The sequence below is a fragment of the Kitasatospora sp. NBC_01250 genome (assembly GCF_036226465.1).
GTDB lineage: Bacteria > Actinomycetota > Actinomycetes > Streptomycetales > Streptomycetaceae > Kitasatospora.
Genome location: NZ_CP108476.1, coordinates 4,344,018 through 4,456,649, shown reverse-complemented (window position 1 = coordinate 4,456,649; position 112,632 = coordinate 4,344,018). Strand labels below are relative to the sequence as shown.

Annotated in this window: 104 protein-coding genes, 3 tRNA genes, 1 other RNA gene and 1 pseudogene (2 of these 109 running past the window's edge); 47 read left to right on the top strand and 62 right to left on the bottom strand. The window is 73.5% G+C overall.

Annotation, left to right across the window (positions count from 1 at the left end):
- Positions 1-100, bottom strand: partial view of a hypothetical protein gene (locus tag OG500_RS18485; protein WP_327067778.1) — the beginning only. It extends 2,135 nt beyond the left edge of the window; the window shows 100 of its 2,235 coding nt (coding positions 1-100); its start codon is at positions 98-100; its stop codon lies off the left edge, out of view.
- 391 nt (positions 101-491) lie between these two features.
- On the opposite strand from OG500_RS18485, the gene OG500_RS18480 reads away from it, so the two are divergent.
- Complete coding sequence (locus tag OG500_RS18480) at positions 492-1,418, top strand: tyrosine-protein phosphatase (protein WP_327067777.1); 927 nt, start codon at positions 492-494, stop codon at positions 1,416-1,418.
- 55 nt (positions 1,419-1,473) lie between these two features.
- Here the strand turns inward: OG500_RS18480 and OG500_RS18475 are convergent, their stop codons facing one another.
- From OG500_RS18475 to OG500_RS18425, 11 genes are all read right to left on the bottom strand, one after another.
- The gene (locus OG500_RS18475; RefSeq protein ID WP_329581644.1) at positions 1,474-2,427 is read right to left on the bottom strand and encodes an IS481 family transposase; all 954 of its coding nucleotides are present in this window, start codon (positions 2,425-2,427) and stop codon (positions 1,474-1,476) included.
- A 116-nt stretch (positions 2,428-2,543) separates the two neighbouring features.
- A complete protein-coding gene (locus tag OG500_RS18470; RefSeq protein WP_329581642.1) occupies positions 2,544-3,485 on the bottom strand; it encodes an RNA polymerase sigma factor SigF in 942 nt (313 codons plus the stop codon).
- A gap of 170 nt (positions 3,486-3,655) precedes the next feature.
- Positions 3,656-4,618, bottom strand: coding sequence for an RNA polymerase sigma factor SigF (locus tag OG500_RS18465; protein WP_442907141.1), 963 nt, complete (start codon positions 4,616-4,618; stop codon positions 3,656-3,658).
- A 229-nt stretch (positions 4,619-4,847) separates the two neighbouring features.
- Positions 4,848-5,141: a Dabb family protein gene (locus OG500_RS18460; RefSeq protein ID WP_327067774.1), complete on the bottom strand. Its 294-nt coding sequence runs from the start codon at positions 5,139-5,141 to the stop codon at positions 4,848-4,850.
- A 66-nt stretch (positions 5,142-5,207) separates the two neighbouring features.
- On the bottom strand, positions 5,208-5,348 hold the full coding sequence (locus tag OG500_RS18455; protein ID WP_327071820.1) for a hypothetical protein: 141 nt from the start codon (positions 5,346-5,348) through the stop codon (positions 5,208-5,210).
- 402 nt (positions 5,349-5,750) lie between these two features.
- Complete coding sequence (locus tag OG500_RS18450) at positions 5,751-6,176, bottom strand: DUF6917 domain-containing protein (protein WP_327067773.1); 426 nt, start codon at positions 6,174-6,176, stop codon at positions 5,751-5,753.
- Entirely contained in the window at positions 6,173-7,141 is a 969-nt protein-coding gene (locus OG500_RS18445) for a Gfo/Idh/MocA family protein (RefSeq protein ID WP_329581636.1), read from the bottom strand. The genes OG500_RS18450 and OG500_RS18445 overlap by 4 nt, the downstream gene beginning before the upstream one ends.
- Positions 7,138-8,328, bottom strand: a complete 1,191-nt coding sequence (locus tag OG500_RS18440; RefSeq protein WP_329581633.1) for an Ldh family oxidoreductase — start codon at positions 8,326-8,328, stop codon at positions 7,138-7,140. Before OG500_RS18440 ends, OG500_RS18445 begins: the two co-directional genes overlap by 4 nt.
- On the bottom strand, positions 8,319-9,650 hold the full coding sequence (locus OG500_RS18435; protein WP_327067770.1) for a M20/M25/M40 family metallo-hydrolase: 1,332 nt from the start codon (positions 9,648-9,650) through the stop codon (positions 8,319-8,321). Before OG500_RS18435 ends, OG500_RS18440 begins: the two co-directional genes overlap by 10 nt.
- The gene (locus OG500_RS18430; RefSeq protein WP_329581630.1) at positions 9,644-10,633 is read right to left on the bottom strand and encodes a sugar phosphate isomerase/epimerase family protein; all 990 of its coding nucleotides are present in this window, start codon (positions 10,631-10,633) and stop codon (positions 9,644-9,646) included. The genes OG500_RS18435 and OG500_RS18430 overlap by 7 nt, the downstream gene beginning before the upstream one ends.
- Entirely contained in the window at positions 10,623-11,657 is a 1,035-nt protein-coding gene (locus OG500_RS18425; RefSeq protein ID WP_329581627.1) for a Gfo/Idh/MocA family oxidoreductase, read from the bottom strand. Before OG500_RS18425 ends, OG500_RS18430 begins: the two co-directional genes overlap by 11 nt.
- A gap of 256 nt (positions 11,658-11,913) precedes the next feature.
- Between OG500_RS18425 and OG500_RS18420 the strand changes: the two genes are divergently transcribed.
- The 7 genes from OG500_RS18420 to OG500_RS18390 all read left to right on the top strand — a co-directional run bounded on the left by OG500_RS18420 (position 11,914) and on the right by OG500_RS18390 (position 19,936).
- Positions 11,914-13,146, top strand: a complete 1,233-nt coding sequence (locus tag OG500_RS18420; RefSeq protein ID WP_329581624.1) for a DegT/DnrJ/EryC1/StrS family aminotransferase — start codon at positions 11,914-11,916, stop codon at positions 13,144-13,146.
- Positions 13,143-14,279 carry a DegT/DnrJ/EryC1/StrS family aminotransferase gene (locus OG500_RS18415; RefSeq protein WP_329581621.1) on the top strand — a complete coding sequence of 379 codons (1,137 nt, stop codon included), beginning with the start codon at positions 13,143-13,145 and terminating at the stop codon, positions 14,277-14,279. The genes OG500_RS18420 and OG500_RS18415 overlap by 4 nt, the downstream gene beginning before the upstream one ends.
- A 303-nt stretch (positions 14,280-14,582) precedes the next feature.
- Positions 14,583-15,086: a hypothetical protein gene (locus OG500_RS18410; protein WP_327067765.1), complete on the top strand. Its 504-nt coding sequence runs from the start codon at positions 14,583-14,585 to the stop codon at positions 15,084-15,086.
- 80 nt (positions 15,087-15,166) lie between these two features.
- On the top strand, positions 15,167-15,988 hold the full coding sequence (locus OG500_RS18405; protein WP_329581617.1) for a class I SAM-dependent methyltransferase: 822 nt from the start codon (positions 15,167-15,169) through the stop codon (positions 15,986-15,988).
- Positions 15,989-16,044: 56 nt separating this feature from the next.
- Positions 16,045-17,007 carry a UbiA family prenyltransferase gene (locus OG500_RS18400; RefSeq protein ID WP_329581614.1) on the top strand — a complete coding sequence of 321 codons (963 nt, stop codon included), beginning with the start codon at positions 16,045-16,047 and terminating at the stop codon, positions 17,005-17,007.
- Positions 17,004-18,602, top strand: coding sequence for a class I adenylate-forming enzyme family protein (locus OG500_RS18395; RefSeq protein ID WP_329581611.1), 1,599 nt, complete (start codon positions 17,004-17,006; stop codon positions 18,600-18,602). Before OG500_RS18400 ends, OG500_RS18395 begins: the two co-directional genes overlap by 4 nt.
- Entirely contained in the window at positions 18,602-19,936 is a 1,335-nt protein-coding gene (locus OG500_RS18390) for a protoporphyrinogen/coproporphyrinogen oxidase (RefSeq protein ID WP_327067761.1), read from the top strand. The genes OG500_RS18395 and OG500_RS18390 overlap by 1 nt, the downstream gene beginning before the upstream one ends.
- A gap of 62 nt (positions 19,937-19,998) precedes the next feature.
- Here OG500_RS18390 and OG500_RS18385 read toward each other — a convergent pair.
- The 4 genes from OG500_RS18385 to OG500_RS18370 form a co-directional block, all read right to left on the bottom strand.
- Positions 19,999-20,088 (bottom strand) — tRNA-Ser (locus OG500_RS18385).
- 67 nt (positions 20,089-20,155) lie between these two features.
- On the bottom strand, positions 20,156-20,692 hold the full coding sequence (gene tadA / locus OG500_RS18380; RefSeq protein ID WP_327067760.1) for a tRNA adenosine(34) deaminase TadA: 537 nt from the start codon (positions 20,690-20,692) through the stop codon (positions 20,156-20,158).
- A 55-nt stretch (positions 20,693-20,747) separates the two neighbouring features.
- Positions 20,748-21,314 (bottom strand): tRNA adenosine deaminase-associated protein, encoded by a 567-nt coding sequence (locus OG500_RS18375; protein ID WP_329581607.1) that lies wholly within the window; start codon positions 21,312-21,314, stop codon positions 20,748-20,750.
- Positions 21,315-21,597: 283 nt separating this feature from the next.
- Positions 21,598-21,855, bottom strand: coding sequence for a hypothetical protein (locus OG500_RS18370; RefSeq protein ID WP_327067758.1), 258 nt, complete (start codon positions 21,853-21,855; stop codon positions 21,598-21,600).
- A gap of 107 nt (positions 21,856-21,962) precedes the next feature.
- Between OG500_RS18370 and upp the strand changes: the two genes are divergently transcribed.
- Positions 21,963-22,598, top strand: a complete 636-nt coding sequence (gene upp, locus OG500_RS18365; RefSeq protein ID WP_327067757.1) for a uracil phosphoribosyltransferase — start codon at positions 21,963-21,965, stop codon at positions 22,596-22,598.
- 82 nt (positions 22,599-22,680) lie between these two features.
- Here upp and OG500_RS18360 read toward each other — a convergent pair whose 3' ends face one another.
- The 4 genes from OG500_RS18360 to OG500_RS18345 all read right to left on the bottom strand — a co-directional run bounded on the left by OG500_RS18360 (position 22,681) and on the right by OG500_RS18345 (position 26,164).
- A complete protein-coding gene (locus OG500_RS18360) occupies positions 22,681-23,469 on the bottom strand; it encodes a LytR C-terminal domain-containing protein (RefSeq protein WP_327067756.1) in 789 nt (262 codons plus the stop codon).
- Positions 23,470-23,760: 291 nt separating this feature from the next.
- Positions 23,761-24,057 (bottom strand): type II toxin-antitoxin system VapB family antitoxin, encoded by a 297-nt coding sequence (locus OG500_RS18355; RefSeq protein WP_030273186.1) that lies wholly within the window; start codon positions 24,055-24,057, stop codon positions 23,761-23,763.
- Positions 24,058-24,199: 142 nt separating this feature from the next.
- Positions 24,200-25,366 carry a hypothetical protein gene (locus tag OG500_RS18350; protein WP_327067755.1) on the bottom strand — a complete coding sequence of 389 codons (1,167 nt, stop codon included), beginning with the start codon at positions 25,364-25,366 and terminating at the stop codon, positions 24,200-24,202.
- Between the two features lie 90 nt (positions 25,367-25,456).
- Entirely contained in the window at positions 25,457-26,164 is a 708-nt protein-coding gene (locus tag OG500_RS18345) for a rhomboid family intramembrane serine protease (RefSeq protein ID WP_327067754.1), read from the bottom strand.
- A 107-nt stretch (positions 26,165-26,271) separates the two neighbouring features.
- On the opposite strand from OG500_RS18345, the gene OG500_RS18340 reads away from it, so the two are divergent.
- Positions 26,272-29,079: a lectin gene (locus OG500_RS18340; RefSeq protein WP_329581595.1), complete on the top strand. Its 2,808-nt coding sequence runs from the start codon at positions 26,272-26,274 to the stop codon at positions 29,077-29,079.
- A 40-nt stretch (positions 29,080-29,119) separates the two neighbouring features.
- Here the strand turns inward: OG500_RS18340 and OG500_RS18335 are convergent, their stop codons facing one another.
- The gene (locus tag OG500_RS18335; protein WP_327067752.1) at positions 29,120-29,755 is read right to left on the bottom strand and encodes an HhH-GPD-type base excision DNA repair protein; all 636 of its coding nucleotides are present in this window, start codon (positions 29,753-29,755) and stop codon (positions 29,120-29,122) included.
- A gap of 292 nt (positions 29,756-30,047) precedes the next feature.
- Here OG500_RS18335 and OG500_RS18330 point away from each other — a divergent pair, with 292 nt between their 5' ends.
- Positions 30,048-31,538, top strand: coding sequence for an amino acid permease (locus OG500_RS18330; RefSeq protein WP_327067751.1), 1,491 nt, complete (start codon positions 30,048-30,050; stop codon positions 31,536-31,538).
- Between the two features lie 4 nt (positions 31,539-31,542).
- On the opposite strand, the gene OG500_RS18325 is transcribed toward OG500_RS18330, so the two are convergent.
- Positions 31,543-32,955, bottom strand: coding sequence for an MFS transporter (locus OG500_RS18325; protein ID WP_329581589.1), 1,413 nt, complete (start codon positions 32,953-32,955; stop codon positions 31,543-31,545).
- Between OG500_RS18325 and OG500_RS18320 the strand changes: the two genes are divergently transcribed.
- The gene (locus tag OG500_RS18320) at positions 32,902-33,243 is read left to right on the top strand and encodes a TetR/AcrR family transcriptional regulator C-terminal domain-containing protein (protein ID WP_329581587.1); all 342 of its coding nucleotides are present in this window, start codon (positions 32,902-32,904) and stop codon (positions 33,241-33,243) included. The genes OG500_RS18325 and OG500_RS18320 overlap by 54 nt on opposite strands.
- Positions 33,244-33,297: 54 nt before the next feature.
- Here the strand turns inward: OG500_RS18320 and OG500_RS18315 are convergent, their stop codons facing one another.
- The 4 genes from OG500_RS18315 to OG500_RS18300 form a co-directional block, all read right to left on the bottom strand.
- Positions 33,298-35,643, bottom strand: coding sequence for a helicase-associated domain-containing protein (locus OG500_RS18315; protein WP_329581584.1), 2,346 nt, complete (start codon positions 35,641-35,643; stop codon positions 33,298-33,300).
- A 374-nt stretch (positions 35,644-36,017) separates the two neighbouring features.
- Entirely contained in the window at positions 36,018-36,788 is a 771-nt protein-coding gene (locus OG500_RS18310) for a class I SAM-dependent methyltransferase (protein ID WP_327067747.1), read from the bottom strand.
- Between the two features lie 98 nt (positions 36,789-36,886).
- Positions 36,887-38,122 (bottom strand): arylsulfotransferase family protein, encoded by a 1,236-nt coding sequence (locus OG500_RS18305; protein WP_329581581.1) that lies wholly within the window; start codon positions 38,120-38,122, stop codon positions 36,887-36,889.
- A 466-nt stretch (positions 38,123-38,588) separates the two neighbouring features.
- Entirely contained in the window at positions 38,589-39,209 is a 621-nt protein-coding gene (locus tag OG500_RS18300; RefSeq protein WP_329581578.1) for an NADPH-dependent FMN reductase, read from the bottom strand.
- Positions 39,210-39,334: 125 nt separating this feature from the next.
- On the opposite strand from OG500_RS18300, the gene OG500_RS18295 reads away from it, so the two are divergent.
- Complete coding sequence (locus OG500_RS18295; protein ID WP_327067744.1) at positions 39,335-39,988, top strand: TetR/AcrR family transcriptional regulator; 654 nt, start codon at positions 39,335-39,337, stop codon at positions 39,986-39,988.
- Here OG500_RS18295 and OG500_RS18290 read toward each other — a convergent pair.
- Together OG500_RS18290 and OG500_RS18285 are read right to left on the bottom strand one after the other, a co-directional pair.
- On the bottom strand, positions 39,973-42,438 hold the full coding sequence (locus OG500_RS18290) for an ABC transporter permease (protein ID WP_329581575.1): 2,466 nt from the start codon (positions 42,436-42,438) through the stop codon (positions 39,973-39,975). The two genes, OG500_RS18295 and OG500_RS18290, sit on opposite strands and share 16 nt — an antisense overlap.
- The gene (locus OG500_RS18285; protein WP_327067742.1) at positions 42,438-43,181 is read right to left on the bottom strand and encodes an ABC transporter ATP-binding protein; all 744 of its coding nucleotides are present in this window, start codon (positions 43,179-43,181) and stop codon (positions 42,438-42,440) included. The genes OG500_RS18290 and OG500_RS18285 overlap by 1 nt, the downstream gene beginning before the upstream one ends.
- A gap of 106 nt (positions 43,182-43,287) precedes the next feature.
- Here OG500_RS18285 and OG500_RS18280 point away from each other — a divergent pair, with 106 nt between their 5' ends.
- On the top strand, positions 43,288-43,896 hold the full coding sequence (locus OG500_RS18280) for a response regulator transcription factor (protein ID WP_327067741.1): 609 nt from the start codon (positions 43,288-43,290) through the stop codon (positions 43,894-43,896).
- 31 nt (positions 43,897-43,927) lie between these two features.
- Here the strand turns inward: OG500_RS18280 and OG500_RS18275 are convergent, their stop codons facing one another.
- Positions 43,928-46,153 carry a sensor histidine kinase gene (locus tag OG500_RS18275; protein ID WP_329581571.1) on the bottom strand — a complete coding sequence of 742 codons (2,226 nt, stop codon included), beginning with the start codon at positions 46,151-46,153 and terminating at the stop codon, positions 43,928-43,930.
- 9 nt (positions 46,154-46,162) lie between these two features.
- Complete coding sequence (locus OG500_RS18270; RefSeq protein ID WP_329581568.1) at positions 46,163-46,294, bottom strand: hypothetical protein; 132 nt, start codon at positions 46,292-46,294, stop codon at positions 46,163-46,165.
- Between OG500_RS18270 and OG500_RS18265 the strand changes: the two genes are divergently transcribed.
- The 3 genes from OG500_RS18265 to OG500_RS18255 all read left to right on the top strand — a co-directional run bounded on the left by OG500_RS18265 (position 46,293) and on the right by OG500_RS18255 (position 49,418).
- Complete coding sequence (locus tag OG500_RS18265; protein WP_329581566.1) at positions 46,293-46,721, top strand: SDR family NAD(P)-dependent oxidoreductase; 429 nt, start codon at positions 46,293-46,295, stop codon at positions 46,719-46,721. The genes OG500_RS18270 and OG500_RS18265 overlap by 2 nt on opposite strands.
- A 311-nt stretch (positions 46,722-47,032) precedes the next feature.
- Positions 47,033-48,961, top strand: coding sequence for an APC family permease (locus tag OG500_RS18260; protein WP_327067738.1), 1,929 nt, complete (start codon positions 47,033-47,035; stop codon positions 48,959-48,961).
- A 22-nt stretch (positions 48,962-48,983) separates the two neighbouring features.
- Positions 48,984-49,418, top strand: a complete 435-nt coding sequence (locus OG500_RS18255) for an OB-fold nucleic acid binding domain-containing protein (protein WP_327067737.1) — start codon at positions 48,984-48,986, stop codon at positions 49,416-49,418.
- A 47-nt stretch (positions 49,419-49,465) separates the two neighbouring features.
- On the opposite strand, the gene OG500_RS18250 is transcribed toward OG500_RS18255, so the two are convergent.
- Together OG500_RS18250 and OG500_RS18245 are read right to left on the bottom strand one after the other, a co-directional pair.
- A complete protein-coding gene (locus OG500_RS18250) occupies positions 49,466-50,734 on the bottom strand; it encodes an ATP-binding protein (protein WP_327067736.1) in 1,269 nt (422 codons plus the stop codon).
- A 9-nt stretch (positions 50,735-50,743) separates the two neighbouring features.
- Positions 50,744-51,190, bottom strand: coding sequence for a DUF5994 family protein (locus tag OG500_RS18245; RefSeq protein ID WP_327067735.1), 447 nt, complete (start codon positions 51,188-51,190; stop codon positions 50,744-50,746).
- A 258-nt stretch (positions 51,191-51,448) separates the two neighbouring features.
- Here OG500_RS18245 and OG500_RS18240 point away from each other — a divergent pair, with 258 nt between their 5' ends.
- Positions 51,449-51,907 carry a CBS domain-containing protein gene (locus tag OG500_RS18240; protein WP_327067734.1) on the top strand — a complete coding sequence of 153 codons (459 nt, stop codon included), beginning with the start codon at positions 51,449-51,451 and terminating at the stop codon, positions 51,905-51,907.
- Between the two features lie 54 nt (positions 51,908-51,961).
- Positions 51,962-52,126 (top strand): hypothetical protein, encoded by a 165-nt coding sequence (locus OG500_RS18235; protein ID WP_329581562.1) that lies wholly within the window; start codon positions 51,962-51,964, stop codon positions 52,124-52,126.
- 91 nt (positions 52,127-52,217) lie between these two features.
- Here the strand turns inward: OG500_RS18235 and OG500_RS18230 are convergent, their stop codons facing one another.
- From OG500_RS18230 to OG500_RS18215, 4 genes are all read right to left on the bottom strand, one after another.
- Entirely contained in the window at positions 52,218-53,414 is a 1,197-nt protein-coding gene (locus OG500_RS18230; RefSeq protein WP_329587621.1) for a metallophosphoesterase, read from the bottom strand.
- 517 nt (positions 53,415-53,931) lie between these two features.
- Positions 53,932-54,198, bottom strand: a complete 267-nt coding sequence (locus OG500_RS18225) for a Txe/YoeB family addiction module toxin (protein ID WP_329581559.1) — start codon at positions 54,196-54,198, stop codon at positions 53,932-53,934.
- Positions 54,195-54,473: a type II toxin-antitoxin system Phd/YefM family antitoxin gene (locus OG500_RS18220; protein ID WP_329581556.1), complete on the bottom strand. Its 279-nt coding sequence runs from the start codon at positions 54,471-54,473 to the stop codon at positions 54,195-54,197. The genes OG500_RS18225 and OG500_RS18220 overlap by 4 nt, the downstream gene beginning before the upstream one ends.
- A gap of 805 nt (positions 54,474-55,278) precedes the next feature.
- Entirely contained in the window at positions 55,279-55,749 is a 471-nt protein-coding gene (locus tag OG500_RS18215) for a MarR family winged helix-turn-helix transcriptional regulator (RefSeq protein WP_329581553.1), read from the bottom strand.
- Positions 55,750-55,814: 65 nt separating this feature from the next.
- Between OG500_RS18215 and OG500_RS18210 the strand changes: the two genes are divergently transcribed.
- Complete coding sequence (locus OG500_RS18210) at positions 55,815-56,339, top strand: carbonic anhydrase (RefSeq protein WP_329581550.1); 525 nt, start codon at positions 55,815-55,817, stop codon at positions 56,337-56,339.
- A gap of 26 nt (positions 56,340-56,365) precedes the next feature.
- Here OG500_RS18210 and OG500_RS18205 read toward each other — a convergent pair.
- The 4 genes and pseudogenes from OG500_RS18205 to OG500_RS18190 all read right to left on the bottom strand — a co-directional run.
- Positions 56,366-56,650, bottom strand: a pseudogene (locus tag OG500_RS18205) (helix-turn-helix domain-containing protein); the annotation flags it as partial.
- 387 nt (positions 56,651-57,037) lie between these two features.
- A complete protein-coding gene (locus OG500_RS18200; protein ID WP_329581547.1) occupies positions 57,038-57,394 on the bottom strand; it encodes a hypothetical protein in 357 nt (118 codons plus the stop codon).
- Positions 57,391-57,852 carry a prevent-host-death family protein gene (locus OG500_RS18195; RefSeq protein ID WP_266296005.1) on the bottom strand — a complete coding sequence of 154 codons (462 nt, stop codon included), beginning with the start codon at positions 57,850-57,852 and terminating at the stop codon, positions 57,391-57,393. The genes OG500_RS18200 and OG500_RS18195 overlap by 4 nt, the downstream gene beginning before the upstream one ends.
- Positions 57,853-57,981: 129 nt before the next feature.
- Positions 57,982-58,066 (bottom strand) — tRNA-Ser (locus OG500_RS18190).
- A gap of 132 nt (positions 58,067-58,198) precedes the next feature.
- Here OG500_RS18190 and ffs point away from each other — a divergent pair.
- The 5 genes from ffs to OG500_RS18165 all read left to right on the top strand — a co-directional run bounded on the left by ffs (position 58,199) and on the right by OG500_RS18165 (position 62,596).
- Positions 58,199-58,289: signal recognition particle sRNA small type (gene ffs, locus OG500_RS18185), an RNA gene on the top strand.
- Between the two features lie 89 nt (positions 58,290-58,378).
- On the top strand, positions 58,379-60,649 hold the full coding sequence (locus OG500_RS18180; protein ID WP_329581544.1) for a DNA polymerase III subunit gamma and tau: 2,271 nt from the start codon (positions 58,379-58,381) through the stop codon (positions 60,647-60,649).
- 152 nt (positions 60,650-60,801) lie between these two features.
- Positions 60,802-61,146: a YbaB/EbfC family nucleoid-associated protein gene (locus tag OG500_RS18175; RefSeq protein WP_327067728.1), complete on the top strand. Its 345-nt coding sequence runs from the start codon at positions 60,802-60,804 to the stop codon at positions 61,144-61,146.
- 201 nt (positions 61,147-61,347) lie between these two features.
- Positions 61,348-61,947 carry a recombination mediator RecR gene (recR, locus tag OG500_RS18170; protein ID WP_327067727.1) on the top strand — a complete coding sequence of 200 codons (600 nt, stop codon included), beginning with the start codon at positions 61,348-61,350 and terminating at the stop codon, positions 61,945-61,947.
- Positions 61,940-62,596 (top strand): DUF5063 domain-containing protein, encoded by a 657-nt coding sequence (locus OG500_RS18165; RefSeq protein ID WP_327067726.1) that lies wholly within the window; start codon positions 61,940-61,942, stop codon positions 62,594-62,596. The genes recR and OG500_RS18165 overlap by 8 nt, the downstream gene beginning before the upstream one ends.
- 24 nt (positions 62,597-62,620) lie before the next feature.
- On the opposite strand, the gene OG500_RS18160 is transcribed toward OG500_RS18165, so the two are convergent.
- Complete coding sequence (locus tag OG500_RS18160; protein WP_327067725.1) at positions 62,621-63,169, bottom strand: MarR family winged helix-turn-helix transcriptional regulator; 549 nt, start codon at positions 63,167-63,169, stop codon at positions 62,621-62,623.
- A gap of 97 nt (positions 63,170-63,266) precedes the next feature.
- Between OG500_RS18160 and OG500_RS18155 the strand changes: the two genes are divergently transcribed.
- The 6 genes from OG500_RS18155 (at position 63,267) to OG500_RS18130 (ending at position 70,454) form a co-directional block, all read left to right on the top strand.
- Complete coding sequence (locus OG500_RS18155) at positions 63,267-64,673, top strand: MFS transporter (RefSeq protein ID WP_329581540.1); 1,407 nt, start codon at positions 63,267-63,269, stop codon at positions 64,671-64,673.
- 329 nt (positions 64,674-65,002) lie between these two features.
- Positions 65,003-66,283, top strand: coding sequence for an aspartate kinase (locus OG500_RS18150; protein WP_327067723.1), 1,281 nt, complete (start codon positions 65,003-65,005; stop codon positions 66,281-66,283).
- Positions 66,280-67,353, top strand: coding sequence for an aspartate-semialdehyde dehydrogenase (locus OG500_RS18145; protein ID WP_329581537.1), 1,074 nt, complete (start codon positions 66,280-66,282; stop codon positions 67,351-67,353). The genes OG500_RS18150 and OG500_RS18145 overlap by 4 nt, the downstream gene beginning before the upstream one ends.
- Positions 67,354-67,612: 259 nt before the next feature.
- Complete coding sequence (locus tag OG500_RS18140; protein WP_442789345.1) at positions 67,613-68,218, top strand: SigE family RNA polymerase sigma factor; 606 nt, start codon at positions 67,613-67,615, stop codon at positions 68,216-68,218.
- On the top strand, positions 68,211-69,536 hold the full coding sequence (locus OG500_RS18135; RefSeq protein ID WP_329581533.1) for a hypothetical protein: 1,326 nt from the start codon (positions 68,211-68,213) through the stop codon (positions 69,534-69,536). The genes OG500_RS18140 and OG500_RS18135 overlap by 8 nt, the downstream gene beginning before the upstream one ends.
- A gap of 123 nt (positions 69,537-69,659) precedes the next feature.
- Positions 69,660-70,454 (top strand): SURF1 family protein, encoded by a 795-nt coding sequence (locus tag OG500_RS18130; RefSeq protein WP_327067719.1) that lies wholly within the window; start codon positions 69,660-69,662, stop codon positions 70,452-70,454.
- An 18-nt stretch (positions 70,455-70,472) separates the two neighbouring features.
- Here the strand turns inward: OG500_RS18130 and OG500_RS18125 are convergent, their stop codons facing one another.
- Together OG500_RS18125 and OG500_RS18120 are read right to left on the bottom strand one after the other, a co-directional pair.
- Complete coding sequence (locus tag OG500_RS18125) at positions 70,473-72,284, bottom strand: S9 family peptidase (protein ID WP_329581530.1); 1,812 nt, start codon at positions 72,282-72,284, stop codon at positions 70,473-70,475.
- A 123-nt stretch (positions 72,285-72,407) separates the two neighbouring features.
- A complete protein-coding gene (locus OG500_RS18120) occupies positions 72,408-72,776 on the bottom strand; it encodes a nuclear transport factor 2 family protein (protein ID WP_327067717.1) in 369 nt (122 codons plus the stop codon).
- Between the two features lie 110 nt (positions 72,777-72,886).
- Here OG500_RS18120 and OG500_RS18115 point away from each other — a divergent pair, with 110 nt between their 5' ends.
- Complete coding sequence (locus OG500_RS18115) at positions 72,887-75,616, top strand: helix-turn-helix transcriptional regulator (protein ID WP_327067716.1); 2,730 nt, start codon at positions 72,887-72,889, stop codon at positions 75,614-75,616.
- Positions 75,617-75,659: 43 nt separating this feature from the next.
- On the opposite strand, the gene OG500_RS18110 is transcribed toward OG500_RS18115, so the two are convergent.
- Complete coding sequence (locus tag OG500_RS18110; protein ID WP_327067715.1) at positions 75,660-76,388, bottom strand: TetR/AcrR family transcriptional regulator; 729 nt, start codon at positions 76,386-76,388, stop codon at positions 75,660-75,662.
- 292 nt (positions 76,389-76,680) lie between these two features.
- Complete coding sequence (locus tag OG500_RS18105) at positions 76,681-80,787, bottom strand: type I polyketide synthase (protein WP_329581526.1); 4,107 nt, start codon at positions 80,785-80,787, stop codon at positions 76,681-76,683.
- Positions 80,788-81,404: 617 nt separating this feature from the next.
- Here OG500_RS18105 and OG500_RS18100 point away from each other — a divergent pair.
- Complete coding sequence (locus OG500_RS18100; protein ID WP_329581523.1) at positions 81,405-81,989, top strand: hypothetical protein; 585 nt, start codon at positions 81,405-81,407, stop codon at positions 81,987-81,989.
- A 15-nt stretch (positions 81,990-82,004) separates the two neighbouring features.
- Here the strand turns inward: OG500_RS18100 and OG500_RS18095 are convergent, their stop codons facing one another.
- From OG500_RS18095 to OG500_RS18075, 5 genes are all read right to left on the bottom strand, one after another.
- On the bottom strand, positions 82,005-82,925 hold the full coding sequence (locus tag OG500_RS18095) for an N-acetylglucosamine kinase (protein WP_327067712.1): 921 nt from the start codon (positions 82,923-82,925) through the stop codon (positions 82,005-82,007).
- A complete protein-coding gene (locus tag OG500_RS18090; RefSeq protein ID WP_329581520.1) occupies positions 82,922-83,869 on the bottom strand; it encodes an N-acetylmuramic acid 6-phosphate etherase in 948 nt (315 codons plus the stop codon). The genes OG500_RS18095 and OG500_RS18090 overlap by 4 nt, the downstream gene beginning before the upstream one ends.
- Before the next feature lie 114 nt (positions 83,870-83,983).
- Positions 83,984-84,763: an ABC transporter ATP-binding protein gene (locus tag OG500_RS18085; RefSeq protein WP_329581517.1), complete on the bottom strand. Its 780-nt coding sequence runs from the start codon at positions 84,761-84,763 to the stop codon at positions 83,984-83,986.
- A gap of 269 nt (positions 84,764-85,032) precedes the next feature.
- Positions 85,033-85,106 (bottom strand) — tRNA-Pro (locus OG500_RS18080).
- A 76-nt stretch (positions 85,107-85,182) separates the two neighbouring features.
- A complete protein-coding gene (locus tag OG500_RS18075; RefSeq protein WP_327067709.1) occupies positions 85,183-86,127 on the bottom strand; it encodes a metallophosphoesterase in 945 nt (314 codons plus the stop codon).
- A gap of 347 nt (positions 86,128-86,474) precedes the next feature.
- Here OG500_RS18075 and OG500_RS18070 point away from each other — a divergent pair, with 347 nt between their 5' ends.
- Entirely contained in the window at positions 86,475-86,933 is a 459-nt protein-coding gene (locus OG500_RS18070) for a GatB/YqeY domain-containing protein (protein WP_329581513.1), read from the top strand.
- Positions 86,934-87,038: 105 nt separating this feature from the next.
- Here the strand turns inward: OG500_RS18070 and OG500_RS18065 are convergent, their stop codons facing one another.
- Positions 87,039-89,381 (bottom strand): transglycosylase domain-containing protein, encoded by a 2,343-nt coding sequence (locus OG500_RS18065; protein WP_329581510.1) that lies wholly within the window; start codon positions 89,379-89,381, stop codon positions 87,039-87,041.
- 497 nt (positions 89,382-89,878) lie between these two features.
- Here OG500_RS18065 and OG500_RS18060 point away from each other — a divergent pair, with 497 nt between their 5' ends.
- Positions 89,879-90,202 (top strand): WhiB family transcriptional regulator, encoded by a 324-nt coding sequence (locus OG500_RS18060; RefSeq protein WP_145905440.1) that lies wholly within the window; start codon positions 89,879-89,881, stop codon positions 90,200-90,202.
- Between the two features lie 49 nt (positions 90,203-90,251).
- Here OG500_RS18060 and OG500_RS18055 read toward each other — a convergent pair whose 3' ends face one another.
- Positions 90,252-91,469 (bottom strand): ArsA family ATPase, encoded by a 1,218-nt coding sequence (locus OG500_RS18055; RefSeq protein ID WP_329581507.1) that lies wholly within the window; start codon positions 91,467-91,469, stop codon positions 90,252-90,254.
- Positions 91,466-92,482 carry an ArsA-related P-loop ATPase gene (locus OG500_RS18050; protein ID WP_327071594.1) on the bottom strand — a complete coding sequence of 339 codons (1,017 nt, stop codon included), beginning with the start codon at positions 92,480-92,482 and terminating at the stop codon, positions 91,466-91,468. Before OG500_RS18050 ends, OG500_RS18055 begins: the two co-directional genes overlap by 4 nt.
- A 242-nt stretch (positions 92,483-92,724) precedes the next feature.
- On the opposite strand from OG500_RS18050, the gene OG500_RS18045 reads away from it, so the two are divergent.
- The 5 genes from OG500_RS18045 (at position 92,725) to OG500_RS18025 (ending at position 95,396) form a co-directional block, all read left to right on the top strand.
- Positions 92,725-92,880: a DUF4177 domain-containing protein gene (locus OG500_RS18045; RefSeq protein ID WP_184936686.1), complete on the top strand. Its 156-nt coding sequence runs from the start codon at positions 92,725-92,727 to the stop codon at positions 92,878-92,880.
- Positions 92,880-93,344: a RidA family protein gene (locus tag OG500_RS18040; RefSeq protein ID WP_327067700.1), complete on the top strand. Its 465-nt coding sequence runs from the start codon at positions 92,880-92,882 to the stop codon at positions 93,342-93,344. Before OG500_RS18045 ends, OG500_RS18040 begins: the two co-directional genes overlap by 1 nt.
- Positions 93,345-93,417: 73 nt before the next feature.
- Positions 93,418-94,326 carry an NUDIX hydrolase gene (locus OG500_RS18035; RefSeq protein WP_327067699.1) on the top strand — a complete coding sequence of 303 codons (909 nt, stop codon included), beginning with the start codon at positions 93,418-93,420 and terminating at the stop codon, positions 94,324-94,326.
- Entirely contained in the window at positions 94,313-94,546 is a 234-nt protein-coding gene (locus OG500_RS18030) for a hypothetical protein (RefSeq protein WP_329581501.1), read from the top strand. Before OG500_RS18035 ends, OG500_RS18030 begins: the two co-directional genes overlap by 14 nt.
- Before the next feature lie 28 nt (positions 94,547-94,574).
- Positions 94,575-95,396, top strand: a complete 822-nt coding sequence (locus tag OG500_RS18025) for an MBL fold metallo-hydrolase (protein WP_327067697.1) — start codon at positions 94,575-94,577, stop codon at positions 95,394-95,396.
- A 79-nt stretch (positions 95,397-95,475) separates the two neighbouring features.
- On the opposite strand, the gene OG500_RS18020 is transcribed toward OG500_RS18025, so the two are convergent.
- Positions 95,476-96,150, bottom strand: coding sequence for a Crp/Fnr family transcriptional regulator (locus OG500_RS18020; protein ID WP_030240972.1), 675 nt, complete (start codon positions 96,148-96,150; stop codon positions 95,476-95,478).
- A gap of 260 nt (positions 96,151-96,410) precedes the next feature.
- Here OG500_RS18020 and nth point away from each other — a divergent pair, with 260 nt between their 5' ends.
- From nth to OG500_RS18000, 4 genes are all read left to right on the top strand, one after another.
- The gene (nth, locus tag OG500_RS18015) at positions 96,411-97,295 is read left to right on the top strand and encodes an endonuclease III (RefSeq protein ID WP_327067696.1); all 885 of its coding nucleotides are present in this window, start codon (positions 96,411-96,413) and stop codon (positions 97,293-97,295) included.
- The gene (locus tag OG500_RS18010) at positions 97,292-97,960 is read left to right on the top strand and encodes an NUDIX hydrolase (protein WP_327067695.1); all 669 of its coding nucleotides are present in this window, start codon (positions 97,292-97,294) and stop codon (positions 97,958-97,960) included. Before nth ends, OG500_RS18010 begins: the two co-directional genes overlap by 4 nt.
- Before the next feature lie 55 nt (positions 97,961-98,015).
- A complete protein-coding gene (locus OG500_RS18005) occupies positions 98,016-99,203 on the top strand; it encodes a MarP family serine protease (protein WP_327067694.1) in 1,188 nt (395 codons plus the stop codon).
- A gap of 156 nt (positions 99,204-99,359) precedes the next feature.
- Positions 99,360-100,061: a metal-dependent hydrolase gene (locus OG500_RS18000; RefSeq protein ID WP_329581492.1), complete on the top strand. Its 702-nt coding sequence runs from the start codon at positions 99,360-99,362 to the stop codon at positions 100,059-100,061.
- Positions 100,062-100,106: 45 nt separating this feature from the next.
- Here the strand turns inward: OG500_RS18000 and OG500_RS17995 are convergent, their stop codons facing one another.
- The 6 genes from OG500_RS17995 to OG500_RS17970 form a co-directional block, all read right to left on the bottom strand.
- Positions 100,107-100,319 carry a hypothetical protein gene (locus OG500_RS17995; protein WP_327067692.1) on the bottom strand — a complete coding sequence of 71 codons (213 nt, stop codon included), beginning with the start codon at positions 100,317-100,319 and terminating at the stop codon, positions 100,107-100,109.
- Between the two features lie 99 nt (positions 100,320-100,418).
- Complete coding sequence (locus OG500_RS17990; RefSeq protein ID WP_327071593.1) at positions 100,419-101,303, bottom strand: alpha/beta fold hydrolase; 885 nt, start codon at positions 101,301-101,303, stop codon at positions 100,419-100,421.
- Between the two features lie 317 nt (positions 101,304-101,620).
- Entirely contained in the window at positions 101,621-102,088 is a 468-nt protein-coding gene (locus tag OG500_RS17985; RefSeq protein WP_327067691.1) for a phage holin family protein, read from the bottom strand.
- Positions 102,089-102,240: 152 nt separating this feature from the next.
- On the bottom strand, positions 102,241-103,602 hold the full coding sequence (nhaA, locus tag OG500_RS17980) for a Na+/H+ antiporter NhaA (protein WP_327067690.1): 1,362 nt from the start codon (positions 103,600-103,602) through the stop codon (positions 102,241-102,243).
- Positions 103,603-103,761: 159 nt separating this feature from the next.
- On the bottom strand, positions 103,762-104,406 hold the full coding sequence (locus tag OG500_RS17975) for a response regulator transcription factor (RefSeq protein WP_329581488.1): 645 nt from the start codon (positions 104,404-104,406) through the stop codon (positions 103,762-103,764).
- A gap of 41 nt (positions 104,407-104,447) precedes the next feature.
- Positions 104,448-105,758 (bottom strand): sensor histidine kinase, encoded by a 1,311-nt coding sequence (locus OG500_RS17970; RefSeq protein ID WP_329581485.1) that lies wholly within the window; start codon positions 105,756-105,758, stop codon positions 104,448-104,450.
- Between the two features lie 418 nt (positions 105,759-106,176).
- Between OG500_RS17970 and OG500_RS17965 the strand changes: the two genes are divergently transcribed.
- Positions 106,177-107,676 (top strand): serine hydrolase domain-containing protein, encoded by a 1,500-nt coding sequence (locus tag OG500_RS17965; protein ID WP_329581482.1) that lies wholly within the window; start codon positions 106,177-106,179, stop codon positions 107,674-107,676.
- A 114-nt stretch (positions 107,677-107,790) separates the two neighbouring features.
- On the opposite strand, the gene acs is transcribed toward OG500_RS17965, so the two are convergent.
- Positions 107,791-109,746, bottom strand: coding sequence for an acetate--CoA ligase (acs, locus tag OG500_RS17960; RefSeq protein ID WP_327067686.1), 1,956 nt, complete (start codon positions 109,744-109,746; stop codon positions 107,791-107,793).
- 511 nt (positions 109,747-110,257) lie between these two features.
- On the opposite strand from acs, the gene OG500_RS17955 reads away from it, so the two are divergent.
- The gene (locus OG500_RS17955; protein WP_329581479.1) at positions 110,258-110,719 is read left to right on the top strand and encodes a hypothetical protein; all 462 of its coding nucleotides are present in this window, start codon (positions 110,258-110,260) and stop codon (positions 110,717-110,719) included.
- 261 nt (positions 110,720-110,980) lie between these two features.
- Complete coding sequence (locus OG500_RS17950; RefSeq protein ID WP_329581476.1) at positions 110,981-111,955, top strand: chitinase; 975 nt, start codon at positions 110,981-110,983, stop codon at positions 111,953-111,955.
- A 149-nt stretch (positions 111,956-112,104) separates the two neighbouring features.
- Here OG500_RS17950 and OG500_RS17945 read toward each other — a convergent pair whose 3' ends face one another.
- Positions 112,105-112,632: the 3' portion of a SulP family inorganic anion transporter gene (locus tag OG500_RS17945; RefSeq protein WP_329581473.1), read on the bottom strand. 1,791 nt of this gene lie beyond the right edge of the window; the window shows 528 of its 2,319 coding nt (coding positions 1,792-2,319); its start codon lies off the right edge, out of view — the gene reads right to left on this strand; the stop codon is at positions 112,105-112,107.

Sequence of the window (112,632 nt, the reverse complement as noted above, 5' to 3'; positions counted from 1 at the left end):
TTCGGTTCTGCGGTGCGGCGAAGGCAGTGGTGGTCTGCAGCCCTGCGGCCAGCAGACCGGCTGCCGCGCAGGCGGCAGCACGACGGGTCGCTCGACCCATGTTCGGTGTTCCTCCCTGAGAAGGGTGGACTGCCCCCGCGTCCACCCCTGTGACCTTGAACAACCCCCAGCGCCGGGGACGGTCGACCGTGCTCGGCGCTGCGGACCATCGTGCGGCAGAACTACCGGCTTTTTACGCCGATTGAGTGAGAGTGCAGCGAATCTGTCAGAGACGTTCACTTCCGAGCCACGTTGGTCACCCGTTAGTCGTTAAGGTGGCTTTAAGGTGGCAGAAAACGATCAGATCATGACAATTTTCGTTTTATGAAGATGTCTCACCTGTCGGAATATGTCGTATACGGCCACCGGCCGGGTGCTCCCGGCTGATCGGAAGGGCCGCCGGCTTCGTACCCTTGGTCGAACCAGGACCGTCAGCAGCGCAGGAGGAACCCGTGACCGAGCAGCCCGAGCGGACCGGTACCGCCGCCGAGGAGTTGGCCGCGCGCAGCCTGGGCCTGGCGGGCGCGGTCAACGCCCGTGACCTCGGTGGCTACCGCACCGTCGACGGGCGGGTGCTGCGCAGCGGCGTCGCGCTGCGCAGCGACGGGCTGAACCGGCTCGCCGAGCAGGACCAGGCGGTCTTCGCCGGGCTCGGCGTGCGCCACGTGGTCGACCTGCGCAGCCTGGACGAGGTCCGCGAGGCCGGCCCGGACCGGGTGCCCGGCCTGCCGGTGGCCGACATCACGGCCGTGGAGCTGTCCGCCGAGCCGCTCAGCGTCAGCGCCGCGGACCCGGACGGCATCACCCTGCACCACCTGCCGATCTTCGCCGCCGACTTCGACATCTACGTCGCGCTGCGCGACGCGCTGGCCGACCGCGACCCGGTCAAGCAGCACGCGCTGCTCGGCGAGGGGCGGGCCGCGCAGATCATGGTCGGCCTCTACCGCTGGTTCGTCACCGATCCGGTGGCCCGGGAGCGGTTCGCCGCCACGCTGCGGCTGCTGGCCGGCCCCGACAGCCCGCCGGTGCTCTTCCACTGCACCGCGGGCAAGGACCGCACCGGCTGGACCGCCGCGCTGCTGCTCACCGCGCTCGGCGTCGACCGGGAGACGGTCTACGAGGACTACCTGCTGACCAACGTGCGCTCCGCCGCGATCGTCGAGCACATCGTGGACAGCTTCGGCACCCGCGGCCTGATGGCGGACCCCTCGCTGCTGCTGCCGATGTTCACCGCCCACCGCGATTACCTGGACGCCGCCTTCGCCGAGGTCGAGTCCGGCTGGGCGGGCTTCCAGGAGTTCTGGCAGCAGGGTCTGGGCCTGGACGAGGCGGTGCTGGCCGGGCTGCGCAAGAACCTGCTCGGCGACGAAGGCCGATGACCCTCGGGCGCTCGCGCCGGCCCCCGCCGGTCTCGCGCCGGCCCTCGGTCTCGCGCTAGCTGTTCTGACCCGTGAGGTTGGGGACGCGGCTGGCGGGTGGCTTGCCTGCGAGTGCGGTGTGTCCGCGGTGGTGATTGTAGGTGTGGAGCCAGGCGGGGTAGGCGTCGCGTCGTTCCTGCTCGGTGCGGTAGGGCCTTGCGTAGGCCCACTCGTCGAGCAGGGTGCGGTTGAAGCGTTCGACCTTGCCGTTGGTCTGCGGGCGGTAGGGCCGGGTTCGTTTGTGGGTGATCCCGGCGGCGGCGAGGACGTCGCGCCAGGGGTGGGACTTGTAGCAGGAGCCGTTGTCGGTCAGCACGCGCTTCACGGTGATCCCGGCCCGGGCGAAGAACTCGTTCGCCCGGGTCCAGAACGCTGCGGCGGTGTCCTTGCGTTCGTCGGGCAGGATCTCGCTGTAGGCCAGGCGGGAGTGGTCGTCGACGGCGTTGTGGAGGTAGCTGTATCCGGCTGCGGAGCGGTTCTTGCGGCCGGCCTGGCGGCCCAGGGTTTTGTGGCCGCCGCCGTCGGGGATGTTGCCGAGCTTCTTGATGTCGACGTGGACCAACTCGCCCGGCGCGCTGTGTTCGTAGCGTCGGATCGGCCGGCTTGTGGCGCGGTCCAGGTGGGCCAGGCGGGCGAGGCGGTAGCGGGTCAGGACCCGGTGCACGGTGGCCGGGTTGAGTCGCAGGAGGTAGGCGATGCGGGCCGGGCCCCAGCGCCGCAGGACGCGGACCTTGATGATCCGCCGCTCGGTGCGGGTCGGGGTCCGGCGGGGGCTGTGGTGGGGTCGGCTGGACCTGTCGGTCATGCCGGCCTCGCCCAGTGCGCGGTAGCGGTCGGCCCAGCGCTTGGCCGTGGTCGGTGAGACCTGGAAGCGTTCGGCGGCCCGGCGCAGGGGCCAGCCGTCCTCGACCACGCAGCGGGCCAGGCGCAGGCGTCCGGTCTCGGTCAGGGGTGCGTTACGGTGTGGCATGAGGGCCTTTCTGAAGTCGGTGCAGATGTCGCAATCCACACCGAGCCAGAAGGCCCTCACTCATTTCAAGATCACCACGCCGTGAGCTCTGTCACCAACCTCCGTGGTCAGTACAGCTAGCCCTCGCTGGTGAGACCCTCGCGCAGCTGCGTGAGGGTCTTGGTCAGCAGCCGGGAGACGTGCATCTGCGAGATGCCGATCTCCTCGCCGATCTGCGACTGGGTCAGGTTGCCGAAGAAGCGCAGCATGATGATCCGCCGCTCCCGGGGTGGCAGCTTGGCCAGCAGCGGCTTGAGCGACTCGCGGTACTCCACGCCCTCCAGCGCGAGGTCCTCGTAGCCCAGGCGCTCGGCCAGCGGCCCGTCGCCGTCCTCCTCGCCGGGGGTGGAGTCCAGCGAGCTCGCGGTGTAGGCGTTGCCGACGGCCAGGCCCTCGACCACGTCCTCCTCGCTGACCCCCAGGCACACCGCCAGCTCGGCCACGGTGGGGGAGCGGTCCAGGCGCTGGGCCAGCTCGTCGCCCGCCTTGGTCAGCGCCAGGCGCAGCTCCTGCAGTCGTCTCGGCACCCGCACCGACCAGCTGGTGTCCCGGAAGAAGCGCTTGATCTCGCCGACCACGGTGGGCATCGCGAAGGTGGGGAACTCCACCCCGCGGTCCGGGTCGAACCGGTCGATCGCCTTGATCAGGCCGATCGTGCCGACCTGGACGATGTCCTCCATCGGCTCGTTGCGGCTGCGGAAGCGGGCGGAGGCGTAGCGCACCAGCGGCAGGTTGAGCTCGATCAGGGTGTCGCGGACGTACGCGTGCTCGGCGCTGTCGGCCGGCAGGGTGGCCAGGCGCCGGAAGAGCGAACGGGACAGGGTGCGGGTGTCCAGGCCGGGCGCTGTCGCCGCCGCTGCCGCCGCCGCTCCGGACTGCGGTGCCGGCGCGGCGTCCGGTGCCGCCAGTTCGGCCGGTGCGGGCGCGGCCTGGTGCGGCAGCTGCGCCGACGGCTGCGGAGCGTGCTCGGCAACCGCCGTACCACCGTGGATCTCTGTGCTGCCCAGCTCTGCGGACATGCACCCACCCCCTCGTGACTGGTCCAACGGGAGCCTCCGCTCGGCGGTTCCCGGTGCGTGCCGAATGATCGGCACCCCCCACCGCTTGCTTTACCGGAACAACGCCCCCGGCAAACCCCGGCATCGCGAGTTGTCACGCCGCGGTAACGCGCAGCAACCCGCGGCCGGGCTCACTCCTCCCAGGAGTTGCCGGTGCGCAGCCTGGTGAGGATGCGCGCCAGGAGACGGGAGACGTGCATCTGGGACATGCCGAGTTCGGTGGAGATCTGGGACTGCGTCAGGTTGGCGAAGAAGCGCAGTATGACGATCCGCCGCTCCCGCTCGGGCAGTTGCACCAGCAGGTGGCGCACCATGTCGCGGTGTTCCACGTCGGTCAGCGCGGAGTCCTCGTAGCCGAGCCGGTCGAGCAGGGCCAGGCCGCCCTCGTGCTCCTGGGCCGCTTCCAGCGAGGCGGCGTTGTAGGCCCGCCCGGCGTCCAGGCAGGCTCGCACGTCCTCCTCGGGGATGCGCAGGTTGGCGGCGATCTCCGGGACCTTCGGGGTGCGGCCGTGGGTGACCGTCAGCTCCTCCATGGCGCCGCTGACCTGGACCCAGAGCTCCTGGAGGCGGCGCGGGACGTGCATGGTGCGCACGTTGTCGCGGAAGTAGCGCTTGATCTCGCCGAGGATGGTGGGCAGCGCGTAGGTGGGGAACTGCACGCCGCGGCTGGGGTCGAACCGGTCGATGGCGTTGATCAGGCCGATGGTGCCGACCTGGACCACGTCCTCCATCGGCTCGTTGCGGCTGCGGAAGCGGGTGGCGGCGTAGCGCACCAGCGGGATGTTGACCTCGATCAGCGCGGCCCGCACCTGCTCGCGCTCGGGGGCCTGGGCGGGCAGCTCGGCCAACCGCTCGAAGAGCACCCGGGTCAGGGTGCGCACGTCGATCGGGCCGCTCCCGCCGAACGGTTCGACCGGCTCGGGAAGCTCGGGCGGCGTGGCGGGCGTGGCGGGCGCGGCGGGCGCGGCGGGCGCGGCGGGCTCGGGGAGCTCGGTCGACCGGGACGGCTCCGGCGGGTCGCTGGGCGGGTCGGACTCGGGGCGCGACTTCGCGCCGGGTCCGTCCGTGCCGGTGTCCGGCGTGTCGTCCTGGATCCGCACGGACGTGTCACCCTCCCTTGGTTCACCACCTCGACCTGCCCGGCAAAATCGGTCATAGCATCACAAGACGGACGCCATCCGTTCAAGCACCCGCCTGATGCGTGTTGGTGGTCCGGGGCCGGCAACGACGCGGCCCCCCGCGCCGCGACGGGCTCGTCGTGAGCCGTCGGGATGCGGGGGGCCATTGGGTCGTACGGATACGACCGAACTGGCGGCGGGTCGGTCAGACCTCGAAGTCCGCGACCACCAGGGTGGCGATCTGCCGCCACAGCTGAGCGGCTGCGACATGCTCCGGATGGGTGGCGTAGGCCTGCAGCGCGGCCTGGTCGGCGACCAGGCTGTTGATCGCGAAGTCGTAGGCGACGTCGCGCGGGCTCACGTTCCAGCCGGTCTGCCACTCGAGCAGCTCGGGGATCTGCTGGTCGAGCCCCACGAAGGCCTTGGCGGCGGCGAGCGCGCGCTCGTCGTCCTTGGCGATGCCGTCATTGAGCTTGAACAGGACCAGGTGGCGGATCACCGGGCACTCCTATCTGTCGTCGGGGCGGGTCGGCGTGGTCGTCCGGGCGTGGTCGTCCGGGCGTGGCTATTTGATCAGGCCGGTCATGAAGGCCCCGATCGACCCGGCAGCGTCCGAGATCCCGACGAACCCCGACTGGACGAGCTCGGCCGCGCGGGCGGGCGAGTGGATGATCGTGTACACCACGAAAATCAGCAGCAGATACATGCCGATCTTCCTTGCCTGTGCCATCGGAACCGCCCACCTCCGCCGTCTGCTCCAGCCCCGCGCCGGGCCGTCCCCCGGCCGGGCGTCAGGTCCCCGATCTGACGCGGGGTCCGATGCGCAGCTTATCCACCGGATGGCGCAACAGGTGTGCAACGCGTTCACTCTGCGGGACGAAGGTCCCTGGCGCTGAGGTCCTTGTGCGGATGCCCGGCGCCCGGCCGCGCGGCAGGATGGACGGTGTACCGGGGACCTGGCAGGAGTCCGCGGTGCGTGGGTCCGGAGTTCCCCGCTGTGGGACCGGGCGCCGTGGTTTCCCCCGCGAGGCGCCGGTTGTGGGACCTCCGCCGGGGGAGCGGTCCGTCCCCCCGGGACCGCTCCCCCCACCTCGTCTCCTCCTGCGGCTCAGATCTGCTGGGTGAAGCGCACCTCGGCCTCCGGGGCCAGCCCCAGCTCCTCACCGGTCACCGGCTCACCCGTGCTGATCAGGATGTTGTAGTGGTTGGGGAAGTGGCAGGCGTCGAAGCCGAGCACCGTGCCCACCGGGCGGCCGCCGATCCACACCGTGTCGCCGCGGTCGATCACCCCCGCGCGCGAGATCTCGGTGAAGCCCAGGAACCCCACCCGGTCCACCCGGGCCCCCGGGGTGCCGTCGGCCACGTCGGTGCTGACCAGCTCGTGCAGCTCGCCGGCCCGCACGCAGCGGCTCGCGTAAGGCTCCACCGTCATGCCGCGGTCCTCGCGGCGGTGGACCAGCACCTTCACCAGCTCGCCGGCGACCGCGCGCTTGGCGCCGTCCTCCTGGCGGGGGGAGACCTGTACGGGGGTCACGGCGCCTCCTGAACGGCCGGGCGGAACACGTGGGTGGCGGTGTCGCGGTCCAGCCGGTAGGCCGCCGCGACCAGTTCGAGGGCGGCCAGGCCGCCGTCCCGGTGGCTGCCGGGGCGCTGCAGCGCGCTGCCGAAGGCGGTCAGGATGCCCTGGTACTCGTGCCAGAGCGAGGCCTTGAAGCCGGTGTGGCCGGCCAGCAGGTCGGCCCGCAGCAGCTGCCCGTCGGCCAGCGTGACCTCGATGTCCTTCACCTCGCCGGGGTAGGACCAGTCCAGCTCGACCTTGGCGCGGCGCGGCGAGGGCCCGTCGGTGATCAGGTCGATCACCGCCTGCCGGTCCAGCCCCGCGCCGTCGCGTTCGATCGCCGCCCGCACCACGCTCAGCCCGGTGTCCCGGAAGAGCAGCCGGACCAGGTCGAAGGCGTTCGGGCCGTTGTCGGCCACGCAGCCGCCGCCGCACCGGGCCGGGTCCAGGTACCAGCGGTCCGGGCCGACGTGCTCCTCGATCTTCTCCAGGTAGCGCACCCGGATGCTGCTGATCGGCGCGCCCGAACAGGCCGCGGCCAGCTCCAGGGTCTGGGTGTTGTAGCGGCGGTGGAAGGCGGTGAAGAGCGGCACCGAGCGCTCGGCGGCCATCGCGGTCAGCGCCCGGGCCTCGGCGACCTCGGTCGCCAGCGGCTTCTCCACGCAGATCGGCAGCCCGGCGGCGAGCAGGTCGCGGCAGAGCGCGGCGTGCGCGTCGTTGGGGACGGTGACGATCACCCCGGCCAGCTCCCGGTGGGCGGCCAGCAGCTCCCGGTGGTCGCGGTAGGCGGGGACGCCGGCCGCGCGGGAGGAGGCCAGCGCGGCCTCGTCGCGGTCGCAGACGGCGGCCAGGGTGAAGGACGGGTCGGCCTCGATGGCGGCCAGGTAGAACTTGGCGATCACGCCAAGGCCGATCACGGCCAGCGGGCGGGAGCCGGTCATGGGGTTCCTCCGATCGGCTTGGGGGCGGTCAGGTCGGTGGCCTGGGCCAGGTCGGTCAGCTCGGCGAACCGGGCGGGCGAGAGGCGCACGCCCTCGCGCAGCTGGCGGTCCGCCAGCTCGCCCTCGGGGTGGCCCGGGTAGCTCACCGGGTGGGCGGGGTCCAGCGGCGGGCAGTCCAGCAGGGTGCCGAAGAGCACGGCCGCCTGCCGGCCGAAGTCCGCTCCGTCGCGCAGCGCGCCGGGGTCGATGGCCAGCGCCAGGTAGCCGATGTCGTCGTCGCGGCCCGCCGGGCCGCCGTCGCCGGCCAGTGCGGCCGGTTCCGGGCCGAGCCCCGCGCCGGCCAGCAGCGCGCCGAGCACCTCGACCACCAGGCCCAGCCCGTACCCCTTGAACGCGCCGGTCTCCGGGCGGCTGCCGAGCCAGAGCAGGTGCGCCTCGCCCCGGTCGAAGGCGCCGGGGTCGGTCACCGGGGCGCCGTCCTGGTCGGCCAGCCAGCCCGGCGGGATCTGCTGCCCGGCCCGGGCGGCGGCCCGCACCCGCCCGGTGGGCACCGCGGTGGTGCTCATGTCCAGCACGAACGGGTGCGGCCCGCCGCTCGGGGCGGCCACGGAGAGCGGGTTGGTGCCGAGCATCGCCAGGCGACCGCCCGGCGGCCGGGCGATCCGCTGGCGGCCGCAGTTGGCGGCCAGCAGCCCCACCAGGCCGCGGCGGGCGGCCCGCCGGGTGTGGAAGCCGGCACAGCCCAGGTGGGTGGCGCCGCGCACCGAGACCAGCCCGATGCCGTGGGCGGTGGCCCGCTCGATCGCCAGGTCCATCGCGGCCGAGGCCGACCAGAGGCCGAGCGCCCGCCGGTCGTCCAGCAGGACGGCGGCGCCGCGGTCGGCCAGCGGCTCGGGCTCGGCCGCGGGGTCGGCCCGGCCCTCGTCCAGCAGCGGGAGGTAGAGGCGGGTGAGGTTGACCAGGCCGTGCGAGGTCAGGCCGGTGAGGTCGCCGTAGCAGAGCGCCTCGGCGGCGGTGGTGGCCCGGGCGGCGGGCAGGCCGCGGCCGGTGAGGACCTCGGCGGTGAAGCGCAGCAGTTCGGGGTAGCGGACCAGGACGCCCGGAGCGGCGGCGCGCGGTGCGCCGATCCGGGCGCCGTCGCCTTCCAGCAGGGCGGGGGGTGTGGCCAGTGGGGGCGTCAGCTGCATACGGGACGGGCCTCCTGGGCGGGGTGGGGGAGTGCGGGTGCGGTGGTCCTGGGATCCGTGGGGTCGCTGGTGCCGTCGAAGGCGAGCAGCAGGCCGGCGACCGCGCGGGCGAAGGCGGTGAGCTCCTCGACCCGGACGAACTCGCCCTCCGCGTGCGCGTTGTTCCCCTCCAGCGAGCCCGGCCCGAGCACCACGGTGGCGGTACCCGGGCGGTCGGCCAGCCAGATCGCGTCGCAGGTGAAGCCGGGCTCGGCGGCGGGCCAGGCGGCGACCTGGGCGGCGTCCAGCAGGTGGGGCAGCCACGGTTCGACGGCGCGCTGCTCGGCGAGGGCGGGCAGGCCGCGCTTGAGCCAGTGCAGGCTGGTGATCGCGGCGGCGTCCACGGCGGTGCGGGCCAGCAGCGGGTTGGCGGCGAACTTCTCGGCGAACGCCCGCAGGCCCGCCGCCAGGCCCTCGGCCACCGCCCGCTCCAGGCGCTCGGCGGTGGCCGGGTCCGGGTAGGCGAGGTTGAGCAGCAGCTCGCCCTGGCCGTAGACCCGGTTGTGCAGGCGGCCGGTGTGCAGTCCGGCCACGCAGAGCCGCCCGGCGCCGGGGGTGATCGAGGCGGCCAGGTGCTGGGCGAGGAAGCCGAGCAGCACGGTGGCGTTGTGCCCGGCGGCCGGCTGGTCGTCCACCGCGTCCTGGCCCGCCACCTCGATCCGGGCGGTCATCGCGGCGGTGCAGCGGGTGAGCGCGCGGTTGCCGGTGGGTTCGCAGAAGACGTTGAGCCGGCCGTAGTGCCCGGCCGCCACCAGCGGGCGGGTGCCCAGCGTGCCGAGGGCGCCGCCCTCCTCACCGGACACCGCCTGCACCAGCACGGTGGTGCGCCGGGCCAGCCCGGGGCGCTCGGCCAGCGCGGCCCGCAGGCCCGCGAGCAGGGCGACGGCCGGGCCCTTGGCGTCCACCGCACCGCGGCCGTAGTAGGTGTCGCCGTCGCGGTGCACCGGCTGCTGCCCGGCCACGGTGTCCAGGTGGACGTTGAACATCACCGTGCGTTCGCGTGCTGCCGCCGGCCCCAGCCGCAGCACCAGGCTCGGCTGCTCGGCCAGGAAGCCCGGATCGGCGGCGCGGCTGCGCACGGGCAGCGGGACGTCGGGCAGCTCGGCCCAGGCGGGCGCGGGCGCGGCGTGGTGCAGCACCTCGAAGCCCAGCTCGGCGGCGGCCCCGGCGTAGGCGCGCTGGGCGTCCCAGAGCCGCGACGGCAGGCCGGGGGCCTCCAGCGGTCCGGCGGTGGGCAGTTCGAGGAGGTCGAGCAGCAGCTGGTGGTCGGTCGCGGTCAGCACGGGAGGAGCTCCAGGCCCGCCGCCGTGCAGCGCCACGGCGCCGCGTCGTCGCCCACCAGCCCTTCGACCAGGGCGCGCAGGGCCTGACCGGCGGCGGCGAAGGAGGAGCGGCACTCGGCGGGTCCGGCCCGGTGGTGCTCGTGCGGGCGGACGGCCAGGTGCGGCTCGATCGAGAAGTGGCCCGCGTAGCCGGTGTCCAGCAGCAGCCGCAGGCACTGCGCGACGCCGGCCTCGCCCGCGCCGGGCAGCGTGTAGCTCGGACGCTCCGGGCCGGCCACCGCATCCTTGATCTGGACGTGCTTCACATAGGGTGCCAGCGTGCGGAGTTGGTCGAGCGCTCGGTAGCCGTGGGCCGCACCGTTGCCGGTGTCGAAGAGCAGGCCGAAGGACTCGGCGCCGGCCGCTTCCAGCAGCCGCAGCGCCCGTCCGGCGTCGGCGCCCGCCCAGCCGGCGCAGTTCTCGTGCAGCAGGACCAGGCCCCGCTCGCCCGCGTGCCGGGCCAGCACCCGGATGCGGCGCAGTACTTCACGTTCCCAGTCGAGCTCGCTCAGGCCGTCGTTGGGGTAGGACATGATCCGCAGGTAGCGGGTGCCGAGGACCGCGCAGCGGTCGGCCAGCACCGCGAGTTCGGCCAGCTCCTGGTTCAGGTCGCAGCTGATCGGGCGCGACCAGCCGCCGATCCGGGAGGCGATGACCGGGACGCTCAGGCCGGCCTCGGCGATCCGGGCGGCGGTACGGGCGAAGGCGGGGCCGTTCAGCAGGTCGATCGGCTGGCCGTCGACGGTGCGCAGTTCGACGGCGCGCCAGCCCAGTTCACGGGTGGCGGCGAGTTGGCCGGCCAGATCGACGGCGGCCTCGTCGGTGATCCCGCAGTAGTCGATCCGGCGGGCCGTGGCGGCGCCGCCGGCCGCGGGGGGTGCGTGGCTGCTGGCGCGCGGCCCGGCGGGCTCGCGGGAGAGCTCATCGGAGAGTTCAGTGGACACAGGACAACTCCCTTGGGGTCGCGATCGGTTCGGTCAGCAGGTCGGCGCCGCTGAGCCGTTTGGCCTCGCTCAGCAGGCGCACCGCCCGCAGGTGCCCGTCGAATTCGGCCTCGGGCGGCAGCGGGCCGCGCAGGAAGCGGCGGTAGGTGCGGGCCAGGTAGCTGCCGAGCGCGTCGTCGGCGAACACCTCGTGGCCGTGCAGCTTCCGTCCGGCCAGCCGGAGTTGGGCGTACTCGTCGTCGGCGCTGCCGGGGAAGTGGCCGATCGCGGTGCCGCGTGCGAAGCGCAGCGTGATCCGGCGCTCGCGGACCGGGGAGGTGAGGTCGGAGACGATCTCGGTGCGCACCCCGCCGTGGTGCGCCAGCTGGAGGCGGGCGCCGCCGAGCAGCGGGCGGACCTGGCCGCCGACCCGCAGGTCGTGCCAGCCGGCCGCGGTGACCTCGCCGTCGCCGGCCAGCAGCAGGGCGACGCCGAGCGCGTGCGGGATCTCGATGTCGAAGGCGGTGGGGTGGCCGTGGGTGGCCAGGGTGCGGCGGAACCGGGGCTTGTGCTGGCGCACCGTGATCCGTCGCAGTGCGCCGAACTCGCCGCCGCGGACCAGTTGTTCCAGCCGGTCGGTGAGCGTGCTGGCGAGCCAGGGGGCGACCACCGAGACCTGCAGCCGCCGCTCGTGCACGAGTTCGGCGAGCCTGTCCAGGTCGGCGGTGTCGGCGGCCAGCGGCTTCTCGATGATCAGCCGGTAGAAGCCCAGGTCAGCCAGTTCGGCGACCAGGTCGGCCCGCCGCCGGGGTGGGGTGCAGAGGTGGACCACGGTGTGCGCGGGGTCGAGCAGCCGGCGGGCGGCGGGGAGCGAGGCGGCCAGCGTGACCTCGGCCGGGTCCGGGGAGCTGGTGCGCCCGGGGTCCACCGCGAGGATGGGCTGCGGTGCGAACGCGGAGACGCCCTCGTGCCGCAGCCGGCGCAGTACGGGCAGGTGCAGCCCGGCGCCGGCGCGGCCGAGGCCGACGATGAGCGTGCGGAACATCGCGCGGTGTCCTCCTTGCTCGCGGCCTGCGGGCTGGCGGGCCGGTCCAGCGATCCGGCGTCAGCGTGCCGATCATGCTGACGGAAAGTCAATTCGCTTTGGGGTGTTCCTTCACGAAAGAGTGGTTTACCCCTAATAAGCACTCTTTTGACGGTATGGCGCCGGTCAGTTGACGTAGCCTCGGGCCCTCGTGCGGATCGCGCCGCCACCGCGCGCAGCCGATCACCCGAACCACCACCCGATCCCTGGGGGAGCGTTGTCCAGTCCCGTCACCGCCGCCGGCCTGCCCCGACAGGCCGGCGGCGCCCGTCCGGTGCCCTTCTTCACCCAGGCCCGCAGCTTCGAGCAGCTCTGGCCGCTGATCGAGCGGCACGCCGTGGAGGTGCTGGACGACGGCAAGTTCTCGCACGGCCGCCAGGTCGAGCGCCTGGAGCAGGAGCTGGCCCGGTACACCGGCGCCCGGCACGTGATCGGGGTGAACAGCGGCACGGACGCACTGGTCCTGCTGCTGCGGGCGGCCGGGCTGCGCCCCGGTGACGAGGTGCTGGTGCCGGCCTTCAGCTTCGTGGCCTCGGCGAGTTCGGTGGTACTGGCGGGCGGGCGGCCGGTCTTCGCCGACATCGACCCGGTGACCTACGCGCTGGATCCGGCCGCGCTGGAGGCGCGGCTGACCGCGCGGACCAGGTTCGTCATGCCGGTCCACCTCTTCTGCCGGCCGGCCGACGTCCGCGCGATCGGCGCCTTCGCCGCCCGGCACGGCCTGACCGTGGTGGAGGACAGCGCCGAGGCGATCGGGATGCGCCAGGACGGGCGGCACGCGGGCCTGTTCGGGGCGGGCGGGGTGCTCTCGTTCTTCCCGACCAAGACGCTGGGCGCGATCGGTGACGCGGGCGCGGTGCTCACCGACGACGAGGAGATCGCCCGCACCGTCGACGCGCTGCGCCACCACGGCCGGCTGGGCCGGACCATCGGCAACTTCCCGGCGATCAACACCAGTACCTCGCTGCCCGGGTTCAACAGCAAGATGGACGACCTGCAGGCCGCCGTGCTGCTTGCCAAACTCACCCGGCTGGACGAGGACATCGCCCGCCGCGCCGAGCTGGCGGCCGCCTACGACCAGCGGCTGGCCGAGCTGCCCGGGGTGCTGCGCCGGCCGCAGGTCGGCGGGGTGGCGGGGCAGGTCTTCTACGTCTACCTGATCGAGGCCGAGCGCCGCGACGAGCTGGCCGCCCACCTCGCCGGGCACGGCGTGGAGACCGAGGTCTACTACCCCTCGCCGCTCCACCTCCAGCCGTGCTTCGCCGAACTCGGCCACCGCGCGGGCGAGTTCCCGGTGGCCGAGGCCGCCTGTCGGCGCACCCTGGCGCTGCCGCTGTACCCGGAGCTGAGCCTGGGCGAGGTCGACACCGTCTGCGGCCTGATCCGTGACTTCTACGCCGACGAACACCGCTACCCCGACGAGCCCAGCCGCACCGGAGGCGCCGCGTGACCACCACCGAACTGGCCCGGATCCCGTTCTTCCCGCCCGACCTGTTCGAGGGTGACCGCGAGGTGCTGCTGCACCTGCTGCGCGAGAGCGGCACCAGCGCGTCCCAGCGGTTCATCCTCGGCGAGCAGACCGCGCTGCTGGAGCGGGAGTTGGCCGAACAGCTCGGCGCGGCGGACGTGGTCGCCTGCGGCAGTGGGACCGCGGCGCTGACCCTGGTGCTGGCCGCGATGGAGATCGGCCCGGGCGACGAGGTGGTGGTGCCGGCGTTCGGCTGCGCGCCGCTGGCCTCCAGCGTGCTGAGCGTGGGCGCGCGCCCGGTCTTCGCCGACGTGGACCCGTGGACCATGGTGGTCGACCCGGCGGCGATGGAGCAGCGGATCGGCCCGCGCACCAAGGCGCTGATGCCGGCGCACCTGTTCTCCGTGATGGCGGACATGCCCGCGATCGTGGCGCTGGCCGAACGGTACGGGCTGCGCCTGCTGGAGGACTCGGCGGTGGCCCAGGGCGGGGTGCTGGCGGGGCGTCCGGCCGGGCTGTGGGGCGAGGCGGGGGTGTACTCCTTCGTCCAGGTGAAGACCTTCGGGATGCCCGGCGAGGGCGGCGTGGTCGTCACCCGGGACCCCGAACTGGGCCGGCTGGCGCGGATGCTGCGCAACCACGGCCAGGACGGGAAGAGCCGCTTCCGGCACCACCGGATCGGCTGGAACAGCCGGTTCGACGAGGTGCAGGCCGCCTTCCAGCGACACCGCCTGCCGGGCCTGGCCGGTCGGCTGGCCCGGCGGGCCGAGATCGCCGCCTACTACACCGAGCGGTTCGCCCCGCTGGCCGAGCGCGGTGTGCTGCCCCCGCCGCCCGGCACCGAGGGCCGCTGCTACTACGTCTACACGCTGCTCGCGGAGCGGCGGGACGCGCTGCGCGACCACCTGGCCGGGCGCGGCATCGCCTCGCACGCCTACTACCCGCAGGCGCTGCCCCGCCAGCCGGCCTTTGCGCCCCTGGTCCGCCCGGGGGAGACCTGGCCGGCCGCCGACCGAGTGGCCGAACGGGCACTGTCGATCCCGGTCTATCCACATTTGACGGATAGTCAGACCGAACGGATCGCCGATGCGGTGTGTGATTTCCCGTTCAGCTGATGCCAGTTGGTGCGTGGCGCCAAAAGTCGGAGCAGTGGCCGGAGTTGATCCGGTGCTGCTGGTGCGGCCTGCTCCGACGCCACTGAACGAGTGAAGATCATTCCCCGATCGGGTGATGCCCGTGGCCGCCCGAACGGCTGCTTCCGCGTAACTCTCCGGACCAAGATCCCTTGGGGCGCAAGGGCGGGCGGCCGGTGTGCCACGGCGACCCGCCTGCGCCACGGAGCGTGACCTATTGATGCCTGCTTGTGATCAACTGGCGCCGAGTTCGGGCACCCGGCCCGATGCGTCCTAGGAGGATCCATGCAGCGAGTCGTCACGACCAAGCGCACCGTCGCCCTGGCGGTCGCCGGTCTGGTGGTCGGTACGGTTGGCGCGTTCAGCATCCCGGCCCTGGCGGACAACGCGCCGGCCAAGCGGGTGGCGCCCGTCCAGGCACTCACCCTGGACTTCTCGGGCACCAATGACGAGACCTCGGCTCCCCAGTCGACCGGCAGCGCCTTCGGCGGCACCGCTCGGGTCAAGGACACCAACGGCAACGTCATCGGCACCGCGTACGACCTGTGCGCCAAGGACGTCATCAACGCCAACTCCGACACCGCGTTCTGCACCGGTTCGGTGCGGATCAACGGCCAGGGCGAGATCTCCTTCAGCGCCGTCCTGCCGATCAGTGACAACGCCGCCGCGCCGGACGAGAACGCCTTCACCGGTGTGGTCAACGGTGGCACCCGCGCCTACGAGGGCATCACCGGCGAGGCCAGGTTCCAGCCGCGCGCTCAGGGTGTCTACGACCTGAACTTCAGCTGACCCCAGGTCGGTCACGGGGAGTCGTCGATCCGTCGACGGCTCCCCGCCGCTTGTCACCGTGCCCCGATGAGGAAGCCCCGATGACCCAGTTGCTCGATCCGGCCCCCGCTCTCGTAGCCGGGCCCGGCTACGCCTTCGACAACTCCAGCGACCACCCGGTCGCCCAGTTCGCCTGCCTGGCCGCCGCCTACGACCCGTTCACCATCGAGCGGTTGTCCGCCACCGGCGTCGGTGAGGGCTGGCACTGTCTGGAGATCGGTGCCGGCAACGGCAGTGTGGCGCGCTGGCTGGCCGACCGGGTCGGTCCAACCGGCCGGGTGCTGGCCACCGACCTGGACATCCGGCGGATCCCCTCGCACCCCGGCCTGGTGGCCGAGCGCCACGACATCGTCCACGATCCGCTGCCCCAGGCCGCGTTCGACCTGATCCACGCCCGCCTGGTGCTGCAGCACCTGCCGGAGCGCCGCGCCGTGCTGGCCCGGCTGCTGACCGCGCTGCGACCCGGTGGCTGGCTGCAGATCGACGAGTTCGACGTCTCCTACGGCCCGGTGCTGCTGGCCCCGGATGCCGGATCGGCCGAGCTCTACGAACGCTTCCTCGCCGCCAAGGCCCGGCTCTTCGACGCAGCCGGAGGCCGCGCCGTCTGGGGGCGCGAGTGTCCCGCGCAGCTGCGCGAGGCGGGCTTCACCGACCTGGACCCGCAGCCCCGGGTGGCGCTCTGGCAGGCCGGACACCCCGGCCTGGAGCTGCTGGTCAGCCACCTCGACGGGCTGCGGGAGCGCTTGCTCGCGCAGGGCATGACGGAGAGTCAGCTCGACGAGGTGCGCACGGTGATGCGGCATCCGGAGTTCCGGGCGGTGTCGCCGGTGGTCTACTCCGTGCACGCCCGCCGGCCGCGCTGACCCACGTCCCCGCCACCCCCCAGTGCGCCCGTCCCGGCGCGCGGAGAGGACCTCCGTTGCTGGACGCCCCCGTCCTTGCCCCCGGCTACCGGCCCCGACCGGCCGCCTCCTGGCGGGCCTACGCCCGGCTCGCCAAGCTCGACATCTACGACTACTACCTCGCCACCCCGCTGCTGCTCGCGATGGTGCTGCCCGCCCACCTGCTGACCGCCGACGGCGCCGGCACCCTGCTGCTCTTCCTGGCCGGCGGTGTGGCGATGTTCGCCGGCGGGTGCTCGTTCGACGACGTGACGGGCTACCGCGACGGCAGCGACGCCACCAGCTACGGCCCCGACGCACCCGCCCGGCGGCTGGCCCGCAAGCCGCTGATCGCCGGCAGCCTCGGCGAGGCCCAGGCGGTGCGGTTCGCCTGGCTGGCCATCGCGTTCCAGTTCGCCTGCTGGACGGGCGCGTTGCTGCTGGCGCCCGCGCGGCCCGGCTGGGCGGTGCTCGCCGTGCTGACCTGCGCCTTCGCCGGCTTCCAGTACTCGTGGTGGCTCAAGCTCAGCTACCACGGCTGGCAGGAGTTCCTGCTGGCCTTCTACGGCTGGGTGTTCGTGCTCGCCCCCTACGGCCTGACCACGGGGCGGATCGGCTCCTTCGTGCTGGTCCAGGGCCTGGTCTTCGGTCTGGGCCCGCTGCTCTTCGGGGTCTACTCCAACATCAACGACATCGCGGGCGACCGCGCGGTGGGGCGCCCGACCGTCGCCGTGCTGACCTCCCCGCGCGGGAACGCGGCCTTCATCGCCGCACTCTCGCTGCTGGAGGCGGCGCTACTGGTGGTGCCCTCGCTGACCGGCCTGGTGCCCTGGTGGTTCGCGGGCCTGATGGCGCCGGTGATCGCCCTGCGGGCAAGCCAGTTCACGCTCGGCGTGCTGGCCGGCGAGGTGCTGCGGGCCCGTCGGCTGGGCATCCGCGCCCACCGGGTCTGCACCGGCTTGCTGGTGGTCGCCTGCCTGGTCAACGGCGGTGTGGCATGAGGCTCCTGGGGGGACCGCGGCCGCTCGATCCCGGACCGCTCTTCGAGACCCTGGCCGAGCGCGGCTCGCCCACCGTGGTGCGGCTCAGCCGGCCGCTGGACCTGGCCCCGGAGGCCGGCTGCAGCTGGACGATCCCGCAACTGGCGGACCTGGTCCGGGAGATGTCCGCGGTGCTGACCGCCGCCAAGGTCCGCCCCGGCGACCGGGTGGCGATCCACAAGCGCAACCACTGGGACTACGCGCTGCTGGCCGCCGCCGCGATGCGGATCGGCGCGGTGCCCGCGCTCCTCTCCGACCGGCTCGACCCCGCGGCACTGGCCGTGCTGCTGGACCGCCTGAAGCCCGTCCTGCTGATCTCCGACCGCTACACCCTGGCGCTCGGCGGCAGTGCCCACGGGGTGCGCACGCTCAGCCTGGACGGCCCCGCAGCCGGGGCCGTCGCGCTCGACACGCTGCGCGGCGGCGCGGTGCCCGCCGTCCACCGCCGGCCGGACGACGCGCCGTTGGTGATCAACCACACCTCCGGCACCACCGGGCTGCCCAAGCTGGTGGTCCACTCCACCACCAGCCTGGTGCGCCGCCTCACCGGAATCGAGGCGCACCGCTGGCCGGTGGTCTCCATCCGCCGCGAGGACACCGCGGCCAGTGCGATCGCCTTCGCGCACGGGCGGGCCGTCTCCTGGTCGATCTCCGCGCTGTGGGCCAGGCCGCGCACCGTGCTGGTCCTCGCCGACGCCGAACCGTCGCTTGCCGCACCGCTGTTGCGGGCACACCGGCCCACCGTGCTGGAGGCGCTGCCGGCCACCTACATGCGCTGGCAGCCGCTCGCCGCCGAACCGGACACGCCCTTCGGTGACCTGCGGCTGTGCATCAGCACCTTCGACGCGGTCCACCCGCCCACCGTGCGGGACTTCCTGGCCGCCTCCCGGCGCAAGCGGCCGATCTGGGTGCAGGGACTGGGGCAGACCGAGACCGGCCCGCTCACCTTCCGGGTGCTGACCCGGCGCTCGGTGGCCGAGCGCGAGCAGCGCCACCCCACCACCCGCGACCTGGGCCGCCCGATGCCCGGCTGGGTCCGCCTGCGGGTGGTCGACCCCGAGACGCTGCGCCCGGTGCGGCGCGGTGAGCCGGGCGTCGTGCTGACCCGAACTCCCGGGCTGTGCACCGGGTACGAGGGAGAGCCGGAGCGCTGGCAGGCCAAGCTGACCGAAGGCTGGTTCAACACCGGCGACCTCGGGGTGCGCACCCGCACCGGCAGCCTGCGGCTGCTGGACCGCGAGGTGGACATGATCCCCGGGCTGAGCTGCGTCGAGCTGGAGGACGTCCTGCACGACCGGCTGCCCGAGCTGGCGGAGGCCGTGGTGCTGGCCGCGGGCGAGGGGCGCCCGCCGCTGCCGGTGCTGGTCACCCGGGACGGCGAACTGGATCCACGACGCTGGCAGCACGCGGTGCGCGACCTGCCGCCGCTGTCCGAGCCGCTGCTGCTCGGCTGGGACGCGCTGCCCCGCACCGGCACCGGCAAGGTCTGCCGGCTCCAACTGCGCAGCCGCTACCTGGCGGGGGTCGCCGCGCACGGCACCGGGAGGTGGACCTGATGAGCGGTACCGAACTGGACGTGGCAGTGGTCGGCGCGGGCATCGCGGGCCTGGCCACCGCGCACCGGCTGGCCGCGGCCGGACGCGAGGTGCGGGTCTTCGAGGCCACCGCGCGGGTCGGCGGCCGGATGGCCGCCAGCCGGCACGACGGCTACCTGATCGACGAGGGTGCCGAGACCATCGCGCTGCGCGGCTACGACGCCACCTGGGAGCTGATCCGCGCCTGCGCTCTGCCCGCGACCCAGGTGCTGCCGATCGAGCACTCCTACGCGCTGTGGCGCGGCGGGCGCGCGCACGCCCACGCCGGCCGCCCGCTCGGCCTGCTCACCGGTGCCGGCATGTCGCTGCGCGGGCGCCTGGACCTGCTGCGCTTCGGCGCCGCGGCGAACCGGGCGATCCACCGGGGGCGCCCGGACAGCACCGCCTTCGGCGAGTTGACGGTCGGCGAACTCGCCCGGCGCTACCACCCCGACCTGCACGACGCGTTGCTCCAGCCGCTGGCCGGCGGCTTCTTCGGCTGGGACTGCGAGCGCTCGGCGATCGGCCCGATGGCCGCGATGCTGGCCGCCACCGGCGGGGTCGGCGCCCGCTGGCTGACCTACCGGGACGGCATGGACACCCTGGCCCGCCGGCTCGCCGACCGGTTGCCGGTCACCACCGGCGCCGTCCTGACCCAGATCGTCGAGCGCCCCGACGCGGTGGTGCTGGAGTTCGCCGACGGCCGCACGGTCAGCGCCCGGCAGGCGGTGCTGGCGATGCCCGCGCCGCAGGTGCTCGCGGTCCACCCGGGCCTGCCCGCGGAGGAGCGCCCGTACCTGACCGCCAGCAGCTACACCCCGATGCTCAAGGTGGCCTGCCTGCTGGACAGCCCGCTGCCCTCACCCACCCGCAGTCCCAGCTGCGGCCTGCTGATCCCCGCCACCGAGAGCCGGGTGGTGGGCGGCGCGATCCTGGACCACCTCAAGGCCGCCGGACGCGTGCCGCCCGGGCGGGGCATGGTCAGCCTGCTGCTCGCCCCCTGGGCGGTGCCCGACCTGCTGGGCGCCCCCGACGCCGAGGTCGTCGCCACCGCCGTCACCGAGGCCGAGCGCTTCCTGCCCGGCCTCACCGCCACGCTGCGCACCGCCCACGTCTTCCGCCACCCCCACGGCCTTCCCGAAGCCACCCCCGCCGCCCTGCGCCTGCGCCCCGCCTTCCTGACCCGCCCCCGCCGCCGCATCGACTACGCCGGCGACTGGCTCACCCTGCGCCCCAACAGCGAAGCCGCCGCCCACTCCGCCCACCTCCCCGCCCAACGCCTCTCCCCCGACCCGGCACCTGCGGTCACGGGGTGAGCCGGGATCAGATACGGCTGAGGGCCCCCAGGAAATCTCCTGGGGGCCCTCAGCCGTATCTCTGGCGGTAGCGGTGGGATTCGAACCCACGGTGGAGTTGCCCCCACACACGCTTTCGAGGCGTGCTCCTTTGGCCGCTCGGACACGCTACCGAGAGAGACTCTACCGGACGCCCTGGGCCCAGACGAAATCCTTTGGGGCGGCTGGGCAGGGGCGGGGTCAGCGGTGGGTGTCGAAGAAGGCGCGCAGTTGGGTGGCGCAGTCGTCGGCGAGGACGCCGGGGATCACCTCGGGGCGGTGGTTGAGACGGCGGTCGCGCATCACGTCGAAGAGGGAGCCGGCGGCCCCGGCCTTCTCGTCGAGGGCGCCGTAGACCACGCGGTCGAGCCGGGAGAGCACGATGGCGCCCGCGCACATGGTGCAGGGCTCCAGGGTGACGATCATGGTGCAGCCGGTCAGCCGCCACTCGCCGACGGCCTGGGCGGCCTGACGGATGGCCTGGACCTCGGCGTGCGCGGTGGGGTCGCCCACGGCCTCGCGCTCGTTGTGGCCGCGGCCGATGACGGTGCCGTCGGGGCCGAGGACGAGGGCGCCGACCGGGACGTCGCCGGTGCCGGTGGCGAGCGCGGCCTCGGCGATGGCCAGGCGCATCGCGGCCGACCAGCGGTCGCGGACCGGGTCGGGGCGCACCGGGGCCGGCAGGGGGGCGAGGCGGGGGGTGGCCGGGCGGTCCGCGAGGTCGGGGTGGGGCTGCATCCCACCAGTGTCCGACACCGGCAGCCCCGTCCCGACCCCGCGGACCCCGCTCCTGCTAGCGGACCGCCTCCAGCACCTCGGCGCAGCCCAGGGCGTCGGCGATCTCGGCGAGTGCGTCGCCGGGCTCGGCACCCTCGCCGCTGAGGTCGAGCAGGTCCTTGGCGGCGACGCCGAACTCGCTGAGCAGTTCGGAGTCGCCGAGCGGGCCGACCGGGACGCCGCCGGGGCCGGTGACCGGGGCCTCCTCGTCGTCCTCCTCGTCGTCGGACAGCTCGGCGTCCTCACTGTCCTCCAGCTCGGTCACCAGGTTGTCCAGGTCGTCGAACTCGCTGTCGCCGGCCCGGCCGACCAGCTCCTCGGTGAGGACCACGTCCCCGTAGGAGCTGCGCGCGGCGGCGGCGGCGTCGGAGACGAAGATCCGCGGATCCTCCTCGCCGTCCACCCGGACGACCGCGAACCACGCGTCCTCCTGTTCGATGAACACCAGCACAGTGTCGTCATCCAGTGCCGCTTCGCGTGCCAGGTCGGCAAGATCGGCAAGGGTTTCGACGTTGTCCAACTCGGTCTCGCTCACATCCCACCCGTCCTCGGTGCGAGCAAGCACTGCAGCGAAGTACGCCACCAGGGACACTCCCAAATGGTCTCGGCCGTAGGCGATCTCGGGCGAACGCGGTCTGGCCGCCCCCGCACCAGAGGCGGTCCGCTGTTCGGACCGTCCCACCGGAATCGTGACAGAAAGCCAGCCCTCTCGGGGAGTGTTCGGCAGCGCGTCTTCGCAGGTCGTGTCGGAAACCCGGGATCGACCCGTGAACGGTCGGCGAACAGGCGGCGAAACGCCCGGGCGCGGGGTGCCCACGCGGCCGGGCGGGTCAGCGGGAAACGCCGTGGCGGGCCCCGGGGCCGTGTCAGGTGCGGAAGGTGCGCATGCGGAGCGCCTCGCGCAGCCGGCGCTCCTTGGTCTTGCGCGGCTGCACCCTGGCCCGCAGCTCGCGGGCCTCGGCGAGCTCGCGCAGGAAGACGGCCCGGCGCCGGCGGCGCTCGGCCGGCGTCTCGCCGGGGGGCGGTGGGTCGCCGGGTTCGCCGGGGGCTGCCCGGGGCGCGGTGTTCGGATGCGCCGCAGGCTCCGCGGGGGGTCCGTCGACCGGGCCCCGGTTCCTGTTCATACGGTCTGACATTCCCAGAAGTCGGGTGTTGATACCACAGGAGTCCCACGGGACCGCTGGCGCCACGGCGGTCGTCGCCGCGCCCGATACGCCGTTAAGGTCGGGTTATGCGGATCCACGTCGTCGACCACCCTCTGGTGGCCCACAAGCTCTCCACGCTGCGCGATGAGCGCACCGACTCCCCGACCTTCCGTCGCCTCACCGACGAGCTGGTCACCCTGCTCGCCTACGAGGCGACCCGGGACGTGCGGACCGACGAGGTCGAGATCACCACGCCGGTCGCCGTCACCACCGGCACCCGGCTGAGCTATCCGCGCCCGCTGGTGGTGCCGATCCTGCGGGCCGGGCTCGGCATGCTGGACGGCATGACCCGGCTGCTGCCGACCGCCGAGGTGGGTTTCCTCGGGATGGTCCGCAACGAGGAGACCCTGGAGGCCTCCACCTACGCGACCCGGATGCCCGACGACCTGTCGGGCCGCCAGGTCTACGTGCTGGACCCGATGCTCGCCACCGGCGGCACGCTGGTCGCGGCGATCCGCCTGCTGATCGACCGGGGCGCCACCGACGTGACGGCCGTGGTGCTGCTGGCGGCGCCCGAGGGCGTCGAGGTGATGGAGAAGGAGCTGGCCGGCCTGCCGGTCACCGTGGTCACCGCCGCGCTGGACCAGCGCCTCAACGAGCACGGCTACATCGTGCCGGGCCTGGGCGACGCGGGCGACCGGCTGTACGGCACGGCCGGCTGAGCGACAGCGGACGACGAAGAGCGGTGCCCCCCTCGACGGGGGGCACCGCTCTTCGTCGTCCGCTCGTGTCCCGCGGACCGGCTCAGCAGCTGCCCGGCACCGGCGAGGGGCTCGGCACCGGCTTGAGCGCCGCGGCCAGCGCGGTCGCCGCGGCGTCCGGCTCGAGCAGGGCGGTGTAGCCGTCGCCGATCACGAAGTCGACGCTGCCGTCCGTGCGGGCGTCGGCCATCGTGGTCGCGCCGGTGACCTGGGCGCCGAGCAGCGTGGCCGCGCCGGCGCCGGCGGGACCGGCGACCAGCTCGGCCGTGCCGGGCACCTTCTTCGCCAGCGCCGACGGGGCGTTGCCGACCTTGCCCACGGTGAAGCCGCGCTTCTTCAGGTCGTCGGCGGTGCGCGCCGCGAGCCCGGCCTTGTCGGTGGCGTTCAGCACGTTGACCGTGACGGCCCCCGGTTGCGGCACGGCGGTGCTGGCCGGCAACGGCGTGCCGGCGGCGGCACTGCCCGCGGCGGGGGAGCCGGAGGCCGGGGAGCCGGAGGCGCCTGCCGAGCCGGAGGCCTCGGGCGAGCCGGGCGAACCGGAGGCGCCGGGGGAGCCCGAGGCGCCCGGCGCGGGCGCGGCCAGCGGCTTGCCGGAGAGCGAGGCGGCGGCCGAGGGGTGCGGACTGGCGCAGGCCTGGGCGGCGGTGTGCTTCGCCTTGCCGGTGAAGATGTCGACCAGCTGCACCCCGCCCAGCGCGATGAGCGCCATCGCGAGCACCGAGGCCACGATCGCCAGGACGCGTCGACCGCGCCGGGGTGGTGGGCCGAGCCGCGGATAGCTGGTCCCGGTGATCCGGAACTGCTTCCCCTTCAACCCCTGGGGGGTCAACATGCTCACAGTCTGTCTCCCCTGGGAGGAAGGGCAGCCATGCCGACGGGCGACGGAAGCGGCCGGCGGGGCAGCGGGGACGTCGAGTCCGCAGCGGGTGCGGCCGTGTTCAGCAGCCTAGTCCGCATCCCGTGATGAAGGTAATAAATGATCATCATTTGGCGCACCCTCTTACTCGAAAGGGTGTACTGACGATCATTCGGCCGCCTTGTCCAGGGGGGCCGGCGCGCACCTGACTCGACGGCTGAACGGCTGTCAGTCGGGTTGGGCCGGTCGGGTAAGGCCGGTCCGCCCTCAGTCCATCTCGAGGACTCTGGCGTGCAGCACCTGGCGCTGCTGGAGGGCGGCGCGCACGGCGCGGTGCAGCCCGTCCTCCAGGTAGAGGTCGCCGTGCCACTTGACCACGTGGGCGAAGAGGTCGCCGTAGAAGGTGGAGTCCTCGGCCAGCAGGGTTTCCAGGTCCAACTGGCCCTTGGTGGTGACCAACTGGTCGAGACGCACCGGACGAGGGGCGACGTCCGCCCACTGACGGGTGCTGGTCCGGCCGTGATCCGGGTACGGCCGCCCGTTGCCGATGCGCTTGAAGATCACACGGAAAGCCTACCGTTAGGGCGGCGCATGGCGCAGCAAGCGCGCTGCCTCGATGCGCGCTGCTGACGGTACGTCTACAGATGAGGCAGGAAAGCGCCCAGTCGAGAGGGCCGAAGTCGGGTTTGGCGGATTTTGAAAAAATTCAACCGCGCAGCGCGGCGCCGATCCGGTCCATCGAGCGCAGGCGCATCAGCCCGTAGTTGTAGAACTCGACCTCGGGCACCCCGAGCGCGCGCAGCGCCGCGATCTTCGCGGCGAGGTTGGCCGGGCCGTCGCAGTCCTGGGCCATCGGGCGCAGGATCACGGCCAGCTCGGCGGGCCGCACGCCGTGCAGGGCGAAGGCGGCGACCTTCTCGCGCACCGCCTCGGGCGTGGTGGCGTAGCCCAGCGTCTCGATGCCCACCCCGGCCCGGGTCAGCGCGGGCAGGTCGATGCCGGCCAGCCAGCCGGCTCCGGGGCCGTCGGCGTCCATGAAGCTCAGCCGCATCCCGTGGCGTCCGGCCCGCTCGGCCAGCTCGGCGGCGAGCGAGGTGACGGTGGCCGCGCCCGCGTCGACGTAGGCCGCCAGCGCGCCGTCGGCGAGCGCGTCCAGGGCGCCGGGCTCCTCGGCGGCCCGCTCGTCGGCCAGCCGGCGGCGGATCTCGGCGGCCACCACCTGCCGGACCTCCTCGGCCGGCACCCCGCGCCGCTCGGCCGCGGCCCGGCAGTGCGGGCAGAAGCAGAGACCGAGCAGCGCCTCGGCCATCGCGCCGAGCCGCTCGAAGTAGCGCTCGTGGTGGTAGCCGTGCCGCAGACCGTGGAAGTGCAGCGACTCGGCGCGGATCGCGTCCACGCCGTACCGGGCGAGCTCGTCGACCAGGGTGTGCGCGTAGGCGCGGACCTCGGGGTTGGCGGGGCACAGCTCGGTGAGGAGGCGGTCGCCGAAGGCGTTGGCCGGTGCGCAGTCGGGGTGCTGGAAGCCGAGCCGGTCGTTGTGGCAGAACACCGTCCAGGCGTGCAGCTTGAGCCCGCGCCGGCGGGTCTCCTCGGCGGCCTCGGCGAACGGGTCGCGCTCGCCGATCGCGCCGGCCGCGAGCGGGGCGAGCCGCTGCCCGGCCCAGCGCGCCGGGTCGGGGCGGAAGTAGGCCGCGCCGGGCTCCAGGTAGCGCACCACCCGGGTCGGGTGGTGCGGGAAGACGTCGCGGGCCTCGTGGTAGACCGAGGCGAGGGTCACGCCGCCGACGCCGGCCCGCTCGGTGAGGTTGCCGAAGAAGGTGTCCGCACCCTCGTCGATCAGGTCGGTGGCGAAGGCGAGGACGGACGACTGCACGGCGCGGCTCCGGGGCGGAGAGGGGAGGGGCAGGCTCACGCTAGCCGCTGGGCCGAGCGATGGTCTAGACCTGCGGTGGAGTGGGCCCGGTCAGAGGCCGAGGTCCTTCAGCTCCTTGAGCAGGTCGGCCCGCGAGCCGGTGCCGGATCCGGCGGGCCCGCCGCCGGGTGCGGGCCGGTCGGCGGCCGTCGCCCGCTCCTCGCGCCCGGCGCGGTCGCGCAGCAGCCAGGCGCCCGCCACCCCGCCGAGCAGCCCGCCCAGGTGGGCCAGCCAGCTCACCCCGTCCGGCGCCCCGGGCACCGCCCCGGCCAGCTCGTAGGCGAAGGAGGCCGCCATCACCACACCGATCAGGGTGTCGATCAGGTGCCGGTCGAAGATCCCGCGCAGCACCACGTAGCCGAGGTAGCCGAAGATCAGCCCGCTGGCGCCGACCGAGACGGTGTTGCCGGCCTGGAAGATCCACACCGCCAGGCCGCTGGTGAGGGTGATCAGCAGGGTCAGCAGCAGGAACTTCTTGACGCCCCGGTAGGCGGCCAGGAAGCCGAAGACGAAGAGCGGCCCGGAGTTGCCCTCCAGGTGCTGCCAGCTGAAGTGCAGCAGCGGTGCGGTGAAGAGCTCGGGCAGCCGGGTGAGGTCGTGCGGCCGGATCCCGTACTGCAGGGCCAGGGTGTTCCGGTCCGCCCAGTTGCCGAGCTGGACCGCCCAGACCACGCAGAGCAGGCCGAAGACCACGAAGAAGGCCTTGCGCGCCTCCGCGATCATCCGGGCCTCCGCGCTGCGCAGGTCGTGCTCCGCCATGTCCCTCTCCCCAGGCCGACGCGCGTTTTCCCCGATGGTAAGCCGATCGAGCGACACCCGGTCTGTCGCGACCGGTTTGGGCCCGGGGCGAACCACACCATAACGAAATGACTGTTCGTCAGATGATCACCGTGGCACTGGCCACCGTGCTGCTCACCGGCGCGGGCGGGACCCCGGCGGTGGCCGGGGCCGCCCTGACCGGGGCCAAGCACCTGCCCGCCGCCGACGTGAAGCACCGACCGGACGCCAAACACCGGACAACCGTCGAGGACCCGGCCCAGTACGTCAATCCGTTCGTCGGCACGCAGCAGGGCGCCATCGACTTCGGCAACGGCGGCGGCGCGGGCAACACCTTCCCGGGGGCCAGCGCCCCGATGGGCATGGTCCAGTGGAGCCCGGACACCGTGACGTACCAGCACGGCGGCTACCTCTACAGCGACCAGCGGATCCGCGGCTTCAGCCTGACCCACATCTCCGGCGCGGGCTGCGGCGACTACGGCAACATCCCGTTCCTGCCGATCCTCGGTGACAGCCCGGTGGGCCACGAGAGCTTCTCGCACGACCACGAGTCGGCCACGCCGGGCAGCTACGCGGTCACCTTCGACAACGGGCTGCGCACCGAGCTGACCACCACCCAGCGCTCGGGGGTGGCCCGGTTCAGCTACCCCGCCGGCCAGCGCGCCTCGCTCACCGTGGACGCCGGCCGGGCCTTCAACAGCGCCAGCGGTTCGGTGGCCATCGGAACCGACAGCATCTCCGGCTACACCGACGGCGGCGGCTTCTGCGGGTCGAACAACCGCTACCGGATCTACTTCACCGCCGTCTTCGACCACCCGTTCACCCGGTCCGGCATCGTGCAGGACGGCCGGCTGGACACCGGCCGGCGCACCGCGAGCGGGGAGAGCAGGGGCGTCGCCCCGCAGCCGCCGCGCACCGCGAAGGCCCAGGCCGAGCTGGCGGGACACCGCGGGCCGGGGCTGGCGCTGCACCCCGACGCGCCGGACACCGGGTCCGGTGCGCAGGCGCTGGTCTCCTTCGACACCAGCGACAACCCCACCGTCACCGCCCGGGTCGGCATCTCCTTCACCAGCGCCGAGGGCGCCCGGGCCAACCTGGACGCCGAGCAGGGGCAGCGCGACTTCGACCAGGTCAGGGACGGCACCCGGGCGGCCTGGAACGACCTGCTGGGCCGGATCGCGGTGGGCGGCGGCACCACCAAGCAGCAGCGCACCTTCTACACCGCGCTCTACCACTCGTTCCTGCACCCGAGCGTGCTCAGCGACGTGGACGGCCGGTACCCGGGCTTCGACGGCCAGGTGCACCGCACCGATCCCGGCAGAGTCCACTATGCCGACTTCTCGGGCTGGGACGTCTACCGCTCCGAGATGCAGCTGATCGCCCTGCTGGCCCCCAAGGAGGCCTCCGACATCGCCCAGTCCGTGGTCGACCAGGGCGCCCAGGCCGGCTACTTCGACCGCTGGACGCTGGCCAACGGCGGCACCGGGGTGATGGTGGGCGACCCGCTGCCGACGATCGCGGCCGGCATGTACGCCTTCGGCGCCACCGACTTCGACGCCGCCGGCCTGCTCAGGCTCGCGCTGGCCGGGCGCAGTGACGACCGTGAGCGTCCGGGCCACGCGGCCTACGACGGCCAGGGCTACCTGCCGGTGGGCACCTCGGGCATCTGGGGCTCGGCCGCCAGCACGCTGGAGTACAACACGGCCGACTTCGCCCTCGCCCAGCTGGCCGGCAGCCTGGGCGACAGCGCCGACCACGATGCCCTGCTGCACCGCGCGGCCGGCTGGCGCAACCTGTTCAACACCGACAGCGGCTACCTGCAGCCGCGCGACGCCGACCACGGCTGGCCGAGCTTCCAGCCCACCCAGCAGGACGAGTACGTCGAGGGGGACGCCGCCCAGTACACCTGGATGGTCCCGTTCAACCACCGCGGCCTGTTCGACGCGATGGGCGGGAACGCGGCGGTGGTCCCGCGGCTGGACAGCTTCTTCGAGAAGCTGAACGCCGGACCGGACGCGGCCCACTCCTACCTGGGCAACGAGCCCTCGCTCAACACCCCGTGGACCTACGACTACGCGGGCCGTCCCGACCGCACCGCGGACGTGGTGCGCCGCGCGGTGACCACGCTGTTCAGCGACGCGCCCGACGGCGAGGTGGGCAACGACGACCTGGGCGAGATGTCCTCCTGGGCGGTCTGGGGCATGCTCGGGCTCTACCCGCAGGTCCCCGGCCGGGCCGAGCTCGTGCTGGCCAGCCCGCTCTTCCCGCAGATCACCGTGACCCGCGGCAACGGCCCCTCGATCGACATCAGCGCGCCCGGCGCCTCCGCGGACGTGCGCTACGTGCACGGCCTGCGGGTCAACGGCACCGCCTCCACCCGGCCCTGGACCGGCTCCGAGCTGATCACCGACGGCGGCACCATGGAGTACCAGCTGGCCGCCGACCCCGACCCGGCCTGGGGCCACGACCCGCAGGACGCGCCGCCCTCCTTCGACGTCGGCCCGGCGCAGTCGGTGACCGGCCAGGTGACCGGCCTGGCCGGCAAGTGCCTGGACGTCGCGGGCGGCAAGAGCGACTGGGGCACGCCCGTCCAGATCTCGGGCTGCACCGGCGCCGACGGCCAGCGCTGGACGCTGGCGGGCGACGGCACGGTGCGCGCCCTGGACCGCTGCCTGGACGCGGACCACAGCGGGACCGCCGACGGCACCGTGATCCAGGTCTGGGGCTGCAACGGCACCGGCGCCCAGCAGTGGTGGCCGCGCCCGGACGGCTCGCTCTACAACCCGTCGGCCGGCCGCTGCCTGGACGCGCCGCACAGCCGCAGCGCCGACGGGACCAGGCTCCAGCTCTGGGACTGCAACGGCACCGGCGCGCAGCGCTGGACGATGCCGCACTGAGCGGCGGCGCCCGGCACTGACGGGCCGCCGGGCCGGCGGGTCACCTCGCCGGCCCGGCGGCCTTCGCCGTGCCCGCGCTCTTGGCGCTCTTCGCGGTCTTGGCCGCCTTGGCCGCCTGCTTGACCTGCTGCTTGTAGGCGCGGACCCGGCCGAGCGAGTCGGGGTCGGTGATGTCCGCCACCGAGCGGTAGCAGCCGTCCTCCCCGTAGGGCCCGGCCGCCTCGCGCCAGCCGGCCGGGCGCACGCCGAACTGCTTGCCCAGCAGGGCCAGGAAGATCTGCGACTTCTGGGCGCCGAACCCCGGCAGCGCGGTCAGCCGCGCCAGCAGCTCGGCCCCGTCGGCCGGGTCCCGCCAGACCGCCGCGGCCTCCCCGTCGTAGTGCTCCACCAGGTACTGGCAGAGCTGCTGGACCCGCTTGGCCATCGAGCCCGGGTAGCGGTGCACGGCGGGCTTGGCCGAGAGCAGCGCCGCGAAGGCGTCCGGGTCGCAGGCGGCGATCCGGTGGGCGTCCAGGTCCTCGGTGCCCAGCCGTTGGCTGATCGTCAGTGGCCCGGTGAACGCCCATTCGAGCGGAACCTGCTGGTCCAGGAGCATTCCGACCAGGGCGGCCAGCGGGCTGCGGCTGAGCAGCGCATCGGCGTCCGGCTGCTGGGCGAGGTGGAGGGAGAGGGCCATGGCACCCATGGTGGTCGAGGCCGTGGCCCGGCCGTCCGAGCAACACGCCGCAGTGCCGGGCGGCAGCGGGGAGGGCGGTGGACCGGCACGCTGCGGACTGCCGATTACCGGCCGGTAGGGGAGTGGGGGAGGGGGGAGAAGAGCAGATTCCCCTTTTATCGGAATCCTCAGATAATCCTCAACTAATGCATCGATCTGGCCTCGAAGGGTTACGCGAAATTCCGCTCCGGGTTACGTTGCCAGGCAACGCGCGGAGCATCCCCCGCCGCGCAGGAGAGGTAGCGAAACACCTATGAGCACGGACATCCCCAAGCGCTCGAAGGCCGGATCGCCGGTCACCGCACCCGGGGCGGCAGCCGACGGCGCTGCTGCGGCCGGGCCCGCCGGCCACGGTGGTCACGGCGGTGACGGGCACCTGCAGGCCGGACTGAAGAACCGGCACCTGTCGATGATCGCGATCGGCGGTGTGATCGGCGCGGGCCTGTTCGTCGGCTCCGGCGCCGGCATCGCGGCGACCGGACCGGGCATCCTGCTCTCCTACCTGCTGGCCGGTGTGCTGGTGGTGATGGTGATGCGGATGCTCGGCGAGATGGCCGCCGCGGACCCGCAGAGCGGCTCGTTCTCCGCCTACGCGGACCGGGCGCTCGGGCGCTGGGCGGGCTTCACGATCGGGTGGCTCTACTGGTTCTTCTGGGTGGTGGTGCTGGGCGTCGAGGCGACCGCCGGTGCGAAGATCCTCAACGGCTGGCTGCCGAGCGTGCCGCAGTGGGCGTTCGCGCTCCTGGTGATGGCCGTGCTGACCTCGACCAACCTCTTCTCGGTCGCCTCCTACGGCGAGTTCGAATTCTGGTTCGCCGGGATCAAGGTGGTCGCGATCGCCGCGTTCATCGTGATCGGACTGCTGGCGGTGTTCGGCGTACTGCCCAACACGCACGCGGTCGGCACCACGAATCTGTTCGGCCACGGCGGTTTTCTGCCGCACGGCGTCGGAGCGGTCTTCAGCGGCATGCTGACGGTGGTCTTCGCCTTCATGGGCAGTGAGATCGTCACCCTGGCGGCGGGCGAGTCGAGCGACCCCGAGCGCGCGGTCAGCAAGGCGACCAACAGCGTGATCTGGCGGATCGGCATCTTCTACCTCGGCTCGATCGCGATCGTGGTCACCCTGCTGCCGTGGAACTCGGCCTCGGTCAAGGGCAGCCCGTACGTCGCGGTGCTGGAGCACGTCGGGATCCCCGGGGCGGGCCAGGTGATGAACGTCATCGTGCTGACCGCCGTGCTCTCCTGCCTCAACTCCGGCCTGTACACCGCCTCCCGGATGGCCTTCTCGCTCGGCCAGCGCGGCGACGCGCCGGCCGCCTTCGCCAAGGTGACGAGCCGGGGCGTGCCGCGGACCGCGATCCTGGCCTCGGTGGTCTTCGGGTTCGTCGCGGTCTTCTTCAACTACACCTCGCCGAACACCGTCTTCCAGTTCCTGCTGAACTCCTCCGGCGCGGTGGCGCTCTTCGTCTGGCTGGTGATCTGCGCCTCGCAGCTGCGGATGCGCCGGATCATCGAGCGGGAGTCGCCCGAGCGGCTGACCGTGCGGATGTGGCTCTTCCCGTACCTGACCTGGGCCACCATCGGGCTGATCGCCTTCGTGGTGATCTACATGTTCACCGACCACGACGGACGCAACCAGATGATCCTCTCGCTGGTGGCCGCGGCGATCGTGCTGGCGGCGGCCAAGGTGGTGGACGGGCGCCGGAAGGCGGCTGCGGCGGCCGCGGTGACGGCCGAGAGCTGACGCTTCAGTCGCTGCTCGGCGCGGAGCTGCCCGGCGCCGACCGGACCAGCAGGCTCACCGCGAAGGCGAGCAGGGCCGGCACGGTGGCGCCGAGCAGCACGCCGTGCAGGCCCGCGTCGGCGGCGGCGCGGAAGGCCTCCCGGGTGGCGGCCGGCAGGTCGCGCAGCTCGGCGGGCGTGGGGGTGTGCGAGGCGCCGGCCAGCCGGTGCGCGGTGACCTCGCCCAGCTGCCGGGCCAGGCCGCTCCGGAGCCGGTCGGCGTAGCCGGTGCCGAACAGCGCGATGCCCAGCGAACCGCCGAGCGTGCGGGCCAGCGTGACGGTTCCGCTGGCCGCGCCCAGATCGCGCGGCGGCGCGCTGGTGGTGGTGATCAGCAGGCTGCTCTGCATCAGCAGGCCCAGGCCGGCCCCCGCGGCGGTGGCCAGCAGCGCGACGGCCAGGACCGGGGTCCGCTGCCCGGTCAGCCACAGCACCAGCAGGCCGATCACCAGCAGTGCGCTGCCCGCGATCGAGTAGCGGCGGTAGCCGCCGCTCGCCCGGCCGGCGGCGAGCTGGGCGCCGAGCATGCCCAGCAGCAGGGGGAGCAGCAGCAGACCGGCGGCCGTGGGCGAGCTGCCGCGGCCGGACTGCAGGTACTGCGGCAGGTAGGTGGTGACGGCGACCAGCACCGCGCCGCTGAGCAGGCTGACCAGCTGGGCGGCGGTGAAGTCGGTGCTGCGGAACAGCCTGAGCGGGATGACCGGTTCCTCGGCCCGCCGTTCGGCGAACCAGAAGCCGGCCAGGGCGAGCACGCCGAGCGCGGCCAGGCCCAGCGAGCGCGAGTCGCTCCAGGCGTACCTGCTGCCGCCCCAGCCGGCCAGCAGGGTCAGGCTGAGGATGCCGGCGGTCAGCAGTCCGGTGCCGAGCAGGTCGATCCTGGCCCTGATCCGCTCGGTCCGGAGCCGGACCAGGGTGCCGACCAGCAGCAGCGCGAGGGCGCCGACCGGCAGGTTGACGTAGAAGGTCCAGCGCCAGCTGAGCCGGTCGGTGAGGAATCCGCCGATCAGCGGGCCGCCGACGAACGCGATCGGCATCAGCACACCGATCACCGACTGCAGCCGGGCGCGCATCCGTCCGGAGCCCAGCAGGGTGAGGATCGACAGCGCCCCGACCATCAGCCCGCCGGCGCCCAGGCCCTGCAGGGTCCGGAACGCGATCAGCTGGCCCATGCCGGTGGCCAGTCCGGCCAGTGCCGAGCCGAGCAGGAAGAGCCCGATCGAGGCCATGAAGGTGCCCTTGCGGCCGTAGAGGTCGCCGAGCTTGCCCCAGATCGGGGTGCTCGCGGCGCTGCTCAGCAGGTAGGCCGTCACCACCCAGGAGAGCTGGTGCAGGCCGCCCAGCTGGCCGACGATGGTGGGCAGTGCGGTGCCGACGACCATGGCGTCGAGCATCGCCAGGCCCGCACGGTCGACCTCTACGCGCGCGGCGCCACCCACTCCGAGATCGTGGTCCAGGAGTTGATGCAGAGTCAGAACTGGAACAACGGCGACGAGTTGCGCGTCGGCCTGGCGCCGCAGATGCGCTGGCTGATGGCCACCGGGCGGTATCCGGTGCTGGAGCGCCACCTGGTGGAGGCCAGGCGCAAGGACGATCCGCAGTGGCAGTTCGAGCTCGGCCTCGACTGCGTGCTCGACGGCATCGCCGCCCGGCTGGCCAAGTCCTGCTGAGCCGAACCGAGTTGAGCTGAGCCGGGCTGGGCCGGGTCAGGGCCGGCCGGCGGGTCAGCCGTGGGCCGGGAGCACGTCCTGGATCCGGGAGAGCGCGAACTCCTCGTGGCCGTCGCTCAGATGGCACCAGCCGTAGAGGAAGGGCGGGTCGAACTCCAGCTCGCTGAGGGTACGCATGGTGCGGTCGCCCGAGGGGTTCTGGTAGGTGATGGTGACCGTGTGCTCGAAGCGGATCGCGCTGGCCAGCCGGCGGATCGCCGAGGGCGTCAACTGCCGGGCGCGCGCGGCCAGGGCCTCGGCGGTCTCCTCGGTCCACTCGTCCACCTCGCCGTCCTCCTCCGGCGTGCTCGGGGCGGTCAGCAGCCGGTGGGCGAGCGCGCGCAGCTCCTCGGCGGTGGGGGTGCTGCGGGCCGGCCTGCCCGGCGCCCCGCGCTGGGCAGGAAGTGGCGCGGACCGCTCGGCGGGGGCGCGCTCGACCCGGACCGTGCCGTCGTGACCCTCGGCCACCGGCGCGTAGCCCTCGGCCCGCAGCGCGGCCAGGGTGGCCTCCGGGTCGGCGGCGCTGAGCAGCACGGTCGGTGCCAGCAGGCGCAGCCGCAGCGTGGTGAGCATGCGGTGCGCGGCCAGCTCGGCGAGCAGGGCGGGATCGGTGCCGTGCAGGACGCAGCCCGGCTGCAGCACCCGGATCCGGCCGTGCCGGCGCGCGGTGTCGGTGATCAGGTAGGCCAGCGGCTGCGGCAGTTGCGCCACCTCCCCGCCGGCGGTACCGATCGCGGCCAGCTCCTCGGCCAGGCCCTGCGGGGTGCGGCCCGCGTCCAGCGCCCGGCGGACGCTGGCGGGGGTGAAGCGCCAGACCGAGGCCGTGCCGCGGGCCTCCCGTTCGGCGGCGGCGTCCAGCAGGGCGGCCAGCGCGGCGGTCGGCGGTCCGGTCACCACGGCGGTCAGGTCGGTGCCGAGCCGGGCCCGGTCGGCCGCCGTCGGCAGCAGCCGGCGGGCGCTCTCCAGCAGGGCGTCCGGCTGCTCGGGCGAGTGCGCGGCCAGCGCCGCGCCCAGCGGCGAGAGGGTGCCGCGGGCCACCAGGCCGAGCAGCTCGGCCTCGTGGATCACCAGCGCGAACGGCGTGCTGTCCTGCGGGAGTTGGTCGACCAGCGGGCGGTGCCAGCCGGCGAGGCGGCCCAGGCCCGCCGAGCGGGCCGCGCCGTGCCCGGCCGGGAGGCGGCCGGCGGCGGTGAGCACACCGCGCCTGGCGTGCCGGCAGCCCGGACTCGCGGGTCGGCTGATCAGCGCGGGCCAGGACTTGCCGTCGCGGTCCTGGCTCGCGGTCGGGGTGAACGGCAGTGTCCACCAGGCGAGCGCCAGGTCGACGAGCTGCCCGGCCGGATCGCGCCCGGCCCAGGCGTCGTAGGCGGGGGTGACGGCGAGCAGCCCGCCGCCCGCCTCCGGGTCGGGTGCCCGCTTGCTCGGGGCGACCACCCGGCGCGGACCGCCCTTCACGCCCGTCCGGGTCGGTGCCGAATCGCCCGCGCCGACCAGCAGACCGGCCGCGAAGGCGCTCTCCAGCACCAGCCGCACCACGGCCTCGGAGCACTGGGTCTGCTTGCCGAGCCGGCCCAGCTCGCGTGGCCCCACCCCGCCGGTCTTCAGCAGCACCGGCGGCCGGGCCGCGCACTCGGCCAGCACCGAGGCGGCCTGGGCGCCGAACGCGGTGGCGGCCGAGACCGTCTCGCGCTCGACCTCGGCGGGGCCGACCGCGACCAGCGCGGGCTCGGGCGGCACCGGGTCGAACGGGGCGTGCCAGCGGGGGCCGCGCAGCGCCAGGGTGACCTCGGCGGGCATCCGGGCCGGCCCGTAGCCGTGGTGGGCGCGCACCAGCAGGCCGCGCTCCCGGGCCCAGCGCGCGGCCCGGCCGGTCTCGCCGGAGGCCGAGACCGCGAGGGCCCGCAGGGCCACCCCGGACTGCGAGCTCTCCGCCAGCAGCGGCCCGACCCCGGGCGGCGCACCGGCCACCACGGCGGTCAGCCAGGCCCGGTCGGCGAAGTGCTCGGCCAGCACCGCGAGGCGCTGCCGCTTGGCCACCGGCACCCGCAGCCGCAGCAGGGCCAGCATGGAGCGCAGCTCCTCGGCGGTGGCGTCGGCCAGCAGCTCGGCGACCGGCGGCTCCAGGCCCAGGGCGCTGGGCCAGATCCGGCGCAGCGCGGGGACGGCGTGCAGCAGGCCCCGCTCGTCCGGCCAGACCAGCGCCTGGCCGGCCAGCGCCTGCAGCGCGGTGTCGAGGCCGGCCGCGCGCTCGCCGCTCCCGGCGTCCAGCAGGTGCGCCAACTCGGCACGTGCGCACGGGATTCCGACGGCGACCAGGGCCTCGGCCGTCTGCAGACAGGGCAGCGGGAGGCGGCGCAGCACCGCGGTGACCGCGGCCGGGCGGGCCAGCCGCTCGGCCAGCTCGGCCAGGCCGCGCGGGGCGGGCTCGGCGGCGGTGTCGGGGCGGGCCCGCAGCAGGCGGAAGAGCTGCTCCTCGTCGAGGGCGCGCAGCCAGGCGATCAGCTCGGGAGGGGACGACTCGGTGATGGCGGCTCACCTCGCTCGGTGCAGGCGGTCGGCGGCCCGCGGCCGGGCCTGCCGTCCGGTGAGCCGGGGGACCGGTCTCGGGCTGCGATGACTCTGTGACGGAGCGTCAGTCTAGTGGGCCGTGCCGTCGCGGGGGCCGGTTCGGCGGGATCCGCCGAAGCGGTGGGCGCGCGCGGTGCGGGCCGCGCGCCCACCGGTGGCGGCGCGCCTCAGTGCGGCTTGCGAGCCTCGATCAGGAACCGCGCGGTGTGCGCCACGAACGGGCCCTCGCGGCGGATGAGTGCGTCCAGCTCGCGCAGCCGGTCCCGGTACTGCTCGACGGTGAACCCGGGGACCATCCAGATCACCTTGCGCAGGAAGTAGACCACCGCGCCGATGTCGTGGAACTCGGTGCGCAGCGACTCGGCCCGCAGGTCGACCACGGTGAGCCCGGCCGCCTCGGCCGCCCGCCGGGCCTGCTCGGGGTGGCGGCCGTTGCGGACCTCCTGCGGCTGCGGGCCGAGGAAGAACTCGACCAGCTCGAACACGCTGGCCGGGCCGACCTGCTGGGAGAAGTAGCTGCCGCCGGGCCGCAGCACCCGGGCGATCTCCTGCCACCAGACCGTCACCGGGTGCCGGCTGACCACCAGGTCGAAGGCCGCGTCCGCGAACGGCAGCGGTGGCTCGTCCTCGTCCGCCACGACGGCGACGCCGAGCGGGTGCAGCAGCCGGGCGGCCTTGGCGACGTTGGGCGGCCACCCCTCGGTCGCCACCGTCAGCGGTGCCCGGTGCGAGGCGCCGGCCAGCACCTCGCCACCGCCGGTCTGCACGTCCAGGGCGGCCCGGGCGTGCGCCATCCGCTCGCCGAGCAGCCGCTGGTAGCCCCAGGACGGCCGCTGCTCGGTGGCCCGGCCGTCGAGCCAGGAGAAGTCCCAGCCCGCGACCGAGACGCTCTCGGCCTCGGCCACCAGCTCGTCGAACGTCCGCATCTCCTCGCTCATGGGGCGATCATCGCAGGACGGGGTGGGACGGGCCACCGCTTTTCGGTACAACTCGGGCGCCCCGCGGGTGGCGGGGCGCCCGGGCCGCCGGACCGGGCCTACTTCCGGTTGCTCCAGTCGAACCGGTACGCCCGGTAGGTGTTCACCCCCGCCGGGAACGCGGCGTTGAACAGCAGCTTGCCGGACCGGCTGAACTCGGAGACGTAGGGCAGGGATCCCCAGCCCACCACGAGGCCGCCGCCCTTCAGGGTCTGGGCGTTGCCCTGCGAGGAGGCGCTGAGCCCGGCCGGCTGGTCGACGGACTTCACCAGGGTCGCCCGGTGCGTGCGCTGGTCCAGGCGCACCGTGACCACGCGGCTGTACGGCAGCTCGGAGACGGCCCCGGCGCCGGTGTTGGCGACGCCTGCCGACTCGTTGTCGAAGAACGTGTAGAGGCCGCCGCCGAGCGGCTGCGGGTCGTGCTGCCAGGAGAAGATGGTCCCGGCGCTGTTCAGGATCTGGCCGGGCGCCGCCGCCAGGGTGAACGAGCTGGCCTTGCCGCCGAGTTGCCAGTTGATCCGGCCGGTGTGCCGGGACACCTGGTAGGTGGTCCAGGTGTTGCGCGCGTCCAGCAGCAGGTTGCCGTCGGTGTCCAGCTTGACGGCGTTGAGGTGGAACCAGTCCCACGGCGTGCTCGACGAGGCCGGCAGCGGCTGCTCGCTCTGCGCGTACGGCACGTGGTCGGCGCTGTTCCACTCGAAGAGCACCTTGCCGGTGCGGATGTCGACCTCCTGCACGATCCCGTCGATCACCTTCTGATCGGCCCGGCCGCCGATGGCGGTGAGGTTCGCGGTCGCCTCGGTGTAGGAGATGATCAGCGCGGTGTTCTGCGGCGTGATCAGGAACTCGTGGCCGTCGGCGGAGTAGCCGTTCCCAGCCTTGACCTCGCCGATCTTCTGGTAGTGGTCGTCGTAGACGACGTCGACACCGGTGGCCAGTCCGCCCAGGCCGGTGCCCTGCCACCAGGTCAGCACCGGCTTGCCGTGGTAGGTCTGCTTGCGGAAGTCGGCGGCCTGCAGGCCGGCCGGCACCGCGTGGGACCAGACGGTCCTGCGGCCGTCCTGGCTGAGGATCTCCACGCCGCTGGCGTAGCTGCTGGTGGCCGAGGTCGGCGAGACGAAGAGGTCCCCGCCGCCGGTCCCCGCCTGGTCGGTCAGCACGGTCACCGGCGGCAGCGGCGGGTTGCCGGCTGCCGCGGTCGGCGCGGCGGCGGCGCCGGCCACCGGCAGAGCGGCCAGGAAGGTCGCGGTCGTGGCCAGTGCCAGGGCGCGCACGGTCCAGGGCTTCTTTCGCATCGTGATCCTTCGTCAATCACTGGAGGGAGAGCGGCAGTTCGGGGGAGACCGGGCAGCCCGGACGGCGCGCGCCGGCGCAGTCGGCGCGGCGCGGGGCCGGCGACGGGGCGGACGGGCGGTGGGGCGGGCGGGCAGCCGGGGTCGGCACGGCCGGCGCGTCAGGCGCGGCGGGGTGCTCGCGAGGTGGTGGCGCTCAGCAAGCGCGACAGGCAGCGGAACAGACTCGCAGGAGGTCGATGTGACCGCGAGTCGTCAGGGTGAGGGCAGGCCGCTGCATGCGGGGGAAGCTAGCCGCAGTGCGCGCCGGGTGTCAACGTCCGCCCGTATCGTGGGCCCGGCCGATCGGGGCCGCTGCGGCGCTGCTGTCGGCTGCCGCTCCTGGCCGGTCCGCCTCCCCTGGGATCACTTCCGGTCCCGAACTCCGGGTCCCAGGCGCACTCCGGGACACCGGTCAGCCGTCGCCCGCTCAGCCCTGGTAGGTCCGGTCGGCGCGGGCGGTCCGCAGCGCCCTTCCCCACCAGGCAAGTTGGCCGAGCATGCCCTCGGCCGCGCCCTCGCACACGGCGGTGTCGCGGGGCGTGCCCTCCTCGGTGAGCCCCGACCACGGACCGTGCAGGCTGACCGAGTCGCGCACCGTCATGGCGTGCAACTCGGCGAAGATCAGGCGCAGTTGCTCGACCGCGCGAAGGCCCCCGCCGAGTCCGCCGTAGGAGACGAAGCCGACCGGCTTGGCCTGCCACTGCGCGTGGTGCCAGTCGATGAGGTTCTTCAGGGCGGCCGGGAAGCTGTGGTTGTACTCGGGGGTGACGACCACGAAGGCGTCGGCGGCGGCCAGCCGCGGGCTCACCTCGGCGAGTGCGGCCGCGGCCTCGGGGCTCACGGTGCCGCCCCAGCCGGGCATGGCCAGCGGCAGCGGGACGTCCACGAGGTCGATGACGTCCAGCTCCAGGCCTTGGTCGGCGGCGGTGCCGAGGAACCAGTCGGCGACGGCGCGGCCGTGGCGGCCCTCGCGGACGCTGCCGATGATGACCGCGACGCGCAGCGGGGCGTCCAGGGTGGCGGGTGCGGCTTCGGTGGCGGCAGGCATGACGGTGTCCCCTCGTGCGGTGGGTCGGCCGCCTTGTGCGGTCCCCCTCCGGTAAAGTACAACGAGCGTTGTAGAAATTACAACGCTCGTTGTAGCCAGGTTCCGTGGAGCAGAAGGAGGCGCGTGTGAGCAGCGGCAGCGAGGTCCGCAAGCAGGAGAAGCGCAATGCCATCGCGAGGGCGTCCCGCGCCGTCTTCGGCCGTGAGGGGTACGCCCGCGCCTCGGTCGACGCGCTCGCCGCCGCGGCCGGCATCTCGACGCGCACCCTCTACAACCACTTCCCCGGGGGCAAGGCCGAGCTCTTCCGTGCCGTGGTCACCTGGTCCTCGGGCGAGGTGCGCGACGCCCAACTCGCCCGGATCCGCGCGCTGCTGGACCCCGGGCGGCCGCCCCGCCGGGAGGACCTGGAGCGCGATCTCGTCGCGCTGGCCCGCGCCTTCGTCGACCTGATGGCCGACTACCCGGACCACTTCGCCCTCGTCCGCCACATCCACGCCGAGGCCGACCACGTACCCGCCGAGCTCCTCGAAGCCTGGCGGGACGCGGGCCCCGCCCCCGTCGGCCGCGCCCTCGCCGAGGCGATGGCCGGCCTCGCGGACGCCGCTCTGGTGGACGTCCACGGCGACCCGGCCCTGACCGCGACCCACTTCACGGCCCTGGTCACGCTCTCGATCGTGCAGCTCTCGCACTACGGCGTCCGCCCGCTGCCGGCCGAGCAGGCCGAGCAGCTGATCACGGGCGGCGTCGCGGCCTTCCTGCGGGCCTACCGGCGCGGCTGAGCCCGCAGCGCGGCGCGGGCGGGGAGCCAGGTGCCGACGGCCGCGAGCGCGGCGGTGCCGGCCATGACGAGCGCGAGCCGGCGCAGCGGCAGCGCGAGGGCGTCGGTGCCGCGGGTGATGCCGTCCGCGTAGGTGACGAGCACCGCGAAGGCGATGGCGAGACCGAACGCGGTCGCGATCACCACGGCGGTCGCGGTCTCCCAGCCGAGCATCCGCCGGACCTGCCGGCGGGTGGCGCCGACCAGGTGCAGGGCGGCGAACTCCTGGCGCCGGTCGGTGATGCTCATGGCCAGGGTGTTGAGCACGGCGATCGAGACGAAGGCGGTGATCAGGCCGAGGGTGACGTACCCGATCTCGGCACCCGCCGTGTTCTGCGCGGCCTGGGCGGCGGCGCGGTCCAGCACGCCGATCCCGGGGTCGGTGCGCAGGGCCGCGGCCAGGGCCGACCGGGTGACGCCCGCGCCCCGGACGAGCACCTCGTCGTCGAGCGGCACGTCGACGTGCGCGGCCACCAGGTCGTGCGCCAGGGTCAGGTCACCGAAGCCCAGCCCGCGCGCGTAGAGGGCGACGACGGTGAGCTCGGCCGGGGTGCCGTCGGCGAGGGTGAGGCGGATGCGCTCGCCGACCCGGTAGCCGAGCCCCGCGGCGGCTGCCGCCGTACCGTCCGTCAGCCCGCCGAGGTCGCCCGCGGTCACGCCGAGGTCGAGCGTGTCGGACAGCCGCTCCGGGGTCACCGCCTGCACGCTGCGCTCGGTCAGGCCGTCGCGCACCTGGGTGTGCAGCACCCGGGTCACGGTCCGGACGCCGGGGACGGCCGCGACCGCGGCGACGGCGTCGGAGGGCACGCGGGGCCCGACGACGAAGTCCGCGCGGTCGCCGCGGGCCAGCTGGTCGCCCGCGGCGTGCGCGAGCGTGCTCTGCGAGAACAGGATCGTGCAGGCCATCGCGGTCAGCAGGGTCAGCGGGGTGACGACCGAGGCGAGGCGGTGCGCCGCGGTGCGCAGGTTGTGGGCGGCGAGGTAGCCGCCGACCGGGGAGAGCCGCAGCGGCAGGCCCAGCACCGCGGTGGCGCCGCCGGCGGCCAGCGGGCCGAGCAGCGCGAGCGCGGTGCACCAGAGCAGCACGGCGACGAAGCAGACCGGGGTCGACGCCGCGTCCGAGTGCAGCACGGTGAGCAGCAGGGTCAGCACGAGGGCGCCGGCGGCGGTGAGCGCACCGCACAGGGCCCGGGGCCAGGAGAGCCGCGGCGGCCGGGGGCCGGCCTCGCCCAGCGCCTCGACCGGCCGGATCGCGGTGGCCCGGCGCGCCGAGATCCGGGCCGCGGCCCAGCCGGCCAGCACGGTGGCGCCCGCGGCGGCGAGCACCGGGAACGGCGAGCGGACGACGGCGATGTTCGACGGGATCACGTCCAGTGCGACGAACCGGTCGTGCAGCCAGCCACCCACAGGCAGGCCCGCGACGGCGCCGAGGGTCCCGGCGGCCAGGCCCACCGTGAGCGCCTCGCCGCCGATCATCCGGCGGACCTGACGGCCCGTCGCGGCCACCGCGCGCAGCACCGCGATCTCCCGCTGCCGTTGCTGGATCGACAGCCCGAAGGTGCCGACGACCACCAGCAGGGCGACGATCAGCGAGGTGCCGGCCAGCACGGCGCCCATGCTGATCAGCCGTGCCCGGGCGGTGGAGGCGTCGGGGAACTCCGCCGCGCCGCGGTCCGCGCCGGTGCGCACGACGACGGCCGGGACGGCCGGGGAGGCGTTGATCAGGGCCTGGACGTCGGAGCCGGCCGACGGCGCGGCCGGGAAGACGCCGATCGCGCTGACCAGCCCGTCATGGCCGGCGAGTTGCCGCGCCTGGTCGGGGGTGAAGAAGACCGCGGCCTGGGCGGCGAACCCCTGGGCGGTGACGCCGACGACGTGCAGGGCCAGCGTGCCCGAGGCGGTGCGGGCCCGCAGGGTGGCGCCGGGGGAGCCGTGGGTGCGGGCGGCCGTGGCCGCGTCCAGCACGACCTCGTCGGGCGCCGAGGGTGCGCGCCCGGCGGCGAGGGTCAGTCCGGCCAGCGGCGCCGACTCCCAGCCGTGGCCCCAGGAACCGCTGGTGGGTCCGCCTGGCAGCAGCACCGGGAAGGTCACCTCGGTCGCGACCGCCCGCACCGAGGGCAGCGCCCTGATGCGCTCGGCGAGGGCGGCGGGCACCCAGGCGCGGTCGGCGATCGGTTTGGCCTTCACCTTGGTCCGGCCCTTGCCCTTGTCCTGGACGACGTGGACGTTCTGGTCCCCGGCGACCAGGAGCGGTGCGGCGGCGTACCGTTCGGGCCGGACCTCGCCGGCGATCCCGGTGGCCAGCAGGGTTCCGCAGCCGCAGATCAGGGCCGCGGCGCAGAACAGGGCGACGAAGGCACCGGCGAAACCGGCCTTGCGGTGCCGCACGGTGGCGAGGGCGAAGCGGAGCATCATCGGTTCCACGCCCCCAGACGGATCATGCGGTCGGCGACCTTGGCGGCGGTCGGCTCCGCCATCGTGTCGGCGACGCGCCCGTCGGCCAGGAAGAGCACGGTGTCGGCGTAGGAGGCGGCGACGGGGTCGTGGGTGACCATGACGACGGTCTGGCCGAACCCGTCCACGGCCTGCCGCAACAGGGTCAGGACCTCGCGCGCGGTCATGGTGTCCAGCGCGCCGGTGGGCTCGTCGGCGAAGAGGACCTCGGGGTCCGAGATCAGCGCCCGGGCGATGGCGACGCGCTGCTGCTGTCCGCCGGACAGCTGCCCCGGGCGGTGCCGGGTGCGCTCCTGCAGGCCCACCCGGTGCACGAGCCGGGCCAGGTGCCCGGCATCCGTGCGGCGGCCCGCCAGGCGCAGCGGCAGCGTGATGTTCTGCTCGACGGTCAGCGACGGGACGAGGTTGAAGGACTGGAACACGAAACCCGCGCGCTCGCGGCGCAGTTGGGTCAGTTTCGTCTCGCTGAGCCGCGACAGCTCGGTGTCGCCCAGCCGGACGGTGCCGGCGGTCGGCCGGTCCAGCCCGGCCGCGCAGTGCAGGAAGGTGCTCTTGCCCGAGCCGGAGGGCCCCATCACGGCGGTGAAGCCGCCCCGGGGCAGCCGCACCGTCACCTCGCGCAGCGCGGCGACGGCGCCGCGGCCCTTGCCGTAGACCTTGCTGACGGCTTCCAGACTGATGGCACTGATCGGATCGCTCATGGGATCCAGCCTGCCGAGCAGCGGTCGTCGCACGCAGGGACGGCGTCACGAGGCAACCGTGACCTCGTCATGGGTGGGCCGTGCGCGCGATGAGTAGGGTCGTGCCGTGATCAGACTCCTGCTGGCCGAGGACCAACACGTGGTGCGCAGCGCGCTGGTGGCGCTGCTGGAGCTGGAGCCCGACCTCGCGGTGGTGGCGCAGACCGGCTCCGCCGACGACGTGGTGCCGCGCGCCATGGTCTTCCTGCCCGACGTGGCGGTGCTCGACATCGAGATGCCCGGGCGGCTGGACGGCCTGCAGGCGGCCGAGGAGTTGAAGCAGAGGCTCCCCGGCTGCCGAACGCTGGTGCTCACCTCGAACGGCCGCCCCGGGCTGCTCCGCCGGGCGCTGACGGCGAAGGTCGACGGCTTCCTGCTGAAGACCGCGCCGCCGCAGGACCTGGTGTCGGCGATCCGTCAGGTCGCGGCCGGTGGAAGGGTACTGGATCCGGGCCTGGCCGTCGCCGCCTGGGACCTCGCGGACAATCCGCTGACGCCGCGGGAGAACGACGTGGTGCGGGAACTGGCCGAAGGGGCCGAACCGCCGGAGATCGCGGCGCGGCTGCACCTGTCGACGGGGACCGTGCGCAACGTGCTGACCGCTGTGGTGGGCAAGCTCAACGCGCGCAACCGGACGGACGCGGTGCGGATCGCGCGCGAGGCGGGGTGGCTGTAGGGCCGCTCCGAGCCGTCACCGGTCCGAGCCGTCACCGGCCCTGGGCCAGCGGCACTTCGGCGCGCACCAGGTACCAGCCGTCGTCCGGGCCGGCCGACAGCGTGCCGCCGACCTCGGCCAGCCGGACGGTCAGGCCGCCGATCCCGGAGCCGGGTGGCCGCACGCCGTCCGGGACACCGTCGTTCTCCACCTCCAGGCGCGCGCACCGCTCGCGCACCGAGACTGCTATCCGCGCGTGGCGGGCGCTGCTGTGGCGCAGGATGTTGGTGACCGCCTCGCGCAGCACCACGCTCAGCACGGCCTCCACCTCCGGCGGCACCGGCCCGTCCCCGTCCCCCTCCTCGTCGTCGACCTCGACCGTGACGGCGCCCGCCGTCAGGATCGCCGTCGCGGAGGCCAGTTCGGCGTCGAACGGCAGCCGGGGGCTGTCCGCGGCCACCGTCCGCAGCTCGCCCGCTCCGCGCTGCGCCAGCCGCGTGATGTCCGCCAGCTCGGCCCGGCAGCGGGCGAGGTCCAGCGACCGAAGGCGCCGGGCGAGTTCGGCCTTGAGCAGGATCGCTGCCAGCCCGTGGCCGAGGAGGTCGTGCAGGTCGCGGGCGGCGCGCAGGCGCTCGGCCAGCACGGCGGCCCGGGCCAGTCCGGCCGCCGCCTGCTGGAGCTCCCGCACCAGGCGGACCAGGCGCAGCACGCCGTAGACGATGACGCAGGTGATCAGGGCGTTGACGGCGACGAGCAGTGCGGCCCCCGCCCCGCCGGCCCCCGCCCCGCCGGTGATCGCACCGACGGTGATCGCACCGGCGACGGCCGACGCCCCGACGGCCGCGGTCACGCCGAGCCGCAGCGGCAGGACCACCAGCGCCGAGCCGGCGAGGATGCCCACCGCACCGATCCAGTTGCGCCCGAACCAGGGCAGCGGCGCGAAGGCGAGGGCCGCCGAGACCAGCAGCGCCAGCACCTGTCGCCGCAGCGGCCCCGGGCGGGCGGCGGGGGCGCCCTGGGCCGGCAGCCGGGGGAGGGTGGCGTCCTGGAGCGAGAAGCGGATCTGCAGTCCGCACAGGACGGCGAGGGCCGCCACGCCGAGGCCGAGCAGGTGCGCGGGGAGGTACAGCAGCGCCTTGACGCAGAAGGCGCCCAGCAGGAAGACGTACAGCCCGAGCGCGGTGCGCAGCTCGGGCGGATCGGCGGCGGCCGTCGGCGCGGGGGTGGCGGGGACCGTCGCCTGGACGGCGAAGCGTCCGTCCGGTTCCAGACCGGCCGTCAGCCGGCCGCCGACGGTGCGGAGCCGGGCGGCGAGGCCGTCCAGGACGTCGGCGCCGAGCGCGGCCGTCACGACGCCGTCGCTGACCACCCGCAGCACCAACTGGCCGGCCCGCTCGCCGGTGACGATCTCGCACCGTCGCGCGTCGCCGATCCGCACGACCGAGGTGACCGCTTCGCGCAGCACCGTCGCCAGCACCGTCCCGGCCGGTCCGAGCGGTTCCGCGTGCCCGATCCGGATGTCGGCGGCGATACCGGCGGAGTCCAGCAGGGCGCGGGCGCTGGCCGCCTCGGGGGAGAGCGACAGGCTGCGCAGCTCGGCGGCCGTGGCGCGGGTGGCGGCCAGGGTCCGGCGGGCCACGGCGAGGAGCGGATTTAGAAGCGCGGGATCGCCCTGCCGGGCGAGGCCGTGGATCTCGTCCAGGCCCGCGGAGAGCCCGGCCCGCAGGCCCGCCGCGATGCGCAGGCGCTCCGAGGTCACCGCGGCAGCCGCCAGGGTGAGCCGTGCTCCGTGCACGCGGGTGGCGAGCAGCGCGAGGGTGGTGACCGCGTAGAGCATGACGCCGCCGAGCGCGACCGTGAGCGTCATGTCGAGGGTGTCGCGCACGCTGCCCGACCGGGTCGCCTCGATCACGGCCGCGGCGGCGCACAGCCCGAGCAGCGGGAGCCGGCGGCGCTCGAGCAGCAGCGAGCCGGCCGGCAGGCAGAGCAGGCCGATCGAGACGCCCAGCGGCAGCACGGCGAGGCCGGCGACGGTCAGTTCGGCGGCCGTCCACACCGCCGGTGCCACCGCGGGGCGCCGCAGGCCCGGCGGGAGATGCCGCAACTGCAGGGCCACCAGCGCGAGAGCGGCCGCCGTGATCGCCAGACCGGTGCCCGGCTCGGCCGGGATGCGGGCCAGCCCCTTGAGCAGGTGCGCCGCGGCCAGCGCACCGGCCACCGCGACAACCAGCGCGTGCGACAGGCGCGGTGTGCCGTCCTGCCCTGACGTGTCCCCCACGCGGGCATGCTACGCGGACGACCCGGGCGACCGGGTGGGCACCGCCTCGACGGCGGCGAGCAGCGGCGATACCAGGACGGACGCCGCGATGCCGAGATGGTCCTGGCCGGTGGCGCGGGGCGCGTGATGGGCTGGCCGCATGATCGAGACCATGACCCCGACCGGTGCGGTGGCACTGGTGACCGGGGCGAACAGAGGCATCGGGCTCCAGGTCGCGCGACAGCTCGCCGAGCGCGGGATGACCGTGCTGCTGGGCGCCCGCGACCCCGAACGCGGCCGGGCCGCCGCCGACGAGGTGCGGGCCACCGGGGCGGACGCCCACCCGGTGGCGCTGGACGTCACCGACCCGGCGACGGTCCGGCGGACCCCGAGCTGGATCGAGGAGCGGTTCGGGCGGCTGGACGTGCTGGTCAACAACGCCGGCCTGGGCGAGGACCTCGGGCACCGGCCCAGCACCGTGGACGTCGACCGGGTCCGCGCGATCTTCGAGACCAACGTCCTCGGTGTGCTGACCGTCACCAACGCGGTGCTCCCGCTGCTGAGCCCAGCGCCTGAGCCCAGCGCCTGAGCCCGGCACCTGAGCCCGGCACCTGAGCCCTGCGTCCGAGCCCAGCGCCTGAGCCCTGCGCCCGATGCCCGGGCGCGGCAATCCTGGCGCCGCCTTGACGCCCGCAGCCTTGACAGCACGGGGCCCGCCCGGCCGACCGCCGCCGCGCCGAGGGCCTCGCACCCCGCTGAGCTGGGCATCAGCCGCACCGGGTGCGCGGGCCGCGTCGCGGTCGGGCCGCAGAAGCCTTGACGCCATCCTGATGCCAGGCCTCTTGCACATTTCCGCCCCTGCTCTCCACCGGAGCGGGATCTGGGCCTACGATGCCCCGCATGCCTTCGCGAATAGGAATCATCAAACGGCTGCTGGTCGGCCAGCCGATGCACAACGAGATGCTCGGCGAGGCGACCCTGTCGAAGAAGATCGCGTTGCCGGTGTTCGCCTCCGACGCGCTCTCCTCCGTCGCCTACGCGACCGAGGAGATCCTGCTCGTGCTCTCCGCCGGTGGCGTGGCCATGTTCCACTTCACCTGGTGGATCGCCGCGGCGGTCGGCCTGCTGATGCTGGTCGTGGTGGCCTCGTACCGCCAGAACGTGCACGCCTACCCCTCCGGGGGCGGCGACTACGAGGTGGCCACCACCAACCTCGGTGCGAAGGCCGGTCTGACCGTCGCCAGCGCGCTGATGGTCGACTACATCCTCACCGTCGCGGTCTCGGTCTCCTCCGGCGTCGCCAACCTGGCCTCCGCCTTCCCGGCCCTCAACAGCCACGTCGTGCTGATCTCGGTGCTGATCATCGCGGTGATCACGCTGCTCAACCTGCGCGGCGTCCGGGAGTCGGGCACGGCCTTCGCCGTCCCGACCTACTGCTTCATCGTCTCGATCGTCGCGATGATCGCGTGGGGCGTGTTCAAGATCGCCACCGGGCATCCGCTGCACGCCGAGAGCGAGCACTACCAGATCAAGGCCACCGGCACCTTCGGCGGCTTCGGCCTGATCTTCCTGCTGCTGCGCGCCTTCGCCTCCGGCTGCACCGCGCTGACCGGCGTCGAGGCGATCAGCAACGGCGTGCCCGCCTTCAAGGCGCCCAAGAGCAAGAACGCGGCCACCACGCTCGCGCTGCTCGGCGCCATCGCCGTGTCGATGTTCGCCGGGGTCACCGCGCTGGCGCTGGCCGGCCACGTGCACGCGGCCGACGCCGCCGACCTGATCGGCGTGCCGTCCGGCCAGACCCCGCGCACGGTGATCGCTCAGGTCGCCCGCTCGGTCTTCGGCGACGCCTCGCCGCTCTTCTACGTCCTGCAGTTCGTCACCGCGATCATCCTGGTGCTGGCCGCGAACACCGCCTTCAACGGCTTCCCGGTGCTCGCCTCGATCCTCGCCAAGGACGGCTACCTGCCCCGCCAGCTGCACACCCGCGGCGACCGGCTCGCCTTCTCGAACGGCATCATGCTGCTCTCCGGCGCCGCGATCCTGCTGGTCGTCGCGTTCCAGGCGTCGCCGACCCGGTTGATCCAGCTCTACATCGTCGGCGTCTTCGTCTCCTTCGTCTGCAGCCAGACCGGCATGATCCGGCACTGGAACCGCCTGCTGAAGACCACCACCGAGCCGGCCGCCCGCCGCCACATGATCCGCTCGCGGGCCATCAACGCCGTCGGCGCCGGCTTCACCGGGGTGGTCCTGGCGATCGTCCTGACCACCAAGTTCGCCAAGGGCGCCTGGATCGTGGTGGTCGCCATGCCGCTGATCTGGCTGATCATGCGGGGCATCCAGCGCCACTACGCCGCGGTCGCCGCCGAACTGGCCCCGCCGGACGACCTCAAGGTCACCCCGCCCACCAACAACCACTCGATCGTGCTGGTCTCCAAGCTCCACCTGCCGACCATCCGTGCCCTCGGCTACGCCGGCACCACCCGGCCCACCTTCCTGGAGGCCGTCACCGTCGACCTCGACCCGGTCGACACCGAGGCGCTCAAGCGCGAGTGGCACGCCCGCGAGATCACCACCCCGCTGACCGTCATCGCCTCTCCCTACCGGGAGATCACCAGCCCGGTCGTCGACTACGTCAAGCGGCTGCGCAGCGAGAAGCCCAACGACATCGTCACGGTCTACATCCCGGAGTACGTGCTCGGGCACTGGTGGGAGCAGATCCTGCACAACCAGTCCGCGCTGCGCCTCAAGGGCAGGCTGCTCTTCCAGCGCCGCGTCGTCGTCGCCAGCGTTCCCTACCAGTTGCACTCCGCCGCCGCCCGCGAGGCATGACAGGCCCAAGGAGCAAGAAGAGATGAGCGATTCGCGCCGCACGTCCCGCACCAGCGACAACGACGGCGCCCTCGCGCGCCCGGCGGGCCAGTCCCTGGTCCGCCGGGTCGTGGCCCGGCTGTCCGCCAGCAGCACCGACCTGCACGCCGAACAGCTGGGCGAGGCCATCCCCAGGGCCGGCGCCATGCCCATCGCCGAAACCCGGGACCGCGAGCTGGTCTGCGTCGTCGGCACCCTGCGCTCGGTCACCCTGCGCCCGGTGGGCGGCGTGCCCGCCCTGGAGGCCGACCTGTGGGACGGCACGGGCGAGGTCGTCGTCATCTGGCTGGGCCGCCGGGAGATCCCCGGCATCCACCCCGGCCGCACCCTGCGCGTGCGTGGCCGCCTCAGCACCGCACGGGGCCGCCGCGCCATCTACAACCCCGCCTACGAACTCCGCACCCCCGGGCCGTCGTGACGCGCCGGGCACCCGCGAAGCAGCGCTGAGCGGACGACCCCGGCTGCTCAGACGCGCCCGTAGCGCACCGCCTGATCGGCGAACTCCTGGGCCATCGTGTCGGAAACGGTCGGCCGGGTGCGGTGGACGGCGTCCAGGTAGTCCTGGGTGCTGGGCTCGGTGCGCTCGCCGGTGTCGAGCGTGCGCTCGAAGGCGTCCTGGGCGACCGCCATGGCGACCTGCCTGATGTCGGCGGGCGTGAAGCCCTCGCTGGCCCGGGCGAGGACCGCCGTGTCGGCGGCGGTGCCCGTTCTCGCCGTGTAGCCGGCCCACAGCGCGTCGCGGGCCCCGGCGTCCGGTGGCCCGACCGGCAGGACGTAGTCGAACCGGCCGTGCCGCAGGAACGCCGGGTCCAGGGCGGCCACCGCGTTCGTGGCGCAGACGAGGAGCCGGCCGTCGCGGTCGCGGAAGCGCACGATCGACTTGAGGAGCTCGTTGACCACGCCGACCGACGCGGGGGCGGCGAGGCTGCGGGTACCGGCGATCTCCTCCACCTCGTCGATGAAGAGCAGCACGTGGTCGAGCCGCGCCACCTCCTCGAAGCGGCGGCCGAGTCCGCTGGCCAGTCCGTCCTGCGAGGCGAGCCGGGAGGGGAAGAGCTCGACGAACGGCCATCCGAGCCGCCCGGCCACGGCCTTGGCGAAGGTGCTCTTGCCGGTGCCCGGCGGACCGAACAGCACGACCGCGCGGGGCGGCTCCACGCCGTGCGCGTCCGCCAGTTCGGGATTGGCCAGGGGCAGCACCAGGCGCCGTTCGATCAGCCGCTTCTCGTCGGTCATGCCCGTGAGCTGTTCCCAGAGGCGGGCGTCGGGCATGGCCGCGCCCAGCTTCGCCAGGACCGCCGCGCCCTCGGCGCTGACGGCCTCCGACTTCTCGAAGTACGTGAGCCCCTGCTGGGGACGGAACCCGGAGTTGACCAGGGCCGTGGCGCCGGTCTCCTCCTCGGGCAGCAGTGCCGCGACGATCCTGGCGCCGGCATCCCGCAGACGGTGCTCCAACGCGGACAGCAGTGCGGTACCCACGCCCAGGTTCCGCCAGGCGGGGTGCAGCGCGATCCGCAGCACCCAGGCCCGGTCCCCGTCCACCCGGCCCACCGCCGCGCCCACGAGGTGCCCGTCGGCCACCACGACGACGCTCGGATTCCGCGCCTGCACCGCGGCGACGACGTCGGAGAGGCGGAAGACGGCGGGGCGGTCCGTGGTGGCGCTCTCACCGTCGAGCCGTACCACCGCTTCGAGGTCGTCCGGGGTGAAGTCCCGGACGTGCCAGACAGCCATCCGTCGCTCTCATCCGATCAGGAGTTCTGCCGCCGGGGTGTGGTTCCCGGTCGCCGAGGCTCCGGCCATCGCCGCGGCGGCGGCCGTCGGATCGGTGCCGGGCGGCACCACCAGCAGCAGGAAGTGGTCCTGGAAGCCCCGCGTGACGCTGATCGTCGCGGCACTGCCGGCGAACCAGTTGATCTTGATCATCAGGCCGTCCACCATGACGGACCGCGGCACGCCGTCCCAGGCCGAGGTGTCGAGGCCGACCCGGACGACGGGCCCGACATGCGCGCCCAGCGCGGTGATCAGGTCCGGCAGCTCGGTGGCGACGTGGTTCGAGCGGGGCCACCAGGCTCCGTCGAAGACACCCTCCCGGGACATCGTCGGCTCCAGCTCCAAGCGGGGCAGCAGGGCATCCGCCACGGGCCACGGCCCGGAGGGGGAAGGGGTGGTGAGGGGAATCGGCGTCATGGGAAGCCGCCCGTCCGGTCCACGAGGGACCACTGATGACCAGGGCGACGTCGGCGCTGATGCCGGTGTGCGGAATGTCCTTGGTTGTGAGTCCCACGCTACTCCGCCGCACTCCGCGCCGGGCCCTCCCGCCACCGGAGTAGCCTCGAAGACATCCAGGGCATCCCGCATCCCGGTACCCGCTCCGGCTTCGTTCTGGGTGGAGTACAGCCAGGCGGCCCGCTGCGGCGGGCGGCCTGAGACGGGACCGGTGACACCGTGACCGCTCACTCCCAGCAGTCGGTACGGCGCGGCCAAGGCCTCACGGTCGCCGACGCGATGGACCCCTGCGACTACCAGATAGCCGACGACAACACCGTCGACCAGGCGAACGACATCTTCCGCGGCGCCCACGTCGAGTACCTGCTCGTCCGCGGCCACGACGGCCGGTGCGAGGGGCTGGTCACCCGGATCGGGCTCCACCCGTTCCTGACCCGCTCCTGGTACACCGAGCGGACCGCGATCAGCGCCACCTCGCACCAGCGCGGCCCGTTCGCCTGGCCGACCATGGGGCTGGCCCTGGCCGCGATCGCGATGCGGATCAAGCACCTGGCGGTCTGGCCGGTCACCGACGACGACGGCTACATCCTCGGCGTCCTCACCGCGGACCGCGCAACCGGCCTCCTCGCCGCCGCCCCTGACGCCCCGAAACCGGCGGTGCTTCCCGCCGCCGGGTGACCGGTACCGGCCCGGGCCGCTCAGCGGACCGGGCCAACTGCCTTCGGGGGAGGCGTGATTCGAGTCCGAGGGGTGGCCCCGCCCGGGCAGCCCGTCTGGAGCCCCACCACGGGCTACCGGCCCGGCGCGCACGCCGTGGTCCAGAACGACTGCAACTTCGTCATCTACGACGGGGACGGCAAGCCGCTCTGGAGCACCGCCACCTGGGGGCGCTGCTGAGCAGTACCGGCCGGCCCGGCCGGACAGCTGTGTGATCTCCGCCGCGGCGCGCGCGAGTTCGGCGCGCGCCGCGGTCGGGTGAGGACCCGCGCTACGCCGCGGGTGAGCTGCCGCCCGCGCGCAGCGTGAGCAGGGTGATCTCGCTCGGCGCGAAGACCCGGAAGGGCGGCCCCCAGAAACCGGTGCCGCGGCTGGTGTAGAGCTGGGTCCGCTCCCCGTGCCGGCTCAGGCCGTGCACCACCGGCTGGTCCAGCCGGACGAGGAAGTTGAACGGCCAGATCTGGCCGCCGTGGGTGTGCCCGGAGATCTGCAGGTCGATGCCGGCGGCAGCGGCCTGCGGGACGAACTTGGGCTGGTGGGCGACGAGCAGGACCGGTCGGTCCGGGTCCGTCCCCGCCAGCGCGTCGAGCAGGTTCGCGCGGTGTCCGGCCAGGCCGGAGGACTCCGCGGTGACGTCGTCCACGCCCGCGAGCACGAGGGCGTCCCCACCGCGCTCCACCACGACGTGGCGGTTGTGCAGCGGCTCCCAGCCCAGGTCCGCCATGCGGTCCAGCCAGCCCTGGGCCTCCCCGCCGTACTCGTGGTTCCCCGTGACGTAGACCTTGGCCAGCCGTGACCGGACCGTGCCGAGCGGTGCGGACTGCTCGCGGCGCTGGACGGGGGTGCCGTCGGCGATGTCGCCGGCGTGGACCACGACGTCCGCGTCGAGGGCGTTGACCGCCTCGGCCACCCGGGCCGACCAGTCGGCCCGGTCGATCGGCCCGTAGTGGGTGTCGGCCAGCACCACGACCCGGGTCCCGTCCAGGCCCTGGCCGAGCCGCGGGAGGCGGACCTCCAGCCGCTTCACCCGGGGCACGCGCATCGCCTCGTAGTGGCCCCAGGCCAGCAGCCCGGCCGAGACCGCGGCGACGGCCACGGCGACGATCCGGGCCCGCCCGGCACCGCCGGCACCGAACCCGATCAGCACCAGGTCCACCAGGCCGCCCAGCACCGACCAGGTGAACAGCACCCAGATGACCCCGAGGCCGGTGTCCGCGACCCGGGCGGCCCGGTCGGCCCGCCGCGGCCCGTGGCCCGCGACCATCAGGAAGGGGAAGGAGACCAGCCAGGCGGCGAGGACGACCGTGCCGACCAGGAGGACCGGGAACGGCCAGTCGGCGCCGGCGGCGAACAGCGTCCACCAGGGCGGCAGGCCCAGCACCACGAGGACGAGCACGACCACGGCCAGCCGCCGGCCCAGCGACCGCCGCGGCCGCGCGCTCCCGCCCGGCGGCCCGCCACTCGCCACCGCAGCCGCCCCGGCCTCGGCCCGGGCATCGGCCCGGGCATCGGCCACGGCGGTCTCCGCCCCCGCGTGCTCCGCCCGGAGGCCCGACTTGGACCCGATGGATTCACTGTCTGCCACTGCGCCGCCCTTCACGTCCGCTGCTCCCATCATCCGGCACGCGGTGACGGTTCGAATCGTGCCCGCCCGCCGTGCCGCCCGCAGCGCCGCCCGCCCACGAGGGCCGCCGTCCAACGCCGTTGGCGAGCGGGAACGACGAAGGCCCTGACTGCCTGGGCAGTCAGGGCCTTCGATCAAGGCGGAGGATACGAGATTCGAACTCGTGAGGGGTTGCCCCCAACACGCTGTCCAACTGGTCGCCGGGGCTTCAGCTGAGTACGCCACCGTCCCGACCTGCGGAGAAGTGCCCGGACGAGGGCTGGCCGGACACTCGCGGACGGGGGTGAACGCAACTGGATCTGCAACTGGCCGACATCCCCGCCCGGGCCCCGACGTGTCGGGGCGATCAGAGCGAAACGGGCTACTTGCTGTAGTGGTAGCGACAGGCGATGACGCACACCGTGTCGGCCTGCTCGTCGAGGACGTAGACCAGGCGGTGTTCCTGGTCGATTCGGCGGGACCAGGCCCCGGCGAGTTCGTGGCGCAGGGGTTCGGGTCTGCCGATGCCATCGTGGCCGTTGCGGCGGATGTCGTCGATGAGTTGGTTGATGCGTTTGAGGAGGCGGCGGTCGTTCACCTGCCAGTACAGGTAGTCGGTCCAGCCGCCGTTGGTGAACTGGATCTTCATGCGGACTGCTCGGTGGCGTCCTCGGGGTCGATCAGTTCGCGGTTCTGGGTGCGACCTTCCTGGTAGTCCCGAAGGGACTGACGCAGATGGTCGGCGTTGGCGGGGGAGCGCAAGAGGTAGTCGGTCTCGCGGAGCGACGCGTAAGCGGCCAGGGAGACGACGACCAGCGGCTCATGGCCGGCCCGGGTGATGACGAGTTCCTCGGCGTCGTTCTCGACAGCGTCGAGCGCGGCAGCGAGATTGCTGCGGAGCTCAGTCGCGCTCATCGTCTTCATAACGTACAGAATAGCGTACGTTCGTTGCCTGGGTCAGGAGGCGAGCCACCTCGTGGCGTCGGGCCAGGGCTGGGGCTCGGGACCGAAGCCGCTGTTGGCCACCTCCTGGTGCAGCCGGATCAGCAATCGTGGTAGGGGGAAGCCGAGTTCGCGCTCGGCTGCGGCGACCTCCCACTCGCCGACCCGAGCGGGGAGCTCGCCCCTGTCCTGGAGCGCGCGTTCGCGGACGCGAGCGACGATGTCCGAGGGGCGCTCATGCCGACGCCTCCTGTGCCGTGCTGATCGTCCATGCCTGTCATGGCCTGGAACGTAGCGATGGAGGCGAAAAGGCAGAGGGCCCGCGCCGCCGAAGCGGTGCGGGCCCTCTGGCCTGCGGAGGATACAAGATTCGAACTCGTGAGGGGTTGCCCCCAACACGCTTTCCAATTCTCCCGAACGGGGTTCGCCGAGGTTCACACCTGTCCTGACCTGCGGCGGAGTGAACTGCTGGGCGGCGGCTGAACCTGGCTGGACGGGGGTGAACGAGACCAGGACTGAGACCACCGCCAGGCAACTGCCGCTCCTGGGACAACCCGTGTTGGAAGTCGAGAGGCGGCCGCGAATCCATACACTCAAGGACGGCTCGCACGGCGAGACGGGGTCGCTGACCGGGCCAGCCAGGTGGGGCTGCTCAGACCACGGCGACCGTTCGCTCCGCCGGAGCGGCGGGGCGTCAGAATCGGATATCGCCGCGCGCCCGGTGGCGCGGGCTCGACGCTGAGAGTTCGGTGATTCGGCTCGGGCTTGCGGGGTTGGGCGTTCGCGGTCAGCGGGACCGGGGGGCGAGGTCGAGGGCGGTGAGCCAGCGGTCGAGCGCGTCGACGGCGTTCTCGTCGACGGCGGCGCTGATCCACGCCTGCGCCCGTTCCCAGGCGGGCTGGGCGTCCGCCAGTGCCTGATGGCCGGCGTCGGTCACGACGACACGGGTCGTTCGCCCGGTCGCCGATGTCTCTGCGGCGCGGACGTAGCCGAGTTGGGCGAGCAGGTCAAGGTTGCGGCTGATCGTGGAGCGCTCGGTGCCGAGCCAGCCGGCGATCTCCGACGGGCGAACGGGCTCGCCGGAGGCGGTCATCTCGGAGAGCACCTCGACCTGCGGCAGGGTGAGCCCCGACTCCCGCAATTCCGCCTCGAAGCGCCGCGAGACGAGCCGGTGCAGTCGTGCGATGCGCCTGCCGAGACACCGGTCCGCCATCCACAGGGCTTGCCGCTGCGGCCCTTCCGACTCCTGATGTTGCATATGCACCTCCTCCTATGTAGCGTAGCTGACGCCATCATTGTTGTAGGTACACCACATGGAGAGTCGTGTCGGACTTCGACGAGTTCTTGAAGCGCAACCAGGTTTTCGCGACGAACGTCGACCTCGCCCGGTTGGCGATGCCCGCATCGATGCCGGAGCGGCTCCCGCTGGTGCTGACCTGCGCCGATCCGCGAGTCGAGCCGGCGGGCTTCCTCGGGATCGGAACCGGGGACGCGGGAGTGCTGCGGAACACGGGTGGACGGGTGGACGGCCGGGTGATCGAGGACATCGCGTATCTGGCGGTGCGGCTCGGAGTCAGGATGGACGTTGCGATCGTGCATCACACGCAGTGCGGCACCGGTCTGCTCGCCGACCCGGCGTTCCGCAACGCGTTCGCGGACCGCACCGGAGGCGACGACGCCGTGCTCGCCGAGCGCGCGGTGGCGGACCCGGTCGCCACCGTGCGGCACGACGTCGAGAAGCTCCTCGCCGACCCGCTGATGACGAGCGAGGTCCTCGCGTCGGTGTCGGGGCACGTGCTGCGACTGGAGACCGGGCTCGTCGAGACCGTCGCTCCGGTCGGCAGGTAGCCCGGCGGGGGACGGGCGTCGACGGGTCAGTCGAGGATCGTCGCCGCCTGCCAGGCGCCGGGGCGCAGGCCCGTCGCGTTCTGGAAGAAGAGCGAGAAGTTCGACGGGTCCGGGAACCCGAGCTCGCTCGCACACCGCGCCGCGGTGATGCGTTCGTGGGCGAGTAGGCGTTTCGCCTCGAGCACGATCCGTTCCACGATGTACGCCTTCGCGGTACGTCCGGTGACCTGCTGCACTCTCGACGAGCAGGCTCTGGATACGACCCAGAGTCTCGCCGAGGCGAAGGCTGCTGCAGGGTGCTCCTGCGGGAACTGATCTCGCTCCCGGGCGCAGGCGGCGGCCCGGCCACTGGGGCCCAAAAATCGGAACTGAGACCAAAACTGAGACCAGGGCACGAAGAAGGCCCCGACCGGTAACCCGGTCGGGGCCTTCGAGCTGCCATGGCTGGCAAAGGCGGAGGATAAGAGATTCGAACTCGTGAGGGGTTGCCCCCAACACGCTTTCCAAATGTTCGTCCGGCCGTTCGGTGGGGGCCGGAGATGTCCTGACCTGTGGCGGAGTGGCTCAGTAACCAGGCTCTGAACGGCGCTGGACGCGGGTGAATGCAACCAAAACTGCAACTAGGCCGGCCTCGGTCACGGCGAGAACCGTTGAGTCTGGCTGGACCGTTTCGCCCTTCGCCCTCTGTCTCCCGACGTCTAACTGTCGGTGTCCTTCGGATGCCGAGTGGAGGCGTGCACGAGGTGGACGGTTCGCTTGGCCTCGTCGACGAGGTAGCGCACCCGCCCGCCGGCAGTCACCTCGTACTCCCACTGGGGAAGTTCGTCGCCCCCGAGGTCGCGGGTGGCGAGGCGACCGCGCAGCCGATGCTGACGATCGGGATCACTCATCGACAGCGGGTTGGTGCGCAGGGCCTCGAAGCAGCGGCGACTGTTCCCGGCAGCCTCGGTGCAGAGATCGCTCCAGCCCTTGGCTGCCTCGCTCGTAGCGAAGCGGAGCCGCCACTCGTTGCCGACGGGCGGCGGTGCGACGTCGTCGCCGCGCTTTGGACTCATGGCGCGGAGACCTCGCCGTGATCCTCGCCGGTGAGAGGGGCGGAGAGCTGTGCGGTCAGTTCGGGGTCGGCCAGGATCCTGGCAGTGGCACGCCACTCGACGATCACGCGGTGCAGGTTGGCGTGTACGTCCAGCTCCACGACATCGCGAGTGCTGTCCACGAGGTCAACGACGAACTCCCGCACTTCCTCGGCTGACAGGTGCCGGGTCCAAGGAAAGACTGTGGGTAGAGCGAGGAGCACGGCCCGTGCACCCTCATCGCTGCTGATCAAGGCCGCAAACAGACGCGCGGTGACATCGGCGGTCTCCTCGCGCTGCCGATCATGCCGCTCGGTAGTGAGGTAGAGATCCTCCCCGTCGCGGCGCGAGACGTGGATGCGCTGGGCCTGCTCCACGGTGTCGGCGACCCGTTTGGAGTTCTTCGACAAGTCAGAGAACGAGACGGTGAGAGTGGACATGCCGCCACGCTACTTCGGAACACGTTCCGAAGTCAAGGATAGTAGGCATTGCGCAGTCCGGATCAGCGATGCCCTGGGAGCAGAAACGACGATGGCCCGGACCGCTGAGCGGTCCGGGCCATCTGCCTGCGGAGGATACGAGATTCGAACTCGTGAGGGGTTGCCCCCAACACGCTTTCCAAGCGTGCGCCCTAGGCCTCTAGGCGAATCCTCCGTGGGAGAGCTTAGCCCATGTTCAGGGGTGCTCGCGAACCGCTATCTCGCAGGTTGGGGGAGGGGGGTCGCCTGCGGATCGGAGAGCGGGTGGGGGTGCGGAGTGGGGCCGGGGATCCGGTACTCTGGTGCCAGCCCCTCGTGCGGCGTTATCTCTCTGAATCCCCCCAGGGCCGGAAGGCAGCAAGGGTAGGAGGGCTCTGACGGGTGCACGAGGGGTCCTTGCGTTTCCGGGCGCTGGCGGGGGCCGGCGGGGGCTGCGGCGGGACGAAGGACGACGCGTTTGTCAGTCTGTCCCGATATCGTCGGGGGCGTGTCCCTAGCCCTGTACCGCCGCTATCGCCCCGAGACTTTCGCTGAGGTCATCGGGCAGGAGCACGTGACCGCTCCGCTCCAGCAGGCCCTGCGCAACAACAGGGTCAACCACGCCTACCTGTTCAGCGGCCCGCGCGGCTGTGGCAAGACGACCAGCGCGCGCATCCTGGCCCGGTGCCTCAACTGCGAGCAGGGGCCGACGCCGACGCCGTGCGGCGAGTGCCAGTCCTGCCGTGACCTGGCGACGGGTGGGCCGGGGTCGATCGACGTGATCGAGATCGACGCCGCCTCGCACGGTGGTGTGGACGACGCGCGGGAGCTGCGCGAGCGGGCGTTCTTCGCGCCGGTGCACAGCCGATACAAGATCTTCATCCTGGACGAGGCGCACATGGTGACCTCGGCCGGGTTCAACGCGCTGCTCAAGGTGGTGGAGGAGCCGCCGGAGCACCTCAAGTTCATCTTCGCGACCACCGAGCCGGAGAAGGTGATCGGGACGATCCGGTCCCGGACGCACCACTATCCGTTCCGGCTGGTCCCGCCGGGGACGCTGCGGGACTACCTGGCGGAGGTCTGCGGCCGGGAGGGCATCCAGGTCGAGGACTCGGTCTTCCCGCTGGTGGTGCGGGCCGGCGCGGGGTCGGTGCGTGACTCGATGTCGGTGATGGACCAGCTGCTGGCCGGTGCCGCCGAGGGCGGGGTGACGTACAAGATGGCCACCGCGCTGCTCGGGTACACCGACTCGGCGCTGCTGGACGAGGTGGTCGACGCGTTCGCGGCGCACGACGGCGCGACGGTCTTCCAGGTGATCGACCGGGTGGTCGAGGGCGGCCACGACCCGCGGCGGTTCGTGACGGACCTGCTGGAGCGGCTGCGCGACCTGGTGATCCTCGCCACAGTGCCGGAGGCCGGGGAGAAGGGGCTGATCGACGCCCCGGCGGACCGGATCGCGATCATGCAGGCGCAGGCCGACCGGTTCGGGGCGGGGGAGTTGAGCCGCGGCGCCGACCTGGTCAACACCGGGCTGACGGAGATGCGCGGGAACGCCGCGCCGCGGCTGCAGCTGGAGTTGATCTGCGCCCGGGTGATGCTGCCCGGGGCCTACACCGACGAGCTGTCGCTGATGGCCCGGGTGGACAAGCTGGAGCGGCGGTCCGCGATGGCCCCGGCGGCGATGGCGATGGGCGCGCCGGTGCCCGGCCCGGCCGCCCCCGCCGCCATGGCGCCGCAGCCGCCGGCGGCCCAGGCCGCCGCCCCGGTCGCCCCGGCGCCGGCGCCCGTCGCGATGCCCGCGCCCCAACAGCAGCCCCAGCAGCCGCAGCAGTACGAGCAGCCCCAGCAGTACGAGCAGCCCCAGGCGGCGCAGCCGCCGCAGCCGCCCGCGTCCGCGACGCCGCCCCCCGGCGCCTGGCCGATCCCGCGCAGCTTCCCCGCCCCGGGGGCGGCGCCCGCACCCGCGGCGCCGCAGCAGGCGCAGCCCGTCGCCCAGCCGCCGAAGCCCGTTGCGCCGGCCGCCGCGGCGCCGCCCGCCCCCGGGCAGCCGGCGCCCTCCGCGCAGCAGCAGCAAGGTGCGGCCCAGGTGCGGCAGTTGTGGCCGCAGGTGCTGGAGGCGGTGAAGAACCGCCGACGGTTCACCTGGATCCTGCTCAGCCAGAACGGCCAGGTGGCCGGCTTCGACGGCAGCACGCTGCAGGTCTCGTTCATCAACGCCGGTGCCCGCGACAGCTTCGTCAGCAGCAACAGCGACGACGTGCTGCGCCAGGCGCTGGCGGACGCACTCGGCGTGGACTGGCGCGTCGAGTGCATCGTCGATCCCTCCGGCGGCACCCAGACGCCGCAGGCCGCCGCCGGTGCGGGCGGCGGTGGCGGCTGGGGAGCCGCCCCGCAGGCGCCGCGTCCGGCGGCACCGGCCGCGACGGCCACCGCGGTGGGCGGCTTCGGCGCCGCCCCGGGCGCCCCGGGCGGTCCGACCGCCGCCCCGGCCGGTGGTCCGGCCGCCGGTGCCGCGTACCAGGGCGCCGGCCTGCCCGGCCCGGCGGTCCCGGGGGCGATGCCGTCGCCGAGTGCCGGGCCCGGCCCGTCCGCCGCGCCGCAGTCCCAGCCCGCCCCGGCCGGGCCGCCGCCGGGGCCGGTGCGACCGCTGGCGCCCGAGGACGAGGACATCTCGGTGGACGACGTCCCGGACGCCCGCCAGGAGACGGTCTCCGGCCAGGAGCTGATCATGCGTGAGCTCGGCGCGACCGTGCTGGAGGAGATCGAGCACGGCAGCTGAGTGCCCCGCCCCGGCGAGCCCGGGGCAGGACGTAGGCTCGGACCCGGCGTGGTCCGGCGGACGACGCGGGCCGACGGACGACGCAGCAGCGTGGCCGGGCCCGCGCACCGGGCCCACGTGACAGAGCCCAGTACCTCAGGCAGGAGTGAACCGTGATCCCTGGTGGCCAGCCCAACATGCAGCAGCTGCTCAAGCAGGCGCAGAAGATGCAGCAGGACCTCGCCAAGGCCCAGGAGGAGCTGGCCAAGGCGCACGTCAGCGGCACCGCGGGCGGCGGTCTGGTGGAGGCGACGGTGACCGGCAGTGGTGAGCTGGTGGCGCTGACCATCGCCCCGGCGGCGGTGGACCCGGAGGACACCGAGACGCTGGCCGACCTCGTGCTCGCGGCCGTCCGCGACGCCAACGCCGCCGCGCAGAAGCTCCAGGCGGAGCGGATGGGCCCGCTGACCCAGGGCCTCGGCGGCATGGGCGGCGGCATCCCCGGCCTGCCGTTCTGACATTTCGCCGTCGCGGAGCGAAACAGTTCGATCAGAGTCGACTTTCGGGCGTCGGACCGGTGTGTCCGGCGCCCGAATCGTTGGATGATGGCACCGTCGCACCGGACGGCCGCGCGGCGCGAAGCAGTGCGGCCGGGGCAGTGCGGCCGAAGACGTACGACAGATGACAGTGCACGACAGAGGCAGTGGAAGGGCAGCGCGGTGTACGAGGGCGTAGTTCAGGACCTGATCGACGAACTGGGCAGGCTGCCCGGCGTCGGGCCCAAGAGCGCCCAGCGGATCGCCTTCCACATCCTGCAGTCCGACCCGGTGGACGTGCGCCGGCTCGCGCACGCGCTGCTGGAGGTCAAGGAGAAGGTGCGGTTCTGCTCCGTCTGCGGCAACGTCGCGGAGGCCGAGCGGTGCCGGGTCTGCCTGGACCCGCGCCGCGACCTCACGGTGATCTGCGTGGTCGAGGAGCCCAAGGACGTGGTCGCGATCGAGCGGACCCGTGAGTTCCGGGGCCGCTACCACGTGCTCGGCGGCGCGATCAGTCCGATCGAGGGAGTCGGTCCGGACGATCTGCGGATCCGCGAGCTGCTGGCGCGGCTGGCCGACGGGACGGTCGGCGAGCTGATCCTCGCGACAGACCCCAACCTGGAGGGGGAGGCAACCGCCACCTACCTGGCCCGGCTCTGCAAGCCGATGGGCCTGAAGGTGACTCGGCTGGCGAGCGGACTGCCCGTCGGCGGGGACTTGGAGTACGCCGACGAGGTCACCCTCGGCCGGGCCTTCGAAGGGAGACGACTGCTCGATGTCTGACAACAGCGCGCACCAGGCGGTGCACACGGTTCACACCCTTGAACCGGATGACTTCGCGGTGCAGATCGCGGATTCCATCAAGAGCTTCGTGCTCGCGGTGACCGAGATCGCCAAGGGCGACGAGCCGGGCAGCGCGGTGTCACTGCTGCTCCTGGAGGTCTCCCAGCTGCTGCTGGCCGGTGGTCGGCTCGGCGCGATCGAGGACGTGGTCCCGGAGGACCGCTTCGAGCCGGACGCCGGCCCGGAGCCGGACGGCGTCGAGCTGCGCGAGCACCTGGCCGAGCTGCTCGCGCCGATCGACGTCTACCACGAGGTCTTCGACCCGTACGGGCCGCCGGACAAGCCGAACGCCTTCCGGATCTCGGACGACCTGGCGGGCGTGGTCAGCGACCTGCGGCACGGGCTGACCCACTACGACGAGGGCCGGGTCAGCGAGGCGCTCTGGTGGTGGCAGTTCTCCTACCTCTCCACCTGGGGTTCGACCTGCACGGCCGTGCTGCGGGCGCTGCAGTCGCTGATCGCGCACGTGCGGCTGGACAGCCCGATCGGCGCGGTGCCGGACGGGGCCGACACCGACGACGACGGCTTGACGGACGAGCAGCTGGAGCAGCAGGCGGGCGACCTGATGGCGGCCGAGCTCGGCACCTGACCGGCCCACGGCCGGCCGCGGCACTCAGATATCGATCAGCAGCAGGCGCAGCAGCTCGTTGAGCTGCCGCGCCTGTTCGTCGTCCAGGCGCGACAGCGCCCGCTGCTGCTCGACCAGGCCGGCCGCGACGGCCTGGTCGGTCACCGTCCGGCCCGCGTCGGTGAGGGTGATCCGCAGGCCGCGCCGGTCCGCCGGGTCGGGGGAGCGCAGCACCAGTCCGGCGCGCTCCAGCTTGTCCAGCCGGCCGGTCATGCCACCGGTGGTCAGCATCAGGGCGGCGGTCAGCTCGCGGGGCGAGAGCGTGTGCGGGGCGGGGGCGCGGCGCAGGGTGGCGAGCACGTCGAACTCGCCGCGGCTGATGCCGTACTCCTGGTAGATCTTCTCGATCCGGTCGCCCATGATCCGGGCCAGCCGGTAGATCCGGCCGAACGTCGCCATCGCGTCGGTCCGCAGATCCGGCCGGGCCACCCGCCACTGATCGATGATCGCGTCCACGGCGTCCGTGCCGCCCTTCGTCGCCGTGGCCGTCGCCCGCTGCTGGGACGGCGGCGGTGACTCTGACTGCTGCTCCATGGGACCAGTCTGCCACAGAAGAAGCTTGCACCTAAGTAGCTTGCTGCTAAGTTAGTTACAACTTAGCTATGTGTCGCCCGGCTACCTGGAGGTGCCCGTGTTCCCGAAGCAGCAGGCCGATCGAGGGGTGCCAGGTCTGTCGGGCGGCCGGAGCGTCGAGCGGGTCCCGGGCGAGCGCGCGCTGCTGGCCGGCATGGCGATCGACTCGGTGGGCTCGGGCATGTACATCCCGTTCAGCCTGGTCTTCTTCCGGCACGTCACGGGCCTGCCGCTGACCGCGATCGGCGCGGTGCTCACGGTGGCCGGCTTCGCCGCGATGGCGGTCCTGCCACTGGTCGGCACGGCGGTCGACCGGTTCGGCGCCCGGCGGCTGCAACTGGCGCTGTACGTGCTGCGCGGGCTGGGCTTCGCCGCCTACCCGTTCGCGGGTTCGCTGCCCGCCTTCGCGGCGGTGGCGCTGCTCACCTCGATCGGGGACCGCGGCTTCCCGGTGGCCCAGCAGGCCCGGATCGGCGAGCTGGCGCGCGGCGGACAGGTCGAACGGCTGCAGGCGATCGCGCGCAGCCTGGCGAACGCGGGGCTGGGGGCCGGCACGCTGCTCGCCTCCCTGATGATCGGCCTGCTGGGGGACCGCGGCTTCACGGCCGCGGCCGTGCTCAACGCGGCCAGCTTCTTCGCCGCCGCCCTGCTGGCCCGCCGGGTGCCCGCGATGCCCGCCGCGCCCACCGCGTCCGTAGCGCCCAGGGCGTCCACCGCGTCCACCGCGTCCACCGGACCCCGCGCAACGGGCGCGAGGGCCGGGCGGGGCGGCTACCGGACGGTGCTCGCCGACCGGCCCTACCTCGGCCTGGCCGGGGCCAACTTCCTGATCGCGCTCGGCTACTCCGCCCTGTCGGTGCTGCTGCCGGTCTTCGCGGTCGGCTGCCTGCGGGCCCCGCAGTCGCTGACCGGGGCGGCCTTCGTGGTGAACACGGTGCTCTGCGCGACGGCCGGGGTCCCGGTGGCACGGCTGGCCCGACGGCTCGGCAGCCGGACCAGGGCGGCGGCGCTCGGCGCGGGCTTCTTCGCGCTGGCGGGGCTGGGGCAGGCGGTGCTGGGCACCGTGCGGCCGCACGCCTTGCCGCTGGTGATGGGCGGGCTGCTGTTCCTGGTGGTGCTCGCCACGGTGGGCGAGCTGGTGCACAACCCGTCCGCCTCGGCGCTCTCCACCGCCGCGGCCCCGGCGGCGCTGCGCGGGCGCTACCTGGCGGCCTACCAGCTCTCCTGGTCGCTGGCGAAGACGGTGGCGCCCTCGCTCTTCACCCTGCTGCTGGCGGTGGACGCCCGGCTGCCCTGGCTGCTGGTCGCGGTGGCCGCGCTGGCGGGCGGTGCGCTGCTGCTCCGCCTGGGCCGCCGGCTGCCGGCGGCGGTGCTCGCCCCGCAGGCGGCCACCGTGTCCACCCCCGGCAGCGCGACCGTGAGCACCGGTGTCCCGAGCCGCCGCCCGGTCCCTGCCGCCTGTTAGATCCGGTCCGGCCCCAGGGGTTCCCGCCCCCGCTCCGCGGAATTGTCGAAAAAAATGGTCCGGCAAATTCGGAGCCCCCGGCACCCCCGCCCCGCGAATTCTTCGGACCCCCGACCCGTCGCCCGCAGACTCGCCCGTCGGCCCGTCCGACCCGCGTTCACCAGATGAAACGTGTGTCTCATGATATGGATCACGCCAGACGGCCGCCCCCTGCTCGGTAGACTGACCGGCGACCGCAGTACCCCCTCCCCCGGGGGTCTGGGGGGACCGGACGGCGCCACCCCGCGCCGGGCACCACCCCCCGAAGACGACTTAGTCGAGGAGCGCACGTGGGCCTTGTCGTGCAGAAGTACGGCGGCTCATCCGTTGCGGATGCCGAGGGCATCAAGCGCGTAGCCCGTCGAATTGTCGACACCAAGAAGGCCGGCCATGAGGTCGTCGTCGTGGTGTCCGCGATGGGCGACACGACGGACGAGCTGATCGAACTCGCCGAGCAGGTATCCCCTATTCCCGCCGGTCGCGAGTTCGACATGCTGCTGACCGCAGGCGAGCGAATCTCCATGGCCCTGCTGGCGATGGCGATCAAAGCCCTCGGACACGAGGCGCAGTCCTTCACCGGCAGCCAGGCCGGGGTGATCACCGACCAGGTCCACAACAAGGCGCGCATCATCGATGTCACGCCGGGCCGGATCCGCAGCGCCCTGGACCAGGGCAACATCGCGATCGTGGCCGGTTTCCAGGGCGTCTCCCAGGTGAGCAAGGACATCACTACCCTGGGTCGGGGCGGCTCCGACACCACCGCGGTCGCGCTGGCCGCCGCGCTCAAGGCCGAGGTCTGCGAGATCTACACCGATGTGGACGGCGTCTTCACCGCCGACCCGCGGGTGGTCAAGAAGGCCCGCAAGATCGACTGGATCGCCTACGAGGACATGCTCGAGCTCGCGTCCTCGGGCTCCAAGGTGCTGCTGGACCGCTGTGTGGAGTACGCGCGGCGCTACAACATCCCGATCCACGTACGATCGTCCTTCTCCGGTTTGCCGGGGACCATCGTCAGCAACAGCAACCCGAACCAGCCCGAAGGGGGCGAGATGGAGCAGGCCATCATCTCCGGAGTCGCCCACGACACGTCCGAGGCCAAGGTCACGGTCGTCGGAGTGCCGGACAAGCCGGGCGAGGCGGCCCGGATCTTCCGCGCCATCGCCGACGCCGAGGTCAACATCGACATGGTGGTGCAGAACGTCTCCGCCGCCTCGACCGGTCTGACCGACATCTCCTTCACCCTGCCGAAGACCGAGGGCCAGAAGGCCATCGACGCGCTCGGCCGGGTCAAGGAGGGCATCGGCTACGAGTCGCTGCGCTACGACGACGCGATCGGCAAGATCTCCCTGGTCGGGGCCGGCATGCGGTCCAACCCGGGGGTCACCGCGACGTTCTTCGAGGCGCTCTCGGAGGCCGGCGTCAACATCGAGCTGATCTCCACCTCGGAGATCCGGATCTCGGTGGTCACCCGGGCGGACGACGTCAACGAGGCGGTGCGCGCCGTGCACAGCGCCTTCGGCCTGGACAGCGAGAGCGACGAGGCCGTCGTCTACGGCGGGACCGGACGATGACCGGCGGCGGAGTGGATCGCAGCCACCGGCCCAACCTCGCGGTGGTCGGTGCCACCGGCGCGGTGGGCACGGTGCTGCTGGGCATCCTCTCCGCCCACCAGGACGTCTGGGGCGAGATCCGGCTGATCGCCTCGGCCCGCTCGGCCGGGCGCCGGCTGACCGTGCGCGGTGAGCAGGTCGAGGTCGTCGCGCTGACCGAGGAGGCCTTCGAGGGCATCGACGTCGCGATGTTCGACGTCCCCGACGAGGTCGCCGCGCAGTGGGCGCCGATCGCGGCGGCCAAGGGCGCCGTCGTGGTCGACAACTCCGGGGCCTTCCGGATGGACGAGGACGTGCCGCTGGTGGTCCCCGAGGTCAACGCGGCCGCGGCCCGGATCCGCCCGCGCGGGATCATCGCCAACCCCAACTGCACGACCATGTCGATGATCGTGTCGCTCGGCGCGCTGCACTCCGAGTTCGGGCTGCGCGAGCTGGTGGTCGCCTCCTACCAGGCAGCCTCCGGGGCCGGGCAGGCCGGCATCGACGCGCTGCGCGAGCAGACCGTCAAGGTGGCCGGCACCGGCGTCGGCGAGCAGCCCGGCGACCTGCGGGCGGTGATCGGTGACAACGGCCCGTTCCCGGCGCCGCTGGTGCTGAACGCGGTGCCGTGGGCGGGCTCGCTGCAGGAGGACGGCTGGTCCTCCGAGGAGCTCAAGGTCCGCAACGAGAGCCGCAAGATCCTCGGGCTGCCGAACCTGCGGGTCGCGGTCACCTGCGTGCGGATCCCGGTGATCACCACCCACTCGCTGGCCGTGCACGCGGTCTTCGAGCGCGAGGTGACCCTGGAGCGGGCGCAGGAGATCCTGGCTCAGGCACCTGGCGTGGTGCTGTACGACAACCCGGCGGCCGGCGAGTTCCCGACCCCGAGCGACGTGGTCGGCACCGATCCCACCTGGGTCGGCCGGGTGCGCCGCTCGCTCGACGACCCGACCGCGCTGGACCTCTTCGTCTGCGGCGACAACCTGCGCAAGGGCGCGGCCCTGAACACCGCGCAGATCGCCGAGCTGGTCGCTGCCGAGCTGACCGGCTGAGCCGACCGGCCGAGGTCGACCGGTCGAGTCGACCGCTGAGCCGGTACCGCACCGACCGGGTCCGTACCGCGCCGGTGCGCGACCGTTCCTGACACCGCTTCGGACCGGGGCCCCCTTCCTGTGGAGGGGGCCCCGGTCTTTGCGGAAGAATGTCCACCGGACGGGGCAACCCTGAGGGGGGATCGAGTGTCCAACGGTCGTGACAGACCTGGCAGTGGTGACGGCGGTGCCGAAGGGACGGGTGCGGCAGGTACCGGGGGTGCCGTTCAGAGCGCCCGGAGCGCCGCGGGCCCGGCAGGCCCCGGCGCAGCCAGGTGCCGTGCGGCAGCCGGCTGAGGCGGAGGTGACCACGGCCGCCACCGACACGGCCGGCGCCAGCGTCGACCTGCTCACGACCACGTACCAGGAGCACTACCGTGCGCTGCTGCGGCTGGCCGCGCTGCTCCTCGACGACCAGTCGAGCTGCGAGGACGTGGTCCAGGAGGCGTTCATCCGGGTGCACGCCGCCCGGCGCCGGGTCCGTGAGCCGGAGAAGATCCTCGCCTACCTGCGGCAGACCGTGGTCAACCTGTCCCGCAGCACCCTGCGGCGCCGGCTGCTGGGGCTGCGGCTGCTGCCCAAGCCCATGCCTGACATGGCCAGTGCAGAAGAGGGCGCCTACGATGCTCTCGAACGCGACCAACTGAAGGCGGCGCTGCAGGGTCTGCAGCGGCGTCAGCGCGAGGTCCTGGTCCTGCGCTACTACGCCGACATGACGGAGGCACAGGTGGCCGAGCTGCTCGGGGTCTCGGTGGGCGCGGTCAAGGCGTACGGCTCGCGCGGGCTGGCGGCGCTGCGGGTCCTGATGGAGAGCAGTCATGACTGACGATCAGTTCGACCGCCGGCCTGGGCCCGCCGCCCCGCCGCGGGCGGGGCGGCCGGGCTCCGAGGAACCCGCCGGGCGCGCGCCGACCCACGGCGAGGAGCAGGCGCTGCGCGTGCTGCTGCACCGCGCGGTGGCGGACCTGCAGCCCGACGCCGAGGCGCTGCCCCGGATCCGGCGCGCCATCCCGGCCCGCCGGGCCCGCCACCGGCAGGCGTGGACCGGAGCGCTACTGATCGCGCTGGTCTCGGCCGCCGCGGTGCCCACCCTGGGACGGCTGGGCGGCCTGCAACTGTCCGACGGCTCGGGCGCCGCCCCCAGCACCGCCCCCAGCAGCGTCGATTCGCGCAGCCCCAGTGCCGCCGGGCACCCCGGCGGTGTCCGCCCGGTGGTCCCGCTGCCGGTGCCCGACTCCAGCAGCACCGGCCCGAGCAGCAGCCCGAGCCCCACCCCTAGCCCGTCCGCCGGCGCAGCGGACACGTCCGGGGGCGTCTCGGCCAGTGCGACCGCGATCTCCGTGACGGCCGGCCAGGCGGCGGGCACGGCCACCGGCGCGCCGGCCTGCCTGCGGGCCGACCTGGGCGCCGGCCAGGCGACGGTGGGCGCGGCCGACGGCGCGGGCTGGGTGTACGGGGCGTTCACGGTGGCCAACGTCTCCGGCCGTCCCTGCCTGCTGACCGACCCGGGCACGCTCACCGCGACGCTCGGCGGTGGGAGCACGGCCGGCTCGGTGCGGGTCCTCGCGCACACGGCGGGCGACCCGGCCGGCGGACTGCCGGATCCGGCGAGCGCGCCGGGCCAGCTGCTGCTGGGCGCCGGGGCCGGCTACCGGCTGCCGTTCGCCTTCGTCCCGGACGCGCTCTGCCCGGCCGGCGGCAGCGGCAGCGGTGGCGCGGGTGCCGGCGCGACGCCGACGCCCAGCGCCAGCGCAGCCGCCCCGGCGGCGAGCCCCGTCAGCAGTCCGAGCGGCGGACCGGGCGGCGGGCCCAGCGGGGCGGCGGGTGCGGCCGCCGGCTCGGCGGCGAACGACACGGCCGGCCGGCCGCCCGCATCCGGCGGCAGCACACCCTCGCCGGGCGGCGGTGCGGGTGCGGCCCCGGCGGGCCTGGCCGCGGACGGCCCGGCCACCGGGACGGCGTCGCCGACCCCGTCACCGGCACCGTCCGGCACGCCCGGCGCGCCCGGTACGGCGGCCCAGCCGGGCACCGTCACGGTCACCCACCGCCCGCTCGGCGTCGCGCCGGACGCGGGCAGCGCCACGATCCCGAACGTCTGCGGCGGCGGCACCCTGTACCGCGCCGCCCCGCAGCAGGGCCAGTAGCAGGGCGGGCAGCAGGGCCGCCGGGGGTCGTCGGAGCACCGCCGACCCCCGGCGGCGCGCCCGCAGGCGCGCTCGGCGGGGGGCCGTGCTCGGGGCCGTGGAATCGGTGGCTACGGTGAGGGTGTGTACCGATTCCTCCTGACTCCGCGCTGGCTCGGCAGCACCGTGCTCGCGGTCGCCGCCATCGCGGTCTGTCTCTGGCTGGGCTCCTGGCAGCTGAGCCGGTTCGAGGGCCGGGTCTCCAGCCAGCACACCGCCTCCACCAGCGCCCGCCCGGCCGCCCCGCAGCCGGCGGCCAGCCCGCTGGACTCGGTGCTGTCCGGGCCGGACGCCCAGGTCGGCACCGGCACGCTCGGCCACCCGGTGAGCGCCTCCGGGCAGTACGACAGCGCCCACCAGCTGCTGGTGCCCAACCGCACGGTCGACAACCGTCAGGGCTACTACGTGCTCACCCCGCTGCGCACCGCCACCGGCCGCGCGGTCCCGGTGGTGCGCGGCTGGCTGCCCGGCTCGCCCGGTGCCGGCGCCGCGGTGCCGGCACCACCCAGCGGCGAGGTGACCGTCACCGGGCGCCTGCAGGCCTCCGAGAGCGCCGACACCAGCGGCGCGGTCGACGGCGGCCTGCCGGCCGGCCAGCTGGGCATGATCAGCCCGGCCACCCTGGTCAACCTGCTGCCGTACCCGGTGTACGACGGCTGGGTGGCCGCCGACGACGTCCCCAGCGGGCTGACCGCGGTGCCCACCGCCCAGGTCTCCGGCGGTGGCGGGCTGGACGCGCGGGCCTTCCAGAATCTGGGCTACACGCTGCAGTGGTTCGTCTTCGCGGGCTTCGTCGGCTTCATGTGGTTCCGGCTGGCCCGCCGCCAGGCGGAGGCGGTCCAGGACCGGGCGCTGGGCCTCGAACCGGTCCTGGACTGAGCGCCCCGACGCCCCCGGCTACACCCCCAGGTGCCGCAGGGCGAAGTCGATCTCCAGGCGCAGCTGCTTGATCCGCTCGTCGACCACCAGCGAGCCGTGCCCGGCCTCGTACCGGTACACCTCGTGCGGCAGGCCCAACTGCTCCAGCCGGGCCACGTAGTTCTCGATCTGGCGGATCGGGCAGCGCGGGTCGTTGAGTCCCGCGCTGAGGTAGACCGGCGCCCGCACCTGATCGACGTAGGTCAGCGGCGAGGAGGCCAGCCAGCGCTCGGGGACCTCCTCGGGCGTGCCGCCGAAGAGCGTGCGGTCCAGCGACTTGAGCGCCTCCATCTCGTCCTGGTACGCGGTCAGGTAGTCCGCGACCGGGACGGCGGCCAGGCCCAGCGACCAGTTCTCCGGCTGGGTGCCCAGGCCCAGCAGGGTGAGGTAGCCGCCCCAGGAGCCACCGGAGAGCACCAGGCGCTCGGGGTCGGCCAGGCCCTCGGCCACCGCCCAGGCGCGCACCGCGGCGATGTCCTCCAGCTCGATCAGGCCCACCCGCTCGCGCAGCGCGTCCGTCCAGGCCTGGCCGTAGCCGGTGGAGCCGCGGTAGTTGACCCGCACCACCGCGAAGCCGTGGTCCAGCCAGGCGGCCGGCCCCGCGGCGAAGGAGTCGCTGTCGTGGTGGGTCGGGCCGCCGTGGACCTCGAAGACGGTCGGGTACGGGCCGGGCCCGGCGGGCCGCTGGACCAGCGCGTGCACCCGCCCGCCCGGCCCCTCGACCCAGACGTCCTCGACCGGCACCGAGCGCGGCGGCACCGAGCCGGGCGCCCGCAGCACCACGGAGCCCGCCGTGGAGCGGACCACCGAGGGCTCGGCCGCGGAGGACCAGAGGAACTCCACGGTGCCGTCGGGGCGGGCGGTGGCGCCGGCCACCGTGCCGCGCGGGGTCTCCAGCCGGGTCAGCGCGCCGGTGGCGAGCTCGTAGCCGAACAGCTCGCTCCGGGCCTCGAACTCGTGCTCGATCAGCAGGCCGGTGGCGTCCGGGAACCACTGGGCCGAGACGTCGCCGGGCAGCTCGCGGCCGTCCTCGGTGCGCAGCGGCAGGTCGGTCTCCATGCCGGTCAGCGGATCCCAGAGGATCGGCTCCCAGCGGCCCCGGCGCTGGTGGGCGACGAGCAGCCGGTTGTCGCCGGGGGCCGGGGCGAAGCCCAGGCAGCTCAGCCCGCTGGGCTCGGGGCGGCCGGTCACGTCGTCCAGCTCGGCGACGGTCGCGCCGTCGGCGCAGCGCAGCACCCGGATCGCGCTGTGCATCGCGTCGCCGTGCTCGGTGTGGTCGACGGCCAGCAGCGCCGAGTCGTGGGACAGGTCGCCGACCCCGCCGTACTCGGCGTGCCGGTAGATCTCCACCGGCTCGACCGCACCGGGGCGCCGCAGGTACAGGGTGGTGCCGTCCTCGTCGGTGGAGCGGCCGACCACCACGGTGCCGTCCCGGCCCAGCGCCAGCCCCGCCTCGTAGGAGGGGGCCAGGCCCGGCACGGCCGGCTCGTCGGGGCCGCCGGTGAAGGGCTGGCGGCGCCAGACGCCGTACTCGTCGCCGTCGGTGTCGTCGAACCACCAGACCCACTCGCCGTCGGGCGTCAGGCAGGCGTCGGTGGTACCGCTCGGCCGGTCGGTGACCTGCCGGTGGGTACCGGCGGCCCGGTCCCAGGCGTAGACCTCGAAGGTGCCGGAGGCGTTCGAGACGTACAGCGAACGCTCCGGGGCGTCGTCCGCCCAGTCCGGAAGGGACACCCGTGCCGCCCGGAAACGCTGCTCCCAGGCCGGCACATCGTTCTTCTCGCTACTCATTCGCCTCACTCTGGCACGGGTCCCGGCGGTCCCGGAACCAGGGGCCGCCTTCCGCGGCGGCCGGTGGGCGATCCCGGCCGCCGAGCGCCGACGGAGCAGGTGGGGCACCGGGTGGCGGTCGCCCTAGGCCGCGGGGACCTTGTCCAGGAAGCCGAGCACCGAGGCGATCAGGCCGTCCTCGGTGGCGACCAGGACGTCGAAGCCGACCACCAGCGCCTCGGCGCCGGCCGGACCGAGGTCCCAGGTGAAGCGGCCGATCCGGTGGTGGGCGTCCACCCCGTTCGCCCCCAGGGTGAAGACCAGGCCGGGGAACTGGGCCTGCACGGCGCCGATGGTGGCGTCGATCGCGTCCCGGCCCGCCGCCTCGACCAGCGGGTCGGTGTAGGTCGCGTCGGCGGCCCAGTAGGTGTCGATCAGCTTGCGGCGGGCCTCGGCGTCGGTCTCGTTCCAGGTGGCGAGGTACTGGGCGGCGAGGTCCTGAATGTTCGTCATGTTCCTGCTCCTCTTCGGATTCTCCGTGCTTCGCGGCGTTTCCCGCTGGTCAAAAAGGTAGGCCGGATCCGGGGCGGTGGAATCGGTCACGCATAGGTAGGGTTCGACCCATGCTGTACGGAAGGTCAGGGGAGCAGGCCGCCGTCGAGGAGTTGCTGACGGGGGCACGGGAGGGCCGCAGCGGGGTGCTGGTGCTGCGCGGCGAGCCGGGGATCGGCAAGAGCGCTCTGCTGGAGTACGCCGCCGAGCGGGCGTCGGCCGGGTTCGGGGTGCTGCGGGCCACCGGGGTGGAGAGCGAGGCGGACCTGCCGTTCGCCGGGCTGCACCTGCTGCTGGGACCGGCGCTGCCGCTGCTGCCGGGGCTGCCCGCGCCGCAGCGCCGGGCGCTGGAGGCGGCCTTCGGGCTGGCCGAGGGGACGGGACCCACCGACCGGCTGCTCAGCGGCCTGGCCACGCTCGGGCTGCTGGCCGAACTCGCCCAGCAGCAACCGCTGCTCTGCCTGGTCGACGACGCGCAGTGGCTGGACCACTCCTCCGCCGACGCGCTGCTGCTGGCGGCCCGGCGGCTGGGCAGCGAGGGCGTGGCGCTGCTCTTCGCGGCCAGGGACGGGGAGGGGAGCTTCCCCGCCCCCGGGCTGCCCGAGCTGCGCCTGGCCCCGCTGGAGCCCTCGGCCGCCGCCAAGCTGCTGGCGGCCCGCGCCGACGAGGCGGCCGGCGTGGGCCTGCGCTACCGGGTGCTGGCCGAGGCGCAGGGCAACCCGCTCGCGCTCACCGAGCTGCCCCTCGCGCTGGCCGCCGCGCCCTCCCCGGGGGCCGGCGAGCTGGCGCTCACCAGCCGGCTGCGGCAGGCCTTCCACGGCCAGGTGGCCCGGCTGCCCGCGCCGAGCCGGACCCTGCTGCTGGTGGCCGCCGCCGAGGAGAGCGGCGAGCTGGCCACCGTGCTGCGGGCCGCCGAGATGCTCGGGGCCGGGCCGGCGGACCTGCTGCCCGCCGAGCGGTCCGGGCTGCTGAGCCGCACCCAGGACGGCCGTTACGCGCTGCGCCATCCGCTGCTGCGGGCCGCGATCCTGGACGGCGCGCCACTGGACCAGAAGCTGAGCGGCCATCGGGCGCTGGGCGCGGTGCTGCAGGCCGACGGCGAACTGGACCGGGGCACCTGGCACCTCGCGCAGGCCGCCACCGGGCCGGACGCCGAGCTGGCCGAGGCGCTGGAGGGCGCCGCCCGGCGGGCGGCGGCCCGCGGCGGGCACGCCGGTGCGGCCGCCGCCTACGAGCGGGCCGCCGGGCTCGCCGACGACCGCGAGACGGTCGTCCGCTGTCTGCTGATGGGCGCCGAGTCGGCGCTGGACGCGGCCGAGGCCGAGCGGGCCCGCTCACTGGCGCTGCGCGGGGCCGAACTGGCCGAGGACGCGCTGACCCTGGCGGTGCTCGACTGGGTGCGGGCCACCACGGAGTTCTGGCGCGGCGGCTACCAGGAGGCGCACCGGCTGCTGCTGCGCGCCGCCGACCGGAAGATCCCCGCGCCGCTGGCCGCCCGGGCGCTGCTCCAGGACTTCCACATCGCCTGGTACCTGGGCGAGCGGCAGGTCGTCGAGGTGCTGGAGCTGATGGCGGCGCTCGACCTGCCGGCCGAGGACGCCACCGCCCCGCTGGTCGGCTACCTGCGCTCGGCCGTCGGGCCGGTCTTCGGCCACCAGGCGCCGCCCGGCGTCACGTTGGCCGAGGCCGCCACCCGGGCCAGGGCGGCCGGCGCGGACAGTCCGCGCGATCTGGTGCAGCTCTGCGGGGCCGCGCTGGTGCCCGGAGCGGACGCGCAGACCCTGGCGCTGGCCGTCGAACTGATCGACGAGGCGCGCACCGTCGGGGCGATGGGCCTGCTGCCCACGCTGCTCTTCTTCCGGGCCGAGGCCGAGCTCTTCCACGGCCGGCACCGGGACGCCGAACTCGCCGTGGCCGAGGGCCTGGCGCTGGCCCGGGACACCGCGCAGCCCCAGTGGGTCAGCCAACTGTGCGCGCTGGACGCCTATCTGGCGGCGCTGCGCGGCGCGGACGAGCTGGTCGGGCAGCGGGTCGCCGAGGCGCTCGCGGACCAGGTGAGCACCTGGGGCGGCCCGGCGGCCGGCACCTCCTGGAGCCAGTGGGCGCTGGCCGTCCACGACTTGGGCCAGGGGCGGGTGGCCGAGGTGGTGGAGCGCCTGGAGCCGCACACCGCGGGCGCCCACCGGCACCACGTCTCGGCGATCCGCACCGTGCCCGACCTGGTGGAGGCGGCGGTGCGGCTGGGCCGGCCGGAGCGGGCCGAGGCCGCCTTCGAGCGGTTCGAGGCCTGGTCGGCCCGGAGCGGCTCGCCCGACTGGAGCCGGGCGCTGGTGCTGCGCTGCCAGGCGCTGCTCGGGCCGGCCGAGCTGGCCGAGTCGGGCTACCTGGCGGCGCTGGAGCTGCACGAGGGGACCGGGCGGCCGTTCGAACTGGCCCGCACCAGCCTGCTGTTCGGGGAGTGGCTGCGCCGCGACCGGCGCAAGACCGAGGCCCGGGCCCGGCTGCGGGCCGCCCTGGAGATCTTCGAGCGGCTCGGCGCGCTGCCCTGGGCCGAGCGCGCCCGCAGCGAGCTGGGCGCGGCCGGCGACACCGCCCCGGTGGCCGCGCTCTCGGGGCCGCTGGCCGGACTGACGCCGCAGGAGGAGCAGATCGCCCGACTGGCGGCCAAGGGGCTGTCGAACCGGGAGATCGCCGCCCAGCTCTTCCTCAGCCCCAGGACCGTGGGGCACCACCTCTACAAGGCGTACCCGAAGCTGGGCATCGCCTCGCGCGGTCAACTCGCGGACCTGATCGCCGCCTGAGGCGGCGCCAGGTCACGATCCAAACAATTGTACTGACTGCCCGTCAGGCGCTGGCGACGGACTGTGCCGCGGCCCGGCGGATCGGCGCCGCCTTGGACAGCTGGGCCTGCGGCGCCTGCAGCTGGGCGGACTTGATCGCCTGGGCGTGCGCGGGGGCACCGAGGCCGCTGAGCAGCAGCCGCAGGATGGCGAGCAACTCCTCGGTCAGCGCGCTGGTGTGGGTGGTCTCCGGCTCGCTCACCCAGCGGTAGAGCGCGCCCAGGTAGACGTCCCGCAGCACGTTGCCGACCTGTGCGGGCACCAGGTCCGGGCTCAGCTCGCCCTGGGCGATGCCGGACTTGACGATCTGGGCGAAGATGTCCGCGACGTACGGCTCCTCCAGTATCGGCCGCCCGGCCTTGACCCAGGCGGTCAGCATGGCGACCGTCAGGTCGTGCTCCTCCTGGTTGAGCTGGCCGAGCGCGGTCACGCAGCGGGTCAACTGCTCGATCGGGCTGGAGCCCTGGGTCTGCGCCTCGGCCAGCACCGTCACCAGGTCCCAGCGGCGCCGCTCGGTCCAGGCGCTGATCAGGTCTTCCTTGCGCTGGAAGTAGTTGAAGAAGGTGCCGCGTGCGACGTCGGCGCGCTCGGCGATCTCGTCGATCGAGGTGTGGTCGTAGCCCTTGTCGACGAAGAGCTCGACGGCCGCGGCGTACAGGCGCTCCCTGACCCTCTGCTTGTTGCGCTCACGTCGGCCGATGGCGGGCGCTGCGGTTGGCGGACGCGGGTCCATGGCGTGTCTCCATCTCGACGTACATCTCGACCCCCCGCCGCGGGTGCGGGCGGACTGGGCAGTGGGCGACGGTGTCGGGTCAACCACGGGAGGTTCGTGCAGGTGACGGGTCAGGTGGTTGGTACGGTCACGATTTTTATACCACGGTCTAACTATTGGCCGCAGGCTTCCGAAGGATCTCGGCCCGGTCGGGCGGCGTGCGCCGGGTCACTACGTCATGTCCTGCGCGCCCCCGCCCGCCCGGCAGCGGATGCTCCGTCAGAAACACCGCACCGGGCGGGCGTCGGCCGGATCAGCCGCCGGTGGCCGCCGGGTCGGTCAGCGACCGGCGCAGGTCGGCCAGGCTCTCGTTGCCGAGCAGCCGGCCCGCGGTCAGCTCGATGCCGTGCTCCCGGCGCAGCTGCTGGCTGAGCCGGGTGGCGGCCAGCGAGTCCAGGCCCTGCTCGCGCAGCGGACGCCGCTGGTCGAGGGCGCCCGGGGTGAGGCCGAGCATCGACGCGGAGCCCGCCAGCAGGGGGTCACCGACCGGCCCGGCGGCAGCGGGCGCGGGCAGCGCGGGCGGGACGGCGGCGGCCGGTGCCGGTGCGGACGGCACGGCGGCCGGTGCCCAGGGTGCGGGTGCGCCCGGCCCCGCCGCCTTGAGCGTGCGGCCGGCGGCCCTGCGCACGCCCCGCCCGGCGCGCCCGCCCGCGATGGCCGGCCCGCGGCGGGTGCCGAGGCCCGCCAACCCGGTCAGCCCGGTCAGCAGTGGCGCTGCCCCGACCTTGAGCAGCGTGGCGAGCGGCGCCGCCGAGTGCTCGGCGAGCCGCCCCAGGACCCCGGGCAGCCCGGCCGGCGCCGGCGCGTTCCCGGGCAGCGGCCGCAGCCGGATCCCGGTGAACCGGGCCAGCGGGTGCCCGTCCGGGTCGACCAGCAGGACGTCCGCCCGGGTGGCGTTGCCGAGCCCGTCCCAGGCGGTGACGGTCGCCAGGCTCCAGAACTCGTACGGCAGCGGGGCGAGGAACCGCGCCGAGGCCATGGCGGTCATCAGGAACCCGCGGCCCTCCTCGCCCGGTGCCCGGCCCGTCCAGGCCGCCAGCAGCGGCTGCAGCCCGGTCTCCCAGGAGCCGGGCTCGGGCGCCTTGGGCAGTCGCAGCCGGGCCACCGCCTCGCCCTTGCGGCGCCAGAGCTGCTCGACCGCGCGGAACGGCTCGCCGATCTCCACGCCCTGGCGGGCCGCCAGCTCGAGGAAGCCCTGCGCGCCGTGGTAGTCGTGGCAGCGGCCCAGGGCCTGGTCCACCACGCGCAGCGCGGTCAGCCGCGCGTCGTCGTCCACCGGGTGCAGCTCGGCCGAGGCGCAGTGCAGCGGTTCGGCGGCGCCCGGCAGCCGGGCCGCCACCGTCGCGGTGCGGGCCCCGCCGTCGACGGGGTCGGTGAGGGTGACCAGCAGCCCGATCCGGTCGGCCTCCTCGATCGGCAGGTAGGCGTCGGCGAGGACCACCTCGCGCAGCTCGTACTCGCGGGCCGGCCCGCTGCCCGGGTCGAGTTCCCGGGCGGCCTGGAGCATCGCGGCCAGGTGGACGGCCGGCGGCACCGGCGCGAGCCCGCGCACCGCCACCCCCGTACCCCAGTCACCGGCTCCCCAGTCGGCGAGTTCCACCTCCCAGGAGCGCGAGCGGGGCTGGTGCCGCACGCTCGTGCCGCGCCGCCCGGCGGGCCGCACGTGGCGCATCGCGTCCCACGGGTAGGCGGGCAGCGAGGTGACCACCGGCGGCGCGTCCGGGTACCAGCAGTGCCAGTCCACCCGGCCGCCGGCGACGAAGACCCGCCCGACCGTCCTGATCAGGTCCAGCACCCCGTCCTGGTCGCGGCGCAGCGTGGCCACCACGCCGCCCGCCAGCTGCTCGGCGTCCAGCGTCTCCTCGACGGCGGCGACCAGCAGCGGGTGCGCGCCGACCTCGACGAAGACGCTCTCGGCGGCCCGCGCCACCTCGGCGACGGTGCTGGTGAACCGGACCGGCCGGCGCAGGTTCGCCATCCAGTACTCGGCGTCGAGCTCCGGGCCGAGCAGCCGCTCGCCGCGCACCGTGGAGACCAGGGGGACCGTGCCCTCCACGGGCTGCAGGCCGTCGAGGGCGGCGAGCAGGTCGGGGCGCAGCGGGTCCATGTGCGGCGAGTGCGAGGCCACCGCCACCTGCACCTGGCGGCAGAGCACCAGACGCTCGGTCAGCGTCCGGGCGAGCTCGGCCAGCGCCGCCGCCTCGCCGGCCAGCACGGTGGCGGTGGGGGCGTTCTCGGCCGCGACGCAGATCCGGTCGCCGTAGTCGGCGATCGCCGCCCGCGCCCGGTCGGCCGAGAGCTCGACCACCAGCATGCCGCCGAGCCCGGCCTGGCGGTCCATCAGCGAGCTGCGCCGGCAGATCACGGCCGCCGCGTCCTGCTCGCTGAGGGCCCCGGCCGCCCGGGCCGCCGCCACCTCGCCCATGCTGTGGCCGATCACCAGGTCGGGGGTGACGCCGCGCTCGGCCAGCGCGGCGGTCAGCGCCACCTGCGTGGCCCACAGGGCGGGCTGCACGGTGGCCATCCCGGTGGGGAAGTCGCCGCCCGGCTCGGCGGTGATCAGCTCGCGGACGCCGTGGCCGAGCTGGCCGTGGATCAGCTGCTCGCAGCGCTCCAGCGTGGCCGCGAAGGCGGGGGAGGCGGCGGCCAGCGCACGGCCCATGCCGGTCCACTGGGAGCCCTGCCCGGGGAAGACGAAGACGGTCTGCCGCTGCTCGGGCAGCCCGGCCGCGCCCTCGGTGAGACCGCCGTCCGCGATCGTCTCGCCGGCGGCCAGCGCGCGCAGCCGCGCGGCGAGCTCCTGGTGGCTCGTGCCGAGGGCCCAGAGGCGGAACGGGTGCGCGTCGCGCCGCAGCGCGGCGGTGGCGCACAGGGCGCGCAGCGGGTGCGCGGTGCCGGCGCCGCCGGGGGAGAGGTAGTCGGCCCAGTGCTCGGCCAGCCGGCGCAGCGCGGTCGCCGAGCGGGCGCTGAGCACCAGCAGCTGCGGCTCCTGCGGCTGCTGGTCCTGCGGCTGCGCCGCGCCGCCGTCCACCGCGCCGGGAGCGGATCTGAGGTCGGCCGGGACGGCACCGATCACCACGTGGGCGTTGGTCCCGGACAGACCGAAGGAGCTGACGCCGATCAGCGCCTCGGGGCCCTGCGGTTCGAGCGGCCGTGCCTCGGTCACCACCCGCAGCGGCGCGTCGGGCCCGGCCACCAGCCGGTGCGGCCGCTCCAGGTGCAGCGAGGCGGGGATGACGCCGTGCTGGGCGATCAGCACCGCCTTGATCAGCCCGGCCAGCCCGGCGGCGGCCTCGGCGTGGCCGAGGTTGGTCTTCACCGACCCGGTGAGCAGCGGTCGTCCGGCCGGCCGGCCCGGTGTCACCGCCTCGGCCAGCGCCCGCAGTTCGACGTCGTCGCCGACCGTGGTGCCGGTGCCGTGCGCCTCCACGTAGTCCAGCTGCGCCGGGCTGATCCCGGCGCTGCGGCAGGCCTCGCGCACCATCTCGACCTGGCCGGCCACCGAGGGCCGCAGCAGCAGGCCGCTGGCGGCGCCGTCGCTGGTGACGGAGCTGCCGTGCAGCAGGGCGAGCACGGGGTCGCCGTCGCGCAGCGCGTCGGGCAGCCGCTTGAGCACCACCGCGGCCACGCCGTCGCTGCGCACGTAGCCGTCGGCGCCGCCGTCGCCGAACCGGCAGGCCCCGCCGGGCGAGGCCATGCCGCCCTGCGAGTAGGCGATGGAGTCATAAGGGGAGAGGATCAGGTTGACCCCCGCGGCGATCGCCAGCTCGCACTCCCCGAGCTGCAGGCTCTGCCGTGCGGTGTGCACGGCGACCAGGGAGGAGGAGCAGGCGGTGTCGAGCACGATGCTCGGACCGCGGGCGTCCAGCGCGTAGGAGATCCGGCCCGCGGTGACGGCCCGCAGCCGGCTGCCCACCAGGTCGCGTATGTCGGGCTCGTCGCGGTCGGCCTCGTCGTTGTACTCGGCGGTCGCCTGACCGACGAAGACGCCGACCTGTCGGCCCGCCAGCGAGTTCGGACGCTGACCGCCCGCCTCCAGCGCCTCCCAGACCACCTGCAACAGGATCCGCTGCTGCGGATCCATCGCGCGTGCCTCGACCGGGGAGATACCGAAGAAGGCCGCGTCGAAAGCGAACGGATCGCGCACGAAACCGCCGTGCCGGGAGACGGTCCGTCCGGGCAGCCGGGGGGCCGGGTCGTAGGAGTCGTCGACGGCGAAGCGCTCGGCCGGGATCGCAGTCACCGCATCGACCTTGTTGACGAGGACGTTCCACAGGGCGTTGACCCCGTCGGCACCAGGGAAACGGCATCCCAGGCCGACGATCGCGATCGGGGTCCGGCTCGGCTGTGCTGTGTGCATGCGGCAACTCCAGCTTCGAGACATGGAAGAGTCCGCGCCCGAATCGAAGCGCGATCCAAAAATACATTCAAGGTCAAACTAGGACGGCCGATTTCCAGCCGTAACGCAGGGGTGGGCTCGACCACTCGACCGGTACAGGTATGTCACTTTTGGTCGGATTCTCAGCCGTAACTGATCGACTACAGGTCAAACTAATACTTGCGTACATCGATGGCTCGGTGTTTATGATTGCGCATCAGTCGACGGGTGCGGGCTGCTCGTCGCAGGATCGGTGCCCCGGTGGCGGCCGCTGCCGCGGATCATGGCGCGGCCGTGAGCCGACCCGGCCCCGGTCGCCGCTGCGTACCATCCCTCGGGTGCGTGTGCCCAGGTCAGCAAGGTCAGGCTGGAGCGGAGCAGGGGGAGCCGATGCGCACCACAGGCTTGAGGAAACCGGGCGGCGAGGTCGCGCCCGGCCCCGGCGCCGTCCCGCCGGGGCCGGGTGCCGGGTCGGCCGGCCGGCGCCCCGTCCGGCGCCCGGCCGCCGCCACGGCGACGGTGTCGCGGGGTTCGACCGCGGGGATGCGCCGTGGCCGGTTTACCACTGCTCCGATCGCTGCTGATGCGAGGTGCAGACCGTGGCTGTCGGGGTCGAGGTGAACGAGCCGCTGGCGCTGCGTCCCTGGGACTACCCGGAAGTGACCCGGATGCTGCTCGGCTCCGACGGCTCGACCTCGCTGCTGGAGTCGGTGGCCGGTGGCCGGCTGACCGCGGTGCTCGATCACGAGGAGGTGCTCGCGCCCGCCGCCGTCCCGACGGTGGTGCGCGAGGCGCTGGGCCTCGAGGACCCGGCCGCCCCGCTGCTGCTGCGGCTCACCCGGCTGGTCACCCGGGAGCGACTGACGGTCAGCAGCGACCGGGTCTACCTGGCGGCCCGGGACGCCAAGCGGCTGCTGCCATCGGACGACGTCCCGCTGCTGCGCTTCCTGGCCCGCGAACGGCTGTCGGTGCGGCGCCGGCCGCTCTCCTTCTCGGCCCGGCGCTGGCCGCACGGTCCCGCGCAGCGCTGGAGCGTGGGGCGGGACTACCTGATCGACTGCGAGGGCGACGCCCGGATCTGGGTCAGCGAGCAGTTCAGCCCGGACTACATCCCGGCCGCCGCCGCCCCGAGCCTGGGCCGTGCGCCCGACCTGGCGCCGCCGGTGGCCGGGGCCGACGGCTGATCAGCCGTCGCTCGATCAGCCCCCGCTGCCGGGCACCGGATCCGCCGCGGTGAGCGGCCGTGCGACGGCCCGCCGCGGCGCCCCGGCCAGCCGGGCCGCCGCGGCTGCCGGGTCCCCGGCCGGGTGGACCGGCCCGTGGTCGGCGAGCAGGGCGAGCAGCCGGTCGCGCACCGCACCGGGTGAGCCGGCCACCGAGCCCGCCAGCACCAGTGGATCGCCGGCCGCCGCGGTGGCCCGCACCAGCGCGGCCAGGTGCTCGGCGCCGGCCGCGGCCACCTCCAGCGCGGTCCGGTCCCCGACCGCCGCGGCGGCGTTGACCAGGGGCGCCAGCCGGGCCAGGCGTCGCGGCGGGCCCGCGTACGCCCAGGGCAGCAGCTCCGCGGGCCGCTGCGCGCCGCAGTGCTGCAGCACGGCCCGGCCCAACGGCCCGTCCGGCTCGGCGTGGGCACGGCGCAGCGCCTCGCGGCCCAGCCAGAACCCGCTGCCCTCGTCACCGAGCAGCCAGCCCAGCCCTCCGCTGACCCGCAGCACCTGACGATCGGCCACCCGGCTGCAGGCGGCGCCGGTGCCGGCGATCAGGACGGTGCCGGTGCCCGCGTCCGTCCCCGAGGCGAAGGCGGTCACCGCGTCCGGGAGGAGCTGCACCGCGGCGCCGAGCCCGAACGCGCTGCGGCAGCGCTCGGCGAAGGCGGCCGGGTCGGCCAGCGCCCGGTACCCGGCCAGGCCCACCGCGCAGCCCGCCACCGCACCGGGATCGAGCCCGCCCAGCGCCGCGCGGGCCGCCTCGGCCAGCCGCCGCACCGCGCCCTGGTCGCCCTGGCCGGTGGGATTGGCCCCCTCGGCCAGCGCCCGCCCGCGCTCGGCGCCCCCGGCGTCCAGCACCACGGCACGGGTCCAGCTGCCGCCGGCGTCCAGGCCGAGGAAGAGCGGGCTCACCCGGCGGCCCCGGTCAGCTCGCGCACCGCCGCCCACGGGTGACCCTGGCTGCGGGCCAGTGCCGCGCGGGCCTGCTCGACCGAGCACCCGCAGCTCAGCACGACCAGCGCGGTCGCGGTCTCGGCGGCACACCGCTCCAGGCAGTCGCGCGCCTCCTGCTCGGTCACCTGGCAGGCCGTCACCAGGGTCCGCACGGCGCGCGCGTGCAGCTTGGCGTTGCGCGCCGAGGCGGCCACCATCAGGTTCGACCAGGTCCGCCCGCTGCGCACCATCAGCGCGGTGGAGAAGGCGTTCAGCGCCAGCTTCTGGGCGGTGCCGGCCTTCATCCGGGTCGAGCCGGTGACCACTTCGGGCCCGGTGTCCAGCAGCACGTGCAGGTCGGCGAAGTCGGCGGCCGCCGCGTGCGGGTCCGAGGAGAGCAGGGCGGTCGCCGCGCCCACGGCGCGGGCCGCGCGCAGCGCGCCGATGACGTAGGGGGTGCGGCCACTGGCGGTGACGCCGATCACCAGGTCGCCGCGGACCGGCGGGTGCGGCTCGTCCGGGTCCGGCGCGTGGTCCTCGGCGTCCTCCCGGGCCACCGCCCCGGCCCGGGCGCCGCCCGCCAGGTGCCCGACGACCTGCTCGGTGCCCACCCCGTAGGTCGGGCCCAGTTCCACGGCGTCGCCGAGCGCGAGCCGCCCGCCCGTCCCCGCGCCGAAGTAGTGCACCCGGCCGCCCGCGCGCAGGGTGCGCAGCGCGAGTTCGGTCAGTTCGGTCAGCTCGGGGAGCGCGCCGCGCACCACGGCGGGCACGGTGGCGTCCTGATCGTTGATCAGCTCCAGGATCGCGCGGGTGTCGAGCCGGTCCAGCTCCAGGCTCGCGGGGTTGCGCCGCTCGGTGGGCGGCAGTGCGGCAAGCGGTGCTGCGGCGGCAGGTCGGACGGCGGACGGCTGATCGGTATCCATGGACACTCGGGCTCCGGATCGACGCGGCGGTGGCCGATCAAGTCTTCCAGCCGGCGCGCGGATCCGTCAGGGTCTGCGGGGCCGTCCCCGTCCCTGCGCGCCGCTCAGCGCCGCTCAGCGGCGCGCCGCCGCGGCGAACGCCCCGAGCCCGGCCCGGGCCCTGGCCCGCAGCACCCGCTCCTCCACGATCTGCCCGTCGCTCAGCACGATCACCCGGTCCGCCCAGTCGGCCAGGTCCGCCCCGTGGGTGCGGCTGGGCTCGCGGGTGACCATCACGGCGGCGGCCCCGGCGTCGCAGCGCCCGCGCAGCACCCGCAGCACGGCCTCGCCGGTGGCCGGGTCGACGGGGCCGGCGGGCTCGTCGGCCAGGATCAGCCGCCGCTCGCCGACCAGCGCGCGGGCGACGGCCACCCGCTGGCGCTGGCCGGCGGAGAGCTGGTCGGAGAACCGGTCGGCGAGGTGGCCGACGCCGAGCTCGGTCAGCGCGGCCAGCGCCTCGCGGCGGGCCTGCTCGTCGGTCAGCGCGCCCAGGTCGCGCGGCAGGGAGACGTTCTCGGCGGCGGTCAGCGCGGGCAGCAGGCCGAGGTCCCGGTAGACGTAGCCGATCGCGGAGCGCCGCAGCACGGCCAGCGCGCCGCGGGACAGCCCGCCCAGCTCCCGGCCCTCGAAGAGCACCTCGCCCGAGCAGGCCCGGTCCAGCCCGCCGGCCAGGCCGAGCAGCGTGGACTTGCCCGCGCCGTCGGCGCCCAGCACCGCGACGAACTCGCCCGGCAGCACCGTCAGGTCCACCCCGCGCAGGGCGTGCACCCGGGCCGCGTCGTGGCCGTGCACGCGGGTCACGCCGCGCAGTCGCAGAACCGGGTCCACGGTGGTTCGCGTCTGTGTGGTTGTCACTCCACGGCCCTCCTCGGTGTGGCTGCGGCGGCGACCGCGACGGTTCGACTGTGCGGGTGCGCGTCCGGCCTGTCTACCGGCCGATCGGCGCATACTGAGTATGTATACCCGGTATACAGCAGCTCATCAAGGCGTCCGTCCGGCGGCCCTGAACAGCCGTCATCGCGGCCCCGTCCGCAGCGCCGCCCGTTCGTCCCGCGGTGGCGACTGCCGTACAAAACGTCAGAGGGCCTACCGGATCTCTCCGATAGGCCCTCTGTACTACTGGGTCGGGGTGGCGGGATTTGAACCCACGGCCTCTTCGTCCCGAACGAAGCGCGCTACCAAGCTGCGCCACACCCCGGTCTTTCCTTTGTTGCTTCCGTCTCCGTCGCAACGAGTAGAACTCTATCCCATGCAGGTCAGGAGACGAAATCCGGTTATCGGAGGCGGGGGGTCAGGGTCATCAGGGTGGCCTCCGGAGGGCAGGCGAAGCGGACGGGGGTGTACCGATTGGTGCCGCAGCCTGCGGAGACGTGCAGGTAGGACTGCTTGCCGCCGGCCCGGTGGGTGGACAGGCCCTTGACCCGCTTGGCGTCCAGATCGCAGTTGGTGACCAGGGCGCCGTAGAAGGGGACGCAGAGCTGGCCGCCGTGGGTGTGGCCGGCCAGCACCAGCGGGTAGCCGTCGGCGGTGAAGGCGTCCAGGCTGCGCAGGTAGGGCGCGTGGACCACGGCCACCGACAGGTCGGCGTCGGCGGACGGGCCGCCGGCCACCGCGGCGTAGCGGTCGCGGCGGATGTGCGGGTCGTCCACACCGGTGAACTCGATGTCGAGCCCGGTCAGCGAGAGCCGGCCGCGGGCGTTGGTCAGGTCCAGCCAGCCGGCCGCGTCGAAGCCGTCGCGCAGCTTCTCCCACGGGTTGTGGACCGCGCCGGTGATGCCGGCCCGTCCGGTGCCGTCGGCGTTGTTGAGGCCGTGGTTGCCGCTGCTCAGCGCCTTGAGGTAGCGGGTGGGGCTCTTGCGGGCCGGGCCGTAGTAGTCGTTCGACCCGAAGACGTACACCCCGGGGAACTCCATCAGCGGGCCGAGCGCGTCCAGCGTGCTGGGTACGCCGAGCGGGTCGGAGAGGTTGTCGCCGGTGTTCACCACCAGGTCGGGCCGCAGCCCGGCCAGGCTCCGCAGCCAGTTCTGCTTCTTCTGCTGTCCGGTCACCATGTGGATGTCCGACACGTGCAGCACCCGCAGCGGCTTGGCGCCCCGCGGCAGTACCGGGACCTCCACGCGGCGCAGGCGGAACGAGCGGACCTCGTAGCCGGCGGAGTAGGCGAGCCCGGCGGCTCCGGTGGCGAGGACAGCGAGCGGGACGGAGTACAGCTTTCGCATCGGTCCATGGTCGCAGACCCGGCCTGTTCGGGAGAACCGGGCCTTCCCCCGCCCGCCTGACGCACTGTCGGCCGGTTGGCCCGCCGTGCGCCCGCCGGAGTGCGCCGCGGTGCCCCGGGCCGGGCGGACGACCTGCGCCGCCACCGGAAGGGCAGGCCGGCCCGGACCGCCGCGGGGTCCGCCGGGCCACTGGTCCACCCGGCGCACAACCGGTGCCCCGACCGGCTCGTACTGCGTCTGCTCGACCGCCCCGAAGGGGCCCGCCCCGGGCGGGCCCGAGGGCGCGCAGGGGAGCCGGACGGCGATATTCAGGGGCGTCGCGCCGTCCCGGATGTGAGGATTGGCCCATGACATCCCTCAAGGAGCGGCTGCGGGACGACCTGACGGCCGCCATCAAGGCTCGGGACGAGCTGCGCTCGTCCACCCTCCGGCTGACCCTGACCGCCGTCAACCGCGCGGAGGTGGCCGGCACCGAGAAGCGCGAGCTCACCGACGCCGAGGTGGTCCAGGTGGTGCAGGGCGAGGCGAAGAAGCGCCGGGACGCGGCGACCGCCTTCCAGGACGCCGGGCGGGCCGAGTCGGCCGAGCGCGAGCGCGCCGAGGGCGAGGTGCTGGCCGAGTACCTCCCCAGGCAGCTCGGTGACGAGGAGCTGGCCGCGATCGTCGCCGCCGCGGTGGCCGAGAGCGGGGCGAGCGGGCCGCAGGGCATGGGCGCGGTGATGAAGCTGGTCCGGCCGAAGGTCGAGGGCCTGGCCGAGGGCGGCCGGGTCGCCGCCGCGGTGAAGGCCGCACTGATCGGCCGTTAGGAGCGTGCCCGCGGCGCCGTGCGCCCGGGCAGCCGGAAAGGGCCCGGGGCCCCTGGACGATTCCAGGAGCCCCGGGCCCTTCGGTTGTGCGCGGTGCGCGCGGTGTCAGTGGTGCCCGGGCTTGCCCGGCTTGCCGGGGCCGGTGCCGCCGATCATGCCCGGCGGCAGCGAGAAGCCGCCGCCGATGGTGCCGCCGCCCGGGGGCGGGTTCGGCACCGAGGGTGCCGACGGGGCTGCCGGCGGCGCCGTGGTGATCAGGCCGGCGTTGGTGGCCGGCGGGTTGCCGCCGGGGTTCGGGTTGTTCGGGTCACCGGGGTTCGGGTTCTGGCCCGGGTTCGGGTTCTGCGCCGGGTTCTGGGCCGGGTTCGGCGGCGGGGTGTCCGTCGAGGCCGTGGGCGAGGGCGCGTTCGGGACCAGGGTGAACTGGTTGATCGGGGTGCCCGCGACCGCCTGGTTCATCGCCTGCTGCCAGATCGGGCCGGGGCCGTTGGCGCCGTAGACACCGTCGGTGTCGTAGAAGTGCTTGCCGCCGATGGTGATGTTCCGGTCCATCGGGATGCTGCTGTCCGGGCCGCCGAGCCAGGTCACGTCGACCAGGTCGGGGGTGTAGCCGTCGAACCACGCGGCCATGCGGTTGTCGGCGGTACCGGTCTTGCCGGCGATCGGGCGGTTGTCGCTGAGGTTCAGCGCGGCACCGGTGCCGGACTTCTCGGTCACGCCCTTGAGCAGCGTGTTGATGCTGTCCGCGGTGGACTGCTGCATCGCCTGCTGGCAGTTGGCCTGCGGGACCGGCAGCTGCTTGCCGTCGATGCCGGTGACCGACTTGATCGCGATCGGGTCGCAGTGCACGCCGCGCGAGGCGAAGCTGGCGTAGACGCCGGCCATGTCGAGCGGGCTCATCTCCTCGACGCCCAGGGTCATGGAGGGGACCTCCTGGAGCGCGGCGCCGCTGGCCTTGGTCTTGATCCCCAGCTTGTTGGCCATCTGCTTGACCGCGCACAGACCGGTGTCCGCCTCCAGCGAGACGAAGTAGGTGTTGATCGAGCGCGCCATCGCCTCGGGCATCATGAACGGCCCGGACTCGCTCGGGCTGTCGTTGCTGACCGTCTCGCCCTTGGTGTTCTTCCAGGTGCCGGCGCAGGTGCTCATCTGCGGGTACGGCATCTTGGCCGGCGACGGGTAGGACTGGCTCAGCTGGGTGCCGCCGTCGATGGCCGCGGCCGCGACGATCGCCTTGAAGGTCGAGCCCGGCTGGAAGCCGTTGCCGCCGCCCATCGCCGTGCCGACGTTGAGGTTGACCACCGTCTGGTGCTTGGTGGCGTCAAGGCCGTAGGGCCTGCTCTGGGCCATCGCGAGGATCTCACCGGTCCCCGGTTTGATCATGGTGCTCGCCGCCGCGACCGGGTCGCTCGCGTAGACCTGCGAGGTCACGGCGCTGTTGGCCGCGGCCTGCTTGTCCGGGTCGAGGGTGGTGTAGATCTTCAGGCCGCCCTGGGTCCACAGCTTGGTGCGGTCGGCCGCGGAGGAGCCGAAGGCCGGGTTGCTCTCCACCACGCGCTTCACGTAGTCGCAGAAGAAGCCCTCGCCGTTCCCGGCCGTGATGCAGCCGTTCTGCGGGTCCTGGTAGTGGAGGTCCGAGCTGAGCTGGGTGGCCTTGGCCTCCTTGGCCTGCTCCGGCGTGATGTGCTTGTACTCGAGCATCTTGTCGATGACCGTGTCACGACGGTTCTGCGCGGCCTTGGGGTGCAGCAGCGGGTCGTAGGCCGTCGGGTTCTGCACCATGCCGGCCAGCGTCGCGGCCTCGGCGACGGTGAGGTCCTTGTCCGACTTGCCGAAGTACCGCTGGGCGGCCGCCTCGATGCCGTACGCCTGGTGGTTGAAGAAGGTGATGTTCAGGTAGTTGGTGAGGATCTGGTCCTTGGTCAGGTCCTTCTCCAACTGGATGGCGTACTTCAGCTCCTTGATCTTGCGGCCCAGGCTCTTCTCGGTCGCCGCCTTGAAGGCGACCGGGTCGTCGCCGGCCTCCTCGATGAAGACGTTCTTCACGTACTGCTGGGTCAGCGTCGAGGCACCCTCGGAAGCGCCGTCCGAGGAGGCGTTCTTGCCGATCGCGCGCGCGATGCCCTTGGGGTCGACCGCACCGTGCTGGTAGAACCGCGCGTCCTCGATGTCGACCTGAGCCTCGCGGGAGAGCGGCGACATCTGATCCTGCGTCAGTATCGTGCGGTCGCGCGCGTAGACCTTGGCGATCTGGTTGCCCTTGGCGTCGTAGATGTACGACGCCTGGTCCAGGGTCGGGGTCTTGAAGTCGTCCGGAATGTTGTTGAAGTTCTGGACGCCGTTCTTGGCCCCCAGGCCGATAGCGCCCACAGCGGGCAGTGCGAGTCCGGCCAGGACGACGCCGGCCAGGACGCTGACGCCCAGGAACTTGACGCCGTGTCCGGCCAACTCCAGGGGGGAGGTGCGCCGTCGGCGGGGGCGCTGGGTAGCTGATGAGCGCTTTGGTGCCATAGGGAGGACTCTACGTTGCCAAATCCAGGGCAAGAGGGCAGGTGTTCGCCTACGCTTGTCACAAGCTTGCGACAGCTTCGCTCTGTGAAACCCGGACACTCCTGTGAGTGTTTAGAGTTGTCCCATTTGACGGGTTATGAGGCGACTGGTGCGGCCCTCCGGCCTCCGTGTGAGGGCGTGTCCCGCGGGGCGCTGTGGCGCTCTGTGACGAAAGTGGCGTCAAAGTGGACGATCGGGACGGGTGCAAGCCTTACGACCTGCGATCACTCCAACGAGTGATCTGACCGGCACCCATAGTCCAATCGGGTCATTCGAGATTGGACCCCAAGGGGCTGTTGCGCTCCGCCAATCTTCCGTAACGTCCTCAACTGGCTGCGGTGAGTATGCCGTTGCCGCCGTGGGGGAGCCTCGATTCGGGAGAGGACGGCGCCGGGATGGGCTGGGTAGACGACTGGAGTGCGCAGGCTGCCTGCCGCACGAGTGATCCGGATGAACTGTTCGTTCAGGGGGCGGCGCAGAACCGGGCGAAGGCGGTGTGCAGCGGGTGTCCGGTGCGCACCGAGTGCCTGGCGGACGCGTTGGACAACCGGGTGGAGTTCGGCGTCTGGGGCGGGATGACCGAGCGGGAGCGCAGGGCGCTGCTGCGCCGCCGCCCGACGGTGATCTCCTGGCGCCGCCTGCTGGAGACCGCGCGCACGGAGTACGAGGAGTCGCTCGCCACCGGCGTGATCCTCTCGGACTACGCGCAGGCCGGCTGACCGGGCGGCCCCGACATCACGGGGTCGCCCTGTCGCACCGGTCCTTCGACTACGACCGGTCCGACCCCGTCGGATCGCCCGCGAGTTGACGCCCGATCAGGCGCAGACCATGGAGGTCGTGCACATCCCCCGCCAGTGCCGGCACCTCCACCATGGGCACATCGGGATAGACCGAGACGAACCGGTCCCTGGTCCGCCGCTCACGGCCCATCACCTCGACCCGCTCCGCGTGCAGCCGCAGCAGCCCGGCGGCCAGCGCCTCCGCGTCGGCCTGCCCCGGCTCGTGCTCCCCGCCGTTCTCCTCCAGGGCCTGCGCCGCCGCCTGTGCGCGCTCCGCGGTGAGCTGCGGGGCGCCGGTGGCGTGCACCCGGTTGAGCACCAGGCCGGCCAGCGGCATCTGGTCGGCCGCCAGCCGGTCCACGAAGTACGCGGCCTCGCGCAGCGCGTCCCGCTCCGGCGCGGCGACCACCAGGAAGGCCGTGCCCTGCGCCTTGAGCAGCTGGTAGGTGCTCTCCGCCCGTTCCCGGAAGCCGCCGAACATCGAGTCCATGGCGGCCACGAAGGTCTGCAGGTCGGTCAGCAGCTGGGCGCCGAAGATCTTGCCCAGGGTGCCGGTGAGCAGGCCCATCCCGACGTTGAGGAACTTCATCGCGCTGCGCCCGCCGACCTTCGCGGGGGTCATCAGCACCCGGATGATCTTGCCGTCCAGGAAGGAGCCGAGCCGGCCCGGCGCGTCCAGGAAGTCCAGCGCCGAGCGTGAGGGCGGCGTGTCCACCACGATCAGGTCCCACTCCCCGGTGGCCTGGAGCTGACCGAGCTTCTCCATCGCCATGTACTCCTGGGTGCCCGCGAAGCCAGCCGAGAGCGACTGGTAGAAGGGGTTCTCCAGGATCGCCCGCGCCCGCTCGGGGTCGGCATGGGCGAGCACGACCTCGTCGAAGGTCCGCTTCATGTCCAGCATCATGGCGTGCAGTTCGCCGGGGCCGGTCGCGGTGGCCACGCCCTTCACCGGGCGCGGGGTGTTGTCCAGCTCGGTCAGGCCCATCGACTGGGCCAGCCGGCGCGCCGGGTCGATGGTCAGCACCACGGTCCGCCGGCCGCGCTCGGCGGCGCGCAGGCCGATCGCGGCGGCGGTGGTGGTCTTGCCCACGCCGCCCGAGCCGCAGCAGACGATGATCCGGGTGCCCGGGTTGTCGATCAGCCGGTCGACGTCGAGGGTGCCGCCGGCACCCTCGCCGCCGCCGCTGCCGGTCGTGCTGGAGCTCATGCCGCGCCCTGCCCCTTCAACTCGCCGGCCAGCCGGTACAGCCCGCCCAGGTCCACGCCGCCGCTGAGCAGCGGAAGCTCGTACGTCGGCAGCGCCAGCGCGCGCAGGTCGGCCCGCTGTTCGCGCTCCAGTGTCACCCGTTCGGCGTGCTCGCGGGCCTGGGCGAGCAGGGGGTCGAGCAGCGGCTCCACCGCCGCCCGCCGGGTCTGCGCACTGCGCGACCGGCCGCCGAGGCCGGCCTCCACCAGCGCGAGGGCCACCTCCTCGCGGTGGTCGCCGTGCGCCGCGGCCACGGCCGCCGCGTCCAGCACCGGCGGGCGCACCATGTTGACCAGCACCCCGCCCACCGGCAGCCCGGCCTCGCGCAGCTCGGTGAAGCCGTCCACGGTCTCCTGCACCGGCATCTCCTCCAGCAGGGTGACCAGGTGCACCGCGGTCTGCGGCGACTTCAACACGCCCATCACCGCCTGGGCCTGACTGTGTATCGGACCGAAACGGGCGAGCCCGGCGACCTCGGAGTTGACGTTCAGGAACCGGGTGAGCCGGCCGGTGGGCGGGGCGTCCATCACCACCGCGTCGTACACCGGGCGCCCGTCCGGCCCCTTGCGCCGGGCCGCCTCGCAGGCCTTGCCGGTCAGCAGCACGTCGCGCACGCCCGGGGCGATGGTGGTGGCGAAGTCGACGAAGCCGACCTTCTGCAGCGCCTTCCCGGCCCGGCCGAGCTTGTAGAACATGTCGAGGTACTCGAGCAGCGCCTGCTCGGGATCGATGGCCAGCGCGAACACCTCGCCGGTGCCGTGCCCGGCCCGGCCCAGCCTGGCCGGGGAGACGGCGGCGATCTTGCGCTCCTCGTAGGGCAGCGCGGAGCTGCCGAACAGCTCGGCGATGCCCTGACGGCCCTCCACCTCGATCAGCAGGGTCCGCCGCCCCTCGGCGGCCAGCGCGAGCGCGAGTGCGGCCGCCACGGTGGTCTTGCCGGTGCCGCCCTTCCCGCTGACCACGTGCAGCCGCACGCCCTCCCAGTCGGGGCCGCCGGTCACCTCGGCGGGCTGCTCGGCGTCGGCCGGCTGCTGGGCCTGGCTCGGCTCCTGGCTCCTCGGCACGCTCCGTCTCCCTCCACTGGGCCTCCTCGCGAGCGTAACCAGCGCCCGCGCCCGATGCCGGGACCATCCGGGTGCCGACCGCCCTCACGGCCCGCATTGTGTCCCACCTCACATCGGACGGCGCCGTGCGCGGACGGTCTAGAGTCAGCCCCATGACCAAGTGGGAATACGTAACGGTGCCGCTGCTCGTGCACGCGACCAAGCAGATCCTGGACACCTGGGGCGAGGACGGCTGGGAGCTGGTCCAGGTCGTGCCCGGGCCGAACCCCGAGCAGCTGGTGGCCTACCTCAAGCGGGAGAAGAACTGATGGGCACGGTCGAGAGCCGGCTGGCCGAACTCGGCCTGACCCTCCCGGAGGTGGCCGCCCCGGTGGCCGCGTACGTCCCGGCGGTGCGCTCGGGCGACCACGTGCTGACCTCCGGCCAGCTGCCGATGGTGCGGGGCAAGCTGGAGCACACTGGCAAGGTCGGTGCCGAGGTGACCGCCGAGCAGGCCAAGGAGCTGGCGGCGATCTGCGCGCTCAACGCGCTGGCCGCCGTGAAGTCGGTGATCGGCGACCTGGACAAGATCGAGCAGGTGGTCAAGGTGGTCGGCTTCGTGGCCTCCGCCCCCGACTTCACCGGCCAGCCCGGCGTGATCAACGGCGCCAGTGAGCTGCTCGGCCAGGTGCTCGGCGCGGCCGGCGTCCACGCGCGCAGCGCGGTGGGCGTCGCGGTGCTGCCGCTGGACGCGCCGGTCGAGGTCGAGATCCAGGTCCGGGTCCGGGCCTGACCTGCTGGCCGACACCCGGGGCCGCGGCGGGCGGGCCTTCTCAGCGCCGGGCCCGGATGCATAGCATCCGGGCATGGCAGCGAATCTCTCCGGCCCGCCCGCGGCCGCTCCCCCCATGCCGCCCGGCTGGCCCGCCCGGATCCGGGCGCTGGCGGCCGGTCGGCTGACCCCGGTGGTCCCCAAGCCGGCCGCCACCGTGGTGCTGCTGCGCGACGGCGAAGGCACCGAGGGGCCGCAGGCCTACCTGCTGCGCCGCCGCACCTCGATGGCCTTCGCCGCCGGGATGTACGCCTACCCGGGCGGCGGGGTGGACCCGCGCGACGCCGAGCAGGCGCCGGCCTGGGCCGGACCCGGCCCGCAGGAGTGGGCCGCGCGGCTCGGGGTCGACCGGGCCACCGCCCAGGCGGTGGTCTGCGCGGCGGTCCGCGAGACCTTCGAGGAGGTCGGCGTGCTGCTGGCCGGGCCCGACGCGCACACCATGGCACCCGAGCGCGACTGGAGCGCCGAGCGGGCCGCACTGGAGGCGCACGAGATCTCCTTCGCCGAGTTCTGCCGCGAGCACGCGCTGGTGCTGCGCAGCGACCTGCTGGGCGGCTGGGCCCGCTGGATCACCCCGGCCTTCGAGGAACGGCGCTACGACACCTGGTTCTTCGTGGCCGCGCTGCCGTCCGGTCAGCGCGCCGCGCGCGAGGTCGGCGAGGCGGACCGGGTGGCCTGGCTGAGCCCCACCGAAGCCGTCCGGGGCCACGCCGAGGGCCGCTACGGGATGCTCCCGCCGACCGTCTCGGTCCTGCGCGAGCTGCAGCCGTACGGCACCGCGGCCCAGGCGCTGGCGGCGGCCGGCCGCCGGACCCTGGCCCCGGTGCTGGGCCAGGCCGAGGTGATGGGTGATCGTATGACCGTTCGGTGGTCGGGGTATGAAGAGCTGACCATCGATGGCGACTACCCCGAGGAAGGACCCCCAGCCGATGATCCACAATGACGTGGCTCGCCTGCTCGCCGACCGGCACTCCGCCCCGAGCACCACGGCCCTGCGGCCGCTGACCCGCCCGCTGGCCTGCGAGGGCCCCAGGCCACCGGCCGATCTCCGCCAGCGCGCGCTGGTCCGCGCCCTGCCGGCGCGGGGGCTGCCGCCGCGGGTGCTGCTGACACCGGCACCGGCGCCCGCCGCCGGGAGCGAGCGGCTGCCCAGCGGGACCTGACTCCCCCCACTCCTGCGAGGACTCCTCCGTGACCGGTCTGCTCCCTGGTGACCCCGCCGCCACCGTCGGCGGTGCCGCCACCGAGCGCGCGTTCTGCGTGCTCGCCCCCAACCCGTCCCCGATGACCCTGGACGGCACCAACACCTGGCTGCTCGCCGAGCCCGACTCCGAGCTCGCCGTGGTGATCGACCCCGGGCCGCTGGACGAGGGCCACCTGCGCGCGGTGATCGCCGAGGCCGAGCGGCGCGGCAAGCGGATCGCGCTCACCCTGCTCACCCACGGTCACCACGACCACGCCGAGGGAGCCGCCCGGTTCGCCGAGCTGACCGGCACGGCGGTGCGGGCCCTGGACCCGGCGCTGCGCCTGGGCGAGGAGGGGTTGCACGGCGGACAGGTGGTGGAGGTCGGTGGGCTGGAGCTGCGGGTGGTGCCCACCCCCGGCCACACGGCCGACTCGCTCACCTTCCACCTCCCGGCGGACGGGGCGATCCTCACCGGGGACACCGTGCTGGGCCGTGGGACCACGATGGTCGCCCATCCCGACGGGCTGCTCGGCGACTACCTCGACTCGCTGCGCCGGCTGCGGGCGCTGGCCGTGGAGCACGGCGTGCGCACGGTGCTGCCGGGGCACGGGCCGGTGCTGGCCGACGCGCTCGGCACGGTCGAGTACTACCTGGCCCACCGGGCGGCCCGGCTGGCCCAGGTGGAGACGGCGGTGGAGAACGGCTGCCGCACGGCCGAGCAGGTGGTGGCCCGGGTCTACGCCGATGTGGACCGGGCGCTCTGGCCGGCCGCCGAACTCTCCGTCCGGGCCCAGCTGCGCTACCTGGAGGACCACGGGCTGATCTGAGCTGCCCGCGACGCACGCGCGCCGCCCGATCCAGGCGGATCGGACGGCGCGAGCGGCGGTGTCAGTGAAAGGGGCAGGGTCAGCGCGAGCGGCGGGAGAGGCGCTCGACGTCCATCAGGACCACCGCGCGGGCCTCCAGCTTGAGCCAGCCGCGCCCGGCGAAGTCGGCCAGTGCCTTGTTCACGGTCTCCCGGGAGGCGCCGACCAGCTGGGCGAGCTCCTCCTGGGTCAGGTCGTGGGCGACGTGGATGCCCTCCTCGGACTGCACGCCGAAGCGGCGCGAGAGGTCGAGCAGCGCCTTGGCCACCCGGCCCGGCACGTCCGAGAAGACCAGGTCGCTCATCACGTCGTTGGTCCGCCGCAGTCGGCGGGCGATCGCGCGCAGCAGCGCGATGGAGACCTCGGGGCGCGCGTGCAGCCAGGGCTGCAGGTCACCGTGGCCCAGGCCCAGCAGCTTGACCTCGGTCAGCGCGCTCGCGGTGGCGGTGCGCGGGCCCGGGTCGAAGAGCGAGAGCTCGCCGATCATCTCGCTGGGGCCGAGCACCGCGAGCATGTTCTCGCGGCCGTCCGGCGACGCCCGGTGCAGCTTCACCTTGCCCTCGGCGACCACGTAGAGCCGGTCGCCGGGGTCGCCCTCGTGGAAGAGCGACTCGCCACGGGCGAGGGTCACCTCGGTCATGGAAGCGCGCAGCTCGCCGGCCTGTTCGTCGTCGAGCGCCGCGAAGAGCGCTGCGCGCCGCAGAACATCGTCCACGTGCTTCCTCCTTGTCAGCCGCCCGCGGTGGGCCCACGGACGGCTCGCGTGCTGGTGCTCCTCCATACGTCGGCGATGGAGAAACAGTGGTCTTCATCACCAAGCATGACGTATGTCGCTCCGATCATATGAGGAGGGGGGCGTTGCCGAGTCCGGTACAGGGCCATCCGTACGCATTGGTTACCGATCGGTCACAGCCGGACGACGTGGCACCGGGCAAAGGGCCGCGGGAGCTGGGCCAACCGGCGTAGCCTGCGTGCATGGCAGAGAGCAAGGTCCGCAAGGCTGTGGCCGCGCCGGCGGGGAAGCCGAAGAAGCCCGAATCACACCTGGCGATGGTGCGCCGCGCTCGGAAGATCAACCGGGCCCTGGCCGAGCTGTACCCCTACGCGCACCCGGAGCTCGACTTCGAGTCGCCCTTCGAGCTGCTGGTGGCCACCGTGCTGTCGGCGCAGACCACCGACCTGCGGGTGAACCAGACCACGCCGGTGCTCTTCGCGACGTACCCCGACCCCGCGGCCATGGCGGCGGCGGTGCCGGAGGAGCTCGAGGAGATCATCCGCCCGACCGGCTTCTTCCGGAACAAGGCCAAGTCGCTGATCGGGCTCTCCATCGCGCTGCGCGACGAGTTCGGCGGCGAGGTACCGCGGACGCTGGAGCAGATGGTCACCCTGCCGGGCGTCGGCCGCAAGACCGCCAACGTGGTGCTGGGCAACGCCTACGGCGTGCCGGGCATCACCGTGGACACCCACTTCGGGCGGCTCGCCCGGCGGTTCGGCTGGACCACCGAGGAGGACCCGGTGGCGGTCGAGGCGGCCGTCGCGGAGATCTTCCCGAAGTCGGAGTGGACGATGCTCTCGCACCGGGTGGTCTTCCACGGGCGGCGGATCTGCCACTCCCGCAAGCCGGCCTGCGGGGCCTGCCCGATCGCCGCGCTCTGCCCCTCCTACGGGGTGGGCGAGACCGATCCCGAGAAGGCGGCCGGCCTGCTGAAGTACGAGCTGGGCGGGCAGCCGGGTCAAAGGTTGCGCCCGCCGGCCGGCTACCCTGGTGCGCCGGCGCCGAGCGCGCCCGCAGCGGCCGTGACCTCGGCCACCGGCGGTGGCGCCGGCGGTGGTGCCGGCGACGGCGGGGTGACCGCGTGACGAGCAGCGCGCCGACGGCGATCGTCCGCGACGGACTGCCCGACTGGCTGCTGCCGGTCCGCACGGCGGCCGAGACGGTCAGGCCCGAGCAGCTCAGCCGGTTCCTGCCGCCCGCCGAGGGCGGCCGGCACTCGGCGGTGCTGCTGCTCTTCGGTGAGGGCGAGCGGGGCCCCGACCTGCTGCTGACCCAGCGCTCCCAGGCGCTGCGCGCGCACGCCGGCCAGGTCTCCTTCCCCGGTGGCGCACTCGACGAGGCGGACGGCGACCCCGAGGGCTCGGGCCCGGTGGCCGCCGCGCTGCGCGAGGCGTGGGAGGAGACCGGGTTGGACCCGAGCGGGGTGCAGGTCTTCGCGACGCTGCCCGCCCTCTACATCCCGGTCAGCGACTTCGTGGTGACCCCGGTGCTCGGCTGGTGGCACCGGGAGAGCCCGGTTGCTCCGGTGGACCCGGGGGAGACGGGCGCGGTCTTCCGGGTTCCGCTCGCCGACCTCGCCGACCCGGCCAACCGGGGCCGCTACCGGCACCCCTCGGGGTTCACCGGCCCGGCCTTCGCGGTGGCCGGGCACGTGGTGTGGGGGTTCACGGCCGGGGTGATCGATCGGGTGCTGCACCACAGCGGACTGGAGCTGCCCTGGGACAGCTCGCGTCTGATCACCATGCCGTGAGGCTGGTGGCCGGGCCCGCTGCCGTGCGGTCCGGCATCCATGGGAGGGTATCGAGATGAACGTGCTCGATCTGCTGCTGGTCGCCGCCGCGGTCGGCTTCGCCGTGTCCGGGTACCGGCAGGGCTTTGTGGTGGGCATCCTCTCGGTCCTGGGCTTCCTCGGCGGCGGGCTGATCGCGGTGCAGCTGCTTCCCTTGGTGCTCAGCCACCTGAGCCCCGGCACCACCGCCTCGGTGGTCGCCGTGGTGGTGGTGATCGTCTTCGCGGCGGTCGGCCAGGCGGCCACCACCCACCTGGGCTGGAAGCTGCGCGGGCGGATCGGGGAGCGCGGGCCGGCCAAGGTGCTCGACGCACTCGGCGGCTCGGTGGTGAACGTGCTGTCGATGCTGCTGGTGGCCTGGTTGATCGGCTCGGCGCTGGCGGGCACCTCGATGCCCAACGTCTCCAAGCAGGTCCGCAGTTCCAAGGTGCTCGGCAGCGTCCAGGAGGCCCTGCCCGACGACGCGCCGAACTGGTTCTCCGACTTCAGCAAGGTGCTGTCGCAGAACGGGTTCCCGCAGGTCTTCAACCCCTTCGAGCACGAGCCGATCACCGATGTGCAGCCGCCGGACCCGGCGCTGGCCGGCAGCCCCGCACTGGCGCGGGCCCGGCAGAGCCTGGTCAAGGTGGTGGGCACCGCCACCTCCTGCGGCAAGACCCTGGAGGGCAGCGGCTTCGTCTTCGCCCCGCACCGGGTGATGACCAACGCGCACGTGGTGGGCGGCGTCGACGAGCCGACCGTGCAGATCGGCGGCACCGGCCAGCTCTACGACGCCACCGTGGTCCGCTACGACTGGCAGCGCGACATCGCGATCCTCGAGGTGCCCAAGCTCAACGCCCCGCCGCTCGCCTTCGCCAACGACGCGAAGACCAACGACAGCGCGATCGTGGCCGGCTTCCCCGAGAACGGCCCGTTCGACGTGCAGCCGGCCCGCGTCCGGGGCCGGATCCAGGCGAACGGCCCGGACATCTACCACCGCGGTTCGGTGGTCCGGGACGTCTACTCGATCCGCGCGCTGGTGCGGCAGGGCAACAGCGGCGGACCGCTGCTCACCCCGGACGGCGAGGTCTACGGGGTGGTCTTCGCCAAGTCGCTGGACAGCGCCGACACCGGCTACGTCCTGACCGCCTCCGAGGTGAAGCCGGACGCCACGGCCGGCCTCACCGACAACACCGAGGCGGACACCCAGGGCTGCGCGCTCTGAGGCGACCCGCTCGCTCGAACCTCCTCTGACGCAGCGTCGGGATCCGTCGGTGCGTCAGTTCCTCCTGATAGCGTCGGCCGCGCTCACCCGTTCGGCTCAACTTGGCTGGTGCGGGGCCAGTCCGGCGGGAGCCGGCGACATGAAGGAGTTTCGGCCATGATGGGTCACTCGCACGCGGTCAGCGGTGCGATGGTGTACGCGGCCTGCGTGCCATTCCTGCCACCGCTGTTGCTGCACACCCATCTGAAGCCGGCCGACATCCTGCTCGGCACCGTGCTCTGCGCGGGCGCGGCCCTGCTGCCCGACCTGGACCACCACGACGGGACGATCGCCAACTTCCTCGGCCCGTTCTCCAAGATGCTCTGCCGGTTCGTGGCCTGGATCTCGGGCGGGCACCGGCACGCCACCCACTCGCTGCTCTTCGTGGCGCTGATGGGTGCCGGGACCTGGGCCGGGGTCACCTACCTGGGCCGCCCGTTCACCCTGGGGCTCACGTTCTTCCTGCTGGCCCTGGCGGTCAAGGCGCTGCGGATCCACGTGCCGGGCGAGGGGCACACGACCTGGCTGAGCGTCATCGGCCTGTCGGTGCTCGGCACCGCCGCGATGGACAAGTGGATGCCGAGCGCGCCGGGCTGGCTGCCGTACGCGGTCGCCCTCGGCACGCTCGCCCACCTGCTGGGCGACAGCCTCACCAAGATGGGCGCGCCGTGGCTGTGGCCGCACAAGCAGCGCTACGAGATCGTGCTGATCAAGCGCAGCGGCAACGACATGGAGACCAAGGTCCTGGTCCCGATCATGACGGTCGCGACCTTCGCCCTGCTCTGGTTCACGGCACTGGAGCCGACCGTCCTCGGCTGAACCGCCGCCCGGGCCCGGGCCGACACCCGGGTCCGGTCCGCGGGCTCAGGCCTCGCGACGCAGGCGGGCGCCGACCCAGCGCGCGCGCCGGCCGAGGATGCGTGGAATGCCCAGCGGGTGTGGCTCGGTGTCCGGGTGCTCCGACCCGTGCGCCCAGTCGTTCTGGTGCGGGGCGGCGTTCGCGTACGAGGGGTTCTGCGCGCTGCGGTTGACACGTCGTCCGCGAGGTGCGGCGGCGCGATCGGGCATCCAGGTCATGCAGGATGGATGCCCGGACGTCCGTGGAGGTAACCACCTTCCTTTGGACGAACTGGCCTATGCCCGTGTCATAGGAACATTTGGTCACATCGGAGATCGTCAGCGCTTGTGCGCGCTGACCCAGCCGAGGAGCTCGGCACTGACCTCCTGCGGCACCTCCTCGTGCGGGAAGTGGCCCACTCCCGGCAGCAGCCGCCAGCGGTAGGGCGCCGAGACGTACTCGCCGGCGCCGAGCGCGGTGCGGGCGAGCAGCACCGGATCGGCCGCGCCCTGGATGTGCAGGGTCGGCGCGGTCACCGGCTTCTTCATGCGCCGGGCGAACTGGATGCCGTCCGGCCGGGCCATCGAACGGACCAGCCACCGGTACGGTTCGATCGAGCAGTGCGCGGTGCTGGGGATCTGGATGGCCTTGCGGTAGTTCTCGACCGCCTCGGCGTCCAGCTGGTTCGGCCCGGTCCAGGCGGCCAGGAACTCGCCGATCTGCGCCGCGTCGTCGGCCACCAGCCGGCGTTCGGGTATCCAGGGCCGCTGGAACCCCAGCACGTGGTCGTAGGCCGCCATCTGGTGACGGTCCTTGAGCAGCGCCCGGCGCAGGTGCCGGGGGTGGGCGGCGGAGATCACGGTCAGGCTCTGGATCACCGAGGGCCGCATCACGGCGGCGACCCAGGAGAGTGAGCCCCCGGTGTCGTGGCCGACCAGGTGGGCGCTGTGCTCGCCCAGCGAGCGGATCACGCCGGTGATGTCGAGCGCGAGGTTGGTGGGGTCGTAGCCGCGCGGGGTCCGGTCGCTGCCGCCCATGCCACGCAGGTCCAGGGCGACCGCCCGGAAGCCGGCCCCGGCGAGCGCGGCCATCTGGTGCCGCCAGGTCCACCAGTACTGCGGCCAGCCGTGCACCAGCAGGACCAGCGGGCCCTCGCCCTGCTCGGTGATGTGGAACCGGGCACCGTTCGCGGCCAGATCCCGGTGCGTCCACGGCCCGGCCATGCGGACGTTCCAGCCCGCCACCCGCCCGCCCACGGGCGAGGCGCCGATCAGCGGGTGCCCGCCCGCGCCTGACGCGGTCTCAGGCAGCACCGCCGCGGCGGCACCGGAGGGCGCCGACTGCTCGGAGCCCGCCGGCTCGGTGGGCCCCTCGGGCTCCTCGGGTGTCGAACCCGCGTGCGGTCCGGTGGGGACGGGCGGAACGGGCGTCTGGTCGAGCGGCATACCGAGAGCGTTTCACATCCCGGCCGGGAACACGGCCCCGGCACTCGGATGGGCTAGGGCTTGTCTGACAAGCCCTGGAACTGCCGTGCCCGGACTCAGCGCTCCAGAGCGGCCCGCTCCTCGGGGGTGGCGGGGCGCGGGCGGGCGTTCTTCAGCACGTCGGCGGTCGCCTGCGCGCCCTCGATGGTGCGCCGCGGCGGCTCGATCTTCTTGAACGACCGCCAGGCCAGCAGGCCGAGGATCGCCGCCACCAGCACGTACGCGAATCCGACCACCGCGAACGCGCCGCCCAGCGGCACCCCCCAGTACCGCAGCAGGTAGGCCGCGGCGAAGCTGAACATCGGGATCGAGGCCAGCGCGACCACGCCCGCCACGATGACCGAGACGCTGCCCGCCACACCGCGCTTGACGTCCGCCCGGATCTCGGCCTTGGCGAGCGCGATCTCGTCATGGACCAGGGACGACAGGTCGGCCGTGGCCGCGGCGAACAGCTGCCCGACGGAGCGCTCGCCCTCGTAGGGCGGCCGGGAGCTGCCGGACGGACCTGCGGTTCCTGCGGACATCTGGTCTTCTCCTCTGCTGAGACTCCGGACAGCTCAGAATCATGCCCCTACCGGCCGGTCAGGCACCACTTCGGGCCATCCGTGCCGGACGGTGTGTCACCCGCCCGCAGTCCCGGGCGGCCGGACTCCGCCGTGCGCACGGTGCCATCCCATCATGCTCGGCCCTCGGCCGACCGGTGACCCGGCCAGGTGGGGTCCTCGCGCTGGTAGACGTCCGGGATCCCGTCGCCGTCGCTGTCCAGGTCCTCCTCCTCGCACAGCCGGCGGTAGTGCCGGTTGCGCAGCTTGAGCAGGACGGTGGCCACCACCGCGCAGAGCAGCGAACCGAGCAGCACCGCGGCCTTCGCGCGGTCGGCCAGTGCCGGATCGTGCGGGAACGCCAGCTCGCTGATCAGCAGTGAGACGGTGAAGCCGATGCCCGCCAGGGTCGAGACCGCGAACAGGTCGGCCCAGCTGAGCTGGGGATTCAGCTCGGCCCGGGTGAACCTGGCGGCCAGCCAGGTGCCGCCGAAGATGCCGATCGTCTTGCCGACCAGCAGTCCGAGCACGATTCCCAGCGGCATCGCCTGGGTGAAGACGTCCCGGATCGCGCCGCCCGAGATCGTCACACCGGCGGCGAAGAGCGCGAAGACCGGGACGGCCAGGCCCGCCGAGAGCGGCCGGACCAGGTGCTCGATGTGCTCGCCGGGGGACTCCTGCTCGTCGCCCTCCCGGTGGCAGCGCAGGATCAGGCCCATCGCCACGCCGGCCACCGTCGCGTGCACCCCGCTCTCGTGCATCAGGGCCCAGATGACGAAGGCGAGCGGGACGAACAGGTACCAGCCGTGGACGTTGCGCCGGTGCAGGAACCAGAAGAGCACCAGACCGGCCAGGGCCAGGCCGAGCGCCCAGAACTTGATGCCGGAGCTGTAGAAGATCGCGATGATCAGGATCGCGATCAGGTCGTCCACCACGGCCAGGGTCAGCAGGAAGGCCCGTAGCGCGGAGGGCAGGTGGCTGCTGACCACCGCGAGCACGCCCAGGGCGAAGGCGATGTCGGTGGCGGTCGGGATCGCCCAGCCGGCCGGGTGGCCGCCACCGCCGCTGTTGGCCAGGGCGAAGACGATCGCGGGCAGCGCCACCCCGCAGACCGCGGCCACCACCGGCAGTGCCGCGGCACTCGGGGTGCGCAGCTCACCCGCGACGAACTCGCGCTTGAGCTCGATCCCGGCGACGAAGAAGAAGATGGTGAGCAGGCCGTCCTTGGCCCAGCTCTCCAGCGAGAGATCGAGATGCAGCGGGGTCGAGGGGCCGACGGTGTGGTGCAGCACGCTCTCGTACGCGTGCGGCCAGACGTTGGCCCAGACGAGTGCCACGATCGCGGCGATCAGGAGCAGGACGCCGCCGACGGTCTCGGTCCGCAGCGCCTCGGTCAGGTAGCGGCGCTCGGGCAGCGGGAGCAGGCCAAGGAACTGGCGGCGCTGGGACGGCGGCGGGCTGGCCACGGGGACGACCTCCTGGGCGCGGACGGGCATGCGGATACACCGGTGGTGTGGTGCCGACCAGACTTCCCGGCGCGCCTTGGAGTGCTCTCGCGCATCTTGATGCGATCTTGATGCGCCATCCACAGTCTACTGGGCGCCAAGCCGATATCCGTTTTGTCGCATTTTATGGCCAGATCCGGTGATCCGCTGTCAGGCTCCGAGGTGCCGCAGCACCGCGAGCACCCGCCGGTGGTCGGCCGCCGAGACCGGGAGTTCGAGCTTCTGGAAGATGTTGGCGACGTGCTTCTCCACCGCTCGCTCGGTCACCACCAGTGTCGCCGCGATCGCCGCGTTCGACCGCCCCTGCGCCATCAGTGCGAGCACCTCCCGCTCGCGCGGACTGAGTTCGTCGACGGTGCGGCGACGGGGACCGGCTCCCATCAGCTGGTTGACCACTTCGGGGTCGAGGGCGGTGCCGCCCGCGGCCACCCGCTCCAGCGCATCGACGAAGTCCTGTGCGTCGAGCACCCGTTCCTTCAGCAGGTACCCGATGCCCGCCGATCCGCCGGCCAGCAGCCGGGTGGCGTACTGCGTCTCCACGTACTGGGAGAAGATCAGCACCGCCAGGGTGGGGTCGGCCGCCCGGAGTTCGACGACGGCGCGCAGGCCCTCGTCGGTGTGGGTCGGCGGCATCCGGATGTCGGAGATCACCAGATCCGGCCGGTGGTCGAGCACCGCGGCCCGCAGCTGCTCGGCGTCCGGAACCGCTGCCGCGACCGTGTGCCCTTCCTCTTCCAGGAGTTGGACCAGTCCGGCGCGAAGGATCGCGGTGTCCTCGGCCACTACCACCCGCATCGTCAGCCTGCTCTCTGCGCCCGAACCGATATGTTGATCAGTCAGATCGTCCCAGAGCGTGCGGGTTCCGCGGCCGGCGTTCCCGGCAGCTGGATCGAGATCACGGTGGGCCCGCCGGCCGGGCTGCTGCTGGTCAGCACCCCGTCGGCCGTCCTGACCCGCTCGGCCAGCCCGCGCAGTCCGCTGCCCGTCCCGTCCAGCCGGACACCGCCCCTGCCGTTGTCGGTCACCCGCAGCCGCAGCCCGCCATCGGCCGAACCGACCGACACCGTCACCGAGGTGGCCCCGCTGTGCTTGCCCGCGTTGGCCAGCAGCTCGGCCGCGGCGAAGTACAGCATCGTCTCGACGGCGGCCGACGGCCGCCGGGGCAGGTCCAGGTGGACCTGGGCGGGGATGGCCGACCGGGCGGCGAGCGTGCTCAGCGCCGGACCGAGCCCGGCGTCCAGCGCGGGTGGATGGATCCCGCTGACCAGTTCGCGCAACTCGGCGATGATCTCCTTGGCCTCCTGCCGCGACTGCCGGAGCAGGGCCTGCGTCTGCCCGGTGTTCCCCAGGGCGAGTTGGCGCTCCGCCCGGCCGAGCCGCATGCCGAGAGCCACCAGCCGGGCCTGGGCGCCGTCGTGCAGGTCGCGCTCGATCCGGCGCAGCGTGGTGGCTGCCTCGATGATCGCGTGCGCCCTGGTCTCGGTGAGCTGGGCCAGGCGCAGGGCGGCGGCGCTCGGCCCGAGCAGGCGCGGCATCAGCCAGCGGTCGACGAGCAGCGGCAGGCGGCCGGGCCAGGGGGAGGCGGTCAGCACCAGGGCGCCGAACGCCATGACCAGCAGCGCGCGCGGCCAGGTGTCGGCGTACCAGCCGGCGAACTCCGCGCCGTAGCTGTGCCTGACGCCCGCCGCGTCGGTCCGGTGCAGCGGCTCCACCTTCCAGAGCACGGGGTAGCAGAGGAAGAGGAGGCCGTAGGCCCACCAGAGGAAGCCCAGGGTGAACTGCGCGACGCCGAGCGGGAGGCGGATCAGCAGGTAGAGACAGACCCGCCAGGCGGCCGGATCGCCCAGCTGCTGCCCCAGCAGGCCGGAGAGCCCCGGAGCGCGGGGCGGCAGGGGCGGTGCCGCGATCTCCAGGCGCAGCAGGGCGCGGGCCAGCAGGCGGTGGAGGGCGCCCAGGGCGCGGTCCGCACGCAGGGTCAGGGCCAGGACGGGGAGGAAGAGGAGCCCGGCGGAGAGGATGCCGACGATGGCGGTGACCAGCACCGCGGCCAGCCCGAGGGCGGCCAGCGGCAGGCTGAGGAGCGAGTAGCACCGCTCCCGCCAGGAACGCGCGGTCAGCTGTTCGCGGATGAGAGCCCCCGGTGTCACCCGGTCAGTCTGGCCCATGGTGATCTCGGCGGTCACCCCCGGCGGCGATGCCGGGCCCCGGCGTCGACTTCCGCCGTTCCGGCGGCATCGAGCGAATGCGGCAGGACGTGGCCGAACTTATCGTCAAGTCAACGCGCCGCCCGCTGGGTGGCCGATCTCGACTCCACTCGGAGGCACCCCCATGTCAGTTCAGGAACCGGCTGATCAGGCCGGGCCCACCGCGGCGGTCCCGTCAGGCCGGGCCGCCGTGCCTAACCCAGCAGCGGGAGGTGGTGAGGGCACGCAGAGCGCGCCGCCGCTGTTATCTGCGGGACCTCATCGGGGGGAGCACACCGGGCGCTCGCCCGTGCCGTCCTCGGGTAGCTCCTCAAGTAGCTCCTCAAGTACCTCCTCGGTTCCACCCTCGGGGGCCTCCTCGGTGCCGCCGAGGCCCGTCGCCCCGCCCGTCCGCTCGGTCCCGCCGCCCCCCACCGGCCGGCCGGCCGTCCCGTACGCCGGACCGCACGCCGCAGCGCTGGCCGGACCGCTCGCCGTTCCTGTGCGTCGGGCGACCGCGAACCGCTACGGCGGCCCTGCGCCGCTGGGCATCCGCCTCGCCGGGGCCCGCACACCGGCCGGATCGGAACTCGCCGGCGACGAGGCCCTGCGGCTCGAACGCCAGCTGCGTCCGCTCTTCCAGGGCCTGCCGCCGCACAGCGGGGTCGCCGTCGCGGTGATCCAGGGCGACCAGCGCACCGTGGCCTGTCGTGGTTACACCGACCCGGCCGCCAAGCGCCCGGTGCGGGCCGACAGCAGGTTCGAGATCGGCTCGATCACCAAGACCTTCACCGCGCTGCTGCTCGCCGACATGGTGGCACGAGGCGAGGTCCGGTACGACGATCCGATAGACCGGTACCTGCCGACCGGGTCCGCCCCCGGATATCCCATGGAGCGGCCGATCACCCTGCTCCACCTGGCCACCCACACCTCGGGGCTGCCGCGGCTGCCCGTCGGGCTGCTGCCGAGTGCCACACCGCACTGGTTCACCCGTCCGTGCGCGACCTTCGGCGTCGCCCACCTGCTGCACTCGCTGGCCCGCACGCCGGTACGCGGGACGCCCGGGACCCAGGTGCGCTACTCCAGCCTCGGCTGCGGTCTGCTCGGGCTGCTGCTGGAGAACGCCGCCGGCGCCCGGTACGAGGATCTGCTGGCGAGCCGGATCTGCGGCCCGCTCGGCCTGCTGGACACCTCCTGCGCACCGGGCGGCGAGGTCGGCAGCGGCTACCGCCGGGGGCGGCGGGTCCCGTCCTTCCGGATCCCGGCGTTGCCCGGTGCCGCGGGGCTGCGCTCCAGCGCGGACGACATGCTCCGCTACATCCACGCGCTGCTGATGCTCGACAGTGGTCCGCAGGCCGCCGCGAGCGGCGGCGTGCCGCTGATCGGTCCGCTGGTCAGTACGGAGATCGGGCCGTTTGCCGGGCCGGTTGCCGCCCCGGTGGGACGGCCGGACGAGGTCGGCCCGGCGGTCGGCGGCCTGGCGGTCGGTGGTCCGGCGGTCGGGCCGCCGAGGCCTGCGGAGCCGCCGAGGCCGCGGGCGGACTTCGCGCTGCGGTGCGCGCTGGGTGAGGTGCGCCGGCCCCGGGCGGCCCGGCGGCTGGCCGGCACCCGGGTCTGCCTGGGCTGGAAGCAGCGCCTGCTCGAACCGGCCACCGGTGCGGGCGACCCGGGTCCGGCCCGGGGCAGGCGGGGGCGCGGCGGCGAGGAGCTGGTCTTCCACGAGGGCGTCACGCGCGGCTTCGTGGCCTTCGCCGGCTTCAACCCGCAGGCCGGCACCGGCCTGGTCGCCCTGGTCAGTTCGCCTCCACCGCGTCGGCGCAGGTTCCTGCAGACCGCCTACGAGACGCTGCACGGCCTGTCCGTGGAGCAGCAGCGCCGCTGACGCAGCGCCGCCGGAAGCCGGCCGGTCCGCCGTGGACTCCCGGTGAACGCCCGAGGGCCTCCCCCTTCCGCAGAAGGGGGAGGCCCTCGGGCGTTCTTGCCGGGTGTTGCGGGGTCAGCTGTGGTCGGAGCCGGTCGGCAGCTGGGACTGGATGAGGTTCATCACGGAGGAGTCGGCGAGGGTGGTGGTGTCGCCGACTTCGCGGCCCTCGGCGATGTCGCGCAGCAGGCGGCGCATGATCTTGCCGGAGCGGGTCTTGGGGAGTTCGCTGACGACCTTGATCTGCTTGGGCTTGGCGATCGGGCCGAGGGTCTTGCCGACGTGGTTGCGCAGGTCGGCGATGAGCTCGTCGCTGTCGGTGGCGGTGCCGCGCAGGATGACGAAGGCGACGATGGCCTGGCCGGTGGTGGCGTCGGTGGCGCCGACGACGGCGGACTCGGCGACGGCGGGGTGGCCGACGAGGGCGGATTCGACCTCGGTGGTGGAGATGTTGTGGCCGGAGACGAGCATGACGTCATCCACCCGGCCGAGCAGCCAGATGTCGCCGTCCTCGTCCTTCTTCGCGCCGTCGCCGGCGAAGTAGCGGCCCTCGAAGCGGGACCAGTAGGTGTCGATGTAGCGCTGGTCGTCGCCCCAGATGGTGCGCAGCATGGAGGGCCACGGCTCGGTGAGGACGAGGTAGCCGCCGGAGCCGTTGGGCACCTCGCGGGCTTCGTCGTCGACGACGGTGGCCGCGATGCCGGGCAGCGCGCGCTGGGCGGAGCCGGGCTTGGTCTCGGTGACGCCGGGCAGCGGGCTGATCATCATCGCGCCGGTCTCGGTCTGCCACCAGGTGTCGACGATCGGGGTCTTGCCGGCGCCGATGTGCTCGCGGTACCAGATCCACGCCTCGGGGTTGATCGGTTCGCCGACCGACCCGAGGATCCGCAGCGAGGAGAGGTCGAAGCGGGCGGGGATGTCGTCGCCCCACTTCATGAAGGTGCGGATCGCGGTGGGGGCGGTGTAGAGGATGGTGACGCCGTACTTCTGGATGATCTCCCAGAAGCGGCCCTGGTGCGGGGTGTCGGGGGTGCCTTCGTAGATCACCTGGGTGGCGCCGTTGGAGAGGGGGCCGTAGACGATGTACGAGTGCCCGGTGACCCAGCCGATGTCGGCGGTGCACCAGTAGACGTCGGTCTCCGGCTTGAGGTCGAAGACGGCGTGGTGGGTGTAGCTGGCCTGGGTGAGGTAGCCGCCGGAGGTGTGCAGGATGCCCTTGGGCTTCCCGGTGGTGCCGGAGGTGTAGAGGATGAAGAGGGGCTGCTCGGCGTCGTGCGCCTCGGGAGTGTGCTCGGTGGACTGACGCTGGGTGAGCTCGTGCCACCAGACGTCGCGGCCCTCGGTGAAGGAGGTCTCCTGGCCGGTGCGGCGCACGACCAGGACGTGTTCGACCTGGGGGCACTTGGCCAGGGCCTCGTCGATGGCGGGCTTGAGCGCGGTGGGCTTGCCGCGGCGGTAGCCGCCGTCGGCGGTGATGACGAGCTTGGCGTCGGCGTCCTGGATGCGGGAGGCGACGGCGTCGGCGGAGAAGCCGCCGAAGACGACGGAGTGCGCGGCACCGATCCGGGCGCAGGCGAGCATCGCGACGACTGCTTCGGCGATCATGGGGAGGTAGATCGCGACGCGGTCGCCCTTGGCGACGCCGAGTTCGAGCAGGGCGTTGGCGGCCTGGGAGACCTCGTCCTTGAGCTGGGCGTAGGTGATGGAGCGGCTGTCGCCGGGCTCGCCCTCGAAGTGGATGGCGATGCGGTCGCCGTTGCCGGCTTCGACGTGGCGGTCGACGCAGTTGTACGCCACGTTGAGCTTGCCGTCGGCGAACCACTTGGCGAACGGCGGGTTCGACCAGTCCAGGGTCTCGGTGGGTTCGGTGGCCCAGCTGAGGCGGCGGGCCTGCTCGGCCCAGAAGCCCAGGCGGTCCTCGGAGGCCTGCGTGTACGCGGCCGCGGTGACGTTGGCGGTCGCGGCGAGATCGGCGGGCGGGGCGAAGCGCCGCTCCTCCTTGAGCAGGTTGGCCAGGCTCTCGTTGCTCAACGCGCACTCCTCATTCGAGTCTGTTCATCGTGCTTTCTTTCGCGGGCCCCCGCGGAAAGCACTGTGCTGCGGGATGTCCCTGCCAAGGGATTGTCCCGTGTGTCCCAGCGCACAGCTCACCAGGCGAAGAGGTCGGTTGACAAGGGGGCCCGGGAAATTGGTGTAGACCTTTGACTGATTGGTGATCGTCGAGGCAGATCGGCGGGCTGCGGATGCCGTCAGGTGGGAATTATGCCCCCGGTGACGTCCGACGGCCGAGCGGGCGCGTCGCCGGCCCACGGGGCATCAGCTGATTCTTGTGCGCCGAGTCTTGACGCTCGTCACCGCCGGTACTCCACTGGAAGTACCAGCTCAGGCGGCCTCCGCCGGGTGCCGGAGGCCCGAGGCCCCCGGGGTCGCCCGGCCCACGGGTGCGCGGGGCGGTGCGGAACTCTCGGGGAGTTGAACCATGGTGGAATCTCCTGCCTACCCTGCCCCGCTGCCGAGACCGGGTGACTTCGCAGTCGTCCAGATGTCCGGTGATATCGGACGACTGATCAGACTGGGCCAATGGCTCAACGGTGACGGCTTCGCCAACTACGAGCACGCATTCCTAATGATCGACGACGACACCTTGGTCGAGGCCGAACCCGGTGGGGCCCGCCGGGCCCCGCTCGCCGAGTACGGCGCGACGCGGATCCGCTGGTCCAGCGGCCGGATAGAGCTGACGGACGAACAGCGAGAGGCGGTCATAGCCGCGGCGCACCGCTACCTCCGGGTGCCGTACAGCTTCCTCGACTATGCGGCGCTGGCCGCCCACCGGTTCCATCTGCCCGGCAGTCCGCTGCTCAAGGGGTACGTGGCCAGCACCCGGCACATGATCTGCTCGCAGCTGGTCGATCAGTGCTACCAGGACGCGGGGGTCCACCTCTTCAGCGACGGTCGCTGGCCGGGGTATGTGACGCCGGCCGACCTCGACCGGCGCATCGGCTGAGGAGCCGTCAGAGTCACTGGACCGAGAGCTGCTTTCGCGCGCTTCTCCCGTGCACCGCCGCATGCTGGTGTGGCGCGGGAGTCGCGTGCTCCCTTGACATGTTCCGAGGGCAACGCCACCATCGCAGGACCAAGGTTAGGGAACTTTACTAACCGTCGCCGCCCCCACACGTGCGACCCGCCTCCTGTCCGACGTGCGCCCCTCGAAACCCGCCGTGCACAGGACGGGCATGCCTCCTGAAAGGTTGCCATGAAGGTTGTCATGAACAAAAAGTTCTGGCCTGCCGTCCTCGCCGCCTCGGTGCTGCCGATCAGCCTCGCGCTGGCCACCGCGCCCGCCCGGGCAGCCACCGCGCCGGCGGCAGCCCCGTCGGCGGATGCGCCCTCGGCGGCGAGTGCCTTCCCGGCCCACTACGCGGCGCCCTACCTGCAGATCAGCGGCTCGGACGCGGCCGACCTCACCGCCGACCGGAAGGCCAGTGGCGGGCGCTACTACACGCTGGCCTTCCTCACGCCCAAGTCCGGTTGCACACCGATGTGGGAGGACGGCAACGACTCGCTCGGGGCGTTCACCGCGCAGGTCAACGCGGTCAAGTCGGCGGGTGGCAACGTGATCATCTCCTTCGGCGGTGAGGCCGGCGGCGAACTGGCCCAGACCTGCACCTCGGTCTCCGCGCTGACCGCCGCCTACGCCAATGTCGTCAAGACCTACGGAGTCACCAGGCTCGACTTCGACATCGAGGGCAGCGTGCTGGACGACAGCGCGGCCAACTCCCGCCGGGACCAGGCGCTGGCCGCGCTGCAGAAGAGCGACCCGTCGGTGCAGATCGACTACACCGTCCCGGTCGACCCGACCGGCCTGGAGTCGAACGCCCTCAGCCTGCTCAAGGACGCCAAGAGCAAGGGGGCCCAGGTGAACCTCGTCAACATCATGACCATGGACTTCGGTGACGGCCAGAACGCACTGAAGGACGCCGAATCCGCCGCCAACGCCACCGCGGGGCAGCTTGCCGGGGTCTACGGCGGCAGCACGGCCCAGGCCTTCGGACGTCTGGGCCTGACCCCGATAGCCGGGCGCAACGACGACAACGAGAACTTCACCCAGGCCAACGCGACCACTCTGGAGAGCTTCGCCGCGGCGAAGGGCGTCCAGGAGCTGTCCTTCTGGGAGGTCGACGGCTACGACAAGGGCGTGGGGTACGCCTACTCCAAGATCTTCAACAAGATCACGCATTGATGACGGCGCTGGGACGCTGCCCTGGGCCCTGCGCTCGGGCAGCGTCGCGGCGCTGATGCGGGCGGATGTCGGTTCAGGCGCCGCCGGTTCGGCAAGCGCCGGGTTCGGGCGGCGCCGGTCGGGCGGCGCTGGTTCGGGTGGGGCGCCGGTCAGGCGGCGCTGGCGATCTCGCGGGAGCCGGCCACTGCGCTGAAGCGTCCGCTCTCCCGGTCGAGCACGTAGGTCTGGGCGGTGGCGAAGTCGAAGTACATGCCGACCAGTTGCAGTTCACCGTCCAGGACGCGCCGTTCGACCGCGGGATTGGCCATCAGCTGGTCGAGTTGCTGCACCACATTGGTGATGCCCAACTGCTCGACCTCATCGCTGACCTGGCGGTCGGCGAACTCTGCCGGGATCCGGGCCAGCCGGGCCAGTGAGCCGCGGCCGTTGCGCAGCCACCGGGCCAGCGGGGTGGGGCGGCCGGGCTGCTCGTGCACACCGTTCAGCAGGGCCTTCATGGCGCCGCACCCGGAGTGACCGCAGATCGTGATGCTGCGCACCTCCAGCACCTCCACCGCGTACTGCACGGCGGCGGCCACGGAGTCGTCGGCGGCGCCCGGTTCGTGGGGGACGGGGACCAGGTTGCCGATGTTCCGGACGGTGAACAGGTCGCCCGGGCCGCTGCTGGTGATCATGCT

Coding starts and splice junctions, on each gene's coding strand:
- OG500_RS18475 (WP_329581644.1), bottom strand. CDS start 2,427: ATGCCACACCGTAACGCACCCCTGACCGAGACCGGACGCCTGCGCCTG.
- OG500_RS18470 (WP_329581642.1), bottom strand. CDS start 3,485: ATGTCCGCAGAGCTGGGCAGCACAGAGATCCACGGTGGTACGGCGGTT.
- OG500_RS18455 (WP_327071820.1), bottom strand. CDS start 5,348: ATGTATCTGCTGCTGATTTTCGTGGTGTACACGATCATCCACTCGCCC.
- OG500_RS18445 (WP_329581636.1), bottom strand. CDS start 7,141: ATGACCGGCTCCCGCCCGCTGGCCGTGATCGGCCTTGGCGTGATCGCC.
- OG500_RS18440 (WP_329581633.1), bottom strand. CDS start 8,328: ATGCAGCTGACGCCCCCACTGGCCACACCCCCCGCCCTGCTGGAAGGC.
- OG500_RS18425 (WP_329581627.1), bottom strand. CDS start 11,657: ATGTTCCGCACGCTCATCGTCGGCCTCGGCCGCGCCGGCGCCGGGCTG.
- OG500_RS18410 (WP_327067765.1), top strand. CDS start 14,583: ATGCAGCGAGTCGTCACGACCAAGCGCACCGTCGCCCTGGCGGTCGCC.
- OG500_RS18405 (WP_329581617.1), top strand. CDS start 15,167: ATGACCCAGTTGCTCGATCCGGCCCCCGCTCTCGTAGCCGGGCCCGGC.
- OG500_RS18395 (WP_329581611.1), top strand. CDS start 17,004: ATGAGGCTCCTGGGGGGACCGCGGCCGCTCGATCCCGGACCGCTCTTC.
- OG500_RS18390 (WP_327067761.1), top strand. CDS start 18,602: ATGAGCGGTACCGAACTGGACGTGGCAGTGGTCGGCGCGGGCATCGCG.
- tadA (WP_327067760.1), bottom strand. CDS start 20,692: ATGCAGCCCCACCCCGACCTCGCGGACCGCCCGGCCACCCCCCGCCTC.
- OG500_RS18370 (WP_327067758.1), bottom strand. CDS start 21,855: ATGAACAGGAACCGGGGCCCGGTCGACGGACCCCCCGCGGAGCCTGCG.
- upp (WP_327067757.1), top strand. CDS start 21,963: ATGCGGATCCACGTCGTCGACCACCCTCTGGTGGCCCACAAGCTCTCC.
- OG500_RS18360 (WP_327067756.1), bottom strand. CDS start 23,469: ATGTTGACCCCCCAGGGGTTGAAGGGGAAGCAGTTCCGGATCACCGGG.
- OG500_RS18345 (WP_327067754.1), bottom strand. CDS start 26,164: ATGGCGGAGCACGACCTGCGCAGCGCGGAGGCCCGGATGATCGCGGAG.
- OG500_RS18340 (WP_329581595.1), top strand. CDS start 26,272: ATGACTGTTCGTCAGATGATCACCGTGGCACTGGCCACCGTGCTGCTC.
- OG500_RS18335 (WP_327067752.1), bottom strand. CDS start 29,755: ATGGCCCTCTCCCTCCACCTCGCCCAGCAGCCGGACGCCGATGCGCTG.
- OG500_RS18330 (WP_327067751.1), top strand. CDS start 30,048: ATGAGCACGGACATCCCCAAGCGCTCGAAGGCCGGATCGCCGGTCACC.
- OG500_RS18325 (WP_329581589.1), bottom strand. CDS start 32,955: ATGGTCGTCGGCACCGCACTGCCCACCATCGTCGGCCAGCTGGGCGGC.
- OG500_RS18310 (WP_327067747.1), bottom strand. CDS start 36,788: ATGAGCGAGGAGATGCGGACGTTCGACGAGCTGGTGGCCGAGGCCGAG.
- OG500_RS18305 (WP_329581581.1), bottom strand. CDS start 38,122: ATGCGAAAGAAGCCCTGGACCGTGCGCGCCCTGGCACTGGCCACGACC.
- OG500_RS18300 (WP_329581578.1), bottom strand. CDS start 39,209: ATGCCTGCCGCCACCGAAGCCGCACCCGCCACCCTGGACGCCCCGCTG.
- OG500_RS18290 (WP_329581575.1), bottom strand. CDS start 42,438: ATGCTCCGCTTCGCCCTCGCCACCGTGCGGCACCGCAAGGCCGGTTTC.
- OG500_RS18285 (WP_327067742.1), bottom strand. CDS start 43,181: ATGAGCGATCCGATCAGTGCCATCAGTCTGGAAGCCGTCAGCAAGGTC.
- OG500_RS18265 (WP_329581566.1), top strand. CDS start 46,293: ATGATCGAGACCATGACCCCGACCGGTGCGGTGGCACTGGTGACCGGG.
- OG500_RS18270 (WP_329581568.1), bottom strand. CDS start 46,294: ATGCGGCCAGCCCATCACGCGCCCCGCGCCACCGGCCAGGACCATCTC.
- OG500_RS18260 (WP_327067738.1), top strand. CDS start 47,033: ATGCCTTCGCGAATAGGAATCATCAAACGGCTGCTGGTCGGCCAGCCG.
- OG500_RS18255 (WP_327067737.1), top strand. CDS start 48,984: ATGAGCGATTCGCGCCGCACGTCCCGCACCAGCGACAACGACGGCGCC.
- OG500_RS18250 (WP_327067736.1), bottom strand. CDS start 50,734: ATGGCTGTCTGGCACGTCCGGGACTTCACCCCGGACGACCTCGAAGCG.
- OG500_RS18245 (WP_327067735.1), bottom strand. CDS start 51,190: ATGACGCCGATTCCCCTCACCACCCCTTCCCCCTCCGGGCCGTGGCCC.
- OG500_RS18225 (WP_329581559.1), bottom strand. CDS start 54,198: ATGAAGATCCAGTTCACCAACGGCGGCTGGACCGACTACCTGTACTGG.
- OG500_RS18220 (WP_329581556.1), bottom strand. CDS start 54,473: ATGAAGACGATGAGCGCGACTGAGCTCCGCAGCAATCTCGCTGCCGCG.
- OG500_RS18215 (WP_329581553.1), bottom strand. CDS start 55,749: ATGCAACATCAGGAGTCGGAAGGGCCGCAGCGGCAAGCCCTGTGGATG.
- OG500_RS18200 (WP_329581547.1), bottom strand. CDS start 57,394: ATGAGTCCAAAGCGCGGCGACGACGTCGCACCGCCGCCCGTCGGCAAC.
- OG500_RS18195 (WP_266296005.1), bottom strand. CDS start 57,852: ATGTCCACTCTCACCGTCTCGTTCTCTGACTTGTCGAAGAACTCCAAA.
- OG500_RS18165 (WP_327067726.1), top strand. CDS start 61,940: ATGTCTGACAACAGCGCGCACCAGGCGGTGCACACGGTTCACACCCTT.
- OG500_RS18160 (WP_327067725.1), bottom strand. CDS start 63,169: ATGGAGCAGCAGTCAGAGTCACCGCCGCCGTCCCAGCAGCGGGCGACG.
- OG500_RS18145 (WP_329581537.1), top strand. CDS start 66,280: ATGACCGGCGGCGGAGTGGATCGCAGCCACCGGCCCAACCTCGCGGTG.
- OG500_RS18135 (WP_329581533.1), top strand. CDS start 68,211: ATGACTGACGATCAGTTCGACCGCCGGCCTGGGCCCGCCGCCCCGCCG.
- OG500_RS18125 (WP_329581530.1), bottom strand. CDS start 72,284: ATGAGTAGCGAGAAGAACGATGTGCCGGCCTGGGAGCAGCGTTTCCGG.
- OG500_RS18120 (WP_327067717.1), bottom strand. CDS start 72,776: ATGACGAACATTCAGGACCTCGCCGCCCAGTACCTCGCCACCTGGAAC.
- OG500_RS18115 (WP_327067716.1), top strand. CDS start 72,887: ATGCTGTACGGAAGGTCAGGGGAGCAGGCCGCCGTCGAGGAGTTGCTG.
- OG500_RS18110 (WP_327067715.1), bottom strand. CDS start 76,388: ATGGACCCGCGTCCGCCAACCGCAGCGCCCGCCATCGGCCGACGTGAG.
- OG500_RS18105 (WP_329581526.1), bottom strand. CDS start 80,787: ATGCACACAGCACAGCCGAGCCGGACCCCGATCGCGATCGTCGGCCTG.
- OG500_RS18090 (WP_329581520.1), bottom strand. CDS start 83,869: ATGGATACCGATCAGCCGTCCGCCGTCCGACCTGCCGCCGCAGCACCG.
- OG500_RS18075 (WP_327067709.1), bottom strand. CDS start 86,127: ATGCGAAAGCTGTACTCCGTCCCGCTCGCTGTCCTCGCCACCGGAGCC.
- OG500_RS18070 (WP_329581513.1), top strand. CDS start 86,475: ATGACATCCCTCAAGGAGCGGCTGCGGGACGACCTGACGGCCGCCATC.
- OG500_RS18060 (WP_145905440.1), top strand. CDS start 89,879: ATGGGCTGGGTAGACGACTGGAGTGCGCAGGCTGCCTGCCGCACGAGT.
- OG500_RS18055 (WP_329581507.1), bottom strand. CDS start 91,469: ATGAGCTCCAGCACGACCGGCAGCGGCGGCGGCGAGGGTGCCGGCGGC.
- OG500_RS18045 (WP_184936686.1), top strand. CDS start 92,725: ATGACCAAGTGGGAATACGTAACGGTGCCGCTGCTCGTGCACGCGACC.
- OG500_RS18040 (WP_327067700.1), top strand. CDS start 92,880: ATGGGCACGGTCGAGAGCCGGCTGGCCGAACTCGGCCTGACCCTCCCG.
- OG500_RS18035 (WP_327067699.1), top strand. CDS start 93,418: ATGGCAGCGAATCTCTCCGGCCCGCCCGCGGCCGCTCCCCCCATGCCG.
- OG500_RS18030 (WP_329581501.1), top strand. CDS start 94,313: ATGATCCACAATGACGTGGCTCGCCTGCTCGCCGACCGGCACTCCGCC.
- nth (WP_327067696.1), top strand. CDS start 96,411: ATGGCAGAGAGCAAGGTCCGCAAGGCTGTGGCCGCGCCGGCGGGGAAG.
- OG500_RS18005 (WP_327067694.1), top strand. CDS start 98,016: ATGAACGTGCTCGATCTGCTGCTGGTCGCCGCCGCGGTCGGCTTCGCC.
- OG500_RS18000 (WP_329581492.1), top strand. CDS start 99,360: ATGATGGGTCACTCGCACGCGGTCAGCGGTGCGATGGTGTACGCGGCC.
- OG500_RS17995 (WP_327067692.1), bottom strand. CDS start 100,319: ATGACCTGGATGCCCGATCGCGCCGCCGCACCTCGCGGACGACGTGTC.
- OG500_RS17990 (WP_327071593.1), bottom strand. CDS start 101,303: ATGGCCGGGCCGTGGACGCACCGGGATCTGGCCGCGAACGGTGCCCGG.
- OG500_RS17985 (WP_327067691.1), bottom strand. CDS start 102,088: ATGTCCGCAGGAACCGCAGGTCCGTCCGGCAGCTCCCGGCCGCCCTAC.
- nhaA (WP_327067690.1), bottom strand. CDS start 103,602: ATGCCCGTCCGCGCCCAGGAGGTCGTCCCCGTGGCCAGCCCGCCGCCG.
- OG500_RS17975 (WP_329581488.1), bottom strand. CDS start 104,406: ATGCGGGTGGTAGTGGCCGAGGACACCGCGATCCTTCGCGCCGGACTG.
- OG500_RS17955 (WP_329581479.1), top strand. CDS start 110,258: ATGTCCGGTGATATCGGACGACTGATCAGACTGGGCCAATGGCTCAAC.
- OG500_RS17950 (WP_329581476.1), top strand. CDS start 110,981: ATGAACAAAAAGTTCTGGCCTGCCGTCCTCGCCGCCTCGGTGCTGCCG.